Below are 115,343 nucleotides of genomic sequence, written 5' to 3'. Positions count from 1 at the left end.
TCACTGGCGCGCCAACCGGGCTCGTTGTCCTGGGCGCAAATCGCCTGAATCACTGGGATGTTGCGACGAAACGGTCGCAGGTGCGGCGCTTCGGGGCTGGATTGAGCGAAACCGGTGGTGTTGAGAATCACCCCCGCTTCGACTTCATCCAACCAGTCCTCGACCGCCGTTAGGCAGCCGGGCTCTTTCAAACTGGCCAGCGCAATCGGCAACGGGTTCAACCCCGCGGCCTGCAAACGCTGGCAGAAAACATCGATGAAACCGGTGTTCGCCGCCTGCAAATGCGAGCGGTAGAACAGCACCGCAGCTACCGGTTGATCGGCCTGCCAGTCGGCTTGCCAATCGTGAAGGTCTGCGGGGCTTTTTTGCGGATGGTAGATCGCCGTGCGCGGCAGGGTTTGCGGCTCGGCCCAGGCGTAATCGCGTCCCAGCCAACGATTGGCGAGGCAGCGGAAAAAATCCAGGGCATTGCTCATGCCGCCCTGACGCAAAAAATGCCAAAGCCGATCGCGGTCGCCGGCAGCCACGGTGCTCAGGTCGCTGAGTTCCGGGTCCGGGCGGTCATCGCCGGGCACCAGAATCAGCTGCACGCCGCGCTGAGACAACTCTACCAAGCGCTCCACGCCATAACGCCAATAGGCGATGCCGCCGTGCAGCGAGATCAGAATCACCTTGGCGTGGCGCAGCACTTCGTCGACATACAGGTCGACCGACGCGTGATTCTGCACCTGCATCGGATTGGCCAGGCGCACGCTCGGGTAATCGTCGGGTAACTGCTGTGCCGCTTCAGCGAGCAGCGCCAGGCTGGAATCGCCGCTGCACAGGATCACCAGTTCGGCGGGGGTCTGTCCAAGGTCGGCAATGTTGTCATCCGACACGAAACCGCCGGGCTGGGTCCTGAGCAGGTGCATGGCTTAAACGCTGAGCGCAGCGCGCAATTGCGCTTCGAGTTGCGCGGCGTCGAGTTCCTGGCCGATCAGCACCAAGCGCGTGGTACGCGCTTCTTCGGCGCCCCACTGACGGTCGAAATGCTTGTCGAAACGCGTGCCCACGCCCTGGATCAGCAAGCGCATCGGCTTGTTCGGGATCGCAGCGAAGCCTTTTACGCGCAGGATGCCGTGCTTGACGACGAGTTGGGTCAGCGCGTCCATCAGCAGGCTTTCGTCGGCTTGCGGCAGTTCGATGGAGATCGAATCGAACGCATCGTGATCGTGATCGTCTTCACCTTCGTGGTGGTGATCGTGGTGGCTGTGGCGGCTGTCGATGTGCTCTTCGGAACCGGCGCCGAGGCCGATCAGCACGTCCAATGGCACGCGGCCGCTGCTGGCTTCGATGACTTTTACGGCGGGCGGCAATTCTTCGGCGACTTCCAGGCGCACACGGGCCAGGTCTTCGGGGCTGATCAGGTCGGCCTTGTTGAGAATCACCAGGTCGGCGCTGGCCAGTTGGTCGGCGAACAGCTCGTGCAGTGGCGATTCGTGGTCCAGGTTCGGGTCGAGTTTGCGCTGGGCATCGACCTGGTCCGGGAAAGCCGCGAAGGTGCCGGCGGCGACCGCTGGGCTATCGACCACGGTGATCACCGCGTCAACGGTGCAGGCGCTGCGGATTTCTGGCCACTGGAAGGCTTGCACCAGCGGTTTTGGCAGGGCCAGACCCGAGGTTTCGATGAGGATGTGGTCGAGGTCGCCGCGGCGGGCGACCAATTCGCGCATCACCGGGAAGAATTCTTCTTGAACGGTGCAGCACAGGCAGCCGTTGGCCAATTCATAAACGCGGCCGCTGGCTTCTTCCTCAGTGCAGCCGATGGAGCACTGCTTGAGGATTTCGCCGTCGATGCCCAGCTCGCCGAACTCGTTGACGATCACCGCGATGCGGCGGCCCTGCGCGTTGTCGAGCATGTGCCGCAGCAAGGTGGTTTTGCCCGAGCCGAGGAAGCCGGTAACGATGGTGACGGGGAGTTTGGCCAGTGTTTTCATCGGATGCCCTTTGGCAAGGTGGCGGGCATACGGGACGACGACCGGCAACGCGGACGCGCGTGCCTGAAGAGTTCGCCACCGGATCACCCCGCCCGGTTGAAAGTGAGAATCTGTGTCGAGGCAGGTCTCCTGGCTGACGGCTTGCCAGTCGTTCGACTGGCGTTGGCTGCGCCTTCCCGCGGGCCCGATGGACAGGGCTTGCAGTGGCGTGGCAGCCAACAGAACCGTTCACAGTTGCGGGGGCAGCCGCGGCATCGACCGCGTTCCCTTCTTAGCTTCGGCAGACGCCGAAGAACCTCGAAAGCGCAAGGCTACGCATCGTGTGGGGGCGGGTCAATGTCTTGTGGCGCCCTCACCGGCCCCTTCGCGGGCAAGCCTCGCTCCTACAGATCGGTGGTGTTTCTGTAGGAGCGAGGCTTGCCCGCGAAGAATTCACCTCGGTCTCGAGTTGAGAACCCTTGCCAATTGACGCCCAACCCCCGGCCATGCTCTCCTACACACCTTGTTACGGGTGCCCTTCACAGGGTGAAACGGGAAACCGGTGAATCATGTGCTTTACTCTAAAGTCATGTCAGTCCGGTGCTGCCCCCGCAACGGTAAGCGAGCGAAGCGTCAGATCCACTGTGCCAGCAGTTTGGCATGGGAAGGTGATGTTTGCAGGTCAAGGCGAAAGCCAGCGCCCCTCGTGAGCCCGGAGACCGGCCCGCAACACAAAGTGACCATTACGATCACTGAATAACAAACCCGCGGTGGGCGGGCGCTGTTTGAACCTCTGCGTGCCCGACTCGCAGGGGTCTTCCATGCGCTCTATTCACCCGCTGACTGACCAGAGGGAAGCGCCATGTCGATCATCAGCAGTACCGGCAGCAACACCGATAAGAGCACCGCCAGCACCACCACGACCCTGACTCAACGCCTGACCGCCGCTGTGTGTGCGTCTATCCTTGGCGCCAGCCTGGTGTATTTCGCCGGTTTCTCGCACATCGAAGCGGTGCACAACGCCGCGCACGATACCCGCCACAGCTCTGCGTTCCCGTGCCATTGAGACCTGCTGACATGATCAAGCGTATTGCGCAAACCGCAGGGTTCACCGGGCTGCTGGCCGCCCTATTGCTGACCCTGCTGCAAAGCTTCTGGGTGGCTCCGCTGATTTTGCAGGCTGAGACTTACGAAAAATCCGAGCCTGCCGCTGTTGCAGTTCACGAACACGGCGCGGGTGCTGTCGCCGCTCACACTCACGACGCCGAAGCCTGGGAACCGGAAGACGGCTGGCAGCGCGTGCTGTCGACCACGGGCGGCAACCTGGTGGTAGCGGTCGGTTTCGCCCTGATGCTTGCCGGTCTTTACACCTTGCGCGCACCGACTCGCACTTCCCAAGGCCTGCTCTGGGGCCTGGCCGGTTATGCGACGTTCGTGCTGGCGCCGACCCTCGGTCTGCCGCCTGAGCTGCCGGGCACTGCCGCGGCTGATTTGGCGCAACGGCAGGTCTGGTGGATCGGCACTGCCGCCTCCACCGCAGTCGGCATCGCATTGATCGTGTTTAGCCGCCACTGGTTGATGAAAGTGCTCGGCGTGGCCATTCTGGCCGCTCCTCACGTGATCGGCGCACCACAACCGGAAGTCCACTCGATGCTGGCTCCAGAAGCCCTGGAAGCTCAGTTCAAAATCGCTTCGCAGCTGACCAACGTTGCGTTCTGGCTGGCCCTGGGCTTGATCAGTGCCTGGTTGTACCGTCGCAAAAGCGATGGTCAATACCACGCATGACTGACACCAGCGCAGCGCCGACCCTGGTAGTTGGCCTGGGCTGCCAGCGCGGCTGCCCCGTCAGCACGCTGCGGGCGCTGCTCGATCAGGCGTTACAAGCTCATAAGATCGAACTTCGCCAGATCATGGCGCTGGCCAGCATCGAACTGAAGCGCGAAGAACCTGGCTTGATCGAGTTGGCCGAACAGCTTGAATTACCATTGATGTACTTCAGCAGCGAACAACTGGCCGGCTATCAACCGCAACTGAGCCACCGCTCGGACATTGCGTTCGAACGCACCGGCTGCTACGGCGTCGCGGAAAGTGCCGCCCTGGCCCTGGCCGAACAACTGGCCCAGGCACCGGCAAAATTGCTGATTTCACGACAAAAATATGCCCAGGCCACCTTGGCATTGGCCTGCGTCGCCTAAAATCCTCGATAATCCCCGCCTTCGATCATGAGCAATCTTCATCTGAAGCTTTGTCCAGCCCCTTTTTCTCACAGGAACCGACGATGACCGTCTACTTCATTGGCGCAGGTCCCGGCGACCCGGAATTGATCACCGTCAAAGGCCAACGGCTGATTCGCAGCTGCCCGGTGATCATCTACGCCGGCTCCCTGGTGCCCGCCGCCGTGCTGGAGGGCCATCGCGCCGAACACGTGGTCAACAGCGCCGAACTGCACCTGGAACAGATCATCGAGCTGATCAAGACTGCCCATGCCAAGGGCCAGGACGTGGCTCGTGTACATTCCGGTGATCCGAGTCTTTACGGTGCCATTGGCGAGCAGATTCGCTACCTGCGCGAACTCGACATCCCTTTTGAAATTATTCCCGGCGTCACGGCCACGGCGGCCTGCGCGGCACTGTTGGGCGCCGAACTGACGTTACCCGATGTGTCGCAAAGCGTGATCCTGACCCGCTACGCCGACAAGACCGCCATGCCCGCCGGCGAAGCGCTGGGCAGCCTGGCACAGCATGGGGCGACCATGGCGATTCATCTGGGGGTCAATCATCTGCAGAAAATCCTGGTTGAATTGCTGCCGCATTACGGAGCGGATTGCCCGATCGCGGTGATTCACCGAGCGACCTGGCCGGATCAGGATTGGGTGGTGGGGACGCTTGAGGACATTGCTGCGAAGGTTGAAGCCAAGGGATTTCGGCGCACAGCATTGATTCTGGTGGGCCGAGTGTTGGGCAGTGATCACTTCAGTGAGTCATCGCTGTACCGCGCTGGGCATGCGCATCTCTACAGACCCTGAGCCAAGCACAACCCTGTGGCGAGAAGATTTATCGCCCATAAAAAAACGGCGCTCACGGGGCTAATGCCAGTCAGTTAAGCTGACTGGCATTTTTCTTTCTGATCGGATACTTCGGTGATTTAAGCCGGATGGCCCGAGGATAAATACGCTCCTCTCGCCGATGCGGCAGGACATAGTGCGGGGCTGAGGCATGCAACTCAGCCAGGTACTTGGGGATGTTCCCGGAACGGTCGGCGGAGACGCTGTTGATAAACCCGAGAATCGCCCAGGTGCAGGCGGTAAAACTCATTTCGCATGGGTAAATACCTGGACAGTGACGACTCATCTCCACCATCTGATAGCGCAACAAGTTGTAGCCCAACAACACCCCCCACAGCTCCTGCTCGATCATCTCGGGCGTCTTGCTACGCAACGTATAACTGCTGTTGAGCAAGGTCTGTTTCATCTCCCGAAACCCTAATTCGACTTCCCATCGCTGGCTGTACAGGTCGACGATTTCGTCGGATGGAAAGCGCAGCGGGTCGGCCATTGAGGTCAGGATCTGACACACCTTGCCTTTGACGGTTTTGCTCAGAAGTCGCGCGGTCAGGCGCTCCGGCAGCCCCGGCCATTGCTTGCGGGCCTGCGGCGAAGTGTTTAATGAGACAACCGCATCCTGGCGCCCCAAACGCTGAAGCACTTCGTACTGCGAGCCTTTTTTCAGCGGCATCAGCCAGTGACGTTCGATCCCTGCCTGCTGCCATTGATGCAGTAAACCTAACGAATAAAAACCACGATCAAATAGCGTCAACGAGTGATCGGGCGTGGTCTCGATCAGTTGCTCCGCCAGCTTCATCTCGTTGCTGCGATAGCCGTCAAACGCACTGCCGATCAGCAAATGGCTGGTCAACTCCATCTGGCAGACCATGCGCACCTGCGGAAAACCAGTGTCGCCATGCTGGTTACTGGCGGAGTCGTAACGTGCACGGTTTTCCGGCGTATCGGGTGTTCGCCAGACGACACCGTCGACACCCAGTAAGCGCAAACCGGCCCAAGTCGGATGAGCGGCCGCCTCATGCCAACTTTTCTGAGTCAGATGGAAGACCTGTCGTACAGCCTCGCTGCCCAATCTCTGACGGGCTTGAACCACCGCGCTGGGTGCCACCAACGGGCGCTGGCCCGGCAGCATGATATTCATGCGGCTGACCACATCCCACGCCGACATGCGCCGAAAGAACGCCATGGAGATCACGCACCAAAGCATCATTTCCAACGGCAAGCGCCGCTTGCGTAAAGTCGCAACGCCTGCCTGTTCAAGTGCCTGCTCGACCAAAGAAGGATCGAGCAAGGAATTCAATCCCTCAATTGAGTTGGGGGGGAGACGATGTTGTGGGTCAGTTCCAGTGCCCGAGCGAGACGCATAAAAAAATCCGATGCCAATACAGGCATCGGATTTTGATTTCTTGCGGCCAAAGGTCAAGCAAAAGGGCTTAACTGATCGGCATTACGCTCACGGGGCGCCGTTTTTTTTTGCAGCGAACACCTTACTTAGTAGTAGGCGTTTTCTTTCTGCGTGTGGTCGGTGACATCACGAACACCCTTGAGCTCAGGAATGCGCTCGAGCAAGGTGCGCTCAATGCCTTCGCGCAGGGTGACGTCTGCCTGGCCGCAGCCCTGGCAACCGCCGCCGAACTTCAGTACGGCGATGCCGTCTTCGACCACATCGATCAGACTGACCTGACCGCCGTGGCTGGCCAGCCCCGGGTTGATCTCGGTTTGCAGGTAGTAGTTGATGCGCTCGTTGACCGGGCTGTCGGCGTTGACCATCGGGACTTTGGCGTTTGGCGCCTTGATGGTCAGCTGGCCGCCCATGCGGTCGGTGGCGTAGTCGACTACCGCATCGTCCAGGAAAGCTTCGCTGAACGAGTCGATGTAGGCGGTGAAGCTTTTCAGCCCCAGCGCCGTGTCTTCAGGTTTTTCTTCGCCCGGCTTGCAGTAAGCAATGCAGGTTTCGGCGTACTGAGTGCCAGGCTGGGTGATAAAGACGCGGATGCCGATGCCTGGGGTGTTCTGCTTGGAAAGCAGATCTGCCAGATAATCGTGGGCGGCGTCGGTAATGGTAATAGCGGTCATGGAAACTCCTCGCAGGCTTGGGCGCAGTTTACGCCAATCATCGCGCAGCACAAAGTCCTAGTATTTTTGTCGGGAAAGAGCCGGAACCGCCATGTCCGTAGGTTCACCGTCAATCCAGCCTTTAAGCCACCGATAGCTGCATTTTTCCACCCACTCGTAACTTGCCCAGGAAGCCACGCCGATTGTCGCTGCGCAAACGACGAACATCACGTAGGGGTTTACCCCATAACGCTGTGCGACAAAACCACCCGCAGACAGCACCAGGACGTGCATCAAGTACACAGAGTAGGAACAATCGCCCAGTAGCTTGAGCACCCTGCTGTTCTCGAAATAGCGCTCCAGCGCCATACACGCCATTACCAGCACCGCGCTCGGCAGCCCCCAGGCCAGCAACCGTGGCTGCGGCGCCAGGTGATAAATCGCCAGCAACGCGCCACCAATTCCCAGCAACGGCAGCCACAATCCGGGTTTGATCCAGCCGCGACGGTAGATCATGCCGATGGCGATCCCCAGCAGAAACTCATAAACAATGTCCGAACGGTAGAACTCGCTGATCCAGCCGTAGCCGGTCCAGGCCTGACACACGGCAAACAGCAGCGCCGCGACGATCAGCAGCCGAACCTGCAAGCGAAACAGCAGCGCCCAAGCAAACAGCACATAGAAGAGCATTTCGTAGTTGAGGGTCCAGCCGACGTTGAGCGTCGGATAAATCCCATAGCCACCTGGGTTTTCAGTAGGAATGAACAACAGCGACAGCAGGAAATGCGACCAATCGACCGTCTGATCCGGCAACACGGGTTGGGCGAAGACCACCAGCAGCGCCATCAGAACGGTATAGAGCCAGTAAGCCGGAACGATGCGGAACAACCGATACAACAGGAAGCGCCCCGGGGGCAGCGACTTGCCTTCGGTAGACAGGAAGATCACCAGGCCGCTAATGACGAAGAAGACATCGACGCCCACCGCGCCTTTGTCGATAAACATCTGCCCCACCGGCCCACGGGCCTGGAAGTCGAAGAAAATCTGCATGAAATGGTGGCAGACTACCGTCCAGGCCGCGAGCGCGCGCAGTGCCTGTACTGAAATCAACATCGACGGCCCTCCGATTGCAATCCGCAAATCACCGCAAATCCCAAGGAGCGAGGCTTGCTCGTGAAAGCGGTCTGACAGTCGACATCGATGCTGAATGTCATGACCGCCTTCGCGAGCAAGCTTCGCTCCTACAATGGTTCGGTGGTGTCTTTTGGTTGGGACAGCAGCCGCTAGTCAAAGGTCGATCAAAGATTCTCGTACCGGTTCATGTCCAGCACGCCCTCTTCCACCGAATCAGTCTCGTGGACGTACTGGCTCAGGTCATGGAAGTAGAACCAGAACTGCGGATGGCTGCGGCGAATGCCCCAGCGCTCGACGATTTTTTCGAAGCGATGGGCGTCCTTGGCGTTTTCCATCTCGCCCACGAACTCAGGCACTTGCCCGGCCGGAATGTTGAACATGAAGTTCGGATAGCTGCTGAGCACGCCCGGGTAAATAGTCACTGTGTCGAGCCCTGGCTGGTACCGCAGCGATTCACCGAGCAGGAACGCCACGTTACTGTGCGCGCGGTTGCGCAGCAGGCTGTAAACCTCGCGTTTGCCGCTCTGGGTTTCGATGCGCAGCAGGGTCGCTTCCGGCAACTGATCAATGACCCTCAATCCGGCCGCCGGACGCGAAGTCAGTCGACTCAACGCCTGCTCGGCGCTCTGCAATGCCGGATCGATGTTCGGCCGCGAGCAATAAGCGCCGTCACACCGGTTGATCGGATCAGGCTTGGCGTTGAGGTCGCCGTAACGGGCCAGCAACTGCATGGCGAAATCGCGTTTCGGGTCCTTTTCGTCCAGCACCAGCGCCGTCTCTTTGTCGTTATCGATGGACTCGTAGTCGAGCCACATCTTGAATTTTCCGCCGCTCTGGTACCAATCGTCGAGGTAATCATCCCGCGAATCGGCGGGCATCAGACGCAGGAAGTTTTGCTCGGCGCCGTTGCGGATCAGGTCGAAGTACAACCGCGTCTGAGCCTGATGGGAGACGTTGCCGAACACGTCGAAGTTGACCGCCAGTTGATAGTAGGTGCGCTCCAGCAGCGGGAAGTCGAACAGCCACATCGTTTGCGGCACGTCACCGATCAGGCCTTTGTTCACCGAGGCACTGTCGAAATGCCGGAAAATGCTCAGCAGCGCGTTATCGTTGCCGGCCCACAAGGTCGACCAACTCGGCGCAGGTAGCTCGGCGTAACTGTCGCGGCGCAACGCCTCGTACTCGTTGCGCTTATTGCGGTAGTCATGCCACAGGCTCAGGACACTGCCGACATCATCGTTCTGCCCCGGCATCGCCAGCAACGGCGTGGCTTGGCCGCGATACTTCGGATCAATGATGTAGAGGTCGTGCTCAGGCGCCTGGAACAGTGCCCAGAAGTTATCGCGAATCACGTCGGTGGCGATCTGGCCGCGGCACACCGGGCCGCGAATGAAGGTGCGCACGAAGTATTCGGCGTTATCGAGCATGAACTGATAACGCGCCTGGGCCGGGATCGCCTCGAACGTAGTGAACGGATTGGCCCGACGATCCGGCCCGTAGCCTGGCAACCCATTGACCTGCCAGTTGCCGTTATAGAAGAGGCTTTTGGTCCGCGCCATCTTCGCCGCGCTCAACGGGTAGGTGATGTGGGTCTTTTGCACAATCACGCCTTGCACCGGCCACAAGCGGTAATACACCTGAGTACCCGGATCGTCATTCGGGCGGCGTGTGTTGATCAGATCGATCGGCTGGCCGGTCGGCGTGCGTGAACGTACCCACTGAAAGAAATGCCCCGGCTCGCCGTCCTTGAAATAGAGATGAGCGAGAAACCAATGCTCGAACAACCAGCGCCCCACCAGGCTCTGTCGCGCGCCCGGTGCGTTGAGCAGGTTTTCCCACTGCACCACCTGCAACGCTTCTTTGGCACTCGCCACAAGGCCTTGCTCGTCAATCGGCGCGCCGGACGCTAGCCAGCGTTGCAGCGTCTGGTATTGCTGATCGGTCAGGCCTGTGACCGCCAGCGGCATGCCCTCTTGGGGATGTGAATGGGCGTAGCCGTCGAACTCGGCCGGCATGGCGCACCTGTTTTCCCGGTTCAGACCGAGGACGATGTCTTCCGGCAACTTGGCGTTGGGTTGCAATGGGGTTTTGTGGCCCTGCTCCAGCATCCGCGCCATCAGCGACGCTTGGCTGCCTTGTGCGTCGAGCACCGAATAGAAGTCCTTTTGCTGCCAGGCACGTTGACCGAAAGCGTCATAAAACAGCCGGGTCGGCGCGGCAGCCTGGCGGCGTTCGCCGTCGTAGACCGGGACCTTGGTCGCGCCCCGAGCAGCCCCTTCGCCACTGCCCAGATTGAGCTGACAGGCGGAGTCATAGCAGGCGTGGCAGGCCACACATTTTTCGGTGAAGATCGGTTGGATGTCGCGGCTGTAGGAAATCGCAGCAGATATCGCCGGACCTTGCGCGACGGCATCCCAGCTTAAAAGCAGCATAAACAGGCTGGTGATGACGCGATTCGACATGTCCCTGGTCCCAATCATGAAAAGCGCCGCGATTCTACCGGTCTGTCCCCCACACCATCATGAGCGATATTCATGCAAAACCGGGACATGCTCCAAAACCACGCAGGTTTGCTATTATCCCGCCCCTTCGTCATGGTCTTTCCGAGTAGTCCAAATGTCCGATCGCAGTGTTCGCCTTCAAGCTCTCAAGCACGCCCTCAAAGAGCGCATCCTGATTCTCGATGGCGGCATGGGCACGATGATCCAGAGCTACAAGCTCGAGGAGCAGGATTACCGGGGCAAACGCTTCGCCGACTGGCCAAGTGATGTCAAGGGCAACAACGACCTGTTGATCCTGACGCGCCCGGACGTGATTGGCGCCATCGAGAAAGCCTACCTGGATGCCGGCGCCGACATTCTGGAAACCAACACTTTCAACGCCACCCAGGTTTCCCTGGCCGACTACGGCATGCAGGGCCTGGCGTACGAGTTAAACGTAGAAGGCGCACGGCTGGCGCGCAAGGTGGCCGATGCCAAGACCCTGGAAACCCCGGAAAAGCCGCGCTTTGTCGCCGGCGTGATCGGGCCGACCAGCCGCACCTGCTCGCTGTCGCCGGACGTGAATAACCCCGGCTACCGCAACGTGACCTTCGATGAATTGGTGGAAAACTACACCGAGGCCACCAAAGGCCTGATCGAGGGCGGCGCCGACCTGATCCTGATCGAAACCATTTTCGACACATTGAACGCCAAAGCCGCGATCTTCGCCGTGCAAGGGGTGTTCGAAGCGTTGGGCATCGAACTGCCGATCATGATTTCCGGCACCATCACCGACGCCTCCGGCCGAACCCTGTCGGGCCAGACCACCGAAGCGTTCTGGAACTCCGTGGCTCACGCCAAGCCGATTTCGGTCGGCCTGAACTGCGCCCTCGGCGCCAGTGAGTTGCGCCCCTACCTGGAAGAGCTGTCGAACAAGGCCAGCACCCACGTGTCGGCGCACCCGAACGCCGGCCTGCCGAACGAATTCGGCGAGTACGACGAACTGCCGTCAGAAACTGCCAAGGTCATCGAAGAGTTCGCCCAAAGCGGCTTCCTCAACATCGTCGGCGGCTGCTGCGGCACCACACCGGGCCACATCGAAGCCATCGCCAAAGCCGTGGCCGGTTATGCGCCGCGCGAGATTCCGGAGATTCCCAAGGCCTGCCGCCTCTCGGGCTTGGAGCCGTTCACCATCGATCGCAGCTCGCTGTTCGTCAACGTCGGCGAGCGCACCAACATCACCGGTTCCGCCAAGTTCGCCCGCCTGATCCGTGAAGACAACTACACCGAAGCCCTGGAAGTCGCCCTGCAACAGGTCGAAGCCGGCGCCCAGGTGATCGACATCAACATGGACGAAGGGATGCTCGATTCGAAGAAGGCCATGGTGACCTTCCTCAATCTGATTGCCGGCGAACCGGACATCTCCCGCGTCCCGATCATGATCGACTCCTCCAAGTGGGAAGTGATCGAAGCCGGCCTCAAATGCATTCAGGGCAAGGGCATCGTCAACTCGATCAGCATGAAGGAAGGCGTCGAGCAATTCATTCACCACGCCAAACTGTGCAAGCGCTACGGCGCCGCCGTCGTCGTGATGGCCTTCGACGAAGCCGGACAGGCCGACACCGAAGCGCGCAAGAAAGAGATCTGCAAGCGCTCCTACGACATTCTGGTCAACGAAGTTGGCTTCCCGCCGGAAGACATCATCTTCGACCCGAACATCTTCGCCATCGCCACCGGCATCGAAGAACACAACAATTACGCTGTGGACTTCATCAACGCCTGTGCCTACATCCGCGACGAGCTGCCGTATGCGCTGACCTCCGGCGGCGTGTCCAATGTGTCGTTCTCGTTCCGGGGCAACAACCCGGTGCGCGAAGCGATTCACTCGGTGTTCCTGCTGTATGCGATCCGCAACGGCCTGACCATGGGTATCGTCAACGCCGGCCAACTGGAGATCTACGACCAGATTCCGGCCGAACTGCGTGACGCCGTGGAAGACGTAGTGCTCAACCGCACGCCGGAAGGCACCGACGCCCTCCTCGCCATCGCCGACAAGTACAAGGGCGATGGCAGCGTCAAGGAAGCCGAGACCGAAGAGTGGCGCGGCTGGCCCGTCAACAAACGTCTGGAGCATGCACTGGTCAAGGGCATCACCACGCATATTGTTGAAGACACCGAAGAATCCCGTCAGTCGTTCACCCGGCCGATCGAAGTGATCGAAGGCCCGCTGATGTCCGGCATGAACATCGTCGGCGACCTGTTCGGCGCCGGCAAAATGTTCCTGCCGCAGGTGGTGAAATCCGCCCGCGTGATGAAGCAGGCCGTGGCTCACTTGATCCCGTTCATCGAACTGGAAAAAGGCGACAAACCGCAAGCCAAGGGCAAAATCCTCATGGCCACGGTAAAAGGCGACGTGCACGACATCGGCAAGAACATCGTCGGCGTGGTGCTGGGCTGTAACGGCTACGACATCGTCGACCTCGGCGTGATGGTGCCGGCCGAGAAGATTCTGCAAGTGGCCAAGGAGCAAAAGTGCGACATCATCGGCCTGTCCGGCCTGATCACGCCTTCGCTGGATGAAATGGTCCACGTGGCCCGTGAGATGCAGCGTCAGGACTTCCATCTGCCGCTGATGATCGGGGGCGCGACCACCTCCAAGGCACACACAGCGGTGAAGATCGAGCCCAAGTACAGCAACGACTCGGTGATCTACGTCACCGACGCCTCTCGCGCCGTAGGTGTGGCGACACAGTTGTTGTCCAAGGAATTGAAGCCGGCCTTCATCGAGAAGACGCGCCTGGAATACATCGAAGTCCGCGAGCGCACCGCCAACCGCAGCGCCCGCACCGAACGCCTGAGCTACCCGGCGTCCATCGCCAAGAAGCCACAGTTCGACTGGAGCACCTATGAGCCGGTCAAACCGACCTTCACCGGTGCCAAGGTGCTGGAGAACATCGACCTGAAGGTCTTGGCCGAATACATCGACTGGACGCCGTTCTTTATCTCCTGGGACCTGGCCGGCAAATTCCCACGCATCCTCACGGATGAAGTGGTCGGTGAAGCCGCCACGGCGTTGTACGCCGACGCCCAGGAAATGCTTGCCAAACTGATCGACGAGAAACTCATCAGCGCCCGCGCGGTGTTCGGCTTCTGGCCGGCCAACCAGGTGCGTGAAGATGACATTGAAGTCTATGGCGATGACGGCAAGCCGATTGCCAAGTTGCATCACCTGCGCCAGCAGATCATCAAGACCGACGGCAAGCCGAACTTCTCCCTGGCCGACTTCGTGGCACCGAAGGACAGCGAACTCACCGACTACGTGGGTGGTTTCATCACCACCGCCGGGATCGGCGCCGAAGAAGTGGCCAAGGCCTATCAAGATGCCGGCGACGACTACAACTCGATCATGGTCAAGGCACTGGCAGACCGCTTGGCCGAGGCTTGCGCCGAGTGGTTGCACCAGCAGGTCCGTAAAGACTACTGGGGTTACGCCAAGGACGAGACACTCGACAACGAGGCGCTGATCAAAGAGCAATACACCGGCATCCGCCCTGCCCCGGGCTACCCGGCCTGCCCGGATCACACCGAGAAATCCGCGCTGTTCAAGTTGCTGGACCCAGAAGCTGCGGAAATGAAAGCTGGCCGCAGTGGTGTGTTCCTTACCGAGCACTACGCCATGTTCCCGGCGGCAGCGGTCAGCGGTTGGTACTTCGCTCACCCGCAGGCGCAGTATTTCGCCGTGGGCAAGATCGACAAGGACCAGGTGCAGAGTTACACGTCGCGCAAGGGTCAGGAGTTGAGCGTGACCGAGCGGTGGTTGGCGCCGAACCTGGGTTACGACAACTAATAGTAAAAGCAACTCGGTCGAGTGTGAGAGCGGCGGTGCGGCGATCCGACTTGCTCGCGAAGGCTGACTGACAGTCAACATTGATTTTGACTGTTATGGCCTCTTCGCGAGCAAGCCCGCACACATTTGGTTTGTGTCTGCCGCAGATTGTCTATGCTTACTTCTCACACATGGGTGACGAGGGGTTTATGGACGATCCAGTCGACAACAAACCGCCGACGCTTTGGCAGATGCTGCACAGCGTCCTGGCGGCGGCGTTCGGGGTGCAAAGCGGGAAGAACCGGGCCCGGGACTTCGCGCACGGCAAGCCGAGTCATTTCGTGATTCTGGGGATTTTGTTCACCGCAGTGTTTGCATTGACGCTGTTCGGCATCGTGCAACTAGTGGTGCATCTGGCCGGGGTTTAGCGCATCAAGGTTTGCAGGCTGAACGGATAGCGATACGACGTCGGCCGGCCCTTGGCTGATAGACGACGGAAGTTCACACCGTAATCCGGTGATGCACCCATGGCCAGCAATCGCTTGGCCTGTGCCTTGTCGATCAGCTGCAACAACGGGATCTGCCGGTCACGGCCGCCGTACTGGTGCAGATCCACGCCCTGCTCAAGGTCATGCACTTCCACCAGTGCCCAGCCGCCCAACGTAAAGTGCCCGCCCAACAACACGCTTATGCGCCCGTCGACCGTCGCCTGCAACGCTTCTGGCGAGGTGTTGACCGCACTGAACAACGCGTCCTTGCCGGGCATCCCGCCCGCCTCCGAATACGCCTGCATGGCGCCAAACGCCATTTCGTCATTGGCTGACCACACCAGCGAGACCATCGGGTAACGCCGGAACAGCAGTTTGGCCTGTTCATACGCCCGTTCCCGGGTCCAGCCGCTATAAACCAGTTGACGCAAACGCACTTCTGGGTGCTCGGCCAAGGCGCGCATCATGCCTTGCTCGCGCAGTTGCGCCGACGGTGTGATCTTCAGGCCGGAAAATGCCAGCAACTCGATAACCTGGCCGGGTGCCGCAGGCGGATGCTGGCGAATCAGTTCCTTGAGCATCAGGTAGCCACCCTCCTCATCGTTGGGCACCAGGCTGCCCAATCGATCAGAGCGATCCCCCAGCAGACTCAGCTGATTAGCCGTCAGCGCAGCGTTGACCATAAACAGCTTCACCCCGCTGCCCTGGGCCAGACGCAGGATTTGCGGCGCGACGTACTGTTCGTTGACGAAAACCAGATAGTCCGGACGATTGTCACCTTGCAGCGCCAGGCGAGCTTGCGCCAGCGTGAGCTCGGGCATGCGCTGGGAATAAAGAATCTGCAGGTCAATGCCCAGATCCCTGGCCGCCGCCTGCATGAATTGCGAATAGCTGACCCAGAAAGCTTCCTGAGTGGCTCCGGGATTCAGGAACAGCACTGATTCCGCGCGTGCACCGGGTCCGTAAACCGCGCCGCACATCAGCACGAATGAGTAGAAAAACTTCAACATTGATCGTCCGGGCCCCTCGGCAATTCGCCGGGCAGTATAGCCAGCGAAGTCCCGGAAAACGGCGTTTATTCGGGGTTTTGTCCGACAATCGTCGGAATCGGGCCCGGACGGGGTCGGTTATCGATGGCTGACCCAAAATACCGCGGTGCCCACGACCAGAATGATCAGGAACAGAATGGCCCAAGCATCGACTGTGCTATCGGGTTTTGACGTTTTGGTAGGGTTGCTCATTGCATCGCCTCTTGTCGGTTTTATCGGTGATTGCATAAAGACTCGAGCACAGTTAAGACGATGATTGCCCGCACCACAAATGTGGGTTTCACCGTATTGCTCCTCATTAGTCGTTTTGGTTCTTTACATATACTCAAACATCACTTTTGCGCATAACTGCAAACGGGTATATTGCCCCGGCTCCGTTGGGAGTGCGCGGCCGTGCGCGCAGAATCGCCGAGGCAACATCGGAGACTTCAGCAAGCGAAAAACGCAACTGAATCCGACCGGCCCAAGCCTGAGAACAGGACTTATATGTACGTATACGACGAGTACGATCAGCGGATCATCGAGGACCGCGTCAAGCAGTTCCGTGATCAGACCCGACGCTATCTGGCAGGCGAGCTGAGCGAAGAAGAATTCCGCCCCCTGCGCCTGCAAAATGGCCTTTATATCCAGCGCTTCGCGCCGATGTTGCGAGTGGCGGTGCCTTATGGCCAACTCACCTCGCGCCAGACGCGAATGATGGCCAAGATTGCCCGTGACTATGACAAAGGCTATGCCCACATCAGCACCCGGCAGAACGTACAGTTCAACTGGCCGGCGCTGGAAGACATCCCGGACATCCTCGCCGAACTGGCGACCGTGCAGATGCACGCTATCCAGACCAGCGGCAACTGCTTGCGCAACGTCACCACCGACCAGTTCGCCGGTGTCGCTGCCGACGAGTTGATCGATCCGCGCCCATGGTGCGAGATCGTCCGCCAGTGGACTACGTTCCACCCGGAATTCGCTTACTTGCCGCGCAAGTTCAAGATCGCCATTAACGGTTCGACGTCCGACCGTGCGGCCATCGAAGTCCATGACATCGGCCTGGAGCCGGTGCACAACGCCGCTGGCGAACTGGGCTTCCGTGTGCTGGTGGGTGGCGGTCTCGGCCGTACTCCGGTGGTGGGCGCGTTCATTAATGAATTCCTGCCGTGGAAAGACCTGTTGAGCTACCTCGACGCCATCCTGCGGGTCTATAACCGCTACGGCCGTCGTGACAACAAGTACAAGGCGCGGATCAAGATTCTGGTCAAGGCCCTGACACCTGAAGTCTTCGCGCAAAAAGTCGACGCGGAAATGGAACACCTTCGCGGTGGGCAGACCACGCTGACCGAAGCCGAAGTGCATCGTGTGGCCAAACACTTCGTCGACCCGGACTACAAGGCCCTGGATAACCAGACCGCTGAACTGGCCGAGCTCGACAAACAGCACCCGGGCTTCGCGCGCTGGCGCACCCGCAATACCCTGGCCCACAAGAAGCCAGGTTATGTGGCCGTGACCCTGTCCCTGAAGCCGACCGGTGTTGCACCGGGCGACATCACCGACAAGCAACTCGATGCCGTTGCCGACCTGGCCGATCGTTACAGCTTCGGTCAGCTGCGTACCTCACACGAGCAGAACATTATTCTGGCCGACGTTGAACAAAGTCAGTTGTTCGCGATGTGGGGCGAGTTGCGCGAGCAGGGTTTCGCCACGCCGAACATCGGCTTGCTGACTGACATCATCTGCTGCCCGGGCGGCGACTTCTGCTCCCTGGCCAACGCCAAGTCGATCCCGATTGCCGAATCGATCCAGCGTCGCTTCGAAGACCTGGATTACCTGTTCGATATCGGCGAACTGGACCTGAACATCTCCGGCTGCATGAACGCCTGTGGTCATCACCACGTCGGCCATATCGGCATCCTCGGGGTGGACAAGAAAGGCGAAGAGTTCTACCAGGTTTCCCTGGGTGGCAGCGCAAGTCGCGACGCCAGCCTGGGTAAAATTCTCGGTCCGTCCTTCGCCCAGGACGTCATGCCTGATGTGATCGAAAAGCTGATCGACGTGTACATCGAACAACGTACCGAAGACGAGCGTTTCATCGATACTTATCAGCGTATTGGCATTGACCTCTTCAAGGAGCGCGTCTATGCAGCGAATCATTAAGAACAACGAAGTCGTCGACGAAACCTGGCACCTGTTACCCAAGGATTTCAACATCGACGAGATCAGTAACTGCGACGATTACATCGTCCCGCTGCAGCTGTGGCGCGAACACAGCCGTATGCTCAAGGCCCGCGATGGCGGGTTGGGCGTGTGGCTGGACGCTGACGAAGAAGCCGAAGAAATCGGTGAAGACGTGGCAGACTTCAAGGTGATCGCCTTGAACTTCCCGGCCTTCACTGATGGCCGCAATTACTCCAATGCCCGTTTGCTGCGTGACCGTTATGGTTTCAAAGGCGAACTGCGGGCGATTGGCGACGTGTTGCGCGACCAGCTGTTTTATATGCATCGCTGCGGTTTCGATGCCTTTGCGATTCGCGCCGATAAAGACCCGTACGAAGCCCTTGAAGGACTCAAGGACTTCTCGGTGACCTATCAGGCCGCCACCGACGAACCGCTGCCGCTGTTTCGTCGCCGTTGATCGTGACGCCTTGAACCTCCATCCGGAGGTTCAAGGCGTTTCCCCTCCTCTCAAGGTTCTGGATGCTCCCCTAGCGGAATTGGCCGTCCCATGGCCACCCAGTTGCTGTAAAGGCGCGCCCGATCTTCCAGAATGTTGAACAACCTGAATGGATTCTCCGCGTCGGCCAGCGTCGTTTCGACACATTGACGCAGCCAGCCCCACAATTCCTCTGAAGCATCCGCTTCACGCATCAGTCGCCATACCCGGGCTTGCAGCAACCAGTAACCAACGCGGAAATCCGCCGTCAGGCTCAATCCGTCCATGCCCCGCAGAAACACACCACCCGAGGGTTTTGCCGCCAACCGCTGCCAGATCTCCTGCCGGGATGTCCGCAATAGCTCGTCACCTTCCTCCAGCCACGGTATCGCGCTTCCATAATCAACGCCCGGCTCGCTCAGCCAGAGATTGATGCCGGTGCGCTCACGATGCTCGACCAGTCGTATTAACGTAGCTTCATCTGTCAGCGGGTTGCCCCAAAGTCGTATCCGTTCCCAGGCGACAGGCTGATTCAATATCGCGTCGGGAATCCGAGTGATCTGGTTGTCGCGCAGGTCCAGCGAGGTCAAATACGAGTCATTGGCAACGCCGACCGGGCACCGGGTAATTCCGGTGTTTCTCAGGTTTAGAACGCGCAAATCGTTCAAGCCCAGCACCACAGGCGGGACGGTCAACGGGTTTTCACTCAGGTCCAGCGTTTGCAATTTGAGCAGGTCGCATAAGTGCCCGGCAGTGTCCTCTTTGAACGCTAGAAACGTGGCGTTGAGGTTCAGTGTTTCGAGCCGGGTCATCCGCCGAATCGTCGAGGGCAGCTCACTTTCCAGCTCGCCAGCGGGGTTGAGGCGGCGCAGGTCGACATTTTTCAGATTCAGGGAGTGCAGGTTCGGGAAACTCTCCAGAAACGCATTCAGGCTCTCGCGCTCGATCAGGTGCAATCCGTGCATCGACAGCTCGATGACTTCGTCGAAACGAACATTCATCACCGGCAACCGGTGATAGTCCTCAAAATCCAGATTGAGTCTGAAGCCGGCAACCCCCTCGCCAGAAAGGACGCGATCGGTGAGAGCCAAACGCTTTTGCCAGATGGCGATCAATTCGTCGGCCAGTTCGTTGCGGGTCTGGCGTTCGTAGTCGATCACGTGCTGCAACATTTCAACATTATGCGCCGCCACCTGTTGAGCGTTCATGCCCGCCGCGTCTTCATCGCCCAGGGCGAGGAATTCCACATCCATATCATCGACATCCAGCAATAACTGGTCGACCCAATAGCGCAAATCAATGCGCAATTGCTGCAACTGTAACTTCAGACTGTTCAGAAGTGCATGAGCCCCGGCGCCCGCCGTTCGAAGCAGTTCATCGGCTTGGACGTTGGTGAAATCCGGATAAAGATCCTTGACCTGCAACCGCATCATTTCATGGGTCAGCGCCGCAGCTTGCGGGGTGTGCGGAAATCCGCCGCCGAGCAAACCCTGGGGCTCGAAGGGCAACCCGCTATCCATCCGCTCCAACCCAAGCATCAGCTCGGAACGCGTGATTGCCCGTTCACCGAGTCGAAGCCGTAACTCGTAAGCCTGATCCAGCGAGCGCAAGGACAGCGCCTCGCGCTCCTCGACAGACAACGCACCGAGTAGCGCGCAAAACAAATCCGACGTTGCGGTGGCGGTATCCGCCGCTGCAGCATTTCGATAGCGGTTACCGGTCTTGATCAACCGACGGCAGTCCGGCGAATCGAGCGGGCCGCAGCGATCCAGTACCCGGCCACTGATCGAACCCTCAAGCACTTCGATTCGCAAGCGCCTGGGCCAACCGGGTAAGCGCCCAAGTGAATGCAGGGCGAGGATGTCGGATTCGGGGTGATCGATCGAGTGCAAGTAAAGACTCTCATAGGCGCGATTGAGTCTAACGTGGCCTTGATACTGTCGGGCCTTGCCGTCCAGGCGCTTGAACACCTGAAGCGCCTCGACAGCATCGACCGGCCGGACGATTTCGACTCCCGAGCGGTCCAGGATCTGCTCCACGACGGCTTTCGGCAAACCGGGATACTCCCGTTGAAACAACCGAACCCATTCGTGCTCCGACTGCTGGAGTGCCTGATAACGCGTATTGAACAATTGCGCTCGCGCTGCCGGATCGGCAATCGCTTCAAGCGCCTGATCGAGCTTGAATCGGCTGATGGTGTCGACCAGCAGCGGAGTCGGCGCACGCCCGACCTGCATCAGGCGCAAAATGTCGTCGTCGACGGTACTGATTCTGGCGATCTGGCCCAGCACCTCATCGCTGAACGAAGCAAACGGGGCGCACACACCACGAATCAGCTCCAACCGTGTCAGCACCGACGTCGCCGCTTGCCCGGGGGTGAGGAGAGACGACGCGTCGGGCAGACGCTCGCTGCTCAGTTCGATGACGGGCTCCGAGGATTCGTGGAGTGTTTCAGCCACTCTGCCCGCGCTTGCGCCTTCGTCCTTGAGAGCCGCGACTGCCCCGGCCAACGGTAGCGCATTGAGCAAGCCGAACACGGTGCGCGTCACACCTTCGGAACGCTTTTCGGCGGTTTGGCCGTTGACTGCCTGATTGATGCCATAGCCGGCATCGATAAGCCCGGCCAGCGCCAACAACCCCTCGCCACCGGGAACAAACAGTGCCAACGGACCAAACTGGTTGATCCACCGCACCAGCGGTTCGACTACCGCACTCAGATTGTCTCGATTGACCTGAGCATCGTCACGGATGGCTTTGACGCTGGCCATGGCCGCCCGCTTCATGGTCAACACCAGTTGCGAAAACGGATCGACTGCGGCGGACGCACGCTCAAAGTCGATGTAATCCTGCGGTTCCCAATAGCCGTCATCGTTAAAGAAACCGGCGTTATTGGTCAGCCTGTGTTTTCTCGGGTAGATCGCCATCCCCTCCAATGCAGTCAAGACTCCCGCGTGAAAGGTGCCGTCCTCACGGTCATCATCATCAAAGTGCGCGGCCAGGGCGTGTTTTGTGTCAGCCCCCTTTGCTTGCGCCACGACCCATTCGCGCAAGTGGTGGACGTCGACAAACTCATGCAACGGCGAGGAGTTCGCCGGGATGTACAACAAGATCCTGCTGCCGGCCCGTTGGCGAAAGCACCAGATATCAGTCGAGGTGTAGCGATAGATCGTTAGGCGACTGGCCTCGACTTGCGCACTGACGCGGGTCGGGGCTTGCAGATCGGTGGTGGTCAACGCGCTCCAGGTTTGATCCGCCGGCAATCCGCCGGCCTGCATTGCCAGCGCCAGGCCCTCATGGCTCAGACTGCTTTCCTGATATTGCAGGCAGGCACTCATGATAAACGCTGCCTTGACCGACGTTCTCAGCGCGTACGGTTCGGCCCGCACGATCCGCTCATCAGCGGGCCAGGCATGATCGAGATAATCCTGGAAGTGAGTCTGCAGATCCAGTGTCCACACCCATCGCTTGAAATCGGCTGGTCTGAGGGCGATTTGCGTGGTGGGGCCGAAGGCTTGTGGCACAGTCTGACGGTAGATGCCTTCGTAGGTTTCGTGGTTGCCGCTGCCGTGGTAGGCGAACTCATCGGCATTGGCCACGATGCGAACGCAAGGGCCGACCTCGGGCGGTGTGTACAGGCCGAATGCGGTTTCGCCGAAACGACCGTCGCCGACGTTTTGATAGTTGGACAGCAGTGCCTGTAACAGTGTCTGTGAGTTTGCCACCCGACCTTGCTGGCTTCCGTCCTGATAGGGATGCCCATGGTAGTTGTAGTCGAGCGTTACCAACAAAGTCGTCTGCGGCTCAATGCCCGGCCCCCACTTTTCCTTGATCAACTGTGCGCCGAACTGTTCGGGAGATTGCGGCAGCGCTGTGTTCACTGCCGACTTCAGTTCTTCACGCATCGGCAGGACGGGCGAACTCGGTGCAGTAACGTTGTCACGCAAGTGGTCATTCATATGCATTCCATTGCAAACATAAGTAACAGCACCATAAGCCACTATTTTTGAATCGACAGCAGGAAGGATCGTCAGCGCAGTTAGGAGAATTCGCTGATGGTTGAGGGCAGTGGGTAATTCGAAGATGACAGTCAAAAAAAAACCGCGGCGGACGCCACGGCTTCATTTGTTCAAGGGTGCGCAGTGAAGCTTTACCAGAAGCGTTGCTGCGTCAACCGGCTCCACCAGCTCAGCAGCACGCGATCCACTGAGCCACTGGCCGCCATGCCGATGCGCTCTTGCAGGCTTTTGCGTTCGGCGTAGTGCAGGTGATAAAGCTCGGATTTTTTCGCCCGTTCGGCGAGGTATTCGTCGCTGGTCTTGAGCTCGTCCACCAGTTGTTTGTCCAGCGCCGCGACGCCGAGCCAGATTTCGCCGGTGGCCACTTCGTCGATGGCCAGTTGCGGGCGATAGCGGGAAACGAAGTTCTTGAACAACTGGTGAGTGATGTCCAGGTCTTCCTGGAACTTCTCGCGGCCCTTCTCGGTGTTTTCGCCAAACACCGTCAAGGTGCGCTTGTATTCGCCGGCGGTCAGCACTTCGAAGTCGATGTCGTGCTTTTTCAGCAGGCGGTTGACGTTAGGCAACTGAGCCACGACGCCGATCGAGCCGAGAATTGCGAACGGCGCGCTGATAATCTTCTCGCCGATGCACGCCATCATGTAGCCGCCGCTGGCCGCGACCTTGTCGATGCACACGGTCAACGGCACACCGGCATCACGGATACGCGCCAGTTGCGAGGACGCCAGGCCGTAGCTGTGAACCATGCCGCCGCCGCTTTCCAGGCGCAGCACCACTTCATCCTTGGGCGTGGCGAGGGTCAGCAGCGCCGTGATTTCATGACGCAGGCTTTCAGTAGCGGATGCCCTGATGTCGCCGTCGAAATCCAGCACGAACACCCGAGGTTTGGCGTCAGGTTTTTTCTTTTGCTTTTTCTCGGATTTAGCCTCGACCTTGCGCAAGGCCTTGAGCTGGTCCTTGTCGAGCAAGGTTTGCTCCAGGCGTTCGCGCAGCCCTTTGTAGAAATCATTGAGTTTGCTGACTTGCAACTGGCCGGCCGACTTGCGCCGACCTTTGCTGCGCAACGCCGCGAAACTGGCCAGGACCACCAGAATGGCGATCACCAGTGTCACGGTCTTAGCCAGAAAAACTGCGTACTCGGCAAAAAACTCCACAGGGACTCCTTTAATACGATGCGCTGCAAAAACGCGCGCGGGATACCTCCAGCATACCCATGCACCGGCTCGGCGGCCAGCCGTGAAACCTCTGGCAACAGGCCTGTAACGGGCATTTCAAACAAGCGTATGTTTTTTCATTGACAGCTCACCGTCATCCTCATAACCTCGCCGAACCTTCAACGTACCGGGATGACGCGGACGTGGGCAGTATCTATTTGATTCGACATGGCCAGGCCTCCTTTGGTGCAGACGACTATGACGTCCTGTCGCCGACCGGTATTCGCCAGGCAGAAGTCCTCGGCCAGCACCTCGCTGAGCTGGGTATCAGCTTCGATCGCTGCCTCTCCGGCGACCTTCGTCGTCAGCAGCATACAGCCACCAGCGCGCTGGAACAGTTCTCTGCCGTGGGCCAGCCGGTGCCGACCCTGGAAATTGATTCCGCCTTTAACGAGTTCGACGCCGACGCGGTGATCCGCGCGCTGCTGCCGGCCATGTTGCAGGACGAGCCGCAAGCCCTGGAGATCCTGCGTAACGCCGCGCAAAACCGTAGCGAATTCCAGCGGATCTTCGCCCTGATCATCGAACGCTGGCTCGCCGGCACCTATGACACACCGGGGCTGGAAAGCTGGCTGGGCTTCGTCGAGAGAGTGCAGGCCGGTCTCCAGAGAGTCCTCGAAAGCGCCGACAACACTCAGAAAATCGCCGTGTTCACTTCCGGCGGCACCATCACCGCCCTGCTCCACCTTATTACGCAAATGCCGGCAAAACAGGCATTTGAACTGAACTGGCAAATCGTCAACACCTCGCTCAACCTGCTGAAGTTTCGTGGTCGCGAGGTGGCTCTGTCTTCTTTCAACAGTCATGCGCACCTGCAACTGTTGAAGACCCCCGAACTCATCACGTTTCGCTGAGTCCGGACTACTGTGACCCTGGCTGTATTCACCCAGCTCTAATTACCCAAGAAAGGATCGAACCATGACCTCCGTAGCTGATGCCGTACAAGCAATGAAAGCCAAGTTCAACCCAGCCGCTGCTGCCGGTCTGGACCTGGTATTCGGTTTCCGCATCGACGACACCAAGAACTTCTCGCTAATCGTTAAAGACAGCACCTGCGAGCTCAAGGAAGGCGAAAACCCGGACGCCCAGGTCACTCTGGTGATGGACGGCGAAACCCTGGAAGGCATCGTCGACGGTTCGACCGACGGCATGCAAGCGTTCATGGGCGGCAAACTGCGCGCTGAAGGCGACATGATGCTGGCCATGAAACTGTCCGAGCTGTTCCCGGCCTAAGCGCCGCTCCCGACCTTCGGGGGCATGCCTGGCTGCAAACGAATCCCGCCCCTCGAGGCGGGATTCGTCGTTTTTCGGCCTCGGAAAACGGCTGCCTGTGGATTTGCCGTCTATATTCCTTCTGGCCGCATGCGTCAGACATCGGCTGTTTGCCCTCGCTTCTTTTGTGAAGAGCCTTTGCGCGGAGCACTGCCCATGAGCCCACCTGACGACCACGACGGATTTAACCGCCGCCGTGTATTGCAAGGCCTTTCGGCAGGTGCCGTCGGTGCCTGGATCAGCCCTCTAACCGCAGGGAGTAAAACCATGCCCGACGCCCCCGCCGACCTCATCCTGTACAACGGACGCCTGCACACCGTCGACCGCAAAAAACCTCAGGCCAGTGCCGTCGCGATCAAGGACGGACGCTTCGTGGTGGTCGGCAGCGATGCCCAGGCCATGGCCCTGCAAGGCCCTGGCACACAGATTATCGATCTGCACGGCCGCACGGTGATTCCCGGTCTCAACGACTCGCACTTGCACCTTATCCGTGGTGGCCTCAACTACAACCTGGAGCTGCGCTGGGAAGGCGTTCCCTCACTGGTCGACGCGCTGCGCATGCTCAAGGACCAAGCCGATCGCACACCCACGCCGCAATGGGTGCGGGTGGTCGGTGGCTGGAACGAATTCCAGTTCGCCGAAAAACGTCTGCCGACCCTCGACGAACTGAACAAGGCTGCGCCGGACACCCCGGTGTTCGTCCTGCACCTCTACGACCGTGCCCTGCTCAACCGCGCCGCGTTGAAAGTGGTCGGTTATACCCGCGACACGCCGAACCCGCCGGGTGGCGAAATCCAGCGCGATGCCAATGGCGACCCGACGGGCATGTTGATCGCCCGCCCTAACGCGATGATTCTTTACTCGACCCTGGCCAAGGGGCCGAAACTGCCGCTGGAATATCAGGTCAACTCGACCCGCCAATTCATGCGTGAACTCAATCGCCTCGGTGTCACCAGCGCCATTGATGCCGGCGGCGGCTATCAGAATTATCCGGACGACTATCAAGTCATCCAACAACTGGCTAAAGACGAACAGCTCACGGTGCGCATTGCCTACAACCTGTTCACGCAGAAACCCAAGGAAGAGCTGACCGACTTCAAGAACTGGACCAGCACCTCCCACTACGGTCAGGGCGATGACTTTCTACGGCACAACGGTGCCGGAGAAATGCTGGTGTTCTCGGCGGCAGACTTCGAGGACTTCCTCGAGCCACGCCCCGACCTGCCGCAAACCATGGAGCAGGAACTGGAACCTGTGGTCCGCCATCTGGTGGAACAGCGCTGGCCGTTCCGTTTGCACGCCACGTACAACGAATCCATCAGCCGCATGCTCGACGTGTTCGAGAAGGTTAACCGCGACATTCCGTTCGAAGGTTTGCCGTGGTTCTTCGACCACGCCGAAACAATCACCCCGCAAAACATCGAACGGGTGAAAGCTCTCGGCGGTGGCATCGCGATACAGGATCGCATGGCATTCCAGGGTGAATACTTTGTCGACCGTTACGGCGCCAAGGCTGCCGAACACACGCCACCCATCGCCCGAATGCTGGCCGAGGGTATACCGGTCGGCGCCGGCACCGATGCCACGCGCGTGTCCAGCTACAACCCCTGGACTTCGATGTATTGGCTGGTCAGCGGCCGCACCGTTGGTGGTTTGGCGCTGTACCCGCAAGGCTTGAGCCGCGATACCGCGCTGGAACTCTTCACCCACGGCAGCGCCTGGTTTTCCTCCGAGCAAGGCAAAAAAGGCCAGATCAAGGTTGGACAACTGGCGGACCTGATTGCGCTGTCGGCGGACTACTTCCACATCGAGGATGAGGCCGTCAAATGGATCGAATCGGTGCTGACCATTGTCGACGGCAAGATCGTCTACGGCAGCGTCGAGTTCGAAAAACTTGGGCCGCCGCCAATCCCGGTGGTGCCTGAGTGGTCGCCCGTCGCCAAAGTACCAGGCCATTGGAAACCCCTGGCACCGCTGACGGCGCAGGTTCATCAATGTGTCGGGGCGTGCGCGGTGCATGCCCATAGCCATGAACGGGCGCGATTGTCGTCGGCGCCGGTCAGTGACTTTCAGGGATTCTGGGGAGCGTTTGGCTGTTCGTGTTTTGCGTTTTGAACGATGACTCTCGCCAGCACTGTCGATCCAAAGTGGGATCGACAGTGCTGGCGAGTGAATCAATCAATTTTGCAACAACAACGCCACCAGCGCCGACCATCCCGTCTGATGACTGGCCCCCAGACCACGCCCGGTCTCTGCGTGAAAATACTCATGGAACAACACCAGGTCGCGGCTGGCGGGATCAGCCTGTAATTGCGGATACGCCGCCATCGACGGTCGACTGCCCTCTTCATCGCGCAAAAACAATCGGGTCAGACGCTGGCTCAGGCTATCGGCAACCTCCTCCAGCGAGGCCAGATAACCTGACCCCGTGGGGTATTCCACTGAGAAGTTCTGATCGTAGTAACGGTGAAACTCGCGCAAGGATTCGATCAACATGTAGTTGATCGGCATCCACACCGGCCCACGCCAGTTGGAGTTGCCGCCGTACAGCCGCGAACCCGATTCCGCAGGTTCGTAACGGGCACAGAGCCGATCACCATTGATCTGCGCGCCAAAGGGCCGTTCAGCGAAGGCTTTGGACAGCGAACGAATGCCAAATTCAGAGAGAAACTCGCCCTCGTCGAGCATGCGTTTTAACAAGTCCTTGGTGCGTTCGCCGCGCAACAGTGCCAGCAGCATCCGGTTGCCTTCACCCGGTTCGGTCCAGCGCGAAACCAGGCTGGCCAGATCCGGTCGATGGCGCATAAAACCCAGCAGGCGTTCCCGCAACCCAGGCAAACCCTCGTGCTCGTGCTGCTCCAGCACCTGCACGGCGAACAGCGGCATCAGACCGACGATAGAGCGCAGGCGCAGCGGTTCGTTGACGCCGTCGGGGCGATGCAGCACGTCGTAGAAAAACCGATCCTGTTCGTCCCACAGACCTTCAGCGTCAGAGTCGACACGATTAATGGCCCCGGCAATGTAGAGAAAATGCTCGAAGAACTTCACCGCGATGTCGACGTACACACTGTTGCGTTTGGCCAGTTCCAGGGCGATGCGCATCAGATCCAGCGCATAAGCGGCGACCCACGCCGTGCCATCGGCCTGATCGAGTTGGTAGCCGGGTGGCAACATCGCCGAACGGTCGAACAGTGCGATGTTGTCCAGCCCGAGGAAGCCACCCTGAAACAGGTTACGACCCTCGGCGTCCTTGCGGTTCACCCACCAGGAAAAATTCAGCAGCAGCTTATGGAAAATCCGCTCGAGGAAATCCATGTCCCCTGCCCCGGTCAGCGTCTTGTCCTGCTGATACACCCGCCAGCAGGCCCACGCGTGGACCGGTGGGTTGGCGTCGTCGAAGCGCCATTCATAGGCCGGCAACTGGCCGTTGGGGTGCATGAAGCGGTCTTTGACCAGCAGCAACAACTGATGTTTGGCGAACCCCGGATCGATCAGCGCGAAGGCCACTGCCTGAAAGCCCAGGTCCCAGGAGGCGTACCACGGATATTCCCAGGTGTCGGGCATGGAGACGACGTCGAAATTCGACAGGTGCCGCCAATGGGTGTTGCGAATGTGCGAGCGCCCGGGCGGAGGCGCAGGTTGCGCCGGGTCACCGTCGAGCCACTGATTGACGTCGAAGTAATACAGTTGCTTGGACCACAGCAATCCGGCCAGGGCCTGGCGTTGAACGTTGCGCGCATCCGGGTCGTTGATCCCGATTTGCAGCGCGGCGTAAAACGCGTCGGCCTCGGCGCGCCGACGGTCGAACAGCGCCTTGGCATTTACCCGAGTGGCACCTGACGGTGCGAAGCGCAGATAAACGCTGCGACTCTGGCCACCCTCGAATGCCAATACGAAATGCGCCGCCACCCGCGTTCCCGTGTCACGGCGGATCGCGTCATTGACGCCATCGACCAGGAAATCGTTGATCCCGTCCTTGAACGGCCCGTTCGCCGCCACACCCTCGAGCCTGGGGAAGTTGCTCTGGTTTTCGCAGAACAGCCATTCGCAGTCCTCCTCACCCCAGGCACTGGCCTGCCGGTCAGCCAGTTGCGGGTGCCGGGCCAGAACCTGATCGCCGTCCAGCGTCAGGCTCGGTTTCTGCCCATCGGCCATCCAGCTCCAGGTGTTGCGCGCCCAGAGCTGAGGCACTACGTGCAAACGCGCTGGCTGATCGGCGCGATTGTGCACCGTGACGCGCATTAAGATGTCGTCCGTCGCGTGTTTGGCGTATTCCACCGTCACGTCGAAGTATCGGTCGTCCTCAAACACGCCAGTGTCGAGGATTTCGTACTCGGTATCCGCCAGACCACGGCGGGCGTTTTCGGCGATCAGGTCAGCGTAGGGAAATTCGGCCTGAGGGTATTTGTAGAGCATGCGCATGTAGGCATGGCTCGGCACGCCGTCGACGTAGAAATACAGTTCCTTGACGTCTTCGCCGTGATTGCCCTCGGCATTGTTCAAGCCGAAAAGACGTTCCTTGAGAATCGGGTCGCGCTCGTTCCATACCCCCAATCCCAGACACCAGTGCTGGGCCTTGTCGGAAAACCCCGCCAGCCCGTCCTCGCCCCAGCGATAGGCCCGACTGCGGGCATGGTCGTGGGGAAAATAGCGCCAGGCATCGCCATCGGCGCTGTAGTCCTCGCGCACCGTGCCCCATTGGCGCTCGCTCAGATAAGGCCCCCATTCGCGCCAGGCATCGGCCTCGCTGCCGACCAGGCGCTGGCCTTCGACAGTGCCTTGGATGTTCGCAGCGGGTTTGGCTGTCATGGTGAGTCCGTTGGGCGAGAGACGTTTGCAGTGTAGTGCGCACGCCCCGCCAGCAACGTGAAACCTGTGACACCTCGCCACAGGTGGGGAGTGCTCTTACAATGCGTCCACTCCCAACACCGGCCGCCCCATGGACATCGATCTCGCCCGCACCTTTCTGGAAATCGTCCGCCACGGCAGCCTTGCCGCAGCCGCCGAAAAACTCCACGTCACCCAGACCGCGATCACTGCGCGCGTGCAGAAACTCGAGAGTCAACTGGGCAGCACCCTATTCGTGCGTAATCGCGCCGGTGCCCGTCTGACGCCTAACGGTGAAGCCTTCGTGGTCTACGCCAATCAACTGGTCGAAACCTGGGAAGCGGCGCGACGGGATTTGCCATTGCCCGAAGGCTACCGCGACGTGCTGCACATCGGTGGCGAAGTCAGTCTGTGCAACCCGCTGATGCTCAACTGGGCCGGCGAGTTGCGCGAGAAGATTCCCAGCCACGCACTACGGATGGAAATCCGTGACGGTGAAAACCTGCTGCGCCAACTGGAACTGGGGGTTCTGGATGCGGCGCTGGTCTACCAGCCCGAGTATTGGCCGCGCCTGCAAGTCGAGCAGGTACTGGAAGAAAAACTCGTCCTCGTCCAGCTCGCCGCAAGCCCCGATCCCTACGTGTACATCGACTGGGGCCCGGACTTCCGCCGCCAGCACGATGCGGCCCTGCCGGAAAAAGCCAAAGCTGCGTTGAGCTTCAACCTCGGCCCACTGGGCTTGCAGTACATTCTGGAAAACGGCGGCAGCGGCTACTTCCGCACCCGGGTGGTCCAGAGTTATCTGGAAAGTGGTGTGCTGGAGCAAGTGCCCAAAGCCCCGGAATTCAGCTACCCGACCTATCTGGTTTACTCCCGCGACCGCGATTCGGCGACCCTGCAACGAGCCTTCGACTTGCTGCGAGAAGTGATCAAATCCGACGATGACTGGTCGCAGCGCTGGAACCCGCTGACCTGAGTCCGGTTTGCACCGGATCATGGCGCTTGTGACCTCATGGTTCGCCCCGCCTGAAACGTCGGGATCGTCTAATCTGCTGGAGATAACAATAACCACAGGTGAACGCAGTGAGGCAGACCACCGAAGGATTCCGCGCCCGCTACCGTGCTGATATTCATCCGCTCTACAACCCATGGCTGCACGGCGCTTTTGTGCTGCTGTTCGGGTTGCTGGCCATTGGCGGATTCTGGAGCACCGTGCATCAGGTTCAGCCACTGGAATGGCTGGCCATGCCGCTGACCCTGCTGTTCTTCAATTTTGGCGTTTACAGCGTGCATCGGCACCTCGGGCATCACAAAAAAAGCTTCGCGCGGATGTTCTATGCCCGCCACGCAGGCGATCACCACAGTTTTTTTGCCCCCGGGCACATGACCTACGACAGCGCCCGCGACTGGCGGGTGATTCTGTTTCCGGCCTGGCTGATCGTGTTGCACACGGTTGTCATCACCCTGCCCATCTGGTGGCTGCTCAAGCAGTTCGATGCCAACGTCGCCGGGATGTTCGGCGGCTGCCTGGTCCTCGGTTACCTGACCTATGAAGTGTTCCACGCCTGCGAGCACCTGCCACCCGAGAACCCCGTCACACGTCTGCCGTGGATCCGCCAGATGCGCCATCTGCACGAACTGCATCACCGTCGTGAGCTGATGCAGGAACGCAATTTCAACATCGTTTTCCCGCTGATGGACTACCTGTTCGGCACCCTCTATTGGGAACCGGAGCCGACCGACCTGCACCTGACGAGAACGCCCATGACGCGCATGCAGCATCAGATCGATATTGCTGGAAACCCGATTGACGTGCTCGCCTACGCCAGCACCGTGACCCGTTGGCCGGAGTGGCATCCATCGTCCCTCAAGGTTGATGGCCAGAGCGGGCCGCTGTTTGCCGGGGCGCGGTTTGAGGAAGACATCAAGGCTGGCGGGCGTGACGGGCACTTGATCTGGGAGGTTAACGAATACCTGCCAGGACGCCGCTGGAGTGCCTGGGCCCGTGGCGATCACGGGTTGTCTTTAGTGATGACTTATGAGTGCGAGGCTTTGGGCGACAGCACTCGTTTTGTCCGCACCCTGGAGTATCAGTTCAGCGGCCTGGCGATGCGCCTTGCCAACCGACTGCTGCTCAAGCGACGCATCGATCGTGAGTCGGCAGCGTCGATGCTGGCGTTGCGCGAGAAGGCGCAAAAACAGTTGGCCCCGGCGGGAGCCAGCGCGTGAGTCGAACCGTGAAGTTTCGCCATTCGGTGTTGCTGGTGATTGTGGCCATCGGCGCCTTTCTGCTGCTGATGCCGACCAAGGTGCAACCGGTGGCCTGGACCCCGCCGCCGGCGCCCTCCCTCACCAGCGGAATCTACGCCGACAATCAGCGCCTCAAAGGTGTGGAGCGCGTCGGCGCTGCGAATATCGACGGACCGGAAGCGTTGCTGCTGGAGGAAGACGTCCTCATCACGGGTTTGCATGACGGCCGACTAATACGTACAAGCCTCGACGGCAAGGTCACCAAGGTCCTGGCCGATACGGGCGGCAGACCCTTGGGCCTGGCCCGTCACCCCAACGGTCTGCTGGTGATTGCAGACGGGGTCAAGGGCTTGCTGTCACTGGATGCCCAGGGCCGATTGATTCCATTGACCACAGCGGCCAATGGTGTGCCTTTCGGTTTCACCGACGACGTGGCCATCGACAAGTCCGGGCACTACGCCTATTTCAGTGATGCCTCCAGCCGCTTTGGCTACGGCAAGGACGGCGAAGCGATCATCGAGCACGGCGGTGACGGCCGCTTGCTGCGTTATGACTTCCAGACCGGCAAGACGGCGGTCTTGCTGGATAAGCTGGAGTTCGCCAACGGCGTGACCCTGGGACCGGACGATGCCTTTGTGCTGGTCAACGAAACGGGTGCCTATCGCATCAGTCGTTACTGGCTGAGCGGGCCGAAAACCGGCACCCACGATCTGTTCATCGACAACCTGCCTGGGTTGCCGGACAACCTCGCGTTCAATGGCCGCGACCGCTTCTGGGTAGCGCTTTATGCACCACGCAACGCACTGCTCGATGCCACCGCGGCGCATCCATTCGTGCGCAAGATGATCGTGCGAGCAATGACTGTCCTGCCTAAACCGGTGGAGAAACGCGCCTTCGCGCTAGGCCTGGATCTGGACGGTAAAGTGATCGCCAACTTGCAGGACGGTAGCCGCGACAACTACTCGCCGATTACTACTGTTCGCGAGTATGGGGAGTGGTTGTATTTCGGGTCGTTGAAGGCGAAAAACATGGCGCGGTTGCCGCTAAGTACCGCGCTGCAATAAATGTAGGAGCGAGCGATGCGGCGACCCGACTTGCCCGCGAAGAACGATAATGCAGTGACCCTGTTGCACCGCGGTGTTCCTTTCGCGGGCAAGCCTCGCTCCTACAGGGATCAGGATCGATATCAACGGGGATCCATCTCGTTATCGCGCACCGCATTGTCGGTTTCTTCCAGTACCCTTTCCGGGTCCATGGTGGTGGAGTCATCCTCATCCATCGGGATGGCACCTTCATTGTTCGGCAGTTCGTCGATGCCCGGCTCATCGTCTGGATTGACGGCAGTGCGTCCTGGACTCAGAGGCTCGGGATGCGTTGGAATGGGATCGTAGCCACCCTGCTCTTCACTAGGGAACTTTTCTTTGCCGGGGATGAGTGGATCGGTCATGTGGCACCTCGCATGGAGCCGTAAATTCGGACTCTGAACATTCGAGGTGCCGGTATTTATCGCCGTTCCTCTTTTTCAGTCACCGATCGTCGGTGACCAGACAGGGCGCGTCAGGACGGCGTCTGGAGCCGATCAACGATCTTTTGCTTAACCTGCACGCGCTTCTCCTTGAGTTTCTTCAGTGCGTCATCGCTGGGCGCATCCGATTGGGCGGTTTCAGCCTTTACGACCTCAGCGTCCGCCTGTGAATACTTGTTGATCAGTGAATCCAGTAACGGATCCTTGGTGCGTTTTTGCTGGATATCTTCCTTTGAAAGTTTGAGGTCCTGATAAAGGTCGTGTGGCACCGGCATGGAACACCTCCGTTTGTTGATCGGAGGCAAACGCGATCAATGGCGTTCACCAACTATCAGAATGGCCTTGGTTAGCGGGTTCTGTCGACCGCCTATCAGACCAGCGGTGCCCGTTCGTCGCCCTGCCGCAAACGCAATAAAACCTTTGCCCACTCGTCGGCCTCCACAGATTAACGATCACTCGATCGCCCATGAAAACCTGTGTGGAGAATAACCAATGGACGGATTTACCCTGCGCCACCTCACGTTGGCCGTTGCCTTGAGTACCAGCATGGGCACGGCTTTCGCTGCCACTTCCAATGACTTCGTCGACGGCGCGGCCGCGAGCAATATCGCGGAAATCGAAACGAGCCGATTGGCCCTGGAAAAAAGTTCATCGGCGGACATCAAGAAGTTCGCCAACATGATGATCACCGACCATTCCAAGGCCAACGATGAACTGGCGGCGCTGGCGAAAAAAAATGACATCGAGGTGCCGGACAACACCACGCTGGTCAAGCAGGCGAAAGAGAAAATCCTCGACATGCGTGATGAATCCTTCGATGCGGCGTACGCCAACAATCAGGTGAAGGCTCACGAAGACACCGTCGAGCTATTCAAGAAAGAAGCCAATACGGTGACAGACGACAAAACCAAAGGCGCCACGGAGCTGAAAGGTTTCGCGCAAAAAATGCTGCCGGCGCTGGAGAAGCATCTGGATATGGCGAAAAAACTCCAAGCTGCTCACCCCAACAAATAACGCACCCACAAAAAAGGCCGCATCGTTTGATGCGGCCTTTTTCAATGGCCTGACTAGCCGCCATCGGTGTCGATATCGGCATCGGTGTCATCCCCAGATTTTGGCCGGTCGGGACTCGGCTTGAAACCCGGGCTGAACGCGTTGTCGTTGTCCGTGTGGAGATTCTTCTGATCAACCGCTTTGTCTGCGCTTTCCGGTTCGGCGGTTTTTGCGTCTTCTTCAAGACCACTGTCATCGTTCATAAGTACCTCATTCGTCACTGCAATTGCGCGGCTGAAACAGTCGGGCTTTGTAGATTCGAAGCCTCCCCGGGGACAGGGTTCCATCGCAAGGGAAATTCAAGGTCAAAAGCCGCAACCCTTTGACTATGCTCAGGTGATAGACACTGACTGATCATCTCACCCTGGAGCCCGTCGATGAAGCGTGATATCCGTTTGCTGATCGTCGACAACAACGTCGCCACGCGCTACGCCCTGCGCCGGCGCCTGGAGCGCCACGGCTATGAAGTGCTCGAAGCCGGCACGGGTTGCGAAGGCCTGGAGCTGATCGACAGCGTAGCGATCGACGCGCTGATCCTCGACGTCAATTTGCCGGACATGAGCGGTTTCGACATCGTGCGCAAACTGCGCGCCGAACCCGCCACCGCCCTGCTACCGGTGATTCACGTATCGGCGGCCTTGATCCAGACCGGCGACATCATCACCGGCCTGAACGCGGGTGCCGATGCTTACCTGATCCACCCGGTGGATCCGGATGTACTGCTCGCGACCTTGCGCACCTTGCTGCGGGTACGCGAAACCGAAAATGCCCTGCGTGAAAGCGAGGCGCGGTTTCGGGAAATCTTTGTCAATGTGTCGGCGCCCATCGCGGTGCTGGACGCTGAGTTGAAGGTGCACGAATGCAACCATGCCTTCACGCAGCTGATTCAGGACAACCTCAACCCGGACGCCCTGCGCGAGTGCTTTGCCGAAGACCAGGACGCCGTCATCGAGGAACTGCGCCTGCGTCTGGCCTATGGCGAGCGATGGAAAGGCACGCTGAGCATGCGGGTCCACGGCGAGGCTCGCGAAACCGAGTGGCAAATTTCGCCGTACCGCACGCCGGAACTGAGCCTGGTGTTTGTCGAGGATGTCACTGAACACCGTCACCGCGAACGCTCGCACCGGGCGCGGCTTGACGACGCCACCACCCAGTTGGCCAAAGAAGTCGCCGAGCGCGCGCGAACCGAAGCTCAGCTGCTGCAAGTGCAGAAAATGGATGCACTGGGCAAGCTGACCGGGGGCATCGCTCACGACTTCAATAACTTGCTGACCGGCATCATCACCAGCCTGGAATTGATTCTGAAACGGATCGCCGCCTCACGCACCGACAAGGTTCAGTTTTACGCCGAAGCCGCCTTGAACTCGGCCATGAGTGCCGCGTCCCTGACCCATCGCCTGCTCGCCTTCGCGCGCCAACAGCCACTCGATACCCGGCCCGTGGACATCAACGAGCACGTGCGTTCCCTTGAGGAACTGCTGGTGCGCACCATCGGCGAGCGCATTGCCCTGAAACTCGAATTGACCTCTAAACCCGCCATCGCCCTGGTCGACCCCATTCAGCTCGAAAGCGCGATGCTCAATCTGGTGATCAACGCTCGCGATGCCTTGCCCCAGGGCGGCAACATTTGGGTCAGCACCTATGCCGCCTATTCCCATGGCGACCCCAATCTGGCCGATGGTGCGTATGTCGCGTTTTCTGTGCGCGATGACGGTACCGGTATCGAACACAGCGTGATCGACAAGGTGTTCGACCCGTTTTTCACCACCAAGCCGCTGGGCAAGGGCACCGGGCTGGGGTTGTCGACCCTCTACGGTTTCGCCCGGCAATCGGGTGGCGATGCACACATCCGCAGCGTCGCCCGGCGCGGCACCGAAGTCACCCTCATGCTGCCGGCCAGTTCCGACCTCACGGCCGGCGACGCCGAGCCAGCCACCGTCGATCATCAGGGTGCCGGTAAACATGTGTTGATCGTCGAGGACACGCCGTCGGTGCGCATGTTTGTGGCCGAAGTGTTGGTGGATGCCGGTTACCGTTGCACGCAGGTGGGCGACATCGAAGGAGCCCTCGAACGCCTGCAAAACGACGAGTCCATCGACCTGTTGCTGACCGACGTCGGTTTGCCACGCATGAGCGGCCGCGAGTTGGCCGATGTGGCACGGGGCTGGCGCGAAAAGCTGCCGATCCTGTTCATGACCGGTTATGCCGAAACCGCGATCAACCGTCAGGTGTTCCTCGGCGATGGCATGGAAATGTTGATCAAGCCGTTCCAGATCAATGAACTGCTGGACAAGGTTCGACGTACGCTCGATAGCGCCTGATAGATTGCCTTCGCGAGCAAGCTCGCTCCCACACTGGATCTGTGGTGTTCACAAATCCCCTGTGGGAGCGAGCTTGCTCGCGATGACGCAGGTGGTAACACCACCCGACTCAAGCCGAACCAAGGGTTCTGGCCAAAAACGGTGCCGTCCGGCTCGTTTTACTCCTGGCGACTTTCTGCGGTGTACCACTGACGACAATCTTCCCGCCCTGATCCCCCGCCCCCGGGCCAATGTCGATCACCCAGTCACTCTGCGCAACCACACGCATTTCATGTTCGACGACGATCACCGTATGCCCCCCCGCGACCAGCGTATTCAACTGTTCGAGCAAGCGATCGACATCCCTCGGGTGCAATCCGGTGGTGGGCTCGTCGAGCACATACAGTGTTGCCCCACGCTGGTTGCGTTGCAGCTCGGTGGCCAGTTTGATCCGCTGGGCTTCGCCGCCCGACAGCTCGGTCGCCGGTTGGCCGAGGCGCAGGTAACCCAGGCCGATATCGCGCAGCACCTCCAGCGAGCGGCGAATACCCGGTTGTTCGGCGAATACCGTGACCGCTTCATCCACCGTCAACTGCAACACTTGGGCGATGTTCAACCCTTGCCAGATGATCGCCAGCGTCTCGGGGTTGTAGCGCGCGCCGTGGCAGGTCGAGCATGGCGCATAGACGCTGGGCATAAACAGTAACTCGACGCTGACAAAGCCCTCACCTTCGCACGTCGAGCAACGGCCCTTGGCAACGTTGAAGGAGAACTGACCGGCGTCATAACCCTCGGCCTGCGCCTCGGGAGTGGCGGCGTACAGTTTGCGCACGTTGTCGAACAGCCCGGTGTAAGTCGCCAGGTTTGAGCGCGGTGTGCGGCCGATGGGTTTCTGATCGACTTGCACCAGACGCTTGATCGATTCCAGCCCCGCCGTGACCTGACCGCCGCTGACTTGCGGTGCGTCGTCCTCAAGGCTTAACGCTTCCAGCTCACTGTCACTGGCCGCGCGCCCGAGATTCGCGCCCACCAGCTCCAGCAACGCCTGGCTGACCAGGCTCGATTTACCGGAACCCGAGACCCCCGTCACCGCGGTAAAACAGCCCAGCGGAAACTCGACGCTGAGGTTGTTCAGGTTGTTGCGGGTGATGCCTTCCAGCCGCAGCCATTCGGTCGCCTTGCGGCTGGCTCGGGGCTGAGTGACCTGCTCGGCGAACAGATAAGCACGTGTCTGCGAGTTCGTCACATCAGCCAAGCCTGGCGGCGGTCCGCTGTACAGGATCCGGCCTCCATGCTCGCCGGCCGCCGGGCCCACGTCGATCAACCAGTCGGCGCGGCGCATGGTTTCCAGGTCATGCTCGACAACGAACAAGGTGTTGCCAGCGGCTTTCAAACGTTGCAGGGCTTCGAACAGCGCTTCACCATCCGCGGGGTGCAGACCGGCCGACGGCTCATCCAACACGTAAATCACCCCAAACAACTGCGAACCCAATTGCGTCGCCAGGCGCAGACGTTGCAACTCACCGGACGACAGCGTCGGCGTGCTGCGTTCCAGCGCCAGATAACCGAGCCCCAGATCAGTCAACGTACTGACCCGCTCCAACAAGTCCTGAGCGATCCGTTGCGCGGCCAGGCGTTTCTCCACTGACAGATTCGGTGTGTGGCGCACATCCGGCGCGTTGGCGTGGCCACTGGCGCCGTGGGCGACTCGCTGCTCACGGGCCTCGCGAGTCTGACTGTGCGTCAACACCTCGCCCGCCTCGTCGGCCTGTTCGAGGTAGCTGTGAGCAGCCACCGGCTTCAGCACTTGCGCCACTTGCAGCAATGGCATCTGCGACAACTCGCCGATGTCGTAACCGGCAAAGGTCACCGACAACGCCTCGTGCTTGAGCCGTTTGCCGTCGCACAACGGGCACGGGCTGCCGAGCATGAATTGCGAGACACGCTTCTTCATCAGCGCGCTTTGGGAATGGCTGAAGGTGTGCAGGATGTAGCGCCGGGCGCCGGTAAACGTGCCCTGGTAACTCGGTTCCATTTTGCGTTTGAGCGCGACGATGGTTTCTTCGGGGGTGAGCCCGGCGTACACCGGAACCGTCGGTGTTTCTTCGGTGAAAAGAATCCAGTCGCGTTGCTTTTTCGGCAGATCGCGCCAGGGTTTGTCTACGTCGTAACCCAGGGTCACCAGGATGTCGCGCAGGTTCTGTCCCTGCCAGGCCGTGGGCCAGGAAGCGACCGCGCGCTGGCGAATGGTCAGGCTCGGGTCCGGGACCATCAAGGTTTCGGTGACTTCATACACCCGCCCCAACCCATGACATTCGGGGCACGCGCCCTGGGGCGTGTTGGGCGAAAAGTCTTCGGCATACAGCATCGGCTGCCCCGGCGGATAACTGCCGGCCCGGGAGTAAAGCATGCGGATCAGGCTCGACAACGTCGTCACGCTGCCCACCGACGACCGCGTGCTCGGCGTGCCCCGCTGTTGTTGCAAGGCCACCGCCGGCGGCAAGCCTTCGATGGAGTCGACGTCCGGCACCCCGACCTGATCGATCAGGCGCCGCGCATAAGGCGCTACGGATTCGAAATAGCGGCGTTGCGCTTCGGCGTAGAGGGTCGAGAACGCCAGCGACGATTTCCCCGAGCCGGACACGCCGGTGAACACCACCAGGGCATCCCGGGGAATGTCGACATCGACGTTTTTGAGATTGTGCTCCCGGGCGCCGCGCACCCTGACCATGCCTGAGGGAGGGTTGGAGGTGCGCTTCGACGTCATGAAGAGGCCTTGATTGGAAGGTTCAAAGAAATGCGGTTCAGGGTTGGATCTGGTCAGCCCTTGAGCACGGTGCGAACCATCTGTGTGAGCGCTTCGGGACCGTAGGGTTTGCTCAGCAGATAGGTGTCGGGGTTGAGTTGGTGATTGCGCGAAATAATGTCACGGGTGTGGCCCGAGGTGAACAGCACGGCCACCGGCGGCGTCTGCACCTTGGCCCAGGCCGCCAGGTCCGAGCTTTTGATCAGGCCGGGCATGACCACGTCGGTGAAAATCAAGTTCACTGCCGCGCCCTCCAACAACATCTGCATGGCGACGTCTCCGTTGGCAGCCGTCAGGACTTGATAACCTTCTTCGCTCAGTAATTCCACCGCGGCGCTGCGCACCGCCTCGTTGTCCTCGACCACCAGAATGGTTTCGTGTCCGCCTCGTTGTTGCGGATCGTGAAGTGCCGTTTCGCTCTGCATCGGACGCAGGCTGCGAGGGAAATACAGTTGCACTCGAGTGCCCTGCTCGACCACGCTGGAAATCTCGATATGCCCGCCACTCTGCTTGACGAAACCGAACACCATGCTCAATCCAAGCCCCGTGCCCTGGCCGTCGGCCTTGGTGGTAAAAAACGGTTCGAAAGCCTGTGCGAGTACCTGCGGCGACATGCCGACACCCGTGTCAGCCACCGCTACACAGACATAGTCACCGGCGACGATGCCCTTGCCTGCACAAAACTTGCTATCAAGGGCGATGTTCTCGGTGATCAGGTCAATGGTCCCCTCGCCTTTCATGGCGTCCCGGGCATTGATCGCCAGATTGAGGATGGCGTTTTCCAGTTGATTGCAGTCCACGTAAATGTGCCAAAGGGCTTCAGCCGCGCAGACATTGATCTGGAAGGTTTCCCCCAGCGCCCGCTGCAACAATTCACCCAGTCCCTCGAAGACCTGCCGCAGATCGCAGACCTCTGGCGACAAGGGTTGACGACGGGCGAACGCGAGCAATTGCGAAGACAGTTTGGCGCCACGTTCGACCGCGGCAATCGACGCACTGACCCGGCGCTGCACGTTGGCGTTGTCCGGTTCATGCCGCGCCAGCAAGTGAAGGTTGCCGGCGATCACTTGCAACAGGTTGTTGAAGTCATGGGCCACGCCGCCGGTGAGGCCGCCGATGGCTTCGAGTTTCTGCGATTGACGCAGTTGTTCTTCAGCGGCCAGCCGTGCTTCGACTTCATCGGCAACGCGCTGCTCCAGATTGCGGGTGAACTTGAGCAAGGATTCTTCGGCGCTCTTGCGTTCGTGGATGTCGATCAACACCCCGGGAAAACGGAACGGTTCACCTTGTTCATTGAACTCGCAGCCACCACTCGCTTGCACCCACAGATAACTGCCATCAGGGCGCTGGACCCGATATTCGGCGTTAAAGGGTTCGCCGGTTTCCACTGATTGATTGATCTGTTCCTGCACCCAGTTGCGGTCATCGGGATGGATCTGTGCTTCGGCGATGTCCGTTGGCAGGTCGGCCAGGTTTTGCTCGGATGGGTAGGAAAAGGTGCGAGCGAAACGCTCATCGCCGGAGAGCACATTACCCTTGATGTCCCAGACGAACGAGCCGAGCAAAGCCCCGGCATTGAGCGCCAGGCGCACCCGTTCGTTGTCGGCGTGATAGGCGTCCTCGGCGGCCTGACGACGGCGTTCGGAAATCACATGCTCAGTGGTCTCGACCACCATCGCCATGACCCCGGCCGGTTTCCCGTCATCATCAGCCACCGGGCTGTAATAGAGGTCCAGCCAGACGTCTTCGGGTATGCCGTCCCTCAAAAGCACAAGCTCTTTATTGCGATAGGACAACGTGCCGCCGGCCAGGCAGGTGTCGACCACATGTCGATTGAACTCGGCGACTTCCGGCCAGCCCAGTTCCACCGGGGAACCCAACAGGTAAGGATGTCGGCCACCGGCAAACGTCGAGTACGCATCGTTATAGATCATGTAACCCGCACGACCCCACAGCATCACCATCGGCAGTGGCGAAGCGAGCATCAACTGCACCTCGCTGCACAGGCTTGCGGGCCAGGTGTCCATGCTCCCCAGCTCGGTCACGCGCCAGTCGAACGCGCGGATACGCCCGGCCATTTCACCGTTCCAGCCGGCACACCCGTGGCTATCGTCTAAAAACTGCATCGACTGATTCTGTATCCCTGTAGATGAGCTGGCTTGAGGGATCGCAACGGCATGAGGACGGTGCGTGCCCGTTTGTTTCGAGCATCGCGGTCACCAATGGTTTCATAGAGGTTAGCTGATTCTTCACCTGCAGATTTTTGTGGCAATGGAGCTTGCCATGGGGACGAACCTGGCAGCTGCTACAAGATTTCAGCGTGGCTACACCTTGATCAGGTGCTTGAGCGCGTGGGAACGATCTCAGTCAGTACCGTATTTCGGCGAACGCGGCCCATACAGCAACCCCGCCGATTGCCCTGCCGACAGCAGCCGAGCGCTGGTCACACCGGCAATCGGGTGACCGGCGTCGGTGGAGCTGTTGATCACTTGCTTGACCGCAGCCGTAATCAGCATGCCAATCAAACCACCGCCACCGTTGTTACCACCCTCCTCGCTCGAAGCCCGAGCCGAGCCGGTCCACAGGGTGGTGCCGCTCTTGAGGTCCACCAGTTTCGCGGAGGCGGTCACGACGGTTTCGCTGTTGATGATCATGTAGCGAGTGCCGTAGTCCGTCACGGTGATGTACAGCGCGGCATCGGCACCGAAGATTTCGTGCAGTTTGTTGGCCGGTGCCTGATGGATATCCGCCGGCGTGGTCAGGCCATTCTGGCGGAACGTCTCATCGACCAGGGCGATCGGCAGCACGTAGTACCCGGCTTCAGCCAACGGGTACGTGACCTGCGACAACAGGCTGTAGGACGCTTTGACGTCCGGCGAGTTGTTCAGCGGCGGCAGCACCAGAATGGTTTTTGGACGACTTTGCTTATACGCCGAATAGTCCACGGTCTTGGGGCTGACACAGCCACCGAGCACGGCCAAAGCCAGCAGGCCGGCCACCAGTTTCAATGAGCGCGCGATCATTGGGTGCCTCCGGTCTTGGCGTTTTTAAGCAGAAAATCCATGTACGGCGTCGACTCGGGAAACAACGTCTTCTCGGTTCTGAATTGCTGCACCATCTGATCGTCCTTGCCCATGCTCAGGTACAACAGGCCCAAGTGAGCGTGGTAGCCAGGCGGCGGTGTCCTGCCGGTGGACCGGATCTTCTGCAGGTCACGCTCCAGGGCTTCGGCCTGAGCTTCCTTGGGCTCTTCACCCTTGAAATACTCGTAGACTTCCGGCTGGTAGCTTTCCCACTGGTACAGGGTTTTCGGGCCGGTGTTGCAGCCGGCCAACAGGCCACTGACCAGCAATGTCGACGCTATCAACGCCCACGACATAAAACGCTTGAACATGCTTGTACCGCTCCTTGTCATCAACCTTGATCAGTTGCCCGGTTTCCATGCACCGGAATTCATGCCGTCTACCAGACGATTGATCGCCTCGCGCATGGCCAGGTCGAGCACCTTACCGTTGAGGGTCGAATCGTAGGCCGCGGTGCCGCCGAAACCAATGACTTCGCGGTTCGACAGGGCGTATTCGCCCGCACCCTGAGTCGAATAAACGACTTCCGAGGTGCTGATGTTGACGATGTTCAAGTTGACCTTGGCGTAGGCCACCTGGGTCTTGCCGCGGCCGAGAATGCCGAACAACTGGTGATCGCCGGTCTCTTTGCGGCCGAACTCGGTGACATCACCGGTTACCACAAAGTCAGCACCCTTGAGGCGCTGGGACTGGCCCTTGATCACGGCTTCCTGCTGGATCTCACCCATGTTGTCGCGGTCCAGCACGCTGAAGCGATTGGTTTGCTGCAAGTGAGTGATGAGGATGGTCTTGGCCTGACCGCCGAGGCGATCCACACCGTCGGAGAAGATCCCGCGCATGTAGCTCGAACGGTTGTCGAACTTGCCGACCGCCATGGGTACGCGAACACCGGCATAAGCGAGGCTGGCGCTTTCAACCTTTTCTACCGGCAAGGCGCGCGAGCTTTCGGTCGCACACCCAGCCATCGCGCCCAAGACGGCAATCGCTGCCGCCGATACCAACATCCGAGAGATCATTCTCACTGTGCATTCCTTTTGAAAAACGGTTTATCCCGGCACGGCAATAGCCAGCCACTGAGGGTTGCAGCGGCGAAAAAGCGAGGGGAATCAAATCGACAATCGACAATCGACGTGCGGGACGTCGGCGGCCGGCATTATGCCAAAACGCCATCACTGAAGACAGTGTTTAATTTACTTTTGACGTCAACGCATTGGCTGATGCATTGATCGTTCCCACGTTCTGCGTGGGAATGCAGCCACGGACGCAGAGCGTCACGGGAGGCGTTACCACGCAGAGCGTGGGAACGATCATGTCCCGAGGTCAGCGGAAATCCCGGCTGCGCACACTGATGCCGTCGAGCAACGGGCTCAAATCGCTCAACCGTCCGGCAATCAAATGCCGCACCTCGCCTTCCTTCTCCCAGCGCCCATCAACCTTGAGCAATTGCGAGCCGACCAATACCTGGCGCTGCCGGTCGGCCAGGTCGCGCCAGACCACCACGTTGACGTTGCCGAACTCATCTTCAAGGGTGACAAAGGTCACGCCACTGGCGGTACCCGGGCGTTGCCGACCGGTCACCAGCCCGGCGACGCTGACCGGTCGTCCATGCTCGACATCCAGCAGCTCCTTCGAACTGCGGCAACGCCGGGCTTTCAATTCACCCCGCAACAACGCCAGCGGATGCGGACCGAGCGTGGTGCCGACACTGTTGTAATCGGCTAGCAGGTCCTCGCCCACGGTAGGTTTGGGTAACGACACCGCGCCCTCCTCCTGACTCGGCAGACCGGCAAACAAGCCGAGCTGTTTCTGTACACCCGCCACTTCCCAGCGCGCCCGATGACGGTCGCCGGCCAGTCCACGCAGCGCACCGGCATCGGCCAGTTGCTCCTGGGCGCGGGCATCGAGTCGCGCCCGCTCGCCGAGGTCGGCAATGTCGACAAACGCCCCCTTCGACCTCGCCGTTTCGATGCGCCGGGCATCGTCCTCGCGAAAGCCCTTGATCATCCGCAACCCCATGCGAATCGCCGGTTGGGCACCGGTGATCGGTTCGAGGCTGCAATCCCAATCGCTGGCGCGCACGTCCACCGGGCGAATCTGCAAATGATGCCGACGGGCGTCCTGCAGAATCTGGTCCGGGCTGTAGAAACCCATGGGCCAGCTGTTGATCAGCGCACAGGCGAAGGCCGCCGGTTCGTGGCACTTCAACCAGCAACTGGCGTAGGTCAGCAAGGCGAAACTGGCGGCGTGTGACTCGGGGAAACCGTAGCTGCCGAAGCCTTTGATCTGCTCGAAGATCTGCGCGGCAAACTCGGCCGTGTAGCCGTTTTTCTTCATCCCGGCGGCCAGGCGATCCTTGTGCGGTTCGAGCCCGCCGTGGCGTTTCCAGGCGGCCATGGAGCGGCGCAACTGATCGGCCTCGCCGGGGCTGTAGTCGGCGGCGACAATCGCAATCTGCATCACCTGTTCCTGAAACAGCGGCACGCCCAACGTGCGCTTGAGCACGGTTTCCAGTGCCGGGGACGGATAGATCTCGGGTTCTTCCTTGTTTCGGCGTCGCAGGTACGGATGCACCATCCCGCCCTGAATCGGCCCCGGACGGACAATCGCCACTTCGATCACCAGGTCATAGAAGGTCCGGGGTTTGAGCCTCGGCAGCATCGACATCTGCGCCCGGGACTCGATCTGGAACACGCCGATGGTGTCGGCACGACCGATCATGTCGTAGGTCTGCGAGTCTTCGGACGGGATCGTCGCCAGGCTCAGGTCCCGATGGCGATGACGGCGCAACAGATCGAAACAACGGCGGATCGCACTGAGCATGCCCAACGCCAGAATATCCACCTTGAGCAGCCCGACCGCGTCGAGGTCATCCTTGTCCCACTGAATGATCGTGCGCTCGGCCATGGCAGCGTTTTCCACCGGGACCAGGCTGTCCAGAGGCTCCTCGGAAATCACGAAACCGCCGGGGTGCTGGGACAGGTGTCGGGGGAAACCGATCAGCTGCCCCGTCAGGCTCAGCACCCGGCGCAATACCGGGCTCTCGGGATCGAACCCGCCTTCAAGCAGGCGTTCCACTGGCGGTGTTTCATCACTCCAGTGGCCACAGCAATCGGCCAGGGCGTTGATCTGATCCGGCGGCAACCCCAAGGCCTTGGCCACATCACGCACCGCGCCGGCCGCGTGATACGTGCTGACCACCGCCGTGAGCGCCGCGCGGGTCCGGCCATAACGCTGGAACACGTACTGCAAGACTTCTTCGCGACGCTCATGCTCGAAATCGACGTCGATGTCCGGCGGCTCGTTGCGTTCCCTGGAGAGAAAGCGCTCGAACAACAGCGTGGTGCGATCCGGATCGATTTCCGTGATGCCCAAGGCAAAGCACACCGCCGAGTTGGCCGCCGAACCACGGCCCTGACACAGGATTTTTTGCTCACGGGCGAAACGCACAATGTCGTGAACCGTCAGGAAATAGCTTTCGTAGCCCAGCTCGGCGATCAGCTCCAGTTCCTTGTCGATCTGCGTCAGCACCTTGGCCTGGGGGCCTTTTGACCAGCGCCACGCGATGCCCTCTTCGGTCAAATGACGCAGCCAGGACGTGGCTGTCTGGCCTTGCGGTACCAACTCCCGGGGATATTGATAACGCAACTGACCGAGGTCGAAGGTGCAGCGTCGGGCGATGTTCAGCGTTTCGTCGAGCAATGCTTGCGGATAGATCGATTGCAGCGCATCGAGACTGCGCACATGCCGCTCACCATTGGGATGAAGACGCAACCCGGCCTCCGCCACCGGCACGTGATGACGGATCGCGGTCATGGTGTCCTGCAAGGCGCGTCGCCCGCGAGCGTGCATGTGCACATCGCCGCTGGCCACTGCCGGGATTCGCAGTTCGCTTGCCAGGGTCAACAGCGCAGCCAGCCGTCGGGTATCGTCCTGGCCGCGATGTAGCTGGACGGCCAGCCACAGGCGTTTGGCGAAGGTCTGCTTCAGCCAGTGGCCCTGTTCAACGTCATCGACAGCGTCCGGCACCCACAACGCCAACAGCCCCGGCAAGGGTTCGCTGAAGTCTTCCCGCAGCACTTGATATTGGCCTTTCTGCGTTCGGCGGCGCGCTCGGGTAATCAGTCGGCACAGGGTCTGGTAACCCTCAAGGCTTTCCACCAGCAGCACCAGTTTCGGGCCGTTCTCGATCCGCACTTCGCTGCCGATGATCAGCGGCAGCGCCACGGATTTGGCCGCTTGCCAGGCGCGGACGATACCGGCCAGGGTGCATTCATCGGTGATTGCCAAGGCCTGATAGCCCTGTTTTTTCGCCCGTTGAAACAGTTCGAGGGCACTGGAAGCACCGCGCTGGAAACTGAAGTTCGACAGGCAGTGCAGTTCGGCATAGTCGATGCTCATGCGAACCACCCCTGCAGCCACAACCGGCCGTCCTCACCGACCGCACGATAGGCCCAGCCCTGCTGACCAGAACGGGTTTCGATCAGGAAGTAATCGCGGCGCACATCGTCACCGTCCCACCAACCGGACTCGATGCGTTCCGGCCCCATCAGGATGCGCGTCGAACCTTCGTGCACCGCCAGCGGTTCAGTCAGCAGCCAGCCCGGTCGTTGCACCGCAGGCAGCCCGCCACAGCGCTGACTGTCGACACTGGCCTGCCATGCGCATTCCGGCCGGTGATCGGCCTGGAACCGCAAACCCTGCACCGCGTCATCCCCCAACCGCGCCCGCAAGCGTTCGCGCAGTTGCTCCCAGGGCAAGGACTGCTGCGGGCGGTCGTCGAACAGCTCCTGATACTGGGGAACGAAGGCCGGCAAGTCTTCGGCGCGCAGACGAAAACCACGCACCGGGGCCTCGACCTGAACCTGTTCCAGCCGCCCTCGGGCCAGTTCAAAGAGCATCGCTGGATCACGTTCGGCGCTGAGCAGGCCGACCTTGATGACGGTGTCCGGCAACCCGGCATGCTCCAGGTGCAGGTCGAAACGCTGCACACCGCTGTCCCGCCCGCAAAGAAACGCTGACAGGTCACCGGTCAATCGGCGTAACGGAAACAGCAGCGCCTGATGGGACTGCACATCGAAATTGAGCTCGATGCGCACATCGAAGCGGTCCGGCGGCAGGTAGAACGTCAGCGCCAGTCGCCGTAACCCGAGCAAGGTGTCCAGATGCTTGAGCACTTGGGCCTCGAAACGCCGGGCCAGACTATGGCGAGGCAACGCCTGAACCTGACTCAAAGTGCGCAGTCCCATGCGCGACAACGCCGTGGCGACGCTGATCTCCAGCCCGATCCGGTCGATGGGCAACTGCCCAAGGTGATGGTGCAAGGCTTGATCGTCGGGCACCACCAGACCGTCATACGCGTTGGCCAGCACCCGTGCGGCCACCGGATTGGGCGCGGCAACAATCCGATGGCGAAACCCCAGTTCGCCGAGCTCGGTTCGTAACCGCGCCTCGAATTGCGGCCAGGCGCCGAACAATCCCAGGCTGGACTCGATTTCAAACACCACCGCACGCGGGTAATGCACGCTGACCTGAGCGCTGAAGCGGTAGGCCCATGCAGCCAGAAACTGCTGCCAGTGTTCGATCTCGGCGGCATCGTATTCGGCCGTGGCAAACCCTTTGCTCAGCGCCTGCGCGGCGGTCATCGACTGACCGGGACGCAAGCCCAGCGCCCGCGCCGAACCGTTGACCGCCTGCAACACCCGACGCTGGGCCGGGCCGGTCAGCAGCGCCAGCGGCGCATCGGGATCAGAGCGCTGACGCAGTACCGCGTCCAGCGCCAATTGCGGGAAAAGAATGCAGACCCAGCGCATGGCAACCTCAATGCCCCACGGTAAAGGCAATCGGCGCCGAGCGCGCCAACCCGCCCCGGCACTTGAGCACGCGCAATTGCGCAGGCCTGGCGTCGATGGCAATGCGCAAAGCGGCTGGCGAAGGGTTGACCGCTTCATTGATCGAGCGATAGGCGAACGCCAGGGTCTGGCCGGTTTCCGCGGCCACCTGCAAGCGGCGCAACGCTCGATCATCAGCCTTGTGCGGCCAGCACAGCACCGCACCGCAACTGCCCGAACGCAGGCATTGTTCGGCCGCCCACAGCGCATCGCGCTCGCTGGCCTGGATGATCGACAACTGGCGCAGATCGACCCCGGCGTTCTGCCAGGCCTGGGGGTACGGCACGTAAGGCGGCGCCACCAACACGATGCGCTCGCCAGCGGCCGACAACCGCGCCAGCGCCGGCCACACCAGTTGCAATTCACCGACGCCCTGCCCCGCCAAAAGGATTTCGGTCAGCGCCGCTTCCGGCCAACCGCCAATAGGCAACGCCGCATCCAGCGCGGCATGCCCGGTGGGTTGCGGGCTGACGGCCGGTGGCGCAGGCCGGCCCTTCCAGACCTGGCCGCCATTGAACAGCGTATCCAGCGCAACGACGGCGCCCATCACCCTTGCCTCACCAGACCGCAGAACACCCCTTCGATGGCCAGGTCCTGATCGGCGTCGACGATGATCGGCTTATAGGCCGGGTTGCGCGGCAGCAGTCGGACAACGTCGCCGACTCGCTCGAAACGTTTGATGGTGACTTCGCCGTCGAGTCGCGCGACGACGATCTGGCCGTTGACCGCCTCGGGATTGCGGTGCACGCCCACCAGATCGCCGTCGAGAATGCCGTCTTCGATCATCGAGTCGCCCTGGACCCGTAGCATGTAATCCGGCACCCGCGAGAAGATCGACGGGTCGAGCAGCAAGCGGCTGTGAACCTCGGCATCGGCACCGATCGGCGCACCCGCCGCCACCCGACCGAGTACCGGAATATCCAGCAGCTCGGGCCGCGCCGGTTGCCCGAGCAAACGAATGCCCCGGGCCTGATGCGCATTGACCTCGATGAAACCGGCTTCGGTCAGCGCCAGCACATGCTTGCGAGCCACGCTGCGGGAGGCAAAACCGAACGCCTCGCTGATTTCAGCGAGGCTCGGGGACTGACCGTGTTCAGCGATTCGATCGCGGATAAAGGTCAGGATGGCGGTACGGCGGGGAGTTAAAGTCGTCATGGAGTACATTTGTACTCTTTTACCTTTTTCCTGACAAGGACCGCCAGTCAGTTCAAGCCACGAGACGCCAGAAAACCTGCGATGTAATCGATGAAAGCCACCACTTTGGCGGTCGCCCGCCGATGGCTCGGGTACACCGCTAGAATGTGCGCGCCAAAGCTGTCCGGATCGATGTCGTAGTCGGCCATCACCCGCACCAGTCGACCCTCGGCCAGATACGGCGCGGCACTCCACAGCGGCGTGTGCAGCAACCCGCGCCCCGCCAGCGCATTAGCCAGCAGCAGGTCGTAATTGTCGCTGCGCAAACGCGGCGTCTTCGGTTGCGGCAGGCTCAAACGCTGGCCGTCGCGCTCGGCCCACCAGAATTCGCGGCTGAGCAACGGATGGCGGTACAACAGCCATTCATGGTCATCGAGGGTTTGCGCAGTGACCGGCAGCCCCTTGCGCGCCAGATAAGCCGGGCTGCCACACAGCGCCAGACGATTGCTGCCGACGATGCGGGCGATCAACCCCGGCAAGTCGTCATGACCTTCGCGCAACGCCAGGTCGTAGCCACTTTCCAGCAGATTGACGAACGCATCGCACAGGTCGACTTGCAGATTGATCTGCGGGTATTGCTCCAGAAATCCACCACACACCTGGTCAAGAAAGGCCTGCCCATAGGCCAGCGGCGCGGTGATTTTCAGACTGCCGCGCAGGCCATGCTGCATTTGCTCGATTTCCTCGCCGGCCTCCTCAAGCCGTTGCAATACCTGACGCGCGGTTTCCAGGTAGAGCCGCCCCACTTCCGTCAGCAGAATCCGTCGGGTACTGCGCTCGAACAGCCGGGCGCCGAGCTCGGCTTCCAGGTGATTGACCGCTTTGGTCAGGGCCGAAGGCGTCTTGCCCAGTTGCTCGGCGGCGCGGCTGAAACTGCCCAATTGCGCCGTGACCACGAACATTTTCAATGCACCCAACTTGTCCATTCTTTTTCCATTCAGGCAAAAACGTTTTTCGTGAGTAAGGCGTTCTGCTTGCCGTGACCAGCCACTAATCTGGCCATCAGACGCAATAACAAGGAAATATTCAATGAAAAGATTTATCCCGAATCTATTGATGGTGGCAGTGAGTTTTGCCTCGTTGGAAGCCATGGCAGCGACCGATCTGGTGTTGCTGAACGGCAAGATTTTCACCGCCGACCGCAGCCAGCCCAAGGTTCAGGCGTTGGCGGTGCAGGACGGCAAAGTGTTGCAGGTCGGCAGCGATGCGCAGATCAAGGCCTTGATCGAGTCGGGAACCAAAGTCATTGATCTGGACGGCAAGACCCTGATGCCCGGCCTGATCGACAGCCATTCCCACGCGATTTTCGGCGGTCTGGAAATGGCCTCGGCCAACATGGGAGACGAGGTGGTCGACCTCTTTGAGCTGGAAAAACGCCTGCGCGCCTGGCGTGATGACGGCAAGGCGAAACAGGGCGATGTGCTGAGCGTGGCCGGTATGAGTTCCGCTTACTGGGCTCAGTCCGAGGCCTTCGGCAAGGCATTCAACACAGGGGAATGGGCCGAAGTGCCCGTGGTGTTCACCGGCAGCGACCACCACACTGCGTGGGCCAACGACGTCATGCTCAAGCGCGCCGGCATTGATGCCACACTGCTCAAGTCATTGCCGGACGTCGAAAAAGACACCATCGGCAAGCGCGCCGACGGCAGCCCCAACGGGTTCCTGGTCGACGCCGGTTGGGATCGCGTCGCGTCAAAAATGCCGGTGCCGAGCGCCGCCGACATGCTGAAGGCCGCGCAAACCGCGGTGCGCTACAACAACAGCCAGGGCATCACCGCGTGGATGGACCCCGCCGCCAACGCCGCCCCCGGCGAGCCGGTATTCGCCCTTACACCCACGGAAAAAACCGTCGGCGTGCTGCCGGTGTACAAGGCGCTGTCCGAAACCGGTGGCATGACCGCCCACGTGGCCGCGCTGCTGGTGGCCAATCCGAAAAGCGTCCCGGCCGACCTCGACACCCTGGACAAAGTCCGCCAGCAATTTCAGGGCATCCCCAACCTGACCCTGCCCGGCATCAAGATCTTCGCCGACGGCGTGATCGAATACCCGGCGCAGAGCGCGGCGATGATCGATCCCTACACCAACTCGCACAAACAGGGCGAACTGCTGATTGATCCGAAGCATTTCGGCGAACTGGTCAGCGCCATCGATCAACGCGGCTGGCTGGTGCACATCCACGCCATCGGCGATCGCGCGGTGCGCGAATCGCTGAACGGCATCGCACAGGCGCGCAAGGATCGGCAGAGCGGCGTGACGCACTCGATCACGCACCTGCAAATGGTCAACCCGAAAGAGTTTGCGCGGTTCAAACCGCTCGACGTCATCGCCTCGATGCAACTGCTGTGGGCCACCGCCGATGACTACACGCTGGACATGATCAAGCCTTACGTCAGCGCGCTCGCCTTCCGCTATCAGTACCCAGCGCATTCGCTGCTCAAACAGGGCGCGACGATTGCGGGCGCCAGTGACTGGCCGGTGTCCTCGCCCAACCCGTGGAACGCCATGGCCCAGGCCATCACCCGCGACGGTCCGCTGGGTGTGCTGAACGCCGATGAACGCATCGACCGCGAAACGATGTTTTACGCCTACACCCTGAACGCCGCCCGCACCATCGGGTTAGAGAAGCAAATCGGTTCGTTGAGCCCCGGCAAGCAAGCCGATTTCATCGTGCTCGACCGTGACGTGTTCAGCGTCGACAACAAAGCCCTGCACGACACCCAAGTGCTGCAAACCTGGTTCGCCGGTCGCGAAGTCTACGCACCGACCCTCTAAGAAAAACCACCTGAAACCACTGCCCGCCCCGCGCTCATCGCCGGGGTTCGGCAAGCCTTGCCCAAAAAAATGCCCATAACAATCACAATAACGGGACGCACCCCATGAAAGCTTTCACCCTGTTCGCCCTCGGCTCGTTGAGTTTGCTGCCATTAAGCAGCCAGGCCCTGCCCTTGAATGACGACTTCGCCGTGCTGGTCGACCTGACCCTGGCCAGCGACTACCGCACCCGCGGCATTTCGCAAACCCAGAACGACCCTGCCGTGCAAGCCGGCGTAACCCTGGCCCACAGCACGGGCCTGTACCTGGGCGCATGGAGTTCGAACGTCGACTTCGGCGGGGGTCTGAAAACCCGGCAGGAAATCGACTACTACGCCGGTTGGCTCTGGCAAGCGACCGATGCCGTCAGCCTGGACCTCGGCTATCTCAAATACGCCTACCCAAAAGAAAGCCAGTTCAACCAAAGCGAGGTCTACGGCATTCTCAACGTCTATGGCGTGAAACTCGCCGCCTATTACTCCGCGGATGCGCCGGGTATCGACAGCAAACAGAGTTCGCTCTACAGCTACGTCGGTTACGAAACTGAATTGCCTTACGACACAGGCCTGAAACTGCGATACGGCAACATGGATTTCAAGGATCCGCACCTGTACTCGATGTCGGGCCATGCCGAAGACTCGTACCGCGAATGGGAAGCCAAACTGTCCCACGAACTGGCCGGTGTGATGCTGGGCTTGAGTTACATCGACACCGACCTGTCGAAAAGCCAGTGCGCCAGCAACTGGGGCTTCGACGACGTGTGCAGCGCCACGGTGGTGGCGAGTATCAGCAAATCCTTCTGAACGACCGTCGATAGGGTAATGGCAATCGCCGATCCGTTTTTTGTAGGAGCGAGGCTTGCCCGCGAAGGCGGCGTGTCAGGTAAGCCGCTTTCGCGGGCAAGCCTCGCTCCTACGGGTTCAGGTCAGGACGCAGAGATAGGGCCACGGGTAGATTCCGCGCTCATGGCCGTCGCTGAAGATCAGTTGCAGGCCGTAGCCTTGAGCGTTGAGTTCGAGCACACGGATACGCTCATCTACTTTCACCGTCAGCCCCTGCAGACGAAACGCCCGACATTGCGAGCACGGGCATTGGCGGCGCAACTCAGCGTGGTCCAGCAACTGCTCGCGGCCGTCCGGCCAGTTCAACCGCAGCTGTTGTTTGCTCTGGGAATTGCCAATCGTCACCGGGTTCATTGCAGCTGACTCAAGGCGATGCGCACGGCTTTGCGCACTTCCGGATCACCGTCGTCCTGCGCGGCCTGCAAGGGTGCGATGGCGCCTCGATCATTCAACTCTCCGAGCGCCAGGGCGGCTTCCTTGCGCAGGTTGCTGATACGGTGGCCGAGAGTTTCGATCAACGCATCAAGGGCCGGGACGTAACGCAAACGACCAAGGCTACGGGTGGCGCGTAAGCGCACTTGCCAGTACACGTCGTTCAAGGCTTTCACCAATGCCGGGCCGGCGTCGACGTGGCCGACTTTGCCCAGCGTGGTGGCAGCTTCTTCGCGGACTTGCCAGGCTGTGTCCTGCAAGGCTTGGCGCAGCGCCGGCAGCACTTGGGCGTCGGAGGCCAGGCCAAGGGCACCGGTGGCGGCGCGGCGGACTTCGGTGTCCGGGTCGTCACTGGCCAATCGAGCAAGCGCCGGCAAGGCATCGAGCTGCTTGAGCCAGCCGAGTACGCCGACGGCTTCACGGCGAACACTGGCGTCTTCATCGGTCAATGCCCCTGAAGCGGCAGCGGCGGCATCGGGAAAACGCAACTCGCGCAAGGCCCGGAAAGCAGCGATGCGCACGTTAATGTCGGCATGCCCGGTCCACGGCAGAATCACCCTGCCCGCCGCCTCGCTCTTGAGCAGGCTGAGGCTTTGCGCGGCGGCAGACTGCACCGCCAATGATGGATCGGTCAGCGCTTGGCACAGCGCTTCGACCACCGGTTCGTCCTCCCACGCTTCGAGCAATCGCGCGGCTTCGGCGCGGACTTCTTCGGTCGGGTCTTCAGCCAGTCGATTGGCCAGCCACAGCAAACCGTCCGGTTCTTCAAGATCAGCCAGTTCGATCAGCGCGATTCGGCGCACGCCAGGATCTTTATCCGTCAGGCGTGGTTGCAGGGCGAGAATGTCGTCGTTATCGGTTACATCGAATAGAGAGGTCATAGGGCAAATCGCGGCAGTTTGTTTTCAAGGGGAAGTCCGAGAGGGTTCAGGCGCGGTAACTGCCGACCGTCTTCGTGACGCAGCAACTCGAGGCAATGACGCTTCAAGCGGGAGAACTCGTGGCGGGTGACCAGTTCGGTGGTGCGTGGCCGTGGGAAATCGAGGCGCAGGTCTTCGATGATCCGGCCCGGGCGCGAACTCATGACCAGCAGCCGATCGGCGAGGAACAGTGCTTCATCAATGTCATGGGTGACGAACACCACGGTGGTGCGAATTCGTGTCCAGATGTCCAGCAGCAGCGCCTGCATGTTCAACCGGGTCAGCGCGTCGAGGGCGCCGAAGGGTTCGTCCATCAGCAACAGGCGCGGCCGATTAATCAGCACCCGGGCGATTTCTACTCGTTGCTGCATGCCGCCAGAGAGCTGATCAGGCCAGCGTTCGGCAAACCCTTCGAGGCCCACCAGCGCAAGGATTTCGTCGGCAGCGTTGTGGCGTTCGGCTTTGCCGATGCCGCGCATTTTCAGGCCGAAAGCAACGTTGTCGCGCACGGTGCGCCAAGGGAACAGCGTGTGGTGCTGGAACACCATGCCGCGTTGGGGCGATGGGCCCAAGACCTGCGCACCGTCGACTTTCAGGGTGCCGGTTTGCGGCTGCAGGTGGCCGGCCAGCGCGCCGAGCAGGGTCGATTTCCCGCAACCCGACGGTCCGAGAATGCACACGAATTGCCCCGGCTCGATCTGGCAATCCAGACCTTGCACGGCTTCGAAGGCTTGCGTGTCTTCGCCGAGGACGATGGACAATTGTCGGATGTCGATCCGCCCTTCAGGGGCTTGCATGATGCTCATCAGGCTTTTCCTCGTGGTCGATGCCAAGGCGTGAACAGCCCGCCCAGCCGTTTGATCAGCCAACTGCTGCCCATCCCGAGCACGCCAATCAGCAACATGCCGACCACGATGTCGGCGTAGTTCTGGAGGGTGTAGGACTCCCAGGTGTAATAGCCGATGCCGTACTGGCCGGAGATCATTTCGGCGGTCACCAGGCAGAACCACGAGGTGCCCATGCCGATGGCAAGGCCGGTGATGATGCTCGGCGCGGCGCCCGGCAGAATCACCTCCAGCAAAATTGCCCGGCGCCCTGCCCCGAGGCTTTTCGCCGAGGCGATCAGTCGTGGGTCGACGCCTTCGACGCCGTGCACGGTGTTGAGCAAAATCGGGAACAGTGCGCCGGTGAAGGTGATGAAAACCATCGACAGCTCTGACGATGGGAACATCAGGATCGCCAGTGGAATCCAGGCGACTGCGGGGATCGGGCGCAGGACTTCCAGCGGTGGTAGCAGCAGATCTTCGGCCCATTTCGAGCGACCGACGGCCAGACCCAAAGCGATGCCGATGATCAGCGCGGCGAGGAAACCGGCGAAGACCCGGCTGAGGCTGCTGCTCAGGTGTTGCGCGAGCTTGCCGGAGTCGCCGAGGCCCAGGGCTGCTTCGATGACCGCCAGCGGCGGCGGAACGTTGGCGAAGGTGACCAGGCCCAGGTTCCAGTGGTGACTGGCGGCGAGTTGCCAGAATAGGAGGCAGAGCAGCAGTGAGGCTGCTCTAGGGATCCAGCGCGAAAACATATGTCACCTCTGATCGTTCCCACGCTCTGCGTGGGAATGCATCCCGTGACGCTCTGCGTCACATTCAAGAGCGGAACGCGGAGCGTCCCTAGCGGCATTCCCACGCAGAGCGTGGGAACGATCTAACTCAGCGGACGGCGACGGCCTGGGTCGTGGCGTCGGTGAAGTCGAAGACTTTTCCGCCCTGGGCGGTGGCGAACTGTTGGGCCTGGCCTTTCAGTAAAAACGCACTCAGCCGCCCTTTCGCATCACTCGCAAACCACGCCTGATCCGCCAGCAACTTGATCCCGCTGTCACTCGCCTGGGCATACACCGCGCGGATGTTTTTGCCTTCCTGCTTCAGGCTGGCCAACGCAGTGAACGCCGACTCCGCCGAGGCGTACTGCCGAACCTTCGGCTCACCCCGCACCCAGATCTCCACCACATGACTGAAGTCGGTGATGGCTTTGCCGCTCAACGCATCCACCGTCTTAAGCGGCGTCTGCCCGTAGTTGGCCAGTTGCGCGGTGTAGTCCAGATTCGAGGCCTTGAACGCGGCGCGGATGTAGTGGTCGTCGATAAAGTTATTTAGGTCCAACCCGCGATCAGCTTTCTTCAACAGCTTGAGGGTGTCGATGGCAGTACCTACGGCCTGACGGTATTCCGGCTTCCAGCTCAGGTCGCGGGTTTGCACACCCAGCGGACCGTGGAACAGGTAATTGACCTCGGCATCGACGCCAGTGACCTTGGCGATCAATTCGCTGTATTTCTCCGGTTCTGCTGCGAGCAACTGGTTGGCTTCAATGCTCGCCCGCAGGTAAGCCACGACGATTTCCGGGTACTTCTTCGCATAGGCCTGATCCACCAGCGCACCGTGGAAGGTCGGCGCATTGGCCTGGGCGCCGTCATAGATCTTGCGAGCGAAACCACGGCTGGGGAACAGTTCGGCGAACGGCACGAAGTCGGCGTGGGCATCGATCTTCCCGGCCTGCAATGCAGAGCCGGCGACTTCCGGTGGCTGGGCGATGATGTTCACGTCTTTCAGTGGATCCCAGCCTTGGGCAGCCACGGCCCGCAACAACATGCCGTGGGCCGTCGAGGCAAACGGCACGGAAATGGTTTTGCCCTTGAGTTCCGCCAGCGATTGCACGCTCGATGCGCTCGGCACCACGATGCCGTTACCACTGCCCTTGATGCTGCCCGAGAGCACGCTGATAAACAGGCTGTGCTTGCCCGCGGTTTCGAACGCCACACCGTTGAACGAACCGGGGAAATCGGCCATGGCGCCGAAGTCGAGTTTGCCGGCGACCATCTCGTTGGTCAGGGGCGCGCCGCTGGTGAAGTTCTTCCACTCCACCTCGTACTTGGCGTCTTTGTATTGGCCGCCGTGGGGCAGGTATTTGTCCAGCAGGCCCAGCTCGCGAATCAACAGACCACCGGCGGCGCAGTTGATCGTGGTGTCCTGGGTGCCGATGGCAATGCGGATGGTCTCGGCCGATGCCGACAAGGTGAATGAAGCCAGTACCAGACCGGCAAACGCTGCACGCAGCAATATTGGCAAAGACATAGGGAGATCCCCTCGAATCATTTTTAGGATATTCGTCTCCGCCACGATCAGGGCGCGGTGGGAAACGAGGGGTGTTTGAATCAGGCGTCCGGTGTTGCCGGGTAGCTTTCAAAGCAGTGTTTCAACGCAAAAGATAGGGAATTTCCACTTTCACCGCCCCGGTCGGGCAGTCTTTTTCACACGGCATGCAGTACCAGCATTCGTCGAACGCCATGTAGGCCTTTTGCGTGGCCGGGTTGATCGCCAGCAGGTCCATCGGGCACACATCGACGCACACGGTGCAGCCTTTGTGGGCGATGCAGAGGTCCTCGTCGACCGTGACGGGGGCATTGGAACGGAAGAAGATTTCCTGGGGTTGATAGGCCATTTGCGGTCTCTCTTTTTGTGATACTCAGGCAGCAAAGGCACCGACCCGCAGCCGGTCGTAAGCCTGCATTTCATCAGCGTCGAGCGGGATGATGTAAGGCTCGACGGTTTTCTTGAAACTGGTCATCAAGCCGTTTTCACCCTTCTTCAGGTGGCAATGGCAGAACCAGTCGCTGTCGTTGCGTTGCGGGTGATCGACCCGATAGTGGTAAAGCCCCCAGCGACTTTCGGCGCGGAACAGCGAAGCGCGGGCCGCCATTTCGGCGCAGTCGCGAATCATGCTGACTTCCATCGCGCGCATCAGTTCGTGGGCGTTGTGGGCCTTGATCTGATCGAGATCGCGCTGGATATCGCTGAAGCGTTGCAGGCCGATCTGCATCTTCTTGGTCACTTTCGGCGGTTGCAGGTAGTCGTTGACGAAGCGCCGCAGCTTGTACTCGACCTGGGCTGGCGGCAGGCCGTGTTCGCGGTCCAGCGGTGCGTAGACCCGGGCTTTTTCTGTTTCGATCTGCTGGGCATCGACCGCAGAAAACTCGCGTCCGGCGACAAAGTCCGCCGCGTTGGTGCCGGCAAACCAGCCGTAGGTGAACGCGCCAAGCATGTAGTTGTGCGGCACCGCGGCCATGTCACCCGCCGAGTACAAACCTTTGACCGAGGTTTCCGCCCGCTCGTTGACCCACACCCCCGACGCCGAGTGACCGCTGCAAAAACCAATTTCCGAGATGTGCATCTCGACCATTTGCGTGCGGTAGTCGGTGCCGCGATTGGCGTGAAACTGGCCACGACTCGGGCGTTCGTTGCTGTGCAGGATCTCTTCGATGTTCTGGATGGTTTCCTCGGCCAAATGATCGAGTTTGAGGAATACCGGGCCGTTGCCGCTTTCGAGCTCCTGGTGGAACTCCCACATCATCTGGCCGCTCCAGTAATCACACTCAATGAAGCGCTCGCCCTTGTTGTTCGCGGTGTAGCCGCCCAACGGACCGGTGACGTAGGCGCAGGCCGGGCCGTTGTAATCCTTGATCAGCGGGTTGATCTGGAAGCATTCGAGGTTCGCCAGTTCTGCCCCGGCGTGATAGGCCATGGCGTAACCGTCGCCAGCATTGGTCGGGTTTTCGTAGGTGCCCATCAGGTAACCCGAGGACGGCAAACCCAGACGCCCGGCGGCGCCGCAGCAGAGGATCACGGCTTTGGCCTTGATCACGTGGAAGTCGGCGGTGCGGCAATCAAAGCCCATTACACCGTTGACCGCGCCCTCTTCATCCGTCAGCAAGCGGGTGCAAACGAGCCGGTTGGTGATGCTTACCCTCGCCCGTTTCAACTGGCGGTACAGGACTTTTTTGATGTCATGCCCTTCCGGCATCGGCAACACGTAGGCGCCCATGTGGTGGACTTTTTTCACCGCGTAGTCGCCGGTCTCGTCCTTCTCGAACTTCACGCCCCAGCGGTCCAGTTGTGAGAGGGTTTCGAAGCTGTGGGTCGCGTAGGCATACACCGCCGCCTGATTGACGATGCCGTCGTTGGCGATGGTGATTTCCTTGGTGTATTGCTCCGGCGTAGAGTGACCCGGGATGATCGCGTTGTTCAGGCCGTCCATGCCCATGCTGATCGCGCCGCTGCGCTTGACGTTGGCCTTGTCGATCAGCAGCACGCGCAGATCGCGGTTGCGTTCCTTGGCCTTGATCGCCGCCATCGGTCCTGCGGTGCCGCCGCCGATCACGACGATGTCGTATTCCTGTTCGAGCGTGTTTCTAATCATTGAGCGGCCAGTCATACCTGCGCCCCTTTTTGCCGGTCGATCCGCAGGCGGTACTGGAAGGCATCGCCGCGGTAGTAAAGGTGTTCGAAGTCCACGGGTTGGCCGCTGGCGTCGTGGGTCAGACGCTCGATGCGCATGATCGGTGAACCGGCTTCGACATTCAGTGCCTGGGTCAAGTCGCTGTCGGCCAGCACCGCGTCGATGGCCAGGTCTGCATGACCGAGGGTCAGGCCGCAGTCGTTTTCCAGGATCAGGAAAATGTCGCGAGTGACCAGGTCGGCCTTCTCCAATCGCTCGCCGATGGCCTTGGGCAGGTAGGTGATTTCCAGGGAAATCGGCTCACGGTTGATCAACCGCACCCGCTTGATCTGCGCCACGGTCTCGCCTTCGGCGACCTGCAAACGCTCGGCGACGAGCTTGTCGGCCGGTATGAATTTGAAACTGCGCAGGCGGTTGATCACCTCGTAGCCGCGGCCGGTCATGGACTCGGCCAGGCCTTGCAAGGTGCTGACGTTCTGGAAGGTTTTAGGCTTGGCGACGAAGGTGCCCTTGCCGTGGATCTTGAAGATCAGCCCTTCTTTCTGCAGATCCCCCAGGGCCTGGCGCACGGTGATGCGGCTGACTTTGAAGAGTGCGCCGAGTTCGCTTTCGGAAGGCATCTGGCTGTCTTGCGGGTATTCGCCGTCGAGGATGCGGGCACGCAGCACGTCGCGCAGTTGGGTGTGCAGAGGAACAGTGCTCAGGGATAGAACGTTATCGGTCATGGAAGATCACTTGTCATAACGAGTTATGACGTGATCTTAAAGTTCTAATGACAGGCTTGAGAAATACTGTTTGAGCATAAGGTTAGATTCACCGGCGACCGCGGACTGTGTAGCAGCTGCTACATCGGCGGGGAATTCAGCAAGCGTTAGTTGCGTTTGAGAATCTGGTCCATCACCCAATCGGTTTTCAATGCCTGATCGGCTACCGCCGGATGCTGCGCTTCACCCCGAATGTGCGCGTTCATGCCTAGCACGTGATGCCACTGGATGTGCTCGTGATTCTCAATGTGCAGGCTGAGGTTTTCATCGGCTTCAAGCTGAACCGGATGTTCATCGAATACGGAAAAGGTAATCCGGCCTTTGCTGCCGATCAGTTCGACCCGATCTTCGCGGCGATCCGCCACAAAATTCCAGCAGCCCATGCCCAAGGCTCCGCCAGCAAACCGCCAACTGGCGCTGACGGCGTCTTCAGCGGTATACAAACCGGCTTGCCGAGCGGTAAATCCAACGACTTCGACGATGTCACCGAGCAAGTACTGGAACAGGTCGAAACCATGGCTGGCCAGGTCGGCGAAATAACCACCGCCGGCAATTTTTGGGTCGGTACGCCAGTTGTCGGTGCCATCCTGATCAGCCGCCGATGGCGCTTTCGTGAGTGTCCAGGTCAAGTGCCGGACCTCGCCGATCCGCCCCTCCTCCAGCCATTGCCGCACCTGCTGGAAGCGCGGCAGCGAGCGTCGGTAGTACGAAACAAACAGGTGCAGCCCGGCGTCGGCAAAGACCTTTTGCATTTCACGGCTTTGCCCGGCATTCAGCGACATGGGTTTTTCGACGCAGCAATGTTTACCGGCGGCGGCCACCCTCAAGGCGTAAGCGTGATGACTGTCGGGTGGCGTGGCGATGTACACCGCGTCCACCTCGGGATCGTTGATCAGCGCTTCGACATCGGTGTAGACCCGAGCGATGCCGTGGCGCGCGGCGTAATCGGTCGCGGCTTCCAAACGCCGGCCCATCACCGCCACCAACGCCGAGCCGGGAGCCTTGTAGAAGGCCGGCCCGCTCTTGCGTTCAGCGACGCTGCCACAACCGATCATGCCCCAGCGCACCACGTTCATATTCACTCCCGGATGTTTAACCGATGCGCAGTGCGCGCAGGTCCAGATGACCGTCCTTGAGCGGCGGGCACCAGTAGTAACCACCGGTAATCGGCCGGCTCATGCGGTACAAACCGTCGGTGATGCCGTCTTCCAGACCGCTCATGCGCCGCAGTTGAGCTTCGAAGGCGTCGAGGGAGAAACCGAAGGCCAGGAACATCAGGCCGGCGCGATCGCCTTCGATCCAGGGCATGGAACGGCGCACCACGAATGCCTCGGGGGCGAAGCTTTCCTGGGCGGTGCGTTTGACGTGCGCGGAGATTGGCGCGTCGTCGATCTCTTCGTTGTCGCTCAAACGACGGCCCATGATGTTGTCCTTCTCATGGGACGGCATCGCGTGGAAGCCCTTCAGATCGTGCTGCCACTGTTGGATCGCGGCGAAGCTGCCGCCGACCATTCCGTCAGCGCCGTCACTCACCAACGCGGCGGCGACGGCAGCTTCGTCGTGAGGGTTTTCGGTGCCGTCTTCGTAACCGGTCAGGTCATGGCCGCTGAGGTGGCGGAAGGTTTCGTTCATCTGCACCAGGCGCAGGGCGGGGGCCAGCGCGGCTTCGATGGCGTTGCTGAGATTGAGCAGTTCGCCACGGTCAACACCGTGCAACCAGCACCAAAGGGCGTGCTGGGTCGACGGGTTGTCGACGCCGACACCGGTCAACGCTGGAAAGGCGCGCAGGCCTTCGATTTGCCCTTTTAGTGCCTTGACCAGGGATTTACCGAAACCGACCACTGCCGACTTCCCGTCCACCAGCCCCTGCAGATTTTCCAATGCGACCGGCAATGCAGCGACAGATTCGAGTGCGAAGAACATATGACGGGCTTGAGGCGGTACTGGGGTGGCGAGAATGCCCGGCTGGTAGTAACTCATATGAACTCCTTTAGAAAGAGCGCGAAGTTTAACCGCAGCATCAGCCGTTGTGTGTTTTCAGTCAAAAGATCACCTGTTTCTGGCGTGTATAAAAACCTCGATCCCGTTTCGATTTTCAAGGCCCTTCCCAAATGCGCTATATCCGCCAAGCCGACCCAAGGGCAGGCGCAATACCGTCTAATCTGAGTAGAGCACGACCACAAACACGCCTCTAGCCTCTTGATACAGGGGAAATGGGATGACCGGAAAAACCGCGCGACAATGCTCGTCATGGCTCCTACCCTCCCTGCTCGCCATCAACCTGGCGCTGACAGCGGGATGTACAGGCAAAGCTGCCACGGCTCGCTATTCGGCCCCAAGCATAGGCTCAAGCTGCTATGCAAAAGCGCTGCCCACTGCCGGAGAGGGCGGCCTGGCTTGGGGCACCACCTTGAGCATGGCGCGCAAAAAATCCCTGGATAATTGCATACGCTATGCCGGCCGATCCGGTGGCACGCCGGATACCTGCAAAGTGGTGTTGGCGGAGTGCAAAAATTAATAGAGCGCCAGCGAAGCTGCCGTTCGGTTTGCGGTCAACCACCTCACCGAACGTCAGTGAGGGGGACGCTCACGTCAGAAAAAATCGAACACAAAAAGAATGAATGAGCGTTATGACCGCCGCTCGGCGACTTTTCGTACAAACCCTAGACTCTGTTCAAGCCAGTAGCTCGGTGATCCACCGGGCCTGCCGGGCGATGTCTTGCACCTTTTCCCCGGGCACGGCCTGCCGCGCCCGGGCGAAGTGGGTCAGGGTCTGCTGCTTGTGGCGCAGTATGCGCTGCCACTTGACCAGGAACGCGGGGCTGCGTGCCTGCATCTGCAGCGGGCCGAAGTACAGCTCCTCGGCGGTGTACATCACCGGCCCGGCGCGCTCGGCGACGATGATTTCGTAGTCGAAGCGGTTTTCCTGCAGCACTTCCTCGCAGAGGATGCGGTAGCCATTTTCCATCAGCCATTGGCGCAGTGGCTGCTCGCCGCCGTTGGGCTGCAGGATCAGGCGCTCCTGGCCGCTCAGGCACGACTCGCCGCTGTCGAGGATGTCGCGGATCGTTTCGCCGCCCATGCCGCAGATGCTGATCGCCGTAATCCCGTCTCCCGGCTCAATCGCCGCCAGGCCATTGGCCAGGCGCACGGTGATCCGCCGGTCCAGACCGTTCTCGCGCACGGTGCGTTCGGCCGAGCGAAACGGCGTCAATGCCACCTCGCCGGCCACCGCCGCCGCGATGGCGCCACGGCGCATCAATGCCACAGGCAGGTAGCCGTGATCCGAGCCGATATCGGCCAGGCGCGCACCTGCTGGCACATGCGCCGCCACGCGCTCCAGGCGCATGGACAATGTCTGTTCGTTCAACTGCAGTTCCTTTTTCAGTGTCCGCATCAGGTCGATATCAGCAGGTCGCGAAAGGCGCAAGCACGCACCCCAGCCATAAGCGGACAGAGCGCGCCAGCACCGGCCTCCAATACCCACTTAAAGCTGGCTGTGATATTGCCATACCCACGTTGAGAGAAATCCCCCATAAATGGGTTGTATTACCCGCATCCTATTTCAACTTTTTTGATGGAGAACGGGCCACAGAATCAGGCTGCCCCGCCGGCGGGGAATTATAGGCTGTTAAATTTTTTGGCATAGAGAGTGCTGTGCGTTCACTAGTGCATTGATTGAGAGTTTGAAGCTGTTACCACTGGAAAAACAGCTTTCCCGGGGGCACTCCCTATACAGGCAACCGTTGCCTTGAAAAACACCTGCGCCGGAGATCAGGCGCGCATTGCTAGCCCTTCTGAGGAGACACTTTCATGCGCATCGAACCGCTGATCCTCACGCTGGTACTCATTCTTTTCATTTTCGCGACAGGGGCAGCCTGGAGTCTTGTCAGCTTGTTCAGCAGTTAAGAGTCAGTGGGAAGCATTCATCACGTTTGGGTTACAGGTGGCGGGTGTGTCGAAAACCGATTAACAGAAACAGGGTGAGCAGGCCGAGGACGGTGGTTCACCCATTTTCAGCTTAACAAACAGCCAGGTTTTTTAAAGAAAAGGGAGGGCATCCATGCCCCCCCTCCGCTTTCCACGCGTCTGCGACAGTACTGATCAGGACCTCAAGTGGCGAGAATGAAGTCTGCGGCAGTGACGGTTGTTGCATCGGCCACACCGACCAGGCGGATAGATTCAGCTCCTGCGGAGCTGATCAAGGTATCCGCACCGACATCGGTGATGATGACGGTGCCGGCAAAGGTCGCAGCAGTGACGCCGAACGCGGAAATATCGAGCCGGTCCTGGCCTCCCACCGCATTGGCATCGAAGCCGATGATCTGATCGGTCCCGAAGCCCGCTGCGAACATGAAGATATCGTTGCCACTGCTGGCAACCATCACGTCGTTGCCGGCACCGCCGGTGACCGTATTGTTGCCAGTACCGCCATCGATAAAGTCATTGCCGGTACCACCCAACAATGTGTCGTTACCGTCACCACCGAGCAGCGTGTCGTTGCCTGTTCCACCATTCAACACATCCGCCCCATCACCGCCGTCGAGGCTGTCATCGCCAGTACCGCCGTTCAGGGTATCCGAGCCAATACCGCCGAACAGTTGGTCGTTACCGGCGTCGCCATTCAGTGTGTCGTTGCCGCCGTTGCCGGTGAGGATGTCGTTGCCGCCGCCACCATTGAGAGTGTCATTACCCACCCCGCCGGTGATGACGTTATTCAACCCGTTACCGTTGCCGACGAAGTTGCCGACTCCGGTGTAGGTCAGATTTTCGACATTAGCGCCCAGCGTGTAGCTGGCCAGCGAAGTCTGCACGGTGTCCGTACCGCCACCCGCCACCTCGACCACCACGTCTAAGGCTGCATCGACGACGTAGGTATCGTTGCCGGCGCCCCCCAACATCCGGTCAGCACCTGCACCGCCATTGAGGAAGTCGTTACCCACCCCGCCGGTGATGGTGTTGGCCAGCGCGTTACCGGTGCCGGTGAAGTCACCGGCGCCCGTATAGGTCAGGTTCTCGACGTTGGCACCGAGCAGGTAGTTCGTCAGGCTGGTTTGCACCAGATCGGTACCTCCACCCAACGCCTCGGTGACAAGGTCACCGACGTTGTCGACCACAAACGTGTCGTTGCCGGCACCGCCGTTCATGGCATCCGCGCCGAGCCCACCGTTGAGGGTGTCGTTGCCGTCCTCGCCATTGAGGACGTCGTTGTCGTCTCCGCCGTTGAGGATGTCGTTGCCAGTGCCGCCAAACAACTGGTCGATACCGGCGAGGCCATTCAGCGTATCGTTCCCGCCCAGGCCAAGCAGCACATCGTTACCTGCGGTGCCGGTGAGGGTGTTCGCCAAAGCGTTGCCCTGCAGTACCACGCCCTGTACCACAACCGCCGCCGTCGCCGCAGAGGTCACCGACTCCAGCGTGCCGAAGCCATCGGTGTAGCGCACGATCACTCGCAGTTGCAGATTGACCTGCGCCCCACCAGGGGTGAAGGTCGCAGCAGTCGCACCGTTGATGTCGGTGAAGGACACGCCGACACCTTGCTGCCACTGGAAGCTGAAGGTGCCCAGCCCATCCGGATCGGCAATCCCACCCGTCAGCGCGGTCAGCACCTGCCCTTGATCCGGTGTCGTATCGCTGATCAGCAACGCGCCTGTCGGTGCATCGTTGACGTTGGCCACCGGCCCCAGGATGTTGGACGAAGCGCTTTCGGCCGCACCGAAGTCATCCACGTAACCGACCACTACGCGCACTGCCTGGCCGACCTGAGCCTGGCCAAGCGCGAACGTGCTACCGGTAGCGCCGGCGATGTTGACGAAGCCAGGCCCGTTGTTCGCCTGCCATTGGTAGGTGAACTGCGGATTGCTGAGGCCATCAACGTCGATGATGCTCGCCGGGTCAGCGGTCAACACCTGGTTCTGCACTGCAAGTCCGGTTACGGTCGGCCCTGCAGTCGGTGCATCGTTGACGTTGGCCACCGGTCCCAGGATGTTGGACGAAGCGCTTTCGGCGACACCGAAGTCATCCACGTAACTGATCACCACGCGCATTTCCTGGCCGACCTGAGTCTGGCCAAGCGCGAACGTGCTACCGGTAGCGCCGGCGATGTTGACGAAGCCAAGCCCGTTGTTCGCCTGCCATTGGTAGGTGAACTGCGGATTTTTGCTCAGGCCATCAACGTCGATGATGCTCGCCGGGTCAGCGGTCAACACCTGGTTCTGCACTGCAAGCCCGGTAACGGTCGGCCCTTCGGTCGGTGTACTGTTCCCAGACGAGTCGACGATCTCCAGCGTGCCCTTGGCATCCTGATACACCGCACGGACGCGGATGTTCAGACCCGCCACATCGTCCGCCACCCGGTAGGTGGTGCCGATCGCCCGCGATACCTCGCCAGCGGCGACAAAGGTGATGTCCTCAAAGACGCCCGACCCCGCAATGTTTTCGACCTGCCAGTAGTAAGCCACCCCACCGGTCACCGCACCGGTCGGATTGGCCACGCTTTGGTTGTCCGCGTCGTGTACCGCCGAATCACTGACGCGCAGCAACTGGCCAGCAACCGGCGTTTCGTCACGCACACCGCTGGCCGCATCGAGAATTGCCAGATGACCCGATGGGTCGGCGTTCTGGGCGGTCCCCACTCCGGACAACTGCGCACTGTCAGCGAACTGCAGACGCTCGATCCCGGTCAGGCGATCGACACCATCACGCCCCGCCACCGAGTCGGTCACGATGACCGTGTTGCCATCGATCTCGATGCCGTATTCGCCCAGATTGCCGGAGAACAGCGCCGTATCGAAGTTGTCAGTGCCGGTCAGAATCTCCCGCACGATGACCAACTGGCCCGGGTTGTAAGTACCGTTCAGCATAAACGGCACCATCGGCTCCATGCTGTCGAACGTGGCGATTTCCGGGCCAGTGCCATCAGCGTTCGCCCGTACGCTGATGCGTACGTTCAGCCACTTGTCACCGTCGATGATGTCGTCACCACCGCGACCTTCGATCAGGTCGCTGCCGCTACCGCCGAGGATGATGTTGCCGCCATCGAAGAACGTCGCTCCGGCTGGCAGCAGATCAGCCAGGCCATTGATCAGGTTGATGTTGGTCAACACACTGCCGGTTGCACCCGCAGTGGGCAGCGAGGTGGCGTCTTCGTTGTCACCGCGCAGGAAGTCACCGTGGGACGAACCCGACAGACCTTCCACGATGTCGAAACGCACCAGCGCCGAGGCCCCCGAACCCGGGACCGGCGGAACATCGAAAAAGCGGTCGCTGTAATCGATGGTCACGCCCTGTGCGAGCCCTTTGAAAGTCGCCCAGTCATAGCCGGAGCCGCCGATATAGCGGTCACCCATGCCGAGACTGCCGACCATGATGTCGTCGCCGCCTTCGGCATTGAACTTATCGTTCTCGTTACCGCCAATGAACACATCGTTGCCGATCACCGTGTCGTTGCCAGCCGGGTCGAAGTTGTCGCCAGGTGCACCGTCCGAAGTGCCCTTCTCGATCCAGTCGTCGCCTTCGTTACCCATGTCCTGTTCGTTGGCTTTGCTGCCCAGAATGAAGTCGTTGCCGTGGCCACCAATGGCCTCGGAAGCGTCCTCACCGGTGACAATGAAGTCATTGCCGAACCCGCCAATGATCAGGTTGACGCCGTTGCCACCGTGCAGCACGTCGTTACCGTCGCCACCCTGGATGTTATCGTCGCCGCCCTTGTCGGTGATGATGTCGTCGCCGGCGCCACCGCGCAGTTGGTCGTTGCCGTTACCGCCTTCGATGCGATCGTTGCCGCCATCACCCCAGACGGTGTCATCGCCACCACCGGCGATAAGGATGTCGGTACCGTTAGTACCGCCCAGCACGATGTGCTCGTCACCGGCGTACTTGATGTAGTTGGTGTCGGCGCCCGCGGTCAGCGGGTTGTCGCGGAACACCACCTGCTCGCCGTTCTCGCCAAGCGGGTCGGCGTTACCCAGGCCGTCGTTGTACTGCTTGCTCTGGTCCCTTTCCAGAAAGAACGCCGGGTCCGAGAACACCAGGCCCGGCAAGTGAGTGACCGAGGTGTTGGCCATGATCAGCTTGGCGAACGAGTTGCTTTCCAGCTCGGCGTTCATCGACAGGCCAGCGGTACGCTCTAGATAGTAGAAGCGGTCACCGTCCTGCAGTTTTTCCAACTGGTTCTCGAACACGAAGTTGAAGGTCGAGCCGAGCATGCCGCCGAACGGGGTTTTCTCTTCCGCCAGGCCGCCGATCCAGAGGTCGATGGCATCGACACCCGTGATGGTCACACCCTTCAGGTCGTCGGCAGTCCCCAGCACGCCATCCTTGCCGGCCAGCGTCACGTTAGCCCACGCACCAGTGCCGTTGAGGAAGTCCAGTCGATCAGCCGGTGCACCCGTACCACCGAATATCAGTGCCATTGCTGCATCGCGCTTGCCTTCCAGCGTGGTCGCTGCGGTGATCGTTCCATGCGTGCCATATGCCGCGATGAAGTTGATCAACGACTCCGGATGCTTGAGGTGCTGCACCAGGTCGACCCAGCTGCTGTACGGCTTAAGGATGGCATCACCCGTCTGGCTGTAGATTTCGCGGCGCACCGCGTTGAACGAGGGAATACCCACGTCGCGCCCACGGGCAATATTGAGCGCCGGCAGGTCAAGTGGCAGGCCGAGCAGATTATTGCGCAGCGCCTCGGTGACGAACTCGTCGATTTCGTTACCGGCTTGCCGAGTCATCCCGCGCACGATCGCACTGGTCGCATCCTCGGGCGTCACACCGCTGGCGGCGTACGCCAATGGGTTGAGGAACGCCGCGATCAAGCCCATTTGCTGATCGGGATCAGCGCTGTTTGGATCGCCAACCACATTGAAATTGACGTCGAAGCGATCGACAGTCTCGGTCAGCATCGAGTGGCCAAACCGGTACACGGTGTGGGCGAACTCGGCGACGATCGAGGCATCGAGGTCGACGTCATAGACTTGGGTCGGTGCAAAGAACAGGTCGACGTTGGGTTGGATGGTCCGCGCAAACTCCTCGAACACCAGGTGCTGATACTGCATCTCGGTGCCGAACTTGGCAGCCTGGAACAAGCGCTCGCCATTCCACACCAGCGCATCGATCTCGGCCTGGTTGGCGGGCAACCCGATCACCGGAGTCAGCAGCCATTCGTTGAGGAAGGCCACGTCACCTGAATCAAGCACGGTGTCCTTGGTTTGCGCGACCAGCCGATTGTGCTCCGAGTGGAAAATCGCATGCACCGCGGTCAGGCCAATGTTCTCGTTGACCCGGCCGTCGCCAGCGATGTAATGCGCATCGAGCAACTCGTTGTCGTAGGCCAGGTTGGCCCCGGTGTGCGGATTGACCGGCACTGCGTTGCCAATATCGGAATCCGCGTCAGGCACGAGCACGCCACCGCTGAACACCGGCGCTGCATTGTGGGCAATGTCGACGAGGAACTGGTGACCGGTGCGGACCGCATTGGTCAGGCTAATGGGGGAAAGCGGATTGCCTTCGACAAGCACGTCATCCGCTGTGCCGCCAAGGCCGTCCACCCCCTTCATCACGACCATCGGGAAGCCGTTCGGCCCCTTGATGAAATTGCCATAGGCGTCAGTCGCCAACAGCGGGGCATTATCGACGTCGGCATCGGTAAGGTGGATACCCAGAATGTCGTTGGCTTGCGCCTTGACCACTTTCCAGGTCGCCATGCCACCGATTTCGCTGTCGTCTGCGGTACCAAACTTGCCATCCGCCCCCAGGTCACGGTTAGTGATCAGCCTGCCGGTCGCGATGGGGCCGTTGTCGGTCAGCTCATAACCGCGCAGGAAAACCTGGTGCGATGGGTGCGAGCTGTAGGTCTGGTTTTGGTCCACGAACGGCGTCGTAGTATTGGCGTGCTCATGGATGTCGTCGGCCGTGCCGAGAATGCCATCCGCCCCTGGCAGGTTGGTCGCGCGGGTCAGCACCATGAAATTGGAGCTGCCGCCAGGCACATACAGCGGATCATCCGGTTGCAGCGGGATGAAGACGGTGCCCGAACCGCCCTTGGTGACCAGGTCCAGCCCATGATCGAAGAACTGCCCGAAGAAGGTCATCCACGAGTTGAACGGCGCGGACAACCCCGCATCCGGCGCGGTGTTCTCAAACATGTACACATCCTTGTCATCGGCAGTACCAAACTGGCCGTCCATACCCGGGCTGGCGACTATCCGCACGCCATCCTTGAGGATGTCGTCGTTACCCGCCGTGCCGAAGTTGAGCACACCGTCCGCACCCGGGTCGTAAGCCGTGGCGTAGGCCGCCGGGTTGTGCGACGTCTGGTCGACGATCAGATTACTGATGGTGCGCGGCTGCGAGTCAAACACATAGCCGCTGTTCTGCTGATAGGACGAACCCGGGATGGCCGGCGAACCGGGGCCAAAGAACCCGGCAGGAGCACCTTCCGCCGGATTGAAGACCGGATCGGTCAAACGCGGAAAGGTGTTGTCCGCGGCACCAAACTCGGTGTTGTTGATGCCGTTGAGGTTCATCAGGTTGTTGTTCGAGCCATCGACCGCACGCAGGCCCAACGGCGCGCGGATATTCGGGATCAGCGAGAGGATGTCCTGACCGGCCGCATCTGCCTCGGCGATCTTGATCTGATCAAGGATGAAGTTGAGGTCGGAGCGGACCATGTGAAGGCCCGCGCCACCCTCGGTGGCATCGACTACCGGTATCGGCGCCGTCGGCACGATCGGCGCGCCGGGAGCCACCACGTCAGTCGGCTGCGAGAACACCACTTCAGTCGTGCCATGACCATCCTGGTAGATCGCCTTGACCCGCAGTGACAGCCCGGCAAGATCCGGGGAGACCTTGAACGTGGTGCCATCGGCACTTTGGAATGCCAGGTCACCCGCAGGCAACAGGATGATGTCTTCGAACACGCCGCTGCCCGGGGTGGATTCGAACTGCCAATAGTAGGAAACCGAGGTGTTGTTGACGAGACCCTGCAGGTTACCCACGGTGATGTTGTTGGCATCGCGCACCCCGGCCATGCTCACGGTCAGCGTGTCGCCCACTGTAATGTCGCCGCCGTTGCCATCCGTGACAGTCGGCCTGCCGACCGGTTGCGCATTCAGCCCCGGCACCAGTACCCGCTGGGTGTCAGCGAATTGCAGGCGTTCGATATGCAACAGGGTATCGGCGCCGTCGCGTCCCGCTACCGTATCGGCCACGGTCCAGACATCGTCTGCCAGGTTGGCCGTGCCACGGGTGTCCTGGGTCACCGTGTACTCGGACTGAAGCCCGGAGAAAATCGCGGTGTCGAAGGCCGCCCCGCCCGTCGAGGTGCCGGGCAGAATTTCCCGCACAGCCTTGAGCTGCCCCGGGTTATAGGTGCGGTCCAGCATGAACGGAATCATGTCGACCATGCTGTCGAAGGTGGCGATTTCGGGGCCGGTATGGTTAACGTCGCCAGGGGCATAAACCGCGATTCTGACATTGATCCATTTGTCGCCGTCGATCAGGTCATCGCCGCCGCGGCCTTCGATCAGGTCACTGCCATTGCCACCGAGGATGATATTGCCAGTGGCAAAGCCGGTGGTAGACAAACCGGCATCGGCCAGAAACTGCTCCAGTCCGCGGATCAACGCCACATTGGTCAGCGCACTGCCCGTGGCACCACCGTGGTTGACGATCGTGACCGCATCGACATCATCGCCCTTGAGCACATCGGCGAATTTCGAGCCGGACAAGCCTTCGACCTCGGCAAAGCGGTCGAGAATCGAGGCCGGCGAGGCGCCGACCGGATTGAACACCCCGGCGTTCTGGTTTGGCGCGTTGCCGTGTGGCTGCGCCAGCGCGGCCAAGGACAGGTCAACGGTCACGCCGACCCTGTCATTTTTGTAGGTCACCCAGTCGAATCCGGACATTCCGTCCATCTTGTCCTGGGCATCGCTGCCGACAAAGATGTCATCGCCACCCTCGCCGATCATTTCGTCGAAGCCACCACCACCGATAAAGATATCGTTGCCGATCACATCGTCATTGAGCAACGGCGAGAAATTATCGCCAGGCGCACCGTCCTGCGTACCCTTCTCGATCCAGTCATCACCTTCGTTGCCGGTAGGTGGCAGGTTGGTCTTGGCGCCGAGGATGAAATCGTCACCCTGACCGCCGAAGGTGGTGGTGATGTCTTCGGTGGTGACGATGAAGTCCTGGCCATCGCCACCGAGGATCAGATTACCTAGCACCTGCATGCGACCGGCCACAATCACGTCGTTGCCGGCATTGCCTTCCAGGCGGTTGTCGCCGAACGAGTCAGTGATGATGTCATCGCCGGCGCCACCCAGTACTGCATCGTTCCCGGCACCGCCTTCGAGGCGGTCGTTGCCCCCGTCGCCGTAAAGGGTGTCATCGCCCTTACCGGAGACGATGATGTCATTGCCGGCAGTGCCGCCGAGGACGACATGGTCTTCACCGGTGTAATGCAGATAATTATTGTCCGCACCGACGGTGTCGGGGTTGTCGCGGATCACCAGCGGCACGATTTCCACGCCGTTGATCATCAAGCCGCCCGTTGGATCGACCCTGCCGTCCGCGCCAAGGCCAGTGAACTGATTGGCCTGATTCACTTCGAGGGTAAAGGTCGGCGTCAGGAACACGGTGTTCGACAGGTGGGTGACATCGGTGTTGAGCATGATCAGCTTGGCAAAGGAGTTGTTCTCCAACTCGGTGCCGAAGTTCAGGCCTGCGGTACGCGACAGGTAGTAGAAGCGGTCGCCGTTCTGCAACGCCTCCATCTGGGTCTCAAACACGAAGTTGAACGACGAGCCGAGCATACCGCCGAACGGCATCTTCTGCTCGGCGAGGCCACCGACCCAGAAGTCGATGTCGTCGACGCCCGTGATCGTTACACCCGTCACGTCGTCGGCAGTACCCAGCAGCCCATCCTTGCCGGCCAGCGTTACGTTGGCATAGGCACCGGTGCTGTTGAGGAAGTCCAGGCGGTCAGCCGGTGAACCAGCACCGCCGAATACCAGCGCCAAGGCTGCAGCGCGTTTGTCTGCCAGCGTGGTCGCCGCCGTAATCGTGTCATGCGTGCCAAAAGCAGCGATGAAGTTGACCAACGACTCGGGGTGTTTGAGGTTGTCCGCCAAGTCAGCCCAACTGATGTACGGCTTGAGTTGGCTGTCGCCGGTTGATGCGTAGAACTCACGCCGCGCCTCATTCAACGTCGGGATGCCCGTGTCGCGACCACGCGCCAGGTTCAGGGCCGGCAAATCGAGGGGCAGACCGAGCAGATTGTTGCGCAACGCTTCGGTGACGAACTCGTCGATCTCGTTGCCGAGCTGGCGGGTCAAACCGCGAATAATCGCTCCTGCCGCTTCGTCCGGGGTAGCCCCACTGCCTGCAAATGCCAGCGGGTTGAGGAAGGCTGCGATCAGCCCGAGTTGCGAGTCCGGGTTGTTCGGGTCCGTGAGGAGCGGATTGAACTCGGGGTCGAAGCGATCCACAGTCTCGGTCAACATCGAGTGACCGAAGCGGTACACCACGTGGGCGAACTCGGCGAGGATGGCCGGGTTGATCGAGGTGTCATACCCGTTGGGGGCAAGGAATCCGTCGATCTGCGGCTGAACGGTTCGCGCGAACTCCTCGAACACCAGGTGCTGGTATTGCATCTCGGTGCCGAACTTGGCGGCCTGGAACAGGCGTTCGCCGTCCCACACCAATGCCGCGATTTCGGCGGGTGTAGTCGGTATCGCGGCCACGTCGTCCGCCAGCCACTCATTAAGGAAGGCCAGATCGCCGGCGGCAAGGATGGTGTCTTTGGATTGCTGGACCAGGCGGTTGTGCTCGGAATGGAACACATGGTGCACGGTGGTCAGACCGATGTTCTCGTTCGCCCGGCCATCGCCGGCAATGTAGTGAGCGTCGAGCAGCTCGTTGTCATAGGTCAGATTATTGCCGCCCGCACCCACTGGCTGCGCATTGCCGACATCGGTGTCAGCGTCCGCTTGCAGAACCCCGCCGACGACAACCGGCGCGGCATTGTGGGCGATGTCGTCGAGGAAGCCATGCCCGGTGCTCACCGCGCTGGCCAGACTGATCGGAGCATCCCGATTGCCTTCGACCAGTTGCGTGACGTCATCAGCCGTCCCGGCGATACCGTCAGCGCCGTTACTGATGCGCATCACCACCTGCGGCATACCGCTCGAGCCCCGGATGAAGTTGCCATACGCATCGGTTGCCAGCAGCGGCACGTTGTGTACATCAGCGTCGGTCAGGTTGATGCCGAGAATGTCACGGGCCTGGGCCTTGACCACTGCCCAGGTCGCCATGCCGCCATTTTCGCCGTCGCCATCATCGGCAGTGCCGAACTTGCCATCGGCGCCGAGATCGCGGTTGGTAATCAAGCGCCCCGTTGCAACAGGGTCACCTGCCGCGTTGAGAACGTACTCGCGCAGGAACACCTGATGCGAGGGGTGCGAGCTGTAAGTCTGGCTCTGGTCTACGAACGGCGAGGTGGTGTTGGGCTGGCCATCATCGGCAGTGCCGAGTATTCCGTCCGCGCCGGGGGAATGCACTGCACGTGGCAGCACCATAAAGTTGGTCGGGCTGCCTGGCACGAACAACGGATCGTCCGGCTGCAACGGAATAAACACGAAGTCGGTACTGCTCTTGCTGACCAGGTCGAGGCCGTGGTCGAAGAACTGGCCAAAGAAGGTCATCCACGAGTTGAAGCCGGCGGTCAGACCGGCGTCCGCCGACACGTTGGGGATGAAGAACACTTGCTTGTCGTCATCCGTGCCGAAGACACCATCGGGACCTGGGCTGATCACCGAATCGGCACCGCCGTTCGCCGCAACCGCGGCCGGGTTATTGGCGGTCTGGTCGACGATCAGGTTACTGATGATCCGTGGCTGCGGGTCGATCACCGACCCGGTCCCGGCATAGGCCGCTCTATAAGAGGCATCAAGCAGGCGCAGGAAAGAATTGTCCGCGGCGCCAAATTCGGTTTGCCCGGCGACCAGGTTGTTGGAGCTGCCATCGACGGTACGCAGGCCGAATGGCACCTGACTGTTGGGTAGCAAATCACTGAGGCTGGCACCGTCGGCGTGCGCTTCTGCGATGAAGATTTGTTTGAGGATGAATTCCAGGTCGGACTTGTTGAAATTGGCCATGTTGATTGCCCTCGATCTTTTTGGGGAAGGACACGGGACGATAAGAATCCTCCCGTGCCCAGTCAGGTGCTGGCTTGCGCAGTGTGTTGGTTCATTTTTTTGGCGAGAGCTGGCACGGGGTGGCAGAGCCGTTACACGGCCCCCCCGGGATGCGCGCCTGGAATTCGCGGAGAATGGCTCGCTGAGCGATTAGGCAGAGCGAATCGCAGCCCTGGGTGGGCCATGGAAACTTGAAGAAAAGGCGAATTTCTGGAACAGCCCCTTCACTCTGCAGAAGAACGAAATAATCGACATGCTGTGCTCCCTCGGGAAAATCATCGCGCCTTGCGTTGCCAAAAAGTTGACAGGCTTCAGGCGGGCGGTTCCCTCAATGAGTAGGACTAAAGTTGCATAGTAAAAAATTGTCAATTTTACGCCGCACAAAACGGACGATTGGTAACTGACCTTTCAACTATCTGTTTTTAAAAGACATATAGGTAATTCGGCGCAGTGTTAGAGCGAAATGTTATTTCAGTTTGTTTCGACGCCACCTACGCTGCTGCCTAGGAAAGCAATGCAGAGATTTGCAGGAGATCCGCCCTAGAGCGACCACCCTGCGTATCGACCAGCTGCCTGCGGACTACATCTATTAGCTGTTGCGCCGCAAGGGCTAACGGCTTTTCGAAGAGGGGTCACCCAAATGCACAAACAGTCGAGCATTCGATCCGAACTGGCTGACGCGCTTTTTCGACTTCGCCGCAGTTTTTACTCGCTGGCAGGGTTCAGCGGCGTCATCAACGTCATGATGTTGACGCCTGCCGTGTACATGTTGCAGGTCTATGATCGGGCCTTGGTCAGTCGCAACGTCACAACATTGACGATGTTGACCATTCTGGTGATAGGCCTGTTCTTGCTGATGGCCACCCTGGAAATGTTCCGCACCCGCGTGCTGATCCGGGTCGGCAACTGCCTCGACATGGACCTCAATCGACGCATTTTCACCGCAGCATTCGAACGCAACCTGAGCCGCGCCGGAGGTAATCCGGCCCAGGCCCTGCAGGATCTCGCGCAGGTGCGTCAGTTCCTTACCGGCAATGGCCTGTTCGCTTTCTTTGATGCGCCATGGACGCCGATCTACCTGCTGGTCGCCTATCTGATCCACCCGCTGCTCGGACTGATCACGCTGATCGGCTCGCTGATTCTGGTGGGCCTGGCTTATCTCACCGAAAAGGCGACGCAAAAGCCGCTGGCCGAAGCCAATCAGGCCGCCCTCTCCTCCGCCAGCTATGCCAACAACAACCTGCGCAACGCCGAGGTCATCGAGGCCATGGGCATGCTGCCGTCGATCGGCAAGCGCTGGTACCAAAGCCATTTGCGTATTCTGGAAATGCAGACCCTGGCCTCCGACCGTGCCGCCCTGATCAGCAGCACCGGGCGCTTCGTGCGTATCACTTTGCAGTCGCTGATCCTCGGCGCCGGCGCGCTGCTGGCGATCGAAGGCAAGATCACCCCCGGGATGATGATTGCTTGCTCGATCCTCACCGGCCGCGCGCTGGGCCCGGTGGAGCAAGTCATCGCGTCGTGGAAGCAACTGCTTGGCTGCCGTTCGGCCTGGGGCCGGTTGAACGAGATGCTGAACGACTATCCGCGCCGGCCACCGAGCATGTCGCTGCAGCGGCCGCTGGGTATGCTGACGGTGGAGAATGTGTATGCCGGAGCCCCCGGCACCAGCAACACGATTCTGCGCGGAGTGAGCTTCAACCTTTCCCCCGGCGAAAGCCTTGGCATTATCGGTCCATCCGCCTCGGGCAAATCCACCCTCGCCCGCCTGTTGGTCGGCGTCTGGCCGGCACAGGCCGGCAAGGTGCGCCTGGACGGCGCGGACATATTCACCTGGAACAAGGGCGAACTTGGCCCTTGGCTCGGTTACCTGCCACAGGACGTGGAGCTGTTCGAGGGCACCATCGCCGACAACATTGCGCGCTTTGGCGAAGTGGACAGCGACGCGGTCATCCGCGCCGCCCGAACGACTGGAGTGCACGAGATGATCCTGCGTTTGACGCAGGGTTATGAGACCCGTCTGGGCACCGATGGCAGCCCGCTTTCCGGTGGCCAGAAGCAACGCATCGCCTTGGCCCGCGCGCTATATGGAGAACCCAATCTGATTGTGCTGGATGAGCCGAACGCCAACCTCGACGATGTCGGTGAAAAGGCCTTGGTCGATGCACTGGCCCAACTCAAAAACCGCGGTGCCACCGTCATTCTGATTTCCCACCGTCCCAATGTGCTCTGCGCCGTCGATAAGGTGCTGATGCTGCGCGACGGCGGCGTGCAGATGCTCGGCACTCGCGACGAAGTATTCGCAGCGCTGCGCAAGGCCACTGTGATGCCTGCAGGCGCGTCGACTCCGCTGGCCTCCGTCAAAGCACGGGAGTGACTGATCATGCAAATGAGCCAACAAACCGAGATGATTCACACCGATCCCAGGAACGAGGTGGATCTTGATGTCGGCAAACCCGTGCGCTGGGGCATGTTGCTGGTGCTCGCCGGCTTCGGCGGCTTTCTCCTGTGGTCCTGGCTGGCGCCGCTGGATGCCGGCGTGGTAGCGACAGGCACGGTAAAAGTCACCAGCAATCGTAAAGCCGTGCAACATCTGAGCGGCGGCACCGTGGAGGCTATTCTTGTTCGCGAAGGCGATGCAGTGAAAATAGGCCAGGAGGTGGTCCGCCTCGACTCGCTACGTGCCGTTGCCGAACAGGGTGCGGTCAGCGCCCAGTACATCGTCAGCAAGACGGTGGAAAACCGCCTGGAAGCGGAACGCGACGGCCGCAATGTGGTGAACTACGATCCCGAATTGCTCAAGCGCTTCGGGAATGACCCCCGCCTGGTGGCCGCCATGGATCTGCAACAACGCCTGCTGGACACCCGGCGCGCCGGCCTCGCTGGCGAAATCAGCATCCTGCAGGAAAACCTCGCGGCGTCGGCGGTACAGCTCAAAGGACTGCAGCAGGTCTATGGCGCCCGCGCCTCGCAGATCAACTTCCTCGACCAGGAACTAAAAGGCACCCGCGTGCTGGCGGCCGAAGGCTATGTGCCGCGCAACCGTCTGCTTGAGCTGGAACGCAGCAATGCCGACCTCTCCGCCGGCCAGGCCGAGAACCTCAATAACATCGCTCGCGTGCGTAGCCAGACCACCGAAATCAAGCTGCGCATCCTGCAGCGCCAGCACGATTACCTGAAGGAAGTCGTATCGCAGCTCACCGACACCGCCAAGGAAAACACCACCCTGGCTGACCGCTTGCGTGCGCTGGACTATGAAGTGACCCACACGGTGATTCGGTCACCGATCGATGGCATGGTCCAGTCCCTGAGCATTGCGACCATCGGCGGGATCATTCAGCCCGGCTTCAAGATCATGGAAATCGTTCCGGACAACGAACCGCTGCAGGTCGACGCGATGATTCCCGTGCAAGCCATCGACAAGATGGTCCCCGGCCTGGCCGTGGACATCGCCTTCCCGGCCTTCAACCATGCCCGGACGCCTAACATACCCGGCCGCGTGAAGACCGTCTCCGCCGACCGCCTGCTCGACGAGGAAAGCAAGCAACCGTTCTATCTGGCTCAGGTAGAAGTCACGCCCGATGGCATGAGCCTGCTTGGCAGCAATCACATTCGCCCGGGTATGCCCGCCAGCGTCACCATCAAGACTGGCGAGCGCAACATGATGAGCTATCTTCTCAAACCAATGCTCGAGCGTGTTGACAGCTCCTTCAAGGAACAATGAAATGGACCGTCATTGCCTGATCTTCTGCCTGCTGGCGCTGTCCCTCCCGGCCAGCGCCATGGACCTCAAACAAGCCTGGGATCTGTTGCAGTACCAAGGCCCTGTCTATCGCGCCGCCGTGCATGAAAAGGAGGCCGGCGTGGAAAACCGGGCCATCGGCATGGCGGGTTTGCTACCGCAGATCAGTGCCTCAGCCTACGACAACAAGGTCAATGGCACCCAGCGCCAGAGCGGCATCGAAAGGGATCTCGACTACGACTCCAAGGGCGCTAACGTGCGCTTGCGCCAGCCGCTGTTCAACAAACAGAAAATGGCCGAGTACCGCCAAGGTAAACAGCGTGCCGATTACAGTGTCGCGGTGTTCGATGCCAAGAGTCAGGACGCCGCGGTGCGCCTGGCCGAAAGCTATTTCGACGTGCTCCTGGCCAGCGAAACCATCCTCCTTGCCAAATCCAAGTTGAGCGCCTTCGACGAGCAACTCGCCTCGTCGAACCGGCGCATGGAGTTGGGGGCCGGCACCGTCACCGACATCGACGAGTCGGTCGCTCGCCGCGACCTCGCCGCGGTTGAGCTGATCGAAGCGCAGGACAACCTGGTCAACGCGCGCCGCAAGCTTGAGGAATACATCGGAGAAACCCCCGAATCCCTGACCACCTTGCGTCCGAGCTTCGATACGCCACCGCTGCTACCGAGCAACCTGCAGGACTGGTTGGTCAAAGCCCAGAGCGACAGCCCGCTGATCCATGCGCGCCGTCATAGCAGCGACCTCGCCGAAGAAGAAGTAAAGCGCGCCAGGGCCGGCCACTGGCCGACACTGGATTTCGTTGCCGGCTACACGGCGGGCGAGAGCCAATCAATCTCCGAGCTGAATCAACGCAACCGCTACGCCTCAATCGGGCTGGAAGTAAACTTCCCGTTGTACAACGGTGGCGGCACCAGCGCGTTGACACGCCAGGCAAGTGCCAATAGCTATAAGGCCCTGGACGAACTCGACGCCACGCGCCAGGAAGTCATCTCCGGCACCACCCGTGAGTATCGTGGCGTAGAGAGCGGCGCCACACGTATTCGCGCGCTGGAGAGGGCAGTTGCGTCCAACGAACGCTCACTGACTTCGACACGCAAAGGCTTCAAAGAAGGAGGCACCAGCACCAACTCGGATGTCCTCAATGCCGAAGAGCTGCTCTTCGTTGCGCGCCACGATCTGTTCGAGGCCAAACTGCGCTACTTGATGTCGCGCCTGCGCCTGGCCTCTTCGGTGGGCAGTCTGGGCGACGACGATATCGACCACATCAACGACTACCTCGGCCCGGAACTGTTGGTCACCAACTGACTTTCACACTCTCAGCATGAGACCCGGGAAGTCATTTGCGGGCTCTCTACCTGCTGCCCCCCCCTCTGCGTTTCTGAGCGGACGCTAATCGTAGAACGGCGCAACCAACGCCCGACTGCCGACGAAAAAGCTGTCGGCAACCAGTCGCAGCGGCTGGAGGTCCAGGTCACTGGCTTTGTCGTTAATCAGCTGTTGGAAATGTCGATACACCGCCGCGTACTCGCCCTCCTCCGATACGGCTTGGCGCACGCCGTCGATACTCAGCAGGGCGCCACCGTTGTCCAGTCGCAGGAGGCCTTCGGTGCAGCGAATCTCGATGCTCCAAAGTTCTTCGTGACCGTGGTCGAAATCGAACTCCGCGCAAACATCGAGGTGGTGCGCGTCAGACATTTTAATGGAAGCGGCGATAGGCGACTGGCAGTTGCTGGGGACTCGTAGTTCGGCAGACTCAACAAACAGCGGCAGCGCCAGCAGATGGGTTGCAATCGACAAGGCATTGATGCCGGGATCGAAGACGCCCAGGCCTCCAGGTTGCCAGATCCATGCCTGGCCTGGGTGCCACTTGCGCACGTCTTCCTTCCAGTCGATCTGTACGCTTTGCAGGGTGCGGGTGGCCAGCCAGTTGCGGGCGGCTTCGATGCCGGGCGCGTAGCGTGAATGCCAGGCGAACAGACCGCTGACGCCTTTCTCATCTGCAAGATTGACCAACGCCATCGCTTCACCCAACGTGGCGCACGGCGGTTTTTCGACCAGCACGTGTTTGCCAGCGGCCAGCGCTTGTTGCACCAGAACGAATCGTCCTTGCGGCGGTGTGCAAAACGCAATCGCATCGACGGCCGGGCCGTTTTCGAGCAGCTCGCTCAGGGACTGATAGTTCGCTACCCCGGCGCAGGGCTGCCCTTGCGTTGCGACAGATACCAACTGGAACGCGGGGTTGGCGTTGATAGCGGGAACGTGTTGATCCTGGGCAATCTTGCCGTAGCCCACCAGACCGAGACGGATCGGTTGCATCAATGACTCCTGATTTTTTTTCTTATCTTGGGAAGCGAACTGGCACGGCCTCGAAACGTCAACAAACTCTAGCGACCGATCAGCGAACTTGCCAACAACGCCTCCAACCCCATCGGCTTGGCAAAATGATAACCCTGGGCCTGCCCCGCGCCGATTTCGCGCAGCAAGTCCAGCGTCGCTTCATCTTCGACACCTTCGGCCACCACACTCAGGTCCAGCGATTCGGCCATCCGCACAATCGCCCGGACGATCGCGCGACTGCGGGAACTGGTGGTCAGTTCGAGGATGAACGACTTGTCGATCTTCAAGCCGCTGAAACGGTATTGATGCACATAGCTCAGGGATGAAAACCCTGCACCGAAGTCATCGAGCACCACCGACATGCCGTTGTCGGCCAATTGCTGCATGGTCAGTCGGGCAATCGCCGGCTCAGCTACCAGCGCACCTTCGGTCAACTCCAGGCAGATCCGCGACGGTGAGACCCGGTGCAGTGCCAACAGTGCAAGCACATCACTGGCGAAGTCCGGGCGCGTCATGCTGTAGCTGGAGCAATTTACGTGCACCGGAGGCCAATTGGCGTGCTGGGGCTGTGCGAGAATCACTGCAATGCTGGTGAGCATGTACAGGTCCAGTCGACCGATCAGGCGCAAACCTTCGACATCCGGCAAAAACTCGCCCGGCGCGATTACCCGGCCGCCCGGCTGATGCCAGCGGATCAGCGCTTCAAGGGCTAACAATTCGCCGCTTTCCACGCTGACAATCGGCTGGAAATACGGCAGCAGTTCGTCAGTACGTTTTAGCGCATTGCGCAAGGCTCCTTCACGCTCAACCTGGTCCGAGACTTCACGGCGCACTTCCTGGTTGAACACCGCGTAGCTGTCGCGCCCGGCACTCTTGACCCGGTACATCGCCGCATCGGCATCGCGTAGCAAGTCGGCCGGCTCGTGATGGAACTGACTGTCGGCGCTGACAATGCCGATACTGCAGGACGAAAAAACTTCATGGCCATTGATGAAAAACGGCAGGTCAAACGCCATCAGGATCCGTTCGGCGATTTCGATCAGCACGTCCGTCGGCGCCTCGGGAGCGAGCACCGAAAACTCATCGCCTCCCAGGCGCGCCAGCATGTCGGTGCCGCGCAGACAACCGCGTAAACGGTGGGCGGCCTGCATCAATAGCAGGTCCCCAAAATGGTGGCCGAGGCTGTCGTTGACCACCTTGAAACGGTCGAGGTCGATAAACATCACCGCCAGGTGCCCGCCTTCGCTGCCGAACTGCGACCAGGCAAGATTGAGGCGCTGTTGCAGGTAGGTACGATTCGGTAACCCGGTCAGCGCATCGTGTGAGTTTTCGTGTTGCAACTTGGCATTGGCGTGATCGAGTTCGCGGGTGCGGTTCTGCACCCGGGCTTCCAGCTTGAGGTTGGCGGCATGGATCGCTTCGGCGGCCGTGCGTCGCGACAAGGCTGTGTCAATGTGCCGCGACACGAACGTCAGCAGTTCCTGGTCACGCAGGGTATACCGCACCTGCGAGGTATAGCTTTGCACCGCAAGCACGCCACGCACCACATCGCCATCGAACAATGGAATGCCCAGCCAGGAGTAGGATCGGACAGACTCATTGGCAATCTCGATTTCACCCTGCGCAGACAATCGGTCAGCTTCGCCTGCGTCAATCAGGCAAGGTCGACGCTGACGGATAACGTACTCAGTCAAGCCCCGGCGCCCACGCCGTGCCACTGGGCAGGTCGTCTGCCGCTCATCGACATAATACGGAAAGGTCACTTCACTGGTCGCGTCGTCAAACAGCGCAATGTAGAAGTTCTGCGCGAACAGCAGATCACCGACAATGCCATGCAAGGTTTGAAATAACTCAGCCATGTCGCCTGGCTGGCTCGACAGTTCAGCAATCTGGAACAGCGCGCTTTGCAGATGTTCGGCGCGCTCCCGGTCTGCCACTTCCTGCCTCAATGCGTCGTTGAGTTCCGAAAGCTCCAGGGTGCGACGCATCACCGTCTCTTCCAAGTCCTCTCGGTGCAGAATTCGGTCCAGCGCCATGGCCACGTGGCGGGCCACCACCAAAAACAGCGCGCGGTCTTCAGCGCTGTAGGTGCGAGAAACGTCGTAGACCTGCATGGCAAGCATGCCAAACACCTCATCCGAGGCATTTTTCAACGGTGCGCCCATCCAGAACTCGGGACGATCACCTATGCAGTAGAAACGGTCCTCGGCCTGAGCCGCCAGAATGCCGGCGGCGTCGATCAGCAACGGCTGGCCAGTGGTCAACACATGCCCGGTCAAAGACAGGTGCGAAAGGTCAAGGTATTCGTAGTTCTCGGACTCCAGGGCATCAACGTCGATGATGTCGACGTAATACGGGTAGTCAATCTTGCCACTGTGCGGGTCATACAGCGCGAGATAGAAGTTCTCGGCGTCGATCAGGCTAGCCAGCAGCCGGTGAACCCCCACCAGAAACACTGACCGGTCGCGGGTCGAGCTGGCCAGGTAGGTAATTTCATACAGCACACGCTGAGTAATCTGCGCACGGGCAAGGGTATTGGTCTGTACCTGAATGCCCAGGCGCTGGGCAAACTCGGCGAGCGCCGGTTCCGCGGCATCGGTGACTGGCGCGAGTAGCCAACCCAGCACACCTTCGCCTCTACCGGTCGGCCAGCGGTGCAAGTGCCGGGTCAGGCAAAAGGCTTCAAACTCTTCATTCGCAACGCTTGACGGCCAGTGTTCCCGCGGGTCGCCCTGCCCGACCAAATGCATTTGTTCACCGGCGCGGTAAACTACCCAGGCGGTGGTGTGGGCCCAGTTGCGCGCTGAGTCCAGCAATTGTTCGATCGTGTCCTCGTTGCCAGCGTAGGCCAGGCCGACAGTATCCGAATTCCCATTTTGTTGAAATGCAACTACGTCGCAATCGATCAATTGCCGCGGGGAGTCGGTCAATGGACAAAAACTCATCAGCGCTCCCTGAGCCAGAAACTGGCGATACTCACTTACTGATGGCTAGCAACGTTCCGGTGAGCTTCCGTTTAAAGCTTATAGAAGTTTTTTTCAATAGTTTTATTTGCTTTAGTGCCAACTAAGGGACGGACAACGAGTTATTCGCTCCTTATTGTTGTCCAGGATCTAATCACGCCGAAGTCGAAAACCGCTATGCAAGGCATTCCTGATCGCTTACGAAGCTGGGCGAGGAGTCTGGAACGTCAGACCATGGTGCTCTGGTTTTGCTATCAGCACCCGCAAACACCTCGGCTAGCCCAATTCATTTCAGTCTTTGTTGCCAATCGACCTGATACCCGATTTCAGTACTCGGGTACCTGGATGACATGATCAATTTGCCGTTTGGAATGTGGCACACGAACCCCCGATTTCGGAGTGAACTCCCCCACTAATGGGCGCCGTTCCCAGCAGTATTCTCTCGATTAGCACAAAATTTCAGCCTCTGACCAATGTTTGTTGGATTCAGGTCATTGCACATATGTTGTCACAATCCTTGCAAAGTAATTACCGAGTGAGCTTCTCCCGTTCATGAAAGGTGGAGAGTCGAGGAGCCGTACATATAACCATTGGCTTGCAGCATGAAGTACCCCTGGCAACTCAATGGAAGTGATCCTCTGCAACCGTCTTGGGGAAACTCTTATGAACCACCCTAAATATACGTGTGCGCAGGCAGCGATGAACGGGTTATCGACATGCAAACACGCGCCCAGACCGGGTGAATTACTGGCAGCCTTTGTCCACAACCTGATCTACCGGATGATCAGACCTTTCGTTCGCCGTTTTTTATGCTTTCTAGCCTGCCTGCTTACGGTAACGCTGGTGGCGGCCGACGAACCTCAGGGCAATGACAATCAGAGTAATGAGAAGTGGCTGGAGCCGGCACGCTCCAAGCTCATGCATGTGAATGGCGGGATGCCGTTCTTTCCGCATCGGGCCAATACTCCCGGCAACCTGGTTTTGAATGTAAAAGACTTCGACAATGCCCAGGTATGTGGCGCTTGCCATACGGAGATCTACAAGCAGTGGCGTTCGTCGATGATGTCCCAAGCCTGGGATGAACCCATCTATCGGGCCTTGCTCAAGCGTGCGAGTTCGGCCACCGAGGGGAAGGTCGATAACTTCTGCACCGGCTGCCATACCCCGATCGGTCTCACGACCGGGCAGATCAACTCGCAAGTCAATCGCTCTTCGATTGAAGACAGCGCGAAAAATCATCCGATGCCTGGGGTCGATTGCGAGACCTGCCACAACATTAGTGCCCGCACGGGCCTCGATAACGGCGCCTATGTCCTGAGCCCTCGAGCGCACAATAAACCGACTAAGTTCGGCCCGCGTAAAGATGCCGTTTCGCCCTATCACGACACCGTATATTCCGCTCTGCACACGCGATCGGACTTCTGCGGCACCTGCCACAACGTCACGCACCCTTTCAGCAGTGTGGCGGTCGAGCGGACCTATGACGAATGGCAGGAGAGCGCCTACAGCCTTAACGATATAACCTGCCAGAGCTGCCATATGCCGGGTTTTGCGGGCAAGGCCGCGATCATGGGGCCAGACCGCGAGCAGGTCGCCTCGCATTGGTTCAATGGAGCCAACGCTACGATGCTCAAGCATCTCGGTCAAGATGCGGGCGCGCAACGCGCGCGCGACATGCTCGCGCGCGCGGGGGAAATAAAGTTCCAGCAACTGCCGGCAGCCATCATTCCCGGACAATACACCTCGGTAGCAGTGAAAGTTGCCAATGTCGGCGCCGGACACAAGCTGCCGACCGGCTTTCCGGAGGGACGGGAGATGTGGATCGATTTCCGGGTGCTGGATGCCAGTGGTCGCGAGCTCTATCGGCTGGGTTCGATCAAGGACGGTAAGACCGAGGACAACACGCGAAATTTCAAAGTGCACATAGGCGACAAGGACGGCAATCCGTTGGACGTTGAGGTCTGGAATGCCACGCAAATTCTCTCGGACAACCGCATTCTGCCCAAGGGCTACGATATTGGGGAGTTCTCCTTCCTGGTGCCGGCCGACGCCGTCGGGCCGCTCACCTTGACTGCCGAACTGAACTACTGGCCGTTTTCGCAGAAGCTGGCCGACTACCTGCTCGGCAAGGATAAGTTGCAGGTGGAAATCACCCAGATGGCTAAAGCCACACAGAGCGTCCCCCTGTCGACAACCCTGCCAGCCGTCGGGTCAGACACTGCGCACTTTTGACAAGCACCACCTGGTTATCGTCCACGAGGTACTCCAGCCAACAAGAAAAAAGGCGCCGTTCGACGCCTTCCAAATTATCAAGCGACCTTGATGACCACTTTCCCGAACGCTCCCTTGGCGAGATGCTCATAGGTTTCACGGGCCTTTTCGAACGGATAGACCTGATCGATGACGGGTCGAATGTTGTGCTCGTTCAAGAACGCGTTCATTCGGTCGAACGACGAGCGCGGAGCTATGGCGATACCACGAATGGTCGTCTGGCGAAAGATGAGTGGCATCAAATTGAGCTGGACGGTCTGCCCTGTCAAAAACCCAATCTGTGCAATACGACCGGATGCTTTGGTGGCCGCGACGGACTGGTTGATGCCGCTTGGAATCATTCAAGCGCCGGGAATTACTGTAGGCCAATATCTGAGTAGCGGCGCTCTGGTGGAGATTCTAAAACCGCATCGCCCTCACCCTCGCTCTGTCACGGTGCTGTACCCAAGTCGGACGCACCTGGCGCCGCAAGTACAAGTCTCTCTTGAGTGGTTGCAAGAGCGTTTTGCACAGCTCCACTCTGCCTGGCTTGATCGATAGGCGAGCAGAAAACCGTCCTGTAAAGTCTTCAAACCCCACCCCACAAAAAAAGCCCACTGACCGTCACCGGTTCAGTGGGCTTTTCGATTACGCCTCTAGTTACAGAGCCATATCACGAGCAGCATTAGCCTTCGGCGACTTAGGCGCTTCAGCCGGAGCAACCGGAGCAGCAGCCTGGGCCACCGCCTGACCCATCACCGGCGGCGGAGTCAGCTGCAACACCTTGGCGGTGTAAGCCCACTCCTGTGCAACCTTTTCAGGACTGCCATTGAGCTGAGTGCCATAACTCGGCACGATTTGGTGCAGCTTTTCCTGCCAGGCAGGCGTTGCAACCTTGTCCTTGAACACTTTCTGCAGCACGGTCAGCATGATCGGTGCAGCAGTCGAAGCGCCCGGCGATGCGCCCAGCAAACCAGCAATGGTGCCGTCTGCGGAAGCAACGATTTCAGTACCCAACTTCAGCACGCCACCGGCAGCTTCATCACGCTTGATGATCTGCACGCGCTGGCCGGCTTGCCACAGGCGCCAGTCTTCAGCCTTGGCGTTCGGGAAGTATTCTTTCAGGGCGTTGAGGCGGTCTTCGTCAGACAGCATCAGTTGGCCAGCAAGGTACTCGACCAGCGGGTATTCCTTGATGCCGACTTTGGTCATTGGCCACACGTTGTGCGTGGTGGTGGTCAGCAGGTCCAGGTACGAGCCTTCTTTGAGGAACTTGGTGCTGAAGGTCGCGAATGGGCCAAACAGGATGACGCGCTTGCCGTCCAGAACACGGGTATCCAGGTGCGGAACCGACATTGGCGGTGCGCCAACGGAGGCTTTGCCGTAGGCCTTGGCCAGGTGTTGCTCGGCGATGGTCGGGTTTTCGGTGACCAGGAACGAGCCACCCACCGGGAAGCCTGCGTATTCCTTGGCCTCAGGAATGCCGGACTTCTGCAGCAGGTGCAGTGCACCGCCGCCCGCGCCGATGAACACGAACTTGGCGTCGGTTTCGGTTTTGGTCCCGTCTTTCAGGTTTTTGTAGCTGACGCGCCAGCTGCCGTCTTCGTTCTTGGTGATGTCTTGCACTTCGCTAGACAGTTTCAAGTCGAACTTTGGCGTGGCCTGCAGGTGCGCAACGAACTGGCGGGTGATCTCGCCAAAGTTGACGTCGGTGCCGACCGGGGTCCAGGTGGCCGCGACCTTCTGGTTCGGGTCACGCCCTTCCATCATCAGCGGAACCCACTTCGTGATCACAGCCGGGTCTTCGGAGTACTGCATGCCGGCGAACAGCGGGCTCGCTTGCAGGGCCTCATAACGCTTTTTCAGGAACTTGATGTTGTCATCGCCCCACACAAAACTCATGTGCGGCGTGGAGTTGATGAACGAACGCGGGTTCTTCAGCACGCCTTGCTGAACTTGCCAGGCCCAGAACTGACGGGAGATCTGGAAGGCTTCGTTGATTTCAACGGCTTTCGGGATCTGAACTTTACCGTTCTCGTCTTCCGGGGTGTAGTTCAGCTCAGCCAGCGCGGAGTGACCGGTACCGGCGTTGTTCCAGCCATTGGAGCTTTCCAGGGCGACGCCGTCGAGGCGCTCGATCATTTCCATCGAAGTGCCGGGTTCCAGCTCATTGAGCCAAACACCCAGGGTCGCACTCATGATGCCGCCGCCGATCAGCAGTACATCAACTTTCTTTGCCTCTTCCGCGTGAACGGACGTGATCCCCATCGACAAAGCCAGCCCCAGCAGGGCCGTGTTCATTTTTTTAAACATGTGTAGCACCTATGATAAAACGCCATCCGCCCTTCCATCTTCACTTACGAGCCCCTTGTTTACGGCATTCAGGCAGGATGTCGTGGGTTCTCGCACATGACGATTGGAGGGTGGGCACACAAGGCCGACGTGTCTCCATCGACCTCAGTTATATGTCCCTACCGAACTGACTTTTTATCTTTTTTGGCTTCAGCTACTTGAGCGACAGTGATTCTGTTGGCGCGTCTCAGGGACGCGCAAACTGAATAGGTCAAAGCAAGTTGAGGCGAAGAATATCACGACCGGCCAAACCCGCGCGTCTGTTCCCGACTTGATAGTCCGGGCACGGGCGCTGAGCCCACTATACTCATCCTGATTTTCTCGACGAGCCGGTGAGGAGCAGTCATGAGCGACAAAGACGATTTGCGCAAATATTCCTCCCAAGTGGTCGACGGCGTGGAGCGCACGCCCGGCCGCGCGATGCTGCGGGCCGTGGGTTTCACGGACGAAGACTTCAAAAAACCGCAGATCGGCATCGCCTCCACATGGGCGATGGTCACGCCCTGCAACATGCACATCGACAAGCTGGCCATTGAAGCCGAAAAAGGCGCGAATGCCGCTGGCGCCAAGGGCGTCATCTTCAACACCATCACCATTTCCGACGGCATCGCCAACGGCACCGAAGGCATGAAGTATTCGCTGGTGTCGCGTGAAGTGATCGCCGATTCCATTGAAGTTGTGGCCGGCTGCGAAGGCTTTGACGGTCTGGTGACCGTAGGTGGTTGTGACAAGAATATGCCGGGCTGCCTGATTGGTATGGCGCGGCTGAATCGCCCTTCCATCTTCGTGTATGGCGGCACCATTCGGCCGGGTGCCGGCCACACCGATATCATCTCCGTGTTCGAGGCCGTGGGTCAGCATGCCCGGGGGGACATCAGCGAAATTCAGGTCAAGCACATCGAGGAAGTGGCGATTCCCGGCCCCGGCTCCTGCGGCGGCATGTACACGGCCAACACTATGGCTTCCGCCATTGAGGCGTTGGGCATGAGCCTGCCCGGTTCCAGCTCTCAGGAGGCCGTCGGCAGCGACAAGGCTTCGGACAGTTTCCGCGCTGGCCAGCAGGTGATGGAGTTGCTCAAGCTGGACCTCAAACCGCGCGACATCATGACCCGCAAGGCTTTTGAAAATGCGATTCGGGTGGTGATCGCCCTCGCCGGCTCGACCAATGCCGTGCTGCATCTTCTGGCCATGGCGCATGCCGTGGATGTCGAGCTGACGCTGGATGATTTCGTCGAGCTGGGCAAGGTTTCCCCGGTAGTGGCCGACCTGCGTCCCAGCGGCAAATACATGATGAGCGAACTGGTTGCCATCGGCGGCATCCAGCCGCTGATGAAGCGCATGCTCGCCGCCGGGATGTTGCATGGCGATGCGCTGACGGTCACCGGAAAAACGCTGGCCGAAAACCTGGAAAGCGTGCCCGATTACCCCGAGGGTCAGGACGTGATCCTGCCCTTCGACCGGCCGATCAAAAAGGACTCGCACCTGGTGGTGCTGCGCGGCAACCTCTCGCCCACCGGCGCCGTGGCCAAGATCACCGGCAAGGAAGGCCTGCGCTTTGAAGGCACGGCTCGTGTGTATCACGGCGAGGAAGGTGCGTTGGCGGGCATTCTCAACGGCGAAGTCAAGGCCGGCGATGTGATCGTGATCCGCTACGAAGGCCCCAAGGGAGGGCCCGGCATGCGCGAAATGCTTTCGCCGACGTCGGCGGTCATGGGTAAGGGGTTGGGCAAGGACGTTGCGCTCATCACCGACGGCCGCTTCTCCGGCGGTTCACATGGGTTTGTGGTGGGGCATATCACGCCCGAAGCCTTTGATGGCGGGCCGATCGCGCTGATTGAAGACGGCGACAAGATCACCATCGATGCCGAAACACGGCAGATTACGGTCGATGTCTGCGACGCCGAGCTGGCCGAGCGCAAAACCCGCTGGGTGCGACCGGAATCCAAGTACAAACGCGGGGTGTTGGCCAAGTACGCGAAGACCGTGTCCAGCGCCTCGGAAGGCGCCGTCACGGATAAATACCTCTAACGCCTCAAAGCCGAAACCGATCCACCGACTGCGAGAGTTTGCCCGCCAGGGTGGACAGTTCGTCGGTGGTGGTGGCGGTCCGGCCAATGACCTTGCTGTTGCCTTCGGACATGCCGGCAATCATTTCGACTTGATGGGCGATTTCATTGCTGGCCAGGCTCTGCTCACCGATGGTGCGGGTAATGTCATTGACCAGTTGAGTGGTGTTCAGCGTGGCGTCAAGGATTTCGCGGATGGCGCGCTCGACATCGGCGGTCACCGCCATGCCTTTGTCGACCTGCGCCACGCCCGCCTCCATGCTGGTCACCGCCTCGCGGGTGCTTTGCTGGATGCGTGAAACCATCGTGGCAATTTCCTGGGTGGAGGCGCTGGTGCGTCCCGCCAGACTCCGTACTTCGTCGGCCACCACGGCAAAACCACGCCCTTGCTCACCGGCGCGAGCGGCTTCGATCGCGGCGTTGAGCGCCAGCAGGTTGGTTTGATCGGCGATGCCCTTGATCACCTGGATGATGCTGAAAATCCCCTCGGATTCCTTGTCCAGCGTGCGGATCACCTGGGCCGATTGCTGCGCAGAACGCGCAATGCCGTCCATGTCATTGACCACCTGATGGATCACCCGACCGCCATCCTTGGCCAGTGACTCGGCCTGATTGGCCATGTCCAGCGCCCGCTCGGCATGCCGGGTGATTTCCTCGATGCTCGCGGTCATTTCGCTGGCTGCCGCCGCCATGGTGCTGGCCGCTACGCTTTGCTGCTGGCTGCTACCGGCCACTTCGTGACAGCCACTGCTCAATTGCTCGCTCATGCCACTCACGCCGTGGGCGTTGCTGCGCACGACTTCGATCATGCCGCGCAGGTCGCGCTGCATGGTCGCAAGGCTGCGGATCAGCGCGCTGGCTTCGTCCTTCTGAGTGGGCTCGACAATCGGTTCGCTCAGGTTGCCATGGGCGATGTTGTTGGCGATGCGGCTGGCGGTCCTCAACGGCCCCATGATGCTCAGAATCACCCAGCGGCCTTGGGCGAGCAGCAACAACAGGCTGGCGATGAGTACGCTGCCAAGGGTGAAGTTGGCGTTGCTGATGACTTTTTGAGTGCCGGCGCTGGTCTGTTGGGTGTTGGTTTCGATCAGTTCACTGAGGCCGGCCATCTGGTCTTCCAGCTGGCTGAACGCAGTATTGAAGGTGCCCAGATCTTTTTGAGCAGCCTCCGGATTTTCCAGCGCCAACCCGACGATCCGTTCGGCTGCGCTGATGTAGTTGTCGAGGCTTGGCTTGATCTTGTTCAGGCCCGCTTTAATGGTGTCGTTGACCGGCAGCTTGAGGTTTTCACTGAGCATTTCACGAAAATGCGCCGCATGTTCCTCGATGGAGCTGCGCACCTCGGCTTTGCTGCTGGTGCTTTTGCCCAACCCCACCACCATCGCGGACAGCACGTCGGCGCGTAACGCGTCGTGCATCATGTCGGCTTCGAGATGATTGCGCAGCGCGGTCATACTGACCTCGTTGTCATTCACCGCTTCAGCCATCTGGGTGTTACCCAGATAACTGACCAGGCTCATGATCAATGCGGTGAGCAGGCCGGTGCCAATCAGCAGAATCAAACGTAATTTTATGGACACTCTGTGGATCCTCTCTCGTCACGTTTGTCAGTTGCGTAATGCCAACTGCGGATTGATTTGCTGAGGCTATCGGCTGGCGCGAGCGGTTATTTAAGCGAATATCCATACGCGCATGTCTTTACGACATGCGGTATGTCTTGCCGGTTTTGATTGCACCCGAATCAAGCAGCAGAGAAGAAGTATCGCGTCAGGTGAAAGAAGATCGGCGCCGGGAAGCAAATCGAGTCCATCCGGTCGAGCATGCCGCCGTGGCCTTTGATCATGGTCCCCCAGTCCTTGGTCACTCAATTGAACGACGAACACAATCAGCACGGCGTTGAGCCCTTTCTGGGGTGTACGACAGAAACCTGTTCTTTCCCCGGTATTCGGCAGCGGCAATCGGCTTCACATTTAACCGTGCTTCGGGCGGCAAGGCTGCAATGATTGCCAAGGTGTCCATATGACTGGTGTGATTGGCGAAATAGACTCGCTGACGCGTGAGATCGGTGGACTTTTCCATCTTCGAATGGCCGTGATGACCGCAGGACTGTACTGAATGCCGTCGAAGCAGCCGTTTATGGCACTCACTACGTCCTGTTGATCGCGCTGGGGGTCATCGGCCGTGACGCCGATAAGGAGTCGAAGAACAGAAATCAGTTCTTTAGGTTTTTTATGAGCTACCTGGAGCCTTAAGCAATACCTGATTTGTCGATGTAGGCCTGCAACGTCAGGGCATTGCCCAGTGCAAAACCGCTGGCGGTGTTATCGAAGATGCACCAGGTGGTGACCCCCTTCCGCACCGAGTTTTGCACTTGCTGCGCCAACGCCTGCAATCGATCCGGCTCATAGTCACTGTGATAAATACGCGGCGAGCCATGCAGCCGCCAGTAATGGATTCCAGGCCAGCCACCTGGTGTCCCACCACCTGAAATCGGTGACGGATCAGCCGCGACCCGCCCGACGCGTTGCTCGATCAACAAAGCGTCAGCGTTCAGCCAGGTTTCATGCCGAGGCTCAAGCACCAAAGCGCCTGCATAACGCTGCCGTAACGCCAGGAAAAAGCCGGTGGCGATGCCTTCGTCGTAAGCCAGTGACGACGGCAACTGAACCAGAAGACAACCCAACGAATCGCCAAGCGCCGTGCACTGGGAAAGAAACTCGTCCAGCAGCCGCTCACACCCCTGCAATCGCTGAACATGAGTGATGAGCTTGGGCACCTTGACCGAAAAACGAAACGGCTCCGGTACCGACTTCGCCCAGCGTGAATACGTTTGCGGTCGATGCGGGCGATAAAACGAGCTGTTGATTTCTACCGCCGTCAGGTGCGACGCGTACCGCTGCAAATGCGTGCCGTGCGCAGGAAACATCGGCCAGTGCTCACGGGGCAGATTCCAGCCCGAACAACCGATGTAAAACAACGAGTCCAGATTCACCCCAGCCAAGAGTTTTTCACCTTCATTTTTCGCAGCACCGTTTTTCGGAGCACCGTTGCGACCTCTAACTTCGAGATAAGCCCTCAACACAAGTTCGTTTTTTCGTCGGTCGCATGCCAGGTTGTACGATGACCGCTGAGTGATAGCTTTCACTGTTGTTCTAACTACGAGAGCAAGGGACACCGTAGTTGCCTGGCAGGTGTCCCCTTCGTTACGCAAGAATCAGAACTTGAACGCTTGTCGACCTACCAGCAACCAGTGGCCTTTCTGTTTTTTCCAAATCTCCTTTTAGCCTATAAGACGACGGTTAATCCGCGAATTCGGATGTCTGACGATTCAAACTGCAGCCAATCGTAGAAACGGCCAGCGAGCCTGGTGTTTCACTCAACTCGCCAACCCCCGCACCAGACCGCTACAGTGACGCGACCAACACCTGAGAAACGATGAACATGGATGGACTTCACCAAGGAAGTTGCCTCTGCGGCGCAGTAAAATATCGTGTGGCGCCGAGCTGAAAGCGGTTACCCATTGCCATTGCAGCAAATGTCGCAAGGGCCACGGGGCAGCGTTCGCAACGTATGCAAGCGCGCCAAGGTCAGCGATTACAGTCATTGCGGGCGTCGAAACGCTGAGAACCTATCACTCGTCTGAAGGCGTCTCTCGACAGTTCTGTAGCAACTGCGGCTCTTCGCTGTTCTGGTCTGATTCCAAGGGCGCATTTTCGGAGTGGATGTCAGTGGCGATCGGCACGCTGGATACGCCGTTTCTGAGTGAGAAACAGAAACACGTATGCGTCGATTCGAAAGCGTCGTGGTACGCAATCGAAGATCAGTGGTCACGGACGGGGTGATAGCTTTCGGCCAAAAGGCGAATCCATATGAGGTACATTGATACCCGATCCGCCAAACCGGACAACAACCCTCAAACTCTCCTGGGATGCCACCGTGAATGCCAATCAGAAGCTGCGGACTTTCGACTTGATTCTTGAGGCCGTGTTGCCGGAGTTCCGCGACCGGGTGGCCGAGTACCTGCAGCTCTACGAGGAAGCGCTACACGACGACATTACCCACTCTGACGCGCGGCGTGCATCGGCCAATCAACTTAGGGGTTATCTGCGCGGACTCAACACGACCAGGGTGTTGGGCATGGCTGATTGGGAAGCGCTGGACCGCCGTGTTGCTGAGTCGTGGCTATGATTGATGCGACAACCCGCGGCTTGAAGTTAAATTCACTGATGGGAGGACCGTATTATGGCAACGCGAACTGAAACTGCCATCCTGGCCGGTGGTTGCTTTTGGGGCATGCAGGATTTGCTAAGACGTTACCCCGGCGTGCTGTCCACACGGGTAGGCTACTCGGGCGGTGATGTGCCCAACGCGACTTACCGCAACCATGGCACGCACGCGGAAGCGATCGAGATCGTGTTCGATCCGGACCAGATCACCTATCGTCAGATCCTCGAGTTTTTCTTCCAGATCCACGACCCGACGACGAAGAATCGTCAGGGTAACGATGTGGGTATGAGCTATCGCTCGGCGCTCTTCTATCTCGACGACGAACAGAAACAGATGGCCGAGGACACGGTGGCCGACGCTGATGCATCCGGCTTGTGGCCCGACAAGGTCGTCACTGAAATCCTGCCCGCAGGCCCGTTCTGGGAAGCAGAGCCGGAACATCAGGACTACCTCGAACACTATCCCAACGGCTACACCTGCCATTTCATTCGGCCAAACTGGAAACTGCCCAAACGAGAGTGATGGTGAGGTCAAAAGCGGTCCCGTCGGCGACTGTCGGCGAGACCGTTTCTGCCCCGGGTGATTTGTAACTGTCTGTATTTTCGCCGGCGATCTTACACAGCCATACACAACCCCCGGATCAAGACACCTGGCGCTGAGTTCCATCGGGAGGTCCCGCTGTCCTCTATCCCTGAGCGCGGGATGAACGCGTTCATCTGCCCGAGCCGTCCAGCGATCCTGACTGCCTGACCTTGTTCGAGGAAGCGCTGGTGCCGGTGTGCGCCCCTGGCCTGGGCACCACGACCCAGCCGTTGGAGTCGGTGGCAGACCTCGTACGTTTCCCGCTGTTGCATCGCTCGGCGGACAAGCACGACTGGGTCCAGTGGCTGTCAGCCAATGGCGGCAAGTCACTCGAGGACTACCGCCACATCCCCTTCAACCTTGACGAGTTGGCGCTCGATGCTGCGGCGCGCGGGCTGGGCGTCGCCATGACGGACATGACCCTGACAGGAGAATCCATCGAACGAGGCGTGCTCGTCGTTCCGTTCGGAAAACCCTTGAAGACCCAGGGCATTTACGCCTTGAACCTGCAACCTTCCGCCGCCTCTCATCCAGCCTGTTCACTGATCATGCAGTGGTTCGCCCAACAGGCCGAACAGCAAGCCGGCGAAGTTTGACCACGACGGTTTGACCACTAGGTTCCGCGCCCTAACCCTTCTGTCGCATTGGCGAAAGCGGCGCTCGCCTCTTTAACCAGCTTGCGCCATTCAGCGCCGTTGATGAGTCCGGTACGCTCCATCTCATCGGCGGCTTTCAGCAGTTCGTCGTACTGCTCTTCACAATCCATCCGGATCTGGGGCTCTTTCAGGAGCTGGTACCAGGCCTCCAGGGCTTCCTGTTTGCGATCATCATTCATAGTCAAATTCCCAGGCGGTGACGTCTCTTGGAAGTTATTACATGAAGGGCCGTTCCTCGATTCCGACGTACGGCGTTGCCAAAGACCTGTCCAGCAATAATATCTCGCACGAATGCGGCATCGTCCCGGCGCAGCTCATTTACCTTGACCATCGGGGTCGCAAGCACGTACTGGATTACCAGGTCCAGGGCATGGGTTGCATTGGTGATAATTGATCAGACGCCTGCACTCACAGAGGCGCGGGCTACACTGGCGCCAATGTCTCGCCCCAGTAGCCTGCCTCCGTCCCCGAATGTTACTGATACCTGAAGCCGGCAGATCCCCACGAACATCCTCGTAGTCGAAGACGAACCCAAAGCAGGCCGCGCGGTAACGGCCACTTACGGTTCCGCCCCTACGGTGGGTCACTTGGAAAAGTCCCAGGTAACCAAGGGCTCTTGCCCCGCCATTCGGTGCCTCGTCCAGGCTCGGCATGATCGTTCCCACGCTCTGAACTGCACAGCAATTGCTGACTAAATGGCAAAAAACACCAACTCCCTTGAGCAGTTTTGGCATAGGCCAAAATCATTGCTGTCTCTAGACTCGCTCCCCAAATAACAGTACTAAAGCACACTTGAATCCAGGACTACTCCAGGGGAACCCGCATGAACCCATCCGACATTTTTGTTATCAGCGCCGTTCGCTCGGCCATCGGCAGCTTTGGCGGTTCGCTTAAAGATGTCCCGCCGATTCAATTGGCGACTGACGTTTGCCGTGCCGCCATTGACCGTTCGGGGCTGGCGCCTGAGTACATCGGTCACGCGGTGATGGGGCATGTGATCCCGACCGAAGCGCGTGACGCCTACATCTCTCGCGCGGTAGCGATGAATGCCGGCCTGCCGAAAGAGACGCCGGCCTTCAACGTCAACCGCCTCTGCGGCTCTGGCTTGCAGGCGATTGTCAGCGCCGCGCAAAGTTTGATGTTGGGCGATGCAGGTGCTGCGCTGGCGGGTGGCGTCGAGTCCATGAGCCGCGGGGCCTACCTGTTGCCGCAGGCACGCTGGGGCGCACGGATGGGTGATATGCAAGCCATCGACTACATGCTCGGTGCTCTGCACGATCCGTTTGCAGGTTTCCATATGGGTATCACCGCGGAAAATATCGCCGAACGCTATGGCATCACTCGCCAGGCCCAGGATGAACTGGCGCAGGTCAGCCAACAACGGGCTGCCCGGGCAATTGCCGAAGGCCGGTTCATCGAGCAGATCGTGCCGATCGAAGTGGCGTCCCGTAAAGGTACCGTGACATTTGCGACGGACGAGCATGTCCGGGCAGACATCAGTGCCGAGCAATTGGGCAAGATGAAACCGGCGTTCAAAAAAGACGGCAGCGTCACCGCCGGCAATGCGTCGGGCCTGAATGACGGTGCCGGCGCACTGATCATGGCCACAGGTCAGATGGTTCGCGAGCACGGCCTCAAGCCGATGGCCCGACTGGTCTGTTACGCCCATGCCGGTGTTGAGCCTGAACTGATGGGATTAGGACCGATTCCCGCGACCCGCCTGGTCCTCAAACGAGCCGGCCTGACCATTGCCGACCTGGATGTTATCGAGTCCAACGAAGCATTCGCTGCCCAGGCGTGTGCCGTGGCGCAGGAACTGGGCTTCGACCCGGAGAAGACTAACCCCAATGGTTCGGGGATCTCGCTGGGGCATCCGGTGGGTGCTACCGGCGCGATTATCGCCACCAAGGCCATTCACGAACTGCACCGTGTTCAGGGCCGTTATGCTCTGGCGACCATGTGCATCGGCGGCGGCCAGGGCATCGCCGTGTTGTTCGAACGCGTCTGATCGACCCAAACGCTGACGGCGCCCATTGCGGGCGCCGTCTCGTTTTACCACGATGGAATCAGTGCGCAATGCACACCGACTCCAGCTCGGTATAAGCCTCAAAGACCGCACGCCCACGGGCAGTGGCTATTCGGTTAGCACTACACGAAAGAGTGGCGCCTGTGCGCAAGTTAGTAGACCGGTGACACCACCAAACGCTTTTAAACAAGCACGCCCGAACACCCAGTGATCGCTGCGCGTCCAGCCTCACTGCGAACAACCCGACTACTGACAGAGCACTGACGGCAGACGCCGCGGTAGGCCTTGCCCGTTGTCTTCTCAAGCGTTAGCGACAGTCTTGAACTCAGGCGTCAAGCCCCATCAGCTCGACGTTGCGCAGAAGGTTGACCGAAACCGTGTCGATTGAGTGAATGATTGCGCAGCGGTGCTAAAGTGATAGCACGTCACCAGATTCTCCCAAGTCTGCTAATTTCGATGGTGAAGGGGCTTATCAAAAGTATGAGTAGCTTGCCGGTGACGCTAACGCTATCAAGCGTGGGCAATTTGAACTGATTCTCGTCATCATTGAGCGCGAGGGAAAGCAAATGAGGTCTGAACATGATATTTGAGCCCAACAGCACACGCTCCGTACTCCAGCGAAGAAGCAGTACCAGTATCGTTATCCAGGCCGGTCTCGATTGCGTTGCGGTGACCGGTGTCGCGTGGTTTTTGATCAATTATCATATCGGCTTTATCACGCAGGACTACGTCATCCTGCTCCTGTTGCTGCTGGGGGCGTTGGCCGTCGTGTACGACCACTATGCTATTTACCGCAGTAATGTCGGATTTACCGTCAAGGCCTTCAAGCTTTTAAAGGCGTGGACTGCCACGTTTGGTTTTCTCGTTGCCATGGCCTTTTTAACCAAACAGAGCGAACAGTACTCGCGGTTGTTGGTTGGGCAGCTATTTGTTATTGGATATTTTGCTCAGATGCTTTTGCACCTCGCGACACGCGAAATGCAGAAGAAGTTTTTGACCCACCCGACGCAATTGGAAAATTCGCTTATCATTGGCTCGGGTGAGCTGGCCAACTATCTTCACAAGAAAATAAGCAATAATCCCTGGCTGGGTGAACGTATCGTCGGGTGTGTGTTGATTGGCACGGACGATGATCGAGGAAAGGAGGTCATGTTAGGTGCACCGCGCCTGTCGATACTGGGCGATATCTCCGACCTTGATGAGTTAGTCATCCAACACGCTATTCGTACCGTCTATTTTGTGACCCCTCTGGGCGGCTCAGAGGTTATCCAGGATGTTTATTTAAGGCTGTTCGATAAACACATCTCTGTTAACTGGGTGCCTGACATTTTCTCGTTGCGCCTGATCAACCACAGTGTTCGCGAAATTGCCGGCATTCCCGTGCTGACCTTGTCTGAAACTCCGCTGATGGGGATGCGTCTGTTTCTGAAGAATCTTGAGGACAAAGTCCTGGCCTTTCTCATTTTGGTTCTTGCGGCGCCAGTTCTGGTAGCAGTCGCCATTGCCATCAAACTCGATAGCCCTGGGCCCGTGTTCTTTCGTCAAAGGCGCATGGGATGGAGTGGAGAAGCTTTTCGGATCTGGAAGTTCAGAAGCATGGTCGTCCATCAGCCGGAAGATGGCACCGTCAAACAGGCGCAAAAGAATGATCCGCGCATGACCAGGGTGGGAGCTTTTATTCGGCGAACCAGCCTGGATGAGTTACCACAGTTATTCAACGTTTTGATGGGGGAAATGTCTCTGGTGGGGCCTCGCCCGCACGCTATTCAACACGATGTGCAGTACTCGCCCGACGTCTCGGGCTACTTTGCGCGTCACAACATTAAACCGGGCATCACAGGTCTGGCTCAGGTACGTGGCTTTCGAGGTGAAACGAGGGATATAGAGCAGATGATCCATCGTGTTGATTCGGACATTGAATACATCAACAACTGGTCGCTGTGGCTCGATTTCGTCATTCTTGTACGAACTGTGTTTGCCTTCTCCGGCAAGCATGCCTACTAGCCCGACATTACCCAGAACACCGGGGTGGTAGGCTGCCCCGGTGTGAATTCAATAGCTGTCATGACGGCAATAGATCTAGCGTACGTTCAACCTCATCGGGGTCGATACTAAAGCCGTTGCCCTCTTGCGTACCGACCACAAAACCAAAATTTTGGTGATCGCGATCCGTTAGATATTTGAAAAAACAGAGGAAACGATTAGGGGGCTGCAACACCAGCAGAGAACCTCCTGGCTGGAGCACATTAACGCCGTGTATGAGATGACTCCCTTCAATCCCTACCACGGTTCTTGCGCCGGCACAGGCCGCCACGATAGTCGGAACATCAGATTTCGCAGGATCGATAATGCGAAAACCTCTGCGCTCACGCAGACGTTCTGCAAGTTCTATTTCATTGCGTAATAATCGCAACTCACCCGTGCCACCCCGCAGAATGAACACACCTGGGTGATCGCAAACTTTTACGTGTGAGAGCAACTTTTCACCCATCGCACGAAAACGCATGTGCTTATGTCGGTTTTGACATAGATCGTCAAAGATCACGAGCTCACGAAAAAATGCGTTACGTAAACGAACCGGCGTCATACCAAGCCAGTCCTCATAGCCGGGGGTGTGAAGTAGGCCGGTCGTGGCGGTGGACACAAGGTTGGCAGACCGTGCAGTAGTTACCGGAACGCCTTCGTCGCAGGCCATTGGATAGGTTATACAATCATCCATTAACCACGAGCCAAACCATTTATTCCCTCCCACCGTACAATACATCGCACCGCGATCAATTTCGTTTTCTACGCGAATCTTTGGTAACCAACCAGATCTAGGCGACAACGAAGATTTGGCATTCCCTTTGTAAAGAGCGCCATCAATTAACCAGACATCTTTAAGCAGGTAGCCTCGTGTTGGACCATGTTCAACACTGCCGACGCCTTCCATTGTGCGACGGGGATGCTCGTAAGGATAAAAAAGCTCCCCTGCCCATCCCGTCACACGTTCGAGCTGATTGGGAAGGAAAAAAGCGGGTGGAGCAATTGAAATTTCGCCTGGCGCAATTTCCCACGTTTTCACCGCTAGACTTTGCAGTGTTAACGACGGCTTCCGTATAAGTCGTGTGTTAAGAATGTGTTTATACGCAGCAAGGCTCCACTTTGATTGGCCGCCACTCGTCAATGCATTAAATTCCGACATATCCACCCCGCGTAATGTGGTTATACAGAAACAGCGTTAATGGCCAAACACGTAAACCGTACTTCTTTAAATCAGCAACCTATTCAGGTGGATACAATGGTTTCCAGGACAGGGGGTAATGTCAGATGAGCGTAGCGGCTGCGCAAGGTGTCGAGAAGCACCTCTTCCGGTTGTCTGGAACAATGAAGATATATTTTGAAAAGTCCACCAAAACCCATTTCACGATAACGACTCGCGACCTCCTCATCACTCGGTCCGTCCGGCAATCCAAGATGAAGTGTCAACTTTTTGCCTTCAACAGCAAATAAAGGCGTCTCCCAAAGAAATTGGGCTGCGCCCACCTTGGGCAGTCGAACAAATAAATAGCCGTGGTTGCCCAGCGTATCGACATCACCGCCACGCCGTCTTTTCCACTCGAGAAGCCCATCGTCCGGGCGTGCCAGGCAAGTCCCGATATCATAATAGTCAAAACCATTTTCTATCGCCCACTCAAGCGCCATGAACGTGGTAATCGAGTTAATTTCACGCAATTTCTTAGCATCTGAAAAGACAACATTGGGATAGCCGAAACGAACCGTGCTCCAGTAGCGTTTTCCTGCCCGGGTAATTACGCACCCAAGATGGCATGCAACAATTTCATCCTCCAACAGTACCAGATCGAGCCGCCCGGCATTTTTTGCCACCCTTTGAACCTCATGCGATTCAATTTGAGAGGCGGCTGCTCCATGCCTTGCGCTGGCATAGGGCTTAAGCATTTCCCGATCTGCGATTTCAATTTCGTCATCGTTCAAGGCCTGTTTCATACGATAGCGCAGCCTATTCTTGCGCAGATTTCGCCGTAACTCGGTATTGTATCTGGCCGTAATATCCTCAATTGACCTGCTCAGCGGAACGACAGCACTCAAATATTGAGGCACATACAATGCACCCAAGGTCGGCATTTCACTGACCCACACCGTCCGGTCTGACTTATCAAATTTCAACTGGCTATCAACCGCATGAGATTCAGCGCCCAGTAGAACCTTCACAAACTCCCGCTGTGTTTTCCTGCCTACATAGAGAATGGCAAAGCTGCTGTCCTCCCGCAGTCTGAATATGGCAATTTCCCATCGCCAAAAACATGCCCTCCCCAGTATATCTCGCAGCCAGGCGCTAGCTTTCCTTAGCTCAAATCGGATTGAAGGAGATATTAACTTACGAATTAATGCTGTTATGTATTTTTTCATTTGGCTACTAGCATAATTCAAGGAAGGACGATTTGAGTTTACAAATCAATAACCTAACTACTCGAAATGAGCGCTCGACAGCTGAGCACATTTTTCAAAATCAAGAATATTCGACAACATTTTGCTGACGCCAATCCTATTAAAGAAAGTAACCCCAAACACACCCGTCAAGTCGACAATTCCAACATGAGTAAAGGTGCAACGCCGGAGTTTTGCAAGATATTTCAACCAAGTTTTTTATGGCGCCAGTCAAGCGTCAAATACCTGTAATGTCAGGAATCTCTGTAGATCAATGTGCGCAACAAGAACGTCGGATTGCCCACCACATAGCGACTGAATAATCGCTTTGGCTCACCTATTAGCCTGAACACCCACTCACAACCGAGACGACGCACCCATTGCGGAGCTCGAGTCACCTTGCCGCCGAGAAAATCCAGAATCGCCCCTCCGCACACGACCAGACATGGCACGCCACTGGCGGCTAATTTTGCAGCAACGGCTTCTTGCTTGGGCATGCCCATCCCCAGCACCACCAATTCTGGCTGCAACTGCCGGGCAAGGTTGATGTAGGCATCCACCTCAGCAAAACCATGGTGAGCAGAGACGACATTTACCGCAAATATCGCTTCGCTACGCTGCACCGCATTGGCGAGAAAGGGCTCTTCAGTACCCCAGAAAGCCACGCGCCGGCCCTTGAACGCTGCCAGTAATTTGGGGATGAAATCTGTGCCATTCATGTTTAGCCCCGGCTCTAAGCCGAATCGACGAAACAGGATGGCCATGCCGGAGCCATCCCGTAACAACACGTCAGCAGCCGACAGCGCATTATAGTAATCAGTATTGCCCGCCACCAAGTTCATGGCATGGGCATTGACGAAACCGAGCACCGTCGTCGACTCAGTCTTGGATAAAGCCTCAATCAATCGTTGTTCATCACCCACATCACTGACCACCCTGAGTTTCTGGATAATCGTTTGCCAGTTGTGCTGCCAAGCCAAAGCACGCATTAAGTGTCATCTCGCTTCGAACGCACCCATTCAACCTGGCGCTTAAGCACAAAACCTATGTACAGAGGGATTTTCTTCAACGCGTAGAACGGCGCATACAACAAGGCCAAGAAAGAGATGATCCCGCGACCAAATTGGCTCCAGGCCAACAAGATAGTCACGCTCAATACTGCCACCCCGACAGAGGCCACCAATGCTGGCGTCAACGCTCCGCCGAGCATGAATACTAGCCATGACAGACTAAAGAACGCCCCCAATACTAAAGTCAGTAAGGCCAATGGAGGGACCCATAAATCCACCGTCATAGCCAGCAGGCTCCAGTTACGCCGAGTAATCGACTCCACTACCAGCTTTGGCGCATCACCAAGAATGACCCCTAGATGACCATGTTCCCAGCGCGTACGCTGGGTAATCAAGCCTTCATCGCTGCGCGGAAAATAACTGGTCACCAGAGCATCGGGGCAAAACAAAGGCGGCTTGCCGCTTCGGCAGAAATCCAGGCCCATCTTCAAATCTTCAACGATGTGGCCACTGGCTAAATCGATCATAGTCAGATCCCGCCAGACGAAAGCCATTCCCGTGCCCATTAACTGACAGGGCAAACCAAGCCGGGTCCAACCACGCGGCCGTACCCGATTTTTCACACACCAGGCAAACTCGGCAAGCCGCACTTTTAGCCCTGAACCTGCTGGAGCACGCATTAAGTTAAGTGCTTGCGCTGGTCGCCCTGAGTCGATGCAACAGATTGCCAAACGCTCAATAAAACCCTCAGCCACCTGGCAATCCGCATCGACAATAATCATGACATCTGGCGCATCGCTCGCCAAATGACGCACCCCACAGTCCAGCGCATAACCCTTGCCACGCTGCTGATCATTGCTGCGCTCCACCACCTCGGCACCCGCCATGCGGGCAAGCGCGGCTGTGTCGTCAGAACAGTTATCCGCCACCACCAACAAGCGATCACCCAAAAGCAACTGCGGCCGAATGCTATTTAACGTCGCGACTATGATCGAGGATTCATTGTATGCCGGTATCAACACCGCCACCCGCGGGCGCAATCCTTGCGTCGACGAGCGCGACTTTGCAGGCAGGCAGGCCAGCAGCACCTGCACAAACAGCACCAATACTGGCAGGAGGATGAGTATAAGCAGTGAGCTGAACAGCCAACTAAGTAACGTGATCATGCTCGCGCCCTAAACAAATTAGCCAACTTGGCCGCTTCAGTATCGATGTCGTGCCGCTCCAGCACCCTCTGATGAGCCGCCTCGCCCATCCGCTGCAACACCTCGACAGGTAGCGCGAGGCAGTCCGCCAGCGCCGCCGCCAACTCATCCACAGCTCCTGCGGGAAACAACCAGCCGTTCTCACCCTGTCGCACTAACTCGGGAATGCCCGCCACATAGCTCGTCAGTACGGGTCGGCGCAACGCCATGGCTTCCATGATCACCACCGGCAAGCCCTCGGCGAAGCTCGGCAACACCAAGGCCCGCGCCGCAAGAATTTCCGCCCGCACCTGTTCGCTGCTGATCCAGCCGGTAATTCGCACCTGCGCCTGCAATCCATTCCGTGCAATCAGGGCTTCGATTTGCGCACGCATTTCCCCATCGCCCGCCAGTACTATCTCGAACTCCACGTTTTGCGCTGCCAGGATGCGAGCGGCCTCAAGCAACAACAGTTGTCCCTTCTGCTCACACAAACGACCCACGCAAACCAACCGCGGCGCGGATGGCACGGCAACGGCCGGCACATCGTGAAACGCCCGCTCCAGCCCACAGTGCACCACCTTTACCCTTGGCCAGTGCGCATGAGCCACCCAGCGAAACAGCTGGCTGCGCCCATAAGAACTGATCGCCGCGACAAAGGCCGCGCGCCGGACTTTTTCTCCCAAATGAATAAACTGCGGTTTGTCGAACTCTTCCGGGCCATGCACGGTAAAACTGTACGCTGGCCCGCCGAGTGCGTTGGCCAACATCACCACCTCAGTTGAGTTAGTGCCGAAATGCGCGTGCACATGCTCGGCGCCGAACGCCTGCAACCAGGACAGCACGCGACATGCTTCAAACAAATAGACCAAATGGTACGGCCAGGGCCGATCGGCACGCCGGCCCATGCGTAGCGCCAACCACAGCGCCGAAAAAAAGCGTCGCGGCTGGGCGCGCAGTACCTGCAGCGCAGGCACTAACAGGCCTTTGACTCCGCCCTGCAGCACATAACACGTTTTACTGCGTTCGGACACGTCCTCGGCATCCACCAACTCGGCATCCCAGCCACGCAGAGCAATGCGCTGCACCACAAAGCCCTGACGCTCTAACGCCAAAATCTCGCGACGAATGAAGCTATGGCTGACCTTGGGGTATTGATTGATGAAATAAGCGATACGCATAAGGAACCAGATTTAGTTGTCGTTTCGGTGGATTATTACTGCAGGTAATCCCACAGCAGTACAGGTACCAGGAGCATCAACTCGCGACACGGTGGCTGCTATAACTGCCTATCAACACGCTGTCTATCTTTTTAAAAGTATCATCTAGAAGCTCGTAACGTCTGCGGTACATGGCGCGTTTTTTTGAAGGAATACTTTCAAGCGCCTTCTTGGACAGGATCATGGGAATCTCAAAAAAATCTTCGCGCTCTGACGGAGTCGCTCCATGCTCCAGCCAGATCAAATCATAATTTGCCGCAAGCTCTTTAGCTTTTTCAGCTCCGAAATACGGATGACGATGATGACGATACCTGTCCCCTACCGCGTAAATCCTCCCAACTCCAATATTGATTGCAATATATTTAATAACTTCAATCAGAAAACTTCTTGGCCGAAGACCTTCAAAATCTTTTGTCAGATCCCTATAAATACTCAAGGACCGATCACTCTCCACGCCTTTGTGTATTCCTTGAACTGCACCGACAAAAATACACAACTCAGTGTCCGTGCGGCACAAAGTGAATGCTATTGATGCAATACGCAAATCGCCCTGAAACAGGTTCAGCACCAGCTCTCCTTCACGCATAAACCATACCGGACGATCCAGAACCAAGGAACAACTAGCGGCGAACGCCGATAAATCACTCAATATCAAACTGTCATTTCGCCCCAACAGCAACAGCTGTGGACAGCTTTTGGCGACGACTTCGTAATGCGAGGCTAATACGCTAAGTCTATACTCAGAACTCCAGCTTTTACTGATGTATGGCCAATGAACAACACCCACACAATCCCCGCCCAACTTCTCAACACCGGACTTACCCAGAGCGTTCGACATGCGCCAGAAAAACAATTTTAGCTCAGACCAATTTTTTACAACTAAAATCAGCATTTTAAACTTATTATTCAACGCTCTTAAAGAATACCCTGCATGTAAAAACAACACGCTTTTTAATATCACCCTATTATTCATAGAAGTCTCACTTGTATTCGATCAACGCCGTCTTGCCGGCGCCGAATCTGCTCAAAAGAAACTTGACTTGCCCGAGCATCTCGGGAAATTTCCCCAGCACGAGAAAGAAAGCTTGCAGCCAGTTTTCACGCGTGGATCTATTGCCCCTGCGGGCCAAGCGCACAACCTGCAATGGATAGACCAGCAGCAGAAGCAGCCCAAACCATCCCGACATCAAACTCGCGATAACAGTCGCCAGCGGGACACCCAGTCCCCAGAGCCAGACACGGCGCGACTCACGTAACCAATGTTGCTCTGGTGCGGCCCCATGCAAAAATGCGCCCTCGGCAAAGGCATAACCACCGCGCAGGGTACGCTGCCACCATTGGCCGAACCGGGTCATGGTGGCGTCGTGCAAGGTCATTTCCTCACCCAGACGCCAGATTTTCCATCCATTCCCACGCAGACGCACACACAGCTCAGGCTCTTCCCCGGCAATAAGTTCCGGTCGAAACCCGGACGCTTCGGCAAAGGCGTCAGCCCGCATCAGCGCATCGCCACCACATGCCTTGGCCTCACCTACCGGCGTTTCCCATTCGAGATCACACAGTAAGTTGTAAACCGAGCGCTGTGGAAAACGTTCGCGGCGCCGTCCACAAACCACCGCAACGTCAGGATGTGTATCAAGAAAGACCTGTGCCTGGGGCAGCCAGCCACCGACAACTTCGCAATCACCATCGACAAACTGCACATAACGCATCGCCGGCAATAAGCGTTGCACGCAGGCGAATCCTTCATTGCGCGCGCGCGCAGCTGTAAACGGAATCGTCATATCCAACTCGACTACCTCGACCCCAAGCGTCAAGGCCATCTGCACTGAACCATCTGTTGATCCAGAGTCGACATAAACGACCTTCTGCGCCGCACCGACCAGTGAAGCCAGGCAACGTTCAAGTCGCGGGCCTTCATTGCGACCGATAACAACAATACCCATACCCGTAGCCATGGCGTTCACTCAGCGACGCAATTGAAATAATCCATCGGGTGGTTCATGAGCATTCCCTCGCTTCTGCGTACTTCCTTTTCTTGATAGTCGCAGGCACGCCCACTGCCACCGAGTCGTCCGGCACATCGGTCAGCACCACGGCATTGGCACCAATCACGACATTGTTACCAATGCGGATATTGCCCAGCACCTTGGCCCCCGCGCCGATATCAACATTGTTACCCATTACCGGGGCAATCGGCTCATTCACATTCTTAAGGCCCACGACGACGCCATTACGAATACGGCAATCATCGCCAAACTGCGCATAGCCACTGATCACGATTCCACCGAAATGATCGATGACGAAGTTACGCCCGATCACAACCTCACACGGCAGCTCGATACCCGTCACGATCTGCACCAGTTTGAAGAGCACTTTGTATATAAAGGAGAGCAACTTACGTAATAGCGCCGGGCGCACGCTGTAGCGCCAGCGCCCAAAACGATAAACCACCATCACCCAAAACCCCTGAGCCCCCCAATCTCCCGCGTAGGCACGCAAGTCCGCACGTATGTTTTCGAACATAAATTGTTCTACCGTGTTGGTTGGCTAGCGAATTTGGTATCACGCAGCAACGCCCAGGTCACACGAGCATGCTGCCAACACGCCCCTATAGCGGCCCGGCTGCGGCCTTTCAATAGCGCCTTGAGCGCCAAAATCAGATCACCCAGACTCACCAGTACCATATGCAAGGCCAAACCCAGTAGACCGTGGTGCTTGCGGAAGTACAAAAGCTCACTTTCGATTTGCAACGTGGGTAGCTGGCGACCACTCGCATTGAGTTTGTCAACAGACTTGGCACTTTCACCGCCGATATGCACCACCGTGGTATGCGGGTAGTAAACCACCTTCCAACCAGCCTGTTTGACGCGTTTGCAGTGATCTACCTCCTCGAAATAAAGGAAGTAGCGTGGATCGAACAAGCCCACCTGGTCGATGACTGCACGGCGGATCAGGTAATAGCACCCGGGCACCCAGTCGCACTCACGTACCGAGTTATGATCCCAGGTCATGTCGTCGACCCTTTTCACCCCTGGAAAAAAGCGTTCAAGCCCAGTGTGCGAGAGGAAGACATTCAACGGCGTCGGGAAATAGCGACAAGAGGGTTGCAAATCTCCCTCCCGTCCAACCAACCGAACACCGAGGACACCGCAATCAGGATGAGCCTCCATGTAGTCGAGGGTCTTACTCAGGGTATCAGGGTCAACGAAGGCATCGGTATTAAGGAGCAACGCGTACTTGCCCTGCAGGTGTTCAACCAATTGATTGTTGGCACGACCAAAGCCCACATTATTTTCATTGGCCAGTTGCAACGCCTCTGGACAAATAGTTGCCAGACACTCCAGCGAATTATCGGCAGAGGCATTGTCCACCACCAAATAGCGCGTACGACCCACACTCTTTGACTGGCGTAACGCATTAAACATCGGTTGCAACAACGCCGCTGTATTGTAATTAACCACTAATACATCAAGCGGAGCTCTAACCATTGGGCTGCTCGCCAAAAAAGTGTTGCGCTCTCATTGCTATAAGCTTCGGTTCAAGTGCCGGGTCGTATACACCACTGCGTTGCCTGATAAGGTCAATCCACGGATAAGTGGCGCTACGCTCTTCGACTTTCGCCAACACCTCTTCCATTGTACAAATAACCTTGGCTGGATTACCCGCAACCACTACCCCAGGCGGAACATCTTTTACGACTACAGCACCGGCTGCAACAATCGAATCAGGACCAATAGTCACACGCGGCATGATGATAGAACCATAGCCGATAAAACAATTATCACGTATATCGATAGCGCCGACAGAGTCAAGTTTTTTACCGTAGCGCACCTCGAGCAAGCCGACTATTCCATCGTGGCCGAATAGCGTGCAACACGATAAACCTACATTATTTCCGAGTCGTACTAGCGAAGGGTCAGTTATATTGGCAGCAGGATTGATCCATACGCCTTTACCGATGGAGTGCAGTCCCCCCCACCGAACCATATGTTTAGCCCATTCATACCCGTCCGGTTTACAGAATTTTTTATAGAGCGAGGTCCCATGCCCCGTTGTTTTGGCAATGTGAGCAATAGTACGTTTTAGTAGACTAATCATCCTGTCAGCCTCAACATATTCAGCGATAGATTTCTGTGCCAGGGTTAGATACACCCTGATTCTTCATTACCACTACCCTAAGCGTAGACGCCTCCCTAAAATTCAACACTCAAAAAATCCACAAATATTCCCACTCAGGAATACCTGCCCACCCCGGGCCTCATTTGATCGTTAAGATAATCCGCTAGCCTTAGAGCAAGCTGCAAAAGAGGCATCGTGGGGTTACAGGCACCGCCTGTAGCGAAAACACTGCTGCCCGCAACGTAAAGATTTTCGACGCCGAACACTTTGCAGTTCTCGTCGACAACGCCAAACTCAGGCGACGTCGCCATCCGTGTGGTCCCCATATGATGAGCATGGGGATTGACCTTCAGTGGCAAATCGACGTCATAAACGCACTCTTCCAACTTGACAAAGCCTAGCCCTGTGTCAGCAAAACACTTTGCCACTTCGAGCCCTATGGACTTGACGGTATTTCTGTCTGCCGGGGTGAGTTCCCAATGAATGCTTGCCTTTCTCATCCCTAACGCATCTCGCTCGTCGAGCAACGAGATGCGGCTATTAGGGTTGGGAAACTGCTCGATCAGCGTGCCGAGCACCCCATCCCCAGGGCAATCGAACTTGGTAATAAATTCAATCTTGTGCTCCGCACCTACTTCGCAGACGAGGTTCTCGAAAAAGCCCTTGATTGCAGCCAATCGCCCATAGGATTTCACTTCAGCTACAAACGAGGCCGTCACATTCCCTTTACCCGACCCGTGCTCCATCACGAATGTATCGGTCGTGAAGTACTGCCGAGAATCTGTACCCTGCCCGTCTTTCAGGATGAAGGTTCCCATTTCGACGTTCAGGTGCTCCATGAAGCATCTACCGACGAAACCATCCTTGCTGACGATACCGCCAGCCGCCAGGGACTCACTGTTGAGCAGGTGCCTGGCATTCTCGATCGCGCCTGTCGCCAGTATGAATTGGTTTGCCGTGAGTCGCTCTCGATGCAACTCGTAGTCCGAGACGACTATCGTTCCTATGCGGCCGCTCTTGCTGTCGAACTCAAGATCGACGCAATTGCAATTGATGAAGACATCCAGCCCCTCGGTCTCATTAAGTTCCTTGGCATATTTTTGTGCAAATCGCGTCGGCGGGCTTAGCAGGAAACGATCAGCGTCAAAGTCGGTGCCGTCCAAAGTCGCATTGATAGCCTTGAATCCGGAGTGCGGCGGAAGATCTACAATATCCATGGCCGCCGCCAGATTGCGCTCGATCTCGGAAAACGCGATGGGCCAACCGGGCACGCGCACCGGAGGGCCTACGGTAAAGTCCGACTGTTCGAATGGGCGGCATCGCCCGGCCCAGTGATTGGAGGTCCCGCCAAGAAAGCGCAGGCGTGTTTCCTCAGCGTAGACCTCAAGGCCTGACGATGAGACCTTGTAGAGGTTCTGCGAGGCCGGTGAATACTCGTGCCCACCGCCCTCGACAAGCACCACACGCCGACCATTACCGGCTAAACGCAAGGCCAGCGTAATGCCGGCTGGCCCCCCACCTATGACGCAGACGTCATAGTGGTCGCGGAGTTCTTTCTGCGATTGGTAGTCTTTGATCATGCTTGTGTTTGCCGAAAATGCTGGGCAGGCAGCACCCATCCGTTGATTACAACAAACTCGGATTTAACAGCAGAAGGCCGAGAAACGGCTTTGGAAAATCCGAACATGAGCCCCCCAAGACTCAACAGAGCAAAAGCCTGGAGGAAGCCCCTGCGACCCATCACAGAGGTATTCAAATCAGCTTCTCTCATGATTCAAAGCTCCCCGACATCGAGATTACGTTGGAAATTTCAACTGCACATCAAGGTCACATTTTTTTGGCGACCGCCATCAACACCTCAATGGCGACGCTGTGCCACAGCTTTGGAAACATCAAGAGAAATAGATTAAATCAAAGCCATTTAGCAATACTCGTCAACAACTCCCCACACAAAGCCCCCACCACCAGCATTGGCAGCACTACCAGTTCCCGCTTGAGATTGAACAGCCCCAAACGATAATTGACATAAAAAACCAGAATCAGCGTAGGAAACGTATGCAGGGCGACACCCCAAATCGCGTACTTGACCCCGCCAATAGCCAGCAGCAGAGGCAGCAGCACCCATAACGAGACCACGCGAATGATGTTGTCCATGGCCTGGTACTTGGTGTGCCCCAAAGCAATCCAGACCTGATTCGCCAGCATGTAGCGCATTGTGAAAAAAGAGAGTGAAAGAATGGCCATCATGTTGCCAGCCTGGGCGTAACGCTCATCGTACAAAATGCTGATGAGCAGTGGACTGCCCGTCCAGAACAGTCCACACAAAAACAGACAGGCAAGATCGAGCATCAATTTCAAGCGGTAGTACAAAGCGTGGAGCCGTACGGTGTCGTTAGTTCTTGAGGCCTCACTGAAGGCCGGCAAGGCCACGGACCCGAATATCCTTTGCAACCCAAGCTGAAGAGCTCCCAAAATCAGCACTGCAATGGAGTAAACGCCCAGCTCGCTGGTCGTCATGCTGCCACCAAACCAAATACGATCACCGTACATGGCCAATACGCCCACTGCCGACGACAACAGTATCCAACGGCCGAAGCCGACTAATTCATTTAGCGCAGAACGTTCCCACTGCAGACGGTTAGGCGGGCCCTCGAACCAGACATGACCCAGCAGCGTGTTGACCAGCGCTGAGACCAGACCCGCAGCCACCAGTGACCAGACGGACCTAGTGAAGTAGCCGACGACCAGCATCACCAACAGCCCGACGAGCTGGGACGCAAACTCGGTGAGTACCACTTTCTTTTGCTGGAAAGCGCGCACTGCCAGGTCGATTTTCGTCGACTGGAAACCAGCGATGATTGCCGAGAAACTGGTCACGGCCAACACCAGCGGCAACTCGGGTGCGGCGTAGGTGGAATTGATCGACCACAGATTGAGGGTCTGTGCAAACCAGGCGAGGGCCGCGAGGAGCAGTGTCGAAGCAAAAAGGATAAAGCCGCGCAAGATCTGCACAGTCCAGATGGTATTGAGAAATACCGGATCGTCGCCACGCGGGCTCTGAATAATGTTCTGGCGCAAACCGACATCGGAGAGCAAGTGCAGAACCAGCGAAACGGTGATGGCGATCATCATGATGCCGAACATCTCCGGCATCAGCAGACGGGCCATTACCAGGTTGCCACCCAAGCGAAAGGCCTGGGACGTAACCAGCGCCCCGATGTTCCATGCCCCGGCAGATATCGCTCGCCTGCGAAGGCTCAACGATGGCGATAAATTGACTAACGACATAACATCAACCCCGGACTGAATGGCTCAAAAGGTACTATAGTCGCGTTTTGCCATTCCACTAGCCGTCGCTCATCAATCAATAAGTCCAATCATCCATGCCTGAGCACTTTCGCGCGTTACTCGTCATTCTGGTCCTTGCTGGCATCGTTTTTGCCATCGCACGTCGACCAGCAGCAGACCTGATTCCCGACCGTAATTTCACTCGTCGGCGTAATCTGTGGTTCGTATTGACGCTACTGGCCTTTGTTTCGCACAGTTTCTGGGTGTATGCGGGCATTGCCGCTATCGTTTTGACCTTCGCACGAAAAAGCGAACGCAATCCCGTGGCGTTATTTTTCCTTCTACTGTTTCTCATCCCGCCGGCCCCGTCGGAGATTCCCGGCTTCGGCCTGATTAACTATTTTTTTACCCTGAACCATATTCGTCTACTGGCACTGTGTGTGTTGCTTCCGGCTTTTTTCGCTCTGCGCGGGCGAGCAGACACGGTCCCTTTCGGGCGCACCTGGCCTGACAAGCT

The 115,343-nt window shown here is 58.9% G+C and carries 83 protein-coding genes, 8 pseudogenes and 2 riboswitches (2 of these 93 only partly in view); of the genes and pseudogenes, 33 read left to right on the top strand and 58 right to left on the bottom strand.

What is annotated here, in order from left to right:
* Both cobN and cobW read right to left on the bottom strand, forming a co-directional pair.
* A protein-coding gene (gene cobN, locus ACYZT0_RS08800) for a cobaltochelatase subunit CobN (protein WP_462045480.1) crosses the window boundary here: on the bottom strand, window positions 1-911 show its 5' end (the start). The gene continues 2,863 nt to the left of window position 1, outside the view; only the first 911 of its 3,774 coding nucleotides appear in the window; it begins with the start codon at window positions 909-911; the stop codon falls past the left edge of the window.
* Window positions 912-914: 3 nt separating this feature from the next.
* Complete coding sequence (gene cobW, locus ACYZT0_RS08795; RefSeq protein WP_462045479.1) at window positions 915-1,976, bottom strand: cobalamin biosynthesis protein CobW; 1,062 nt, start codon at window positions 1,974-1,976, stop codon at window positions 915-917.
* A gap of 102 nt (window positions 1,977-2,078) precedes the next feature.
* Window positions 2,079-2,291: riboswitch (cobalamin riboswitch) on the bottom strand.
* Between the two features lie 177 nt (window positions 2,292-2,468).
* Window positions 2,469-2,697: riboswitch (cobalamin riboswitch) on the top strand.
* A 120-nt stretch (window positions 2,698-2,817) separates the two neighbouring features.
* On the opposite strand from cobW, the gene ACYZT0_RS08790 reads away from it, so the two are divergent.
* The 4 genes from ACYZT0_RS08790 to cobM all read left to right on the top strand — a co-directional run bounded on the left by ACYZT0_RS08790 (window position 2,818) and on the right by cobM (window position 4,980).
* On the top strand, window positions 2,818-3,021 hold the full coding sequence (locus tag ACYZT0_RS08790; protein WP_223513157.1) for a CbtB domain-containing protein: 204 nt from the start codon (window positions 2,818-2,820) through the stop codon (window positions 3,019-3,021).
* A gap of 11 nt (window positions 3,022-3,032) precedes the next feature.
* Window positions 3,033-3,740 (top strand): CbtA family protein, encoded by a 708-nt coding sequence (locus ACYZT0_RS08785; RefSeq protein WP_462045478.1) that lies wholly within the window; start codon window positions 3,033-3,035, stop codon window positions 3,738-3,740.
* Complete coding sequence (locus ACYZT0_RS08780) at window positions 3,737-4,150, top strand: cobalamin biosynthesis protein (RefSeq protein ID WP_462045477.1); 414 nt, start codon at window positions 3,737-3,739, stop codon at window positions 4,148-4,150. Before ACYZT0_RS08785 ends, ACYZT0_RS08780 begins: the two co-directional genes overlap by 4 nt.
* 83 nt (window positions 4,151-4,233) lie before the next feature.
* Window positions 4,234-4,980, top strand: a complete 747-nt coding sequence (cobM, locus tag ACYZT0_RS08775; protein WP_462045476.1) for a precorrin-4 C(11)-methyltransferase — start codon at window positions 4,234-4,236, stop codon at window positions 4,978-4,980.
* Window positions 4,981-5,050: 70 nt separating this feature from the next.
* On the opposite strand, the pseudogene ACYZT0_RS08770 reads toward cobM, so the two are convergent.
* The 4 genes and pseudogenes from ACYZT0_RS08770 to ACYZT0_RS08755 all read right to left on the bottom strand — a co-directional run bounded on the left by ACYZT0_RS08770 (window position 5,051) and on the right by ACYZT0_RS08755 (window position 10,667).
* A pseudogene (locus tag ACYZT0_RS08770) lies at window positions 5,051-6,381 on the bottom strand (IS4 family transposase).
* 126 nt (window positions 6,382-6,507) lie between these two features.
* A complete protein-coding gene (gene nfuA / locus ACYZT0_RS08765) occupies window positions 6,508-7,092 on the bottom strand; it encodes a Fe-S biogenesis protein NfuA (RefSeq protein ID WP_007898222.1) in 585 nt (194 codons plus the stop codon).
* Between the two features lie 57 nt (window positions 7,093-7,149).
* Entirely contained in the window at window positions 7,150-8,184 is a 1,035-nt protein-coding gene (locus tag ACYZT0_RS08760) for an acyltransferase family protein (protein WP_462045475.1), read from the bottom strand.
* Between the two features lie 185 nt (window positions 8,185-8,369).
* Window positions 8,370-10,667 carry a fatty acid cis/trans isomerase gene (locus tag ACYZT0_RS08755; RefSeq protein ID WP_462045474.1) on the bottom strand — a complete coding sequence of 766 codons (2,298 nt, stop codon included), beginning with the start codon at window positions 10,665-10,667 and terminating at the stop codon, window positions 8,370-8,372.
* A 154-nt stretch (window positions 10,668-10,821) separates the two neighbouring features.
* On the opposite strand from ACYZT0_RS08755, the gene metH reads away from it, so the two are divergent.
* Both metH and ACYZT0_RS08745 read left to right on the top strand, forming a co-directional pair.
* On the top strand, window positions 10,822-14,532 hold the full coding sequence (metH, locus tag ACYZT0_RS08750; protein WP_462045473.1) for a methionine synthase: 3,711 nt from the start codon (window positions 10,822-10,824) through the stop codon (window positions 14,530-14,532).
* Between the two features lie 188 nt (window positions 14,533-14,720).
* Window positions 14,721-14,939: a DUF2970 domain-containing protein gene (locus tag ACYZT0_RS08745; protein ID WP_462045472.1), complete on the top strand. Its 219-nt coding sequence runs from the start codon at window positions 14,721-14,723 to the stop codon at window positions 14,937-14,939.
* On the opposite strand, the gene ACYZT0_RS08740 is transcribed toward ACYZT0_RS08745, so the two are convergent.
* Entirely contained in the window at window positions 14,936-16,009 is a 1,074-nt protein-coding gene (locus ACYZT0_RS08740) for an ABC transporter substrate-binding protein (protein ID WP_462045471.1), read from the bottom strand. The two genes, ACYZT0_RS08745 and ACYZT0_RS08740, sit on opposite strands and share 4 nt — an antisense overlap.
* A 525-nt stretch (window positions 16,010-16,534) precedes the next feature.
* Here ACYZT0_RS08740 and ACYZT0_RS08735 point away from each other — a divergent pair.
* Window positions 16,535-18,193 carry a nitrite/sulfite reductase gene (locus ACYZT0_RS08735; protein ID WP_462045470.1) on the top strand — a complete coding sequence of 553 codons (1,659 nt, stop codon included), beginning with the start codon at window positions 16,535-16,537 and terminating at the stop codon, window positions 18,191-18,193.
* Entirely contained in the window at window positions 18,177-18,671 is a 495-nt protein-coding gene (locus ACYZT0_RS08730) for a DUF934 domain-containing protein (protein ID WP_462045469.1), read from the top strand. Before ACYZT0_RS08735 ends, ACYZT0_RS08730 begins: the two co-directional genes overlap by 17 nt.
* Window positions 18,672-18,721: 50 nt before the next feature.
* On the opposite strand, the gene ACYZT0_RS08725 is transcribed toward ACYZT0_RS08730, so the two are convergent.
* Window positions 18,722-22,645, bottom strand: a complete 3,924-nt coding sequence (locus ACYZT0_RS08725) for a leucine-rich repeat domain-containing protein (protein WP_462045468.1) — start codon at window positions 22,643-22,645, stop codon at window positions 18,722-18,724.
* A gap of 191 nt (window positions 22,646-22,836) precedes the next feature.
* Window positions 22,837-23,859, bottom strand: a complete 1,023-nt coding sequence (gene sohB, locus ACYZT0_RS08720) for a protease SohB (RefSeq protein WP_462045467.1) — start codon at window positions 23,857-23,859, stop codon at window positions 22,837-22,839.
* Between the two features lie 203 nt (window positions 23,860-24,062).
* Here sohB and ACYZT0_RS08715 point away from each other — a divergent pair, with 203 nt between their 5' ends.
* The 3 genes from ACYZT0_RS08715 (at window position 24,063) to ACYZT0_RS08705 (ending at window position 27,306) form a co-directional block, all read left to right on the top strand.
* Window positions 24,063-24,773 (top strand): histidine phosphatase family protein, encoded by a 711-nt coding sequence (locus ACYZT0_RS08715; RefSeq protein WP_462045466.1) that lies wholly within the window; start codon window positions 24,063-24,065, stop codon window positions 24,771-24,773.
* A 64-nt stretch (window positions 24,774-24,837) separates the two neighbouring features.
* The gene (locus ACYZT0_RS08710) at window positions 24,838-25,152 is read left to right on the top strand and encodes an SCP2 sterol-binding domain-containing protein (RefSeq protein ID WP_449643541.1); all 315 of its coding nucleotides are present in this window, start codon (window positions 24,838-24,840) and stop codon (window positions 25,150-25,152) included.
* Between the two features lie 306 nt (window positions 25,153-25,458).
* Window positions 25,459-27,306: an amidohydrolase gene (locus ACYZT0_RS08705; protein ID WP_462045465.1), complete on the top strand. Its 1,848-nt coding sequence runs from the start codon at window positions 25,459-25,461 to the stop codon at window positions 27,304-27,306.
* Window positions 27,307-27,369: 63 nt separating this feature from the next.
* On the opposite strand, the gene ACYZT0_RS08700 is transcribed toward ACYZT0_RS08705, so the two are convergent.
* The gene (locus tag ACYZT0_RS08700; RefSeq protein ID WP_462045464.1) at window positions 27,370-30,000 is read right to left on the bottom strand and encodes an MGH1-like glycoside hydrolase domain-containing protein; all 2,631 of its coding nucleotides are present in this window, start codon (window positions 29,998-30,000) and stop codon (window positions 27,370-27,372) included.
* 130 nt (window positions 30,001-30,130) lie between these two features.
* Here ACYZT0_RS08700 and ACYZT0_RS08695 point away from each other — a divergent pair, with 130 nt between their 5' ends.
* From ACYZT0_RS08695 to ACYZT0_RS08685, 3 genes are all read left to right on the top strand, one after another.
* Window positions 30,131-30,994 (top strand): LysR family transcriptional regulator, encoded by an 864-nt coding sequence (locus ACYZT0_RS08695; RefSeq protein ID WP_462045463.1) that lies wholly within the window; start codon window positions 30,131-30,133, stop codon window positions 30,992-30,994.
* Window positions 30,995-31,101: 107 nt separating this feature from the next.
* On the top strand, window positions 31,102-32,247 hold the full coding sequence (locus ACYZT0_RS08690; RefSeq protein WP_462045462.1) for an SRPBCC family protein: 1,146 nt from the start codon (window positions 31,102-31,104) through the stop codon (window positions 32,245-32,247).
* The gene (locus ACYZT0_RS08685; protein WP_462045461.1) at window positions 32,244-33,332 is read left to right on the top strand and encodes an SMP-30/gluconolactonase/LRE family protein; all 1,089 of its coding nucleotides are present in this window, start codon (window positions 32,244-32,246) and stop codon (window positions 33,330-33,332) included. The genes ACYZT0_RS08690 and ACYZT0_RS08685 overlap by 4 nt, the downstream gene beginning before the upstream one ends.
* A gap of 122 nt (window positions 33,333-33,454) precedes the next feature.
* On the opposite strand, the gene ACYZT0_RS08680 is transcribed toward ACYZT0_RS08685, so the two are convergent.
* The gene (locus ACYZT0_RS08680; protein ID WP_462045460.1) at window positions 33,455-33,715 is read right to left on the bottom strand and encodes a hypothetical protein; all 261 of its coding nucleotides are present in this window, start codon (window positions 33,713-33,715) and stop codon (window positions 33,455-33,457) included.
* A 110-nt stretch (window positions 33,716-33,825) separates the two neighbouring features.
* Complete coding sequence (locus ACYZT0_RS08675; protein WP_348124847.1) at window positions 33,826-34,068, bottom strand: hypothetical protein; 243 nt, start codon at window positions 34,066-34,068, stop codon at window positions 33,826-33,828.
* Between the two features lie 217 nt (window positions 34,069-34,285).
* Between ACYZT0_RS08675 and ACYZT0_RS08670 the strand changes: the two genes are divergently transcribed.
* Complete coding sequence (locus ACYZT0_RS08670; protein ID WP_462045459.1) at window positions 34,286-34,807, top strand: DUF4142 domain-containing protein; 522 nt, start codon at window positions 34,286-34,288, stop codon at window positions 34,805-34,807.
* Between the two features lie 53 nt (window positions 34,808-34,860).
* On the opposite strand, the gene ACYZT0_RS08665 is transcribed toward ACYZT0_RS08670, so the two are convergent.
* Window positions 34,861-35,049, bottom strand: a complete 189-nt coding sequence (locus tag ACYZT0_RS08665) for a hypothetical protein (RefSeq protein ID WP_462046664.1) — start codon at window positions 35,047-35,049, stop codon at window positions 34,861-34,863.
* A 174-nt stretch (window positions 35,050-35,223) separates the two neighbouring features.
* Between ACYZT0_RS08665 and ACYZT0_RS08660 the strand changes: the two genes are divergently transcribed.
* Window positions 35,224-37,167, top strand: coding sequence for a response regulator (locus ACYZT0_RS08660; RefSeq protein WP_462045458.1), 1,944 nt, complete (start codon window positions 35,224-35,226; stop codon window positions 37,165-37,167).
* Window positions 37,168-37,276: 109 nt separating this feature from the next.
* Here the strand turns inward: ACYZT0_RS08660 and uvrA are convergent, their stop codons facing one another.
* From uvrA to ACYZT0_RS08610, 10 genes are all read right to left on the bottom strand, one after another.
* A complete protein-coding gene (gene uvrA / locus ACYZT0_RS08655; protein WP_462045457.1) occupies window positions 37,277-39,913 on the bottom strand; it encodes an excinuclease ABC subunit UvrA in 2,637 nt (878 codons plus the stop codon).
* A gap of 53 nt (window positions 39,914-39,966) precedes the next feature.
* The gene (locus tag ACYZT0_RS08650; protein WP_462045456.1) at window positions 39,967-42,078 is read right to left on the bottom strand and encodes a hybrid sensor histidine kinase/response regulator; all 2,112 of its coding nucleotides are present in this window, start codon (window positions 42,076-42,078) and stop codon (window positions 39,967-39,969) included.
* 237 nt (window positions 42,079-42,315) lie between these two features.
* The gene (locus ACYZT0_RS08645; protein WP_462045455.1) at window positions 42,316-42,975 is read right to left on the bottom strand and encodes a DUF799 domain-containing protein; all 660 of its coding nucleotides are present in this window, start codon (window positions 42,973-42,975) and stop codon (window positions 42,316-42,318) included.
* Complete coding sequence (locus ACYZT0_RS08640) at window positions 42,972-43,346, bottom strand: DUF4810 domain-containing protein (protein WP_462045454.1); 375 nt, start codon at window positions 43,344-43,346, stop codon at window positions 42,972-42,974. Before ACYZT0_RS08640 ends, ACYZT0_RS08645 begins: the two co-directional genes overlap by 4 nt.
* Window positions 43,347-43,376: 30 nt before the next feature.
* Complete coding sequence (locus ACYZT0_RS08635) at window positions 43,377-44,051, bottom strand: CsgG/HfaB family protein (protein ID WP_462046527.1); 675 nt, start codon at window positions 44,049-44,051, stop codon at window positions 43,377-43,379.
* A gap of 304 nt (window positions 44,052-44,355) precedes the next feature.
* Window positions 44,356-47,454, bottom strand: a complete 3,099-nt coding sequence (locus ACYZT0_RS08630; RefSeq protein ID WP_462045453.1) for an error-prone DNA polymerase — start codon at window positions 47,452-47,454, stop codon at window positions 44,356-44,358.
* A complete protein-coding gene (locus ACYZT0_RS08625) occupies window positions 47,430-48,845 on the bottom strand; it encodes a Y-family DNA polymerase (RefSeq protein WP_462045452.1) in 1,416 nt (471 codons plus the stop codon). The genes ACYZT0_RS08630 and ACYZT0_RS08625 overlap by 25 nt, the downstream gene beginning before the upstream one ends.
* Window positions 48,846-48,852: 7 nt before the next feature.
* Entirely contained in the window at window positions 48,853-49,470 is a 618-nt protein-coding gene (gene imuA, locus ACYZT0_RS08620; protein WP_462045451.1) for a translesion DNA synthesis-associated protein ImuA, read from the bottom strand.
* On the bottom strand, window positions 49,470-50,087 hold the full coding sequence (gene lexA / locus ACYZT0_RS08615; protein ID WP_282375996.1) for a transcriptional repressor LexA: 618 nt from the start codon (window positions 50,085-50,087) through the stop codon (window positions 49,470-49,472). The genes imuA and lexA overlap by 1 nt, the downstream gene beginning before the upstream one ends.
* 38 nt (window positions 50,088-50,125) lie before the next feature.
* On the bottom strand, window positions 50,126-51,043 hold the full coding sequence (locus tag ACYZT0_RS08610) for a LysR family transcriptional regulator (RefSeq protein ID WP_462045450.1): 918 nt from the start codon (window positions 51,041-51,043) through the stop codon (window positions 50,126-50,128).
* Between the two features lie 103 nt (window positions 51,044-51,146).
* On the opposite strand from ACYZT0_RS08610, the gene ACYZT0_RS08605 reads away from it, so the two are divergent.
* Window positions 51,147-52,889 carry an amidohydrolase gene (locus ACYZT0_RS08605; RefSeq protein WP_462045449.1) on the top strand — a complete coding sequence of 581 codons (1,743 nt, stop codon included), beginning with the start codon at window positions 51,147-51,149 and terminating at the stop codon, window positions 52,887-52,889.
* Between the two features lie 104 nt (window positions 52,890-52,993).
* Window positions 52,994-53,731: a TorF family putative porin gene (locus tag ACYZT0_RS08600; protein WP_462045448.1), complete on the top strand. Its 738-nt coding sequence runs from the start codon at window positions 52,994-52,996 to the stop codon at window positions 53,729-53,731.
* A gap of 117 nt (window positions 53,732-53,848) precedes the next feature.
* Here the strand turns inward: ACYZT0_RS08600 and ACYZT0_RS08595 are convergent, their stop codons facing one another.
* The 10 genes from ACYZT0_RS08595 to ACYZT0_RS08550 all read right to left on the bottom strand — a co-directional run bounded on the left by ACYZT0_RS08595 (window position 53,849) and on the right by ACYZT0_RS08550 (window position 63,152).
* The gene (locus tag ACYZT0_RS08595; protein WP_462045447.1) at window positions 53,849-54,124 is read right to left on the bottom strand and encodes a DUF971 domain-containing protein; all 276 of its coding nucleotides are present in this window, start codon (window positions 54,122-54,124) and stop codon (window positions 53,849-53,851) included.
* On the bottom strand, window positions 54,121-55,083 hold the full coding sequence (locus tag ACYZT0_RS08590) for a HEAT repeat domain-containing protein (protein WP_462045446.1): 963 nt from the start codon (window positions 55,081-55,083) through the stop codon (window positions 54,121-54,123). Before ACYZT0_RS08590 ends, ACYZT0_RS08595 begins: the two co-directional genes overlap by 4 nt.
* Window positions 55,080-55,928 (bottom strand): ABC transporter ATP-binding protein, encoded by an 849-nt coding sequence (locus ACYZT0_RS08585; protein WP_462045445.1) that lies wholly within the window; start codon window positions 55,926-55,928, stop codon window positions 55,080-55,082. Before ACYZT0_RS08585 ends, ACYZT0_RS08590 begins: the two co-directional genes overlap by 4 nt.
* Window positions 55,928-56,701 (bottom strand): ABC transporter permease, encoded by a 774-nt coding sequence (locus ACYZT0_RS08580; RefSeq protein ID WP_462045444.1) that lies wholly within the window; start codon window positions 56,699-56,701, stop codon window positions 55,928-55,930. The genes ACYZT0_RS08585 and ACYZT0_RS08580 overlap by 1 nt, the downstream gene beginning before the upstream one ends.
* A gap of 127 nt (window positions 56,702-56,828) precedes the next feature.
* Window positions 56,829-58,235: an ABC transporter substrate-binding protein gene (locus ACYZT0_RS08575; RefSeq protein WP_462046526.1), complete on the bottom strand. Its 1,407-nt coding sequence runs from the start codon at window positions 58,233-58,235 to the stop codon at window positions 56,829-56,831.
* 133 nt (window positions 58,236-58,368) lie between these two features.
* Entirely contained in the window at window positions 58,369-58,614 is a 246-nt protein-coding gene (locus tag ACYZT0_RS08570; protein ID WP_007946457.1) for a 4Fe-4S dicluster domain-containing protein, read from the bottom strand.
* A 24-nt stretch (window positions 58,615-58,638) separates the two neighbouring features.
* The gene (locus ACYZT0_RS08565) at window positions 58,639-60,369 is read right to left on the bottom strand and encodes a fumarate reductase/succinate dehydrogenase flavoprotein subunit (protein ID WP_462046525.1); all 1,731 of its coding nucleotides are present in this window, start codon (window positions 60,367-60,369) and stop codon (window positions 58,639-58,641) included.
* Window positions 60,370-60,380: 11 nt separating this feature from the next.
* Entirely contained in the window at window positions 60,381-61,133 is a 753-nt protein-coding gene (locus ACYZT0_RS08560) for a GntR family transcriptional regulator (protein WP_462045443.1), read from the bottom strand.
* A 146-nt stretch (window positions 61,134-61,279) separates the two neighbouring features.
* Window positions 61,280-62,248 carry a Gfo/Idh/MocA family protein gene (locus tag ACYZT0_RS08555; protein ID WP_462045442.1) on the bottom strand — a complete coding sequence of 323 codons (969 nt, stop codon included), beginning with the start codon at window positions 62,246-62,248 and terminating at the stop codon, window positions 61,280-61,282.
* A 16-nt stretch (window positions 62,249-62,264) separates the two neighbouring features.
* The gene (locus ACYZT0_RS08550; protein WP_462045441.1) at window positions 62,265-63,152 is read right to left on the bottom strand and encodes a Dyp-type peroxidase; all 888 of its coding nucleotides are present in this window, start codon (window positions 63,150-63,152) and stop codon (window positions 62,265-62,267) included.
* Between the two features lie 238 nt (window positions 63,153-63,390).
* Here ACYZT0_RS08550 and ACYZT0_RS08545 point away from each other — a divergent pair, with 238 nt between their 5' ends.
* Window positions 63,391-63,690 (top strand): hypothetical protein, encoded by a 300-nt coding sequence (locus ACYZT0_RS08545; RefSeq protein ID WP_462045440.1) that lies wholly within the window; start codon window positions 63,391-63,393, stop codon window positions 63,688-63,690.
* Window positions 63,691-63,846: 156 nt separating this feature from the next.
* Here ACYZT0_RS08545 and ACYZT0_RS08540 read toward each other — a convergent pair whose 3' ends face one another.
* Both ACYZT0_RS08540 and ACYZT0_RS08535 read right to left on the bottom strand, forming a co-directional pair.
* Window positions 63,847-64,542, bottom strand: a complete 696-nt coding sequence (locus ACYZT0_RS08540) for a tRNA (adenine(22)-N(1))-methyltransferase (RefSeq protein ID WP_462046524.1) — start codon at window positions 64,540-64,542, stop codon at window positions 63,847-63,849.
* Window positions 64,543-65,284: 742 nt separating this feature from the next.
* Window positions 65,285-76,327 (bottom strand): peroxidase family protein, encoded by an 11,043-nt coding sequence (locus ACYZT0_RS08535; RefSeq protein WP_462045439.1) that lies wholly within the window; start codon window positions 76,325-76,327, stop codon window positions 65,285-65,287.
* A 679-nt stretch (window positions 76,328-77,006) separates the two neighbouring features.
* Between ACYZT0_RS08535 and ACYZT0_RS08530 the strand changes: the two genes are divergently transcribed.
* The 3 genes from ACYZT0_RS08530 to ACYZT0_RS08520 are packed head-to-tail and all read left to right on the top strand — an operon-like array spanning window position 77,007 to window position 81,420.
* Window positions 77,007-78,743 carry a type I secretion system permease/ATPase gene (locus ACYZT0_RS08530; protein ID WP_462045438.1) on the top strand — a complete coding sequence of 579 codons (1,737 nt, stop codon included), beginning with the start codon at window positions 77,007-77,009 and terminating at the stop codon, window positions 78,741-78,743.
* Between the two features lie 6 nt (window positions 78,744-78,749).
* Window positions 78,750-80,090: an HlyD family type I secretion periplasmic adaptor subunit gene (locus ACYZT0_RS08525; RefSeq protein ID WP_462045437.1), complete on the top strand. Its 1,341-nt coding sequence runs from the start codon at window positions 78,750-78,752 to the stop codon at window positions 80,088-80,090.
* A 1-nt stretch (window position 80,091) separates the two neighbouring features.
* Window positions 80,092-81,420: a TolC family outer membrane protein gene (locus ACYZT0_RS08520; RefSeq protein WP_462045436.1), complete on the top strand. Its 1,329-nt coding sequence runs from the start codon at window positions 80,092-80,094 to the stop codon at window positions 81,418-81,420.
* Window positions 81,421-81,504: 84 nt separating this feature from the next.
* Here the strand turns inward: ACYZT0_RS08520 and ACYZT0_RS08515 are convergent, their stop codons facing one another.
* Together ACYZT0_RS08515 and ACYZT0_RS08510 are read right to left on the bottom strand one after the other, a co-directional pair.
* Window positions 81,505-82,431, bottom strand: coding sequence for a Gfo/Idh/MocA family protein (locus ACYZT0_RS08515; RefSeq protein ID WP_462045435.1), 927 nt, complete (start codon window positions 82,429-82,431; stop codon window positions 81,505-81,507).
* 68 nt (window positions 82,432-82,499) lie between these two features.
* The gene (locus ACYZT0_RS08510) at window positions 82,500-85,397 is read right to left on the bottom strand and encodes a sensor domain-containing phosphodiesterase (protein ID WP_462045434.1); all 2,898 of its coding nucleotides are present in this window, start codon (window positions 85,395-85,397) and stop codon (window positions 82,500-82,502) included.
* 798 nt (window positions 85,398-86,195) lie between these two features.
* Here ACYZT0_RS08510 and ACYZT0_RS08505 point away from each other — a divergent pair.
* A complete protein-coding gene (locus ACYZT0_RS08505) occupies window positions 86,196-87,647 on the top strand; it encodes a multiheme c-type cytochrome (RefSeq protein WP_462046523.1) in 1,452 nt (483 codons plus the stop codon).
* Window positions 87,648-87,724: 77 nt separating this feature from the next.
* Here ACYZT0_RS08505 and ACYZT0_RS08500 read toward each other — a convergent pair.
* A pseudogene (locus ACYZT0_RS08500) lies at window positions 87,725-88,015 on the bottom strand (zinc-binding dehydrogenase); the annotation flags it as partial.
* Here ACYZT0_RS08500 and ACYZT0_RS08495 point away from each other — a divergent pair.
* A pseudogene (locus ACYZT0_RS08495) lies at window positions 88,008-88,226 on the top strand (LysR substrate-binding domain-containing protein); the annotation flags it as partial. The pseudogenes ACYZT0_RS08500 and ACYZT0_RS08495 sit on opposite strands and share 8 nt — an antisense overlap.
* A gap of 99 nt (window positions 88,227-88,325) precedes the next feature.
* Here the strand turns inward: ACYZT0_RS08495 and mqo are convergent.
* The gene (gene mqo, locus ACYZT0_RS08490) at window positions 88,326-89,978 is read right to left on the bottom strand and encodes a malate dehydrogenase (quinone) (RefSeq protein WP_462045433.1); all 1,653 of its coding nucleotides are present in this window, start codon (window positions 89,976-89,978) and stop codon (window positions 88,326-88,328) included.
* Window positions 89,979-90,362: 384 nt separating this feature from the next.
* Between mqo and ilvD the strand changes: the two genes are divergently transcribed.
* The gene (gene ilvD / locus ACYZT0_RS08485) at window positions 90,363-92,045 is read left to right on the top strand and encodes a dihydroxy-acid dehydratase (protein WP_462045432.1); all 1,683 of its coding nucleotides are present in this window, start codon (window positions 90,363-90,365) and stop codon (window positions 92,043-92,045) included.
* 4 nt (window positions 92,046-92,049) lie between these two features.
* Here ilvD and ACYZT0_RS08480 read toward each other — a convergent pair whose 3' ends face one another.
* The 5 genes and pseudogenes from ACYZT0_RS08480 to ACYZT0_RS08460 form a co-directional block, all read right to left on the bottom strand.
* Window positions 92,050-92,775 carry a methyl-accepting chemotaxis protein gene (locus ACYZT0_RS08480; RefSeq protein WP_462046522.1) on the bottom strand — a complete coding sequence of 242 codons (726 nt, stop codon included), beginning with the start codon at window positions 92,773-92,775 and terminating at the stop codon, window positions 92,050-92,052.
* Window positions 92,776-92,907: 132 nt separating this feature from the next.
* A pseudogene (locus ACYZT0_RS08475) lies at window positions 92,908-93,663 on the bottom strand (HAMP domain-containing protein); the annotation flags it as partial.
* Between the two features lie 161 nt (window positions 93,664-93,824).
* Window positions 93,825-93,941, bottom strand: a pseudogene (locus ACYZT0_RS08470) (phosphatidate cytidylyltransferase); the annotation flags it as partial.
* 2 nt (window positions 93,942-93,943) lie between these two features.
* Window positions 93,944-94,162, bottom strand: a complete 219-nt coding sequence (locus tag ACYZT0_RS08465) for a hypothetical protein (protein WP_462045431.1) — start codon at window positions 94,160-94,162, stop codon at window positions 93,944-93,946.
* A gap of 169 nt (window positions 94,163-94,331) precedes the next feature.
* A complete protein-coding gene (locus ACYZT0_RS08460; protein ID WP_462046521.1) occupies window positions 94,332-95,009 on the bottom strand; it encodes a DUF72 domain-containing protein in 678 nt (225 codons plus the stop codon).
* A 515-nt stretch (window positions 95,010-95,524) separates the two neighbouring features.
* Here ACYZT0_RS08460 and ACYZT0_RS08455 point away from each other — a divergent pair.
* The 4 genes and pseudogenes from ACYZT0_RS08455 to ACYZT0_RS08440 form a co-directional block, all read left to right on the top strand.
* Window positions 95,525-95,925 (top strand): annotated as a pseudogene (locus ACYZT0_RS08455) (GFA family protein).
* 94 nt (window positions 95,926-96,019) lie between these two features.
* Window positions 96,020-96,271, top strand: coding sequence for a hypothetical protein (locus ACYZT0_RS08450; RefSeq protein ID WP_461972728.1), 252 nt, complete (start codon window positions 96,020-96,022; stop codon window positions 96,269-96,271).
* Window positions 96,272-96,325: 54 nt separating this feature from the next.
* On the top strand, window positions 96,326-96,832 hold the full coding sequence (gene msrA, locus ACYZT0_RS08445; RefSeq protein ID WP_462045430.1) for a peptide-methionine (S)-S-oxide reductase MsrA: 507 nt from the start codon (window positions 96,326-96,328) through the stop codon (window positions 96,830-96,832).
* 188 nt (window positions 96,833-97,020) lie between these two features.
* Window positions 97,021-97,488: pseudogene (locus ACYZT0_RS08440) on the top strand (LysR substrate-binding domain-containing protein); the annotation flags it as partial.
* Between the two features lie 17 nt (window positions 97,489-97,505).
* Here ACYZT0_RS08440 and ACYZT0_RS08435 read toward each other — a convergent pair.
* Window positions 97,506-97,727 (bottom strand): hypothetical protein, encoded by a 222-nt coding sequence (locus tag ACYZT0_RS08435; RefSeq protein ID WP_462045429.1) that lies wholly within the window; start codon window positions 97,725-97,727, stop codon window positions 97,506-97,508.
* Between the two features lie 74 nt (window positions 97,728-97,801).
* Here ACYZT0_RS08435 and ACYZT0_RS08430 point away from each other — a divergent pair.
* From ACYZT0_RS08430 to ACYZT0_RS08420, 3 genes and pseudogenes are all read left to right on the top strand, one after another.
* Window positions 97,802-97,942, top strand: a pseudogene (locus ACYZT0_RS08430) (DUF2790 domain-containing protein); the annotation flags it as partial.
* Between the two features lie 429 nt (window positions 97,943-98,371).
* The gene (locus tag ACYZT0_RS08425) at window positions 98,372-99,556 is read left to right on the top strand and encodes an acetyl-CoA C-acyltransferase family protein (protein WP_462045428.1); all 1,185 of its coding nucleotides are present in this window, start codon (window positions 98,372-98,374) and stop codon (window positions 99,554-99,556) included.
* Window positions 99,557-100,153: 597 nt separating this feature from the next.
* Window positions 100,154-101,578 carry an undecaprenyl-phosphate glucose phosphotransferase gene (locus tag ACYZT0_RS08420; RefSeq protein ID WP_462045427.1) on the top strand — a complete coding sequence of 475 codons (1,425 nt, stop codon included), beginning with the start codon at window positions 100,154-100,156 and terminating at the stop codon, window positions 101,576-101,578.
* 58 nt (window positions 101,579-101,636) lie between these two features.
* On the opposite strand, the gene ACYZT0_RS08415 is transcribed toward ACYZT0_RS08420, so the two are convergent.
* The 13 genes from ACYZT0_RS08415 to ACYZT0_RS08355 all read right to left on the bottom strand — a co-directional run bounded on the left by ACYZT0_RS08415 (window position 101,637) and on the right by ACYZT0_RS08355 (window position 114,826).
* A complete protein-coding gene (locus ACYZT0_RS08415) occupies window positions 101,637-102,758 on the bottom strand; it encodes a glycosyltransferase 61 family protein (RefSeq protein WP_462045426.1) in 1,122 nt (373 codons plus the stop codon).
* Between the two features lie 83 nt (window positions 102,759-102,841).
* Window positions 102,842-103,984 (bottom strand): hypothetical protein, encoded by a 1,143-nt coding sequence (locus ACYZT0_RS08410; RefSeq protein WP_462045425.1) that lies wholly within the window; start codon window positions 103,982-103,984, stop codon window positions 102,842-102,844.
* Window positions 103,985-104,256: 272 nt separating this feature from the next.
* A complete protein-coding gene (locus ACYZT0_RS08405; protein WP_462045424.1) occupies window positions 104,257-104,991 on the bottom strand; it encodes a WecB/TagA/CpsF family glycosyltransferase in 735 nt (244 codons plus the stop codon).
* Complete coding sequence (locus ACYZT0_RS08400; RefSeq protein WP_462045423.1) at window positions 104,991-106,178, bottom strand: glycosyltransferase family 2 protein; 1,188 nt, start codon at window positions 106,176-106,178, stop codon at window positions 104,991-104,993. Before ACYZT0_RS08400 ends, ACYZT0_RS08405 begins: the two co-directional genes overlap by 1 nt.
* Window positions 106,175-107,377: a glycosyltransferase family 4 protein gene (locus ACYZT0_RS08395; RefSeq protein WP_462045422.1), complete on the bottom strand. Its 1,203-nt coding sequence runs from the start codon at window positions 107,375-107,377 to the stop codon at window positions 106,175-106,177. Before ACYZT0_RS08395 ends, ACYZT0_RS08400 begins: the two co-directional genes overlap by 4 nt.
* A 76-nt stretch (window positions 107,378-107,453) precedes the next feature.
* Complete coding sequence (locus ACYZT0_RS08390; RefSeq protein WP_462045421.1) at window positions 107,454-108,389, bottom strand: DUF535 family protein; 936 nt, start codon at window positions 108,387-108,389, stop codon at window positions 107,454-107,456.
* 7 nt (window positions 108,390-108,396) lie between these two features.
* Window positions 108,397-109,374, bottom strand: coding sequence for a glycosyltransferase family 2 protein (locus ACYZT0_RS08385; RefSeq protein ID WP_462045420.1), 978 nt, complete (start codon window positions 109,372-109,374; stop codon window positions 108,397-108,399).
* 43 nt (window positions 109,375-109,417) lie between these two features.
* The gene (locus ACYZT0_RS08380; RefSeq protein ID WP_462045419.1) at window positions 109,418-109,942 is read right to left on the bottom strand and encodes a serine O-acetyltransferase; all 525 of its coding nucleotides are present in this window, start codon (window positions 109,940-109,942) and stop codon (window positions 109,418-109,420) included.
* Between the two features lie 8 nt (window positions 109,943-109,950).
* Entirely contained in the window at window positions 109,951-110,907 is a 957-nt protein-coding gene (locus ACYZT0_RS08375; RefSeq protein WP_462045418.1) for a glycosyltransferase family 2 protein, read from the bottom strand.
* Complete coding sequence (locus ACYZT0_RS08370) at window positions 110,900-111,517, bottom strand: acyltransferase (RefSeq protein ID WP_462046520.1); 618 nt, start codon at window positions 111,515-111,517, stop codon at window positions 110,900-110,902. The genes ACYZT0_RS08375 and ACYZT0_RS08370 overlap by 8 nt, the downstream gene beginning before the upstream one ends.
* A gap of 134 nt (window positions 111,518-111,651) precedes the next feature.
* Window positions 111,652-113,118, bottom strand: a complete 1,467-nt coding sequence (locus ACYZT0_RS08365) for an FAD-dependent oxidoreductase (protein WP_462045417.1) — start codon at window positions 113,116-113,118, stop codon at window positions 111,652-111,654.
* On the bottom strand, window positions 113,115-113,309 hold the full coding sequence (locus ACYZT0_RS08360; protein WP_462045416.1) for a hypothetical protein: 195 nt from the start codon (window positions 113,307-113,309) through the stop codon (window positions 113,115-113,117). Before ACYZT0_RS08360 ends, ACYZT0_RS08365 begins: the two co-directional genes overlap by 4 nt.
* A 140-nt stretch (window positions 113,310-113,449) precedes the next feature.
* Window positions 113,450-114,826: an oligosaccharide flippase family protein gene (locus tag ACYZT0_RS08355; protein ID WP_462045415.1), complete on the bottom strand. Its 1,377-nt coding sequence runs from the start codon at window positions 114,824-114,826 to the stop codon at window positions 113,450-113,452.
* Between the two features lie 95 nt (window positions 114,827-114,921).
* Between ACYZT0_RS08355 and ACYZT0_RS08350 the strand changes: the two genes are divergently transcribed.
* Window positions 114,922-115,343: the start of an O-antigen ligase family protein gene (locus ACYZT0_RS08350; RefSeq protein ID WP_462045414.1), read on the top strand. It continues 1,105 nt past the right edge of the window; 422 of the gene's 1,527 nt are visible here — the first part of the coding sequence; it begins with the start codon at window positions 114,922-114,924; its stop codon lies off the right edge, out of view.

This window comes from Pseudomonas sp. ZS1P83, assembly GCF_054897825.1.
The sequence above is the reverse complement of the archived record's forward strand: the minus strand, read 5'-3'. Positions and strand labels throughout refer to the sequence as shown.

Bases quoted from the DNA above. Each gene is read 5' to 3' on its own strand.
- cobW (WP_462045479.1), bottom strand. From the start codon at position 1,976: ATGAAAACACTGGCCAAACTCCCCGTCACCATCGTTACCGGCTTCCTC.
- ACYZT0_RS08790 (WP_223513157.1), top strand. From the start codon at position 2,818: ATGTCGATCATCAGCAGTACCGGCAGCAACACCGATAAGAGCACCGCC.
- ACYZT0_RS08785 (WP_462045478.1), top strand. From the start codon at position 3,033: ATGATCAAGCGTATTGCGCAAACCGCAGGGTTCACCGGGCTGCTGGCC.
- ACYZT0_RS08780 (WP_462045477.1), top strand. From the start codon at position 3,737: ATGACTGACACCAGCGCAGCGCCGACCCTGGTAGTTGGCCTGGGCTGC.
- cobM (WP_462045476.1), top strand. From the start codon at position 4,234: ATGACCGTCTACTTCATTGGCGCAGGTCCCGGCGACCCGGAATTGATC.
- nfuA (WP_007898222.1), bottom strand. From the start codon at position 7,092: ATGACCGCTATTACCATTACCGACGCCGCCCACGATTATCTGGCAGAT.
- ACYZT0_RS08760 (WP_462045475.1), bottom strand. From the start codon at position 8,184: ATGTTGATTTCAGTACAGGCACTGCGCGCGCTCGCGGCCTGGACGGTA.
- ACYZT0_RS08755 (WP_462045474.1), bottom strand. From the start codon at position 10,667: ATGTCGAATCGCGTCATCACCAGCCTGTTTATGCTGCTTTTAAGCTGG.
- metH (WP_462045473.1), top strand. From the start codon at position 10,822: ATGTCCGATCGCAGTGTTCGCCTTCAAGCTCTCAAGCACGCCCTCAAA.
- ACYZT0_RS08745 (WP_462045472.1), top strand. From the start codon at position 14,721: ATGGACGATCCAGTCGACAACAAACCGCCGACGCTTTGGCAGATGCTG.
- ACYZT0_RS08740 (WP_462045471.1), bottom strand. From the start codon at position 16,009: ATGTTGAAGTTTTTCTACTCATTCGTGCTGATGTGCGGCGCGGTTTAC.
- ACYZT0_RS08735 (WP_462045470.1), top strand. From the start codon at position 16,535: ATGTACGTATACGACGAGTACGATCAGCGGATCATCGAGGACCGCGTC.
- ACYZT0_RS08730 (WP_462045469.1), top strand. From the start codon at position 18,177: ATGCAGCGAATCATTAAGAACAACGAAGTCGTCGACGAAACCTGGCAC.
- ACYZT0_RS08725 (WP_462045468.1), bottom strand. From the start codon at position 22,645: ATGAATGACCACTTGCGTGACAACGTTACTGCACCGAGTTCGCCCGTC.
- ACYZT0_RS08710 (WP_449643541.1), top strand. From the start codon at position 24,838: ATGACCTCCGTAGCTGATGCCGTACAAGCAATGAAAGCCAAGTTCAAC.
- ACYZT0_RS08705 (WP_462045465.1), top strand. From the start codon at position 25,459: ATGCCCGACGCCCCCGCCGACCTCATCCTGTACAACGGACGCCTGCAC.
- ACYZT0_RS08700 (WP_462045464.1), bottom strand. From the start codon at position 30,000: ATGACAGCCAAACCCGCTGCGAACATCCAAGGCACTGTCGAAGGCCAG.
- ACYZT0_RS08695 (WP_462045463.1), top strand. From the start codon at position 30,131: ATGGACATCGATCTCGCCCGCACCTTTCTGGAAATCGTCCGCCACGGC.
- ACYZT0_RS08680 (WP_462045460.1), bottom strand. From the start codon at position 33,715: ATGACCGATCCACTCATCCCCGGCAAAGAAAAGTTCCCTAGTGAAGAG.
- ACYZT0_RS08675 (WP_348124847.1), bottom strand. From the start codon at position 34,068: ATGCCGGTGCCACACGACCTTTATCAGGACCTCAAACTTTCAAAGGAA.
- ACYZT0_RS08670 (WP_462045459.1), top strand. From the start codon at position 34,286: ATGGACGGATTTACCCTGCGCCACCTCACGTTGGCCGTTGCCTTGAGT.
- ACYZT0_RS08665 (WP_462046664.1), bottom strand. From the start codon at position 35,049: ATGAACGATGACAGTGGTCTTGAAGAAGACGCAAAAACCGCCGAACCG.
- ACYZT0_RS08660 (WP_462045458.1), top strand. From the start codon at position 35,224: ATGAAGCGTGATATCCGTTTGCTGATCGTCGACAACAACGTCGCCACG.
- uvrA (WP_462045457.1), bottom strand. From the start codon at position 39,913: ATGACGTCGAAGCGCACCTCCAACCCTCCCTCAGGCATGGTCAGGGTG.
- ACYZT0_RS08650 (WP_462045456.1), bottom strand. From the start codon at position 42,078: ATGCAGTTTTTAGACGATAGCCACGGGTGTGCCGGCTGGAACGGTGAA.
- ACYZT0_RS08645 (WP_462045455.1), bottom strand. From the start codon at position 42,975: ATGATCGCGCGCTCATTGAAACTGGTGGCCGGCCTGCTGGCTTTGGCC.
- ACYZT0_RS08640 (WP_462045454.1), bottom strand. From the start codon at position 43,346: ATGTTCAAGCGTTTTATGTCGTGGGCGTTGATAGCGTCGACATTGCTG.
- ACYZT0_RS08635 (WP_462046527.1), bottom strand. From the start codon at position 44,051: ATGATCTCTCGGATGTTGGTATCGGCGGCAGCGATTGCCGTCTTGGGC.
- ACYZT0_RS08625 (WP_462045452.1), bottom strand. From the start codon at position 48,845: ATGCGCTGGGTCTGCATTCTTTTCCCGCAATTGGCGCTGGACGCGGTA.
- imuA (WP_462045451.1), bottom strand. From the start codon at position 49,470: ATGGGCGCCGTCGTTGCGCTGGATACGCTGTTCAATGGCGGCCAGGTC.
- lexA (WP_282375996.1), bottom strand. From the start codon at position 50,087: ATGTACTCCATGACGACTTTAACTCCCCGCCGTACCGCCATCCTGACC.
- ACYZT0_RS08610 (WP_462045450.1), bottom strand. From the start codon at position 51,043: ATGGACAAGTTGGGTGCATTGAAAATGTTCGTGGTCACGGCGCAATTG.
- ACYZT0_RS08605 (WP_462045449.1), top strand. From the start codon at position 51,147: ATGAAAAGATTTATCCCGAATCTATTGATGGTGGCAGTGAGTTTTGCC.
- ACYZT0_RS08600 (WP_462045448.1), top strand. From the start codon at position 52,994: ATGAAAGCTTTCACCCTGTTCGCCCTCGGCTCGTTGAGTTTGCTGCCA.
- ACYZT0_RS08595 (WP_462045447.1), bottom strand. From the start codon at position 54,124: ATGAACCCGGTGACGATTGGCAATTCCCAGAGCAAACAACAGCTGCGG.
- ACYZT0_RS08590 (WP_462045446.1), bottom strand. From the start codon at position 55,083: ATGACCTCTCTATTCGATGTAACCGATAACGACGACATTCTCGCCCTG.
- ACYZT0_RS08585 (WP_462045445.1), bottom strand. From the start codon at position 55,928: ATGAGCATCATGCAAGCCCCTGAAGGGCGGATCGACATCCGACAATTG.
- ACYZT0_RS08580 (WP_462045444.1), bottom strand. From the start codon at position 56,701: ATGTTTTCGCGCTGGATCCCTAGAGCAGCCTCACTGCTGCTCTGCCTC.
- ACYZT0_RS08570 (WP_007946457.1), bottom strand. From the start codon at position 58,614: ATGGCCTATCAACCCCAGGAAATCTTCTTCCGTTCCAATGCCCCCGTC.
- ACYZT0_RS08565 (WP_462046525.1), bottom strand. From the start codon at position 60,369: ATGATTAGAAACACGCTCGAACAGGAATACGACATCGTCGTGATCGGC.
- ACYZT0_RS08560 (WP_462045443.1), bottom strand. From the start codon at position 61,133: ATGACCGATAACGTTCTATCCCTGAGCACTGTTCCTCTGCACACCCAA.
- ACYZT0_RS08555 (WP_462045442.1), bottom strand. From the start codon at position 62,248: ATGAACGTGGTGCGCTGGGGCATGATCGGTTGTGGCAGCGTCGCTGAA.
- ACYZT0_RS08550 (WP_462045441.1), bottom strand. From the start codon at position 63,152: ATGAGTTACTACCAGCCGGGCATTCTCGCCACCCCAGTACCGCCTCAA.
- ACYZT0_RS08545 (WP_462045440.1), top strand. From the start codon at position 63,391: ATGACCGGAAAAACCGCGCGACAATGCTCGTCATGGCTCCTACCCTCC.
- ACYZT0_RS08535 (WP_462045439.1), bottom strand. From the start codon at position 76,327: ATGGCCAATTTCAACAAGTCCGACCTGGAATTCATCCTCAAACAAATC.
- ACYZT0_RS08530 (WP_462045438.1), top strand. From the start codon at position 77,007: ATGCACAAACAGTCGAGCATTCGATCCGAACTGGCTGACGCGCTTTTT.
- ACYZT0_RS08525 (WP_462045437.1), top strand. From the start codon at position 78,750: ATGCAAATGAGCCAACAAACCGAGATGATTCACACCGATCCCAGGAAC.
- ACYZT0_RS08520 (WP_462045436.1), top strand. From the start codon at position 80,092: ATGGACCGTCATTGCCTGATCTTCTGCCTGCTGGCGCTGTCCCTCCCG.
- ACYZT0_RS08515 (WP_462045435.1), bottom strand. From the start codon at position 82,431: ATGCAACCGATCCGTCTCGGTCTGGTGGGCTACGGCAAGATTGCCCAG.
- ACYZT0_RS08510 (WP_462045434.1), bottom strand. From the start codon at position 85,397: ATGAGTTTTTGTCCATTGACCGACTCCCCGCGGCAATTGATCGATTGC.
- ACYZT0_RS08505 (WP_462046523.1), top strand. From the start codon at position 86,196: ATGATCAGACCTTTCGTTCGCCGTTTTTTATGCTTTCTAGCCTGCCTG.
- mqo (WP_462045433.1), bottom strand. From the start codon at position 89,978: ATGTTTAAAAAAATGAACACGGCCCTGCTGGGGCTGGCTTTGTCGATG.
- ilvD (WP_462045432.1), top strand. From the start codon at position 90,363: ATGAGCGACAAAGACGATTTGCGCAAATATTCCTCCCAAGTGGTCGAC.
- ACYZT0_RS08480 (WP_462046522.1), bottom strand. From the start codon at position 92,775: ATGGCGGCGGCAGCCAGCGAAATGACCGCGAGCATCGAGGAAATCACC.
- ACYZT0_RS08465 (WP_462045431.1), bottom strand. From the start codon at position 94,162: ATGGAAAAGTCCACCGATCTCACGCGTCAGCGAGTCTATTTCGCCAAT.
- ACYZT0_RS08460 (WP_462046521.1), bottom strand. From the start codon at position 95,009: ATGTTTCCTGCGCACGGCACGCATTTGCAGCGGTACGCGTCGCACCTG.
- msrA (WP_462045430.1), top strand. From the start codon at position 96,326: ATGGCAACGCGAACTGAAACTGCCATCCTGGCCGGTGGTTGCTTTTGG.
- ACYZT0_RS08435 (WP_462045429.1), bottom strand. From the start codon at position 97,727: ATGAATGATGATCGCAAACAGGAAGCCCTGGAGGCCTGGTACCAGCTC.
- ACYZT0_RS08425 (WP_462045428.1), top strand. From the start codon at position 98,372: ATGAACCCATCCGACATTTTTGTTATCAGCGCCGTTCGCTCGGCCATC.
- ACYZT0_RS08420 (WP_462045427.1), top strand. From the start codon at position 100,154: ATGATATTTGAGCCCAACAGCACACGCTCCGTACTCCAGCGAAGAAGC.
- ACYZT0_RS08415 (WP_462045426.1), bottom strand. From the start codon at position 102,758: ATGTCGGAATTTAATGCATTGACGAGTGGCGGCCAATCAAAGTGGAGC.
- ACYZT0_RS08410 (WP_462045425.1), bottom strand. From the start codon at position 103,984: ATGAAAAAATACATAACAGCATTAATTCGTAAGTTAATATCTCCTTCA.
- ACYZT0_RS08405 (WP_462045424.1), bottom strand. From the start codon at position 104,991: ATGCGTGCTTTGGCTTGGCAGCACAACTGGCAAACGATTATCCAGAAA.
- ACYZT0_RS08400 (WP_462045423.1), bottom strand. From the start codon at position 106,178: ATGATCACGTTACTTAGTTGGCTGTTCAGCTCACTGCTTATACTCATC.
- ACYZT0_RS08395 (WP_462045422.1), bottom strand. From the start codon at position 107,377: ATGCGTATCGCTTATTTCATCAATCAATACCCCAAGGTCAGCCATAGC.
- ACYZT0_RS08390 (WP_462045421.1), bottom strand. From the start codon at position 108,389: ATGAATAATAGGGTGATATTAAAAAGCGTGTTGTTTTTACATGCAGGG.
- ACYZT0_RS08385 (WP_462045420.1), bottom strand. From the start codon at position 109,374: ATGGCTACGGGTATGGGTATTGTTGTTATCGGTCGCAATGAAGGCCCG.
- ACYZT0_RS08380 (WP_462045419.1), bottom strand. From the start codon at position 109,942: ATGTTCGAAAACATACGTGCGGACTTGCGTGCCTACGCGGGAGATTGG.
- ACYZT0_RS08375 (WP_462045418.1), bottom strand. From the start codon at position 110,907: ATGGTTAGAGCTCCGCTTGATGTATTAGTGGTTAATTACAATACAGCG.
- ACYZT0_RS08370 (WP_462046520.1), bottom strand. From the start codon at position 111,517: ATGATTAGTCTACTAAAACGTACTATTGCTCACATTGCCAAAACAACG.
- ACYZT0_RS08365 (WP_462045417.1), bottom strand. From the start codon at position 113,118: ATGATCAAAGACTACCAATCGCAGAAAGAACTCCGCGACCACTATGAC.
- ACYZT0_RS08360 (WP_462045416.1), bottom strand. From the start codon at position 113,309: ATGAGAGAAGCTGATTTGAATACCTCTGTGATGGGTCGCAGGGGCTTC.
- ACYZT0_RS08355 (WP_462045415.1), bottom strand. From the start codon at position 114,826: ATGTCGTTAGTCAATTTATCGCCATCGTTGAGCCTTCGCAGGCGAGCG.